Source organism: Shewanella sp. AC91-MNA-CIBAN-0169 (assembly GCF_040310165.1).
Taxonomy (GTDB): domain Bacteria; phylum Pseudomonadota; class Gammaproteobacteria; order Enterobacterales; family Shewanellaceae; genus Shewanella.
Genome location: NZ_JBEOPM010000013.1, coordinates 1 through 115343, shown reverse-complemented (window position 1 = coordinate 115343; position 115343 = coordinate 1). Strand labels below are relative to the sequence as shown.

At 41.9% G+C, this 115343-nt stretch carries 102 protein-coding genes (1 of these 102 running past the window's edge); 55 read left to right on the top strand and 47 right to left on the bottom strand.

The features are described from left to right. Window positions 1–257: the final stretch of a hypothetical protein gene (locus tag AAEY98_RS12785; RefSeq protein WP_351017379.1), read on the top strand. It extends 724 nt beyond the left edge of the window; the window shows 257 of its 981 coding nt (coding positions 725–981); its start codon lies beyond the left edge, outside the window; it ends in the stop codon at window positions 255–257. A 261-nt stretch (window positions 258–518) separates the two neighbouring features. Here the strand turns inward: AAEY98_RS12785 and AAEY98_RS12780 are convergent, their stop codons facing one another. Together AAEY98_RS12780 and AAEY98_RS12775 are read right to left on the bottom strand one after the other, a co-directional pair. After that, a complete protein-coding gene (locus AAEY98_RS12780; protein ID WP_351017376.1) occupies window positions 519–1196 on the bottom strand; it encodes a hypothetical protein in 678 nt (225 codons plus the stop codon). 94 nt (window positions 1197–1290) lie between these two features. Further along, window positions 1291–1854, bottom strand: coding sequence for a protein tyrosine phosphatase family protein (locus AAEY98_RS12775; RefSeq protein WP_351017373.1), 564 nt, complete (start codon window positions 1852–1854; stop codon window positions 1291–1293). 777 nt (window positions 1855–2631) lie between these two features. Here AAEY98_RS12775 and AAEY98_RS12770 point away from each other — a divergent pair. The 3 genes from AAEY98_RS12770 (at window position 2632) to AAEY98_RS12760 (ending at window position 4723) form a co-directional block, all read left to right on the top strand. Beyond that, window positions 2632–3444: an abortive infection family protein gene (locus tag AAEY98_RS12770; protein WP_351017370.1), complete on the top strand. Its 813-nt coding sequence runs from the start codon at window positions 2632–2634 to the stop codon at window positions 3442–3444. 125 nt (window positions 3445–3569) lie between these two features. Beyond that, window positions 3570–4112 carry a hypothetical protein gene (locus AAEY98_RS12765; RefSeq protein WP_101085098.1) on the top strand — a complete coding sequence of 181 codons (543 nt, stop codon included), beginning with the start codon at window positions 3570–3572 and terminating at the stop codon, window positions 4110–4112. A gap of 200 nt (window positions 4113–4312) precedes the next feature. Then, on the top strand, window positions 4313–4723 hold the full coding sequence (locus tag AAEY98_RS12760; protein ID WP_162023946.1) for a hypothetical protein: 411 nt from the start codon (window positions 4313–4315) through the stop codon (window positions 4721–4723). A 186-nt stretch (window positions 4724–4909) separates the two neighbouring features. Here the strand turns inward: AAEY98_RS12760 and AAEY98_RS12755 are convergent, their stop codons facing one another. From AAEY98_RS12755 to AAEY98_RS12740, 4 genes are all read right to left on the bottom strand, one after another. Beyond that, window positions 4910–5344 (bottom strand): dCMP deaminase family protein, encoded by a 435-nt coding sequence (locus tag AAEY98_RS12755; protein WP_101085100.1) that lies wholly within the window; start codon window positions 5342–5344, stop codon window positions 4910–4912. A gap of 225 nt (window positions 5345–5569) precedes the next feature. Continuing rightward, the gene (locus tag AAEY98_RS12750) at window positions 5570–7504 is read right to left on the bottom strand and encodes a B12-binding domain-containing radical SAM protein (RefSeq protein ID WP_182744796.1); all 1935 of its coding nucleotides are present in this window, start codon (window positions 7502–7504) and stop codon (window positions 5570–5572) included. A gap of 273 nt (window positions 7505–7777) precedes the next feature. Continuing rightward, the gene (gene mtgA, locus AAEY98_RS12745) at window positions 7778–8458 is read right to left on the bottom strand and encodes a monofunctional biosynthetic peptidoglycan transglycosylase (RefSeq protein ID WP_350978901.1); all 681 of its coding nucleotides are present in this window, start codon (window positions 8456–8458) and stop codon (window positions 7778–7780) included. 191 nt (window positions 8459–8649) lie between these two features. After that, window positions 8650–9291 (bottom strand): DsbA family protein, encoded by a 642-nt coding sequence (locus AAEY98_RS12740; RefSeq protein WP_350978903.1) that lies wholly within the window; start codon window positions 9289–9291, stop codon window positions 8650–8652. 236 nt (window positions 9292–9527) lie between these two features. On the opposite strand from AAEY98_RS12740, the gene AAEY98_RS12735 reads away from it, so the two are divergent. The 4 genes from AAEY98_RS12735 to AAEY98_RS12720 all read left to right on the top strand — a co-directional run bounded on the left by AAEY98_RS12735 (window position 9528) and on the right by AAEY98_RS12720 (window position 14730). Next, the gene (locus AAEY98_RS12735) at window positions 9528–10802 is read left to right on the top strand and encodes a glycerophosphodiester phosphodiesterase family protein (RefSeq protein WP_162023942.1); all 1275 of its coding nucleotides are present in this window, start codon (window positions 9528–9530) and stop codon (window positions 10800–10802) included. Window positions 10803–11134: 332 nt separating this feature from the next. Next, window positions 11135–12088 (top strand): TAXI family TRAP transporter solute-binding subunit, encoded by a 954-nt coding sequence (locus AAEY98_RS12730; RefSeq protein ID WP_011638983.1) that lies wholly within the window; start codon window positions 11135–11137, stop codon window positions 12086–12088. Between the two features lie 204 nt (window positions 12089–12292). Beyond that, window positions 12293–14326, top strand: a complete 2034-nt coding sequence (locus AAEY98_RS12725) for a TRAP transporter permease (RefSeq protein ID WP_162024405.1) — start codon at window positions 12293–12295, stop codon at window positions 14324–14326. Beyond that, on the top strand, window positions 14326–14730 hold the full coding sequence (locus AAEY98_RS12720; RefSeq protein WP_351017367.1) for a DUF1850 domain-containing protein: 405 nt from the start codon (window positions 14326–14328) through the stop codon (window positions 14728–14730). Before AAEY98_RS12725 ends, AAEY98_RS12720 begins: the two co-directional genes overlap by 1 nt. An 89-nt stretch (window positions 14731–14819) precedes the next feature. Here the strand turns inward: AAEY98_RS12720 and AAEY98_RS12715 are convergent, their stop codons facing one another. Continuing rightward, window positions 14820–15743: a manganese-dependent inorganic pyrophosphatase gene (locus AAEY98_RS12715; RefSeq protein ID WP_351017364.1), complete on the bottom strand. Its 924-nt coding sequence runs from the start codon at window positions 15741–15743 to the stop codon at window positions 14820–14822. A gap of 379 nt (window positions 15744–16122) precedes the next feature. Further along, window positions 16123–16584, bottom strand: a complete 462-nt coding sequence (locus AAEY98_RS12710) for a NanQ anomerase/TabA/YiaL family protein (protein ID WP_351017361.1) — start codon at window positions 16582–16584, stop codon at window positions 16123–16125. Window positions 16585–16689: 105 nt separating this feature from the next. Between AAEY98_RS12710 and AAEY98_RS12705 the strand changes: the two genes are divergently transcribed. From AAEY98_RS12705 to AAEY98_RS12695, 3 genes are all read left to right on the top strand, one after another. Further along, entirely contained in the window at window positions 16690–17745 is a 1056-nt protein-coding gene (locus tag AAEY98_RS12705) for an alpha/beta hydrolase (protein ID WP_162023939.1), read from the top strand. Between the two features lie 213 nt (window positions 17746–17958). Beyond that, window positions 17959–18537 carry an LON peptidase substrate-binding domain-containing protein gene (locus AAEY98_RS12700; RefSeq protein WP_351017358.1) on the top strand — a complete coding sequence of 193 codons (579 nt, stop codon included), beginning with the start codon at window positions 17959–17961 and terminating at the stop codon, window positions 18535–18537. Window positions 18538–18648: 111 nt separating this feature from the next. Next, window positions 18649–19629: a pseudouridine synthase gene (locus AAEY98_RS12695; protein ID WP_335691230.1), complete on the top strand. Its 981-nt coding sequence runs from the start codon at window positions 18649–18651 to the stop codon at window positions 19627–19629. Between the two features lie 94 nt (window positions 19630–19723). On the opposite strand, the gene AAEY98_RS12690 is transcribed toward AAEY98_RS12695, so the two are convergent. The 5 genes from AAEY98_RS12690 to metJ all read right to left on the bottom strand — a co-directional run bounded on the left by AAEY98_RS12690 (window position 19724) and on the right by metJ (window position 24868). Continuing rightward, on the bottom strand, window positions 19724–21118 hold the full coding sequence (locus AAEY98_RS12690) for a tetrathionate reductase family octaheme c-type cytochrome (RefSeq protein WP_351017355.1): 1395 nt from the start codon (window positions 21116–21118) through the stop codon (window positions 19724–19726). 62 nt (window positions 21119–21180) lie between these two features. After that, a complete protein-coding gene (locus tag AAEY98_RS12685) occupies window positions 21181–22893 on the bottom strand; it encodes a DUF3373 domain-containing protein (RefSeq protein WP_162023936.1) in 1713 nt (570 codons plus the stop codon). A 148-nt stretch (window positions 22894–23041) separates the two neighbouring features. Further along, window positions 23042–23371 carry a c-type cytochrome gene (locus AAEY98_RS12680; protein ID WP_101085111.1) on the bottom strand — a complete coding sequence of 110 codons (330 nt, stop codon included), beginning with the start codon at window positions 23369–23371 and terminating at the stop codon, window positions 23042–23044. Between the two features lie 366 nt (window positions 23372–23737). Further along, complete coding sequence (locus AAEY98_RS12675; protein ID WP_335691226.1) at window positions 23738–24478, bottom strand: sulfite exporter TauE/SafE family protein; 741 nt, start codon at window positions 24476–24478, stop codon at window positions 23738–23740. A 75-nt stretch (window positions 24479–24553) separates the two neighbouring features. Then, complete coding sequence (metJ, locus tag AAEY98_RS12670; RefSeq protein ID WP_011638970.1) at window positions 24554–24868, bottom strand: met regulon transcriptional regulator MetJ; 315 nt, start codon at window positions 24866–24868, stop codon at window positions 24554–24556. A gap of 208 nt (window positions 24869–25076) precedes the next feature. Between metJ and metB the strand changes: the two genes are divergently transcribed. From metB to AAEY98_RS12655, 3 genes are all read left to right on the top strand, one after another. Then, window positions 25077–26246, top strand: coding sequence for a cystathionine gamma-synthase (metB, locus tag AAEY98_RS12665; protein ID WP_162023935.1), 1170 nt, complete (start codon window positions 25077–25079; stop codon window positions 26244–26246). 131 nt (window positions 26247–26377) lie between these two features. After that, window positions 26378–28771, top strand: a complete 2394-nt coding sequence (locus AAEY98_RS12660) for a bifunctional aspartate kinase/homoserine dehydrogenase II (RefSeq protein WP_351017352.1) — start codon at window positions 26378–26380, stop codon at window positions 28769–28771. A 163-nt stretch (window positions 28772–28934) separates the two neighbouring features. Beyond that, window positions 28935–29144 (top strand): hypothetical protein, encoded by a 210-nt coding sequence (locus tag AAEY98_RS12655; RefSeq protein ID WP_350997593.1) that lies wholly within the window; start codon window positions 28935–28937, stop codon window positions 29142–29144. Window positions 29145–29442: 298 nt separating this feature from the next. On the opposite strand, the gene AAEY98_RS12650 is transcribed toward AAEY98_RS12655, so the two are convergent. Then, on the bottom strand, window positions 29443–29934 hold the full coding sequence (locus tag AAEY98_RS12650; RefSeq protein WP_162023932.1) for a DUF1097 domain-containing protein: 492 nt from the start codon (window positions 29932–29934) through the stop codon (window positions 29443–29445). 539 nt (window positions 29935–30473) lie between these two features. Here AAEY98_RS12650 and metF point away from each other — a divergent pair. The 8 genes from metF (at window position 30474) to AAEY98_RS12610 (ending at window position 37117) form a co-directional block, all read left to right on the top strand. Then, window positions 30474–31358, top strand: coding sequence for a methylenetetrahydrofolate reductase (metF, locus tag AAEY98_RS12645; protein WP_011638965.1), 885 nt, complete (start codon window positions 30474–30476; stop codon window positions 31356–31358). A gap of 207 nt (window positions 31359–31565) precedes the next feature. Next, window positions 31566–32153 (top strand): c-type cytochrome, encoded by a 588-nt coding sequence (locus AAEY98_RS12640; RefSeq protein ID WP_243756329.1) that lies wholly within the window; start codon window positions 31566–31568, stop codon window positions 32151–32153. Window positions 32154–32163: 10 nt separating this feature from the next. Further along, window positions 32164–33282 (top strand): c-type cytochrome, encoded by a 1119-nt coding sequence (locus AAEY98_RS12635; protein ID WP_254439833.1) that lies wholly within the window; start codon window positions 32164–32166, stop codon window positions 33280–33282. Between the two features lie 179 nt (window positions 33283–33461). Beyond that, entirely contained in the window at window positions 33462–33764 is a 303-nt protein-coding gene (locus AAEY98_RS12630) for a cysteine-rich CWC family protein (RefSeq protein ID WP_351017347.1), read from the top strand. 60 nt (window positions 33765–33824) lie between these two features. Continuing rightward, the gene (locus AAEY98_RS12625) at window positions 33825–34190 is read left to right on the top strand and encodes a cupin domain-containing protein (RefSeq protein WP_162023930.1); all 366 of its coding nucleotides are present in this window, start codon (window positions 33825–33827) and stop codon (window positions 34188–34190) included. 228 nt (window positions 34191–34418) lie between these two features. Then, on the top strand, window positions 34419–34952 hold the full coding sequence (locus AAEY98_RS12620; protein WP_192114148.1) for an SRPBCC family protein: 534 nt from the start codon (window positions 34419–34421) through the stop codon (window positions 34950–34952). Window positions 34953–35156: 204 nt separating this feature from the next. After that, window positions 35157–36521: an alanine/glycine:cation symporter family protein gene (locus AAEY98_RS12615; protein WP_182744787.1), complete on the top strand. Its 1365-nt coding sequence runs from the start codon at window positions 35157–35159 to the stop codon at window positions 36519–36521. A 197-nt stretch (window positions 36522–36718) separates the two neighbouring features. Next, complete coding sequence (locus tag AAEY98_RS12610; protein WP_101085122.1) at window positions 36719–37117, top strand: hypothetical protein; 399 nt, start codon at window positions 36719–36721, stop codon at window positions 37115–37117. A 44-nt stretch (window positions 37118–37161) separates the two neighbouring features. Here AAEY98_RS12610 and AAEY98_RS12605 read toward each other — a convergent pair whose 3' ends face one another. The 4 genes from AAEY98_RS12605 to AAEY98_RS12590 form a co-directional block, all read right to left on the bottom strand. Next, window positions 37162–38271, bottom strand: coding sequence for an ABC transporter permease (locus AAEY98_RS12605; protein WP_101085123.1), 1110 nt, complete (start codon window positions 38269–38271; stop codon window positions 37162–37164). 11 nt (window positions 38272–38282) lie between these two features. Next, entirely contained in the window at window positions 38283–39254 is a 972-nt protein-coding gene (locus AAEY98_RS12600; protein ID WP_351017343.1) for an ABC transporter ATP-binding protein, read from the bottom strand. Beyond that, entirely contained in the window at window positions 39251–40222 is a 972-nt protein-coding gene (locus tag AAEY98_RS12595; RefSeq protein WP_351017340.1) for an HlyD family secretion protein, read from the bottom strand. The genes AAEY98_RS12600 and AAEY98_RS12595 overlap by 4 nt, the downstream gene beginning before the upstream one ends. A gap of 139 nt (window positions 40223–40361) precedes the next feature. Continuing rightward, complete coding sequence (locus tag AAEY98_RS12590) at window positions 40362–41714, bottom strand: flavohemoglobin expression-modulating QEGLA motif protein (protein ID WP_192114152.1); 1353 nt, start codon at window positions 41712–41714, stop codon at window positions 40362–40364. Window positions 41715–41948: 234 nt separating this feature from the next. Here AAEY98_RS12590 and AAEY98_RS12585 point away from each other — a divergent pair, with 234 nt between their 5' ends. Continuing rightward, window positions 41949–42926 carry a PDC sensor domain-containing protein gene (locus tag AAEY98_RS12585; RefSeq protein ID WP_101085127.1) on the top strand — a complete coding sequence of 326 codons (978 nt, stop codon included), beginning with the start codon at window positions 41949–41951 and terminating at the stop codon, window positions 42924–42926. Window positions 42927–43010: 84 nt separating this feature from the next. Here the strand turns inward: AAEY98_RS12585 and AAEY98_RS12580 are convergent, their stop codons facing one another. From AAEY98_RS12580 to AAEY98_RS12560, 5 genes are all read right to left on the bottom strand, one after another. Continuing rightward, a complete protein-coding gene (locus AAEY98_RS12580) occupies window positions 43011–43187 on the bottom strand; it encodes a PA3496 family putative envelope integrity protein (protein ID WP_011638952.1) in 177 nt (58 codons plus the stop codon). Window positions 43188–43579: 392 nt separating this feature from the next. Next, a complete protein-coding gene (locus AAEY98_RS12575; protein ID WP_059745699.1) occupies window positions 43580–44266 on the bottom strand; it encodes a TorF family putative porin in 687 nt (228 codons plus the stop codon). Between the two features lie 395 nt (window positions 44267–44661). Then, window positions 44662–44934, bottom strand: a complete 273-nt coding sequence (hbs, locus tag AAEY98_RS12570) for a non-specific DNA-binding protein Hbs (protein WP_011638950.1) — start codon at window positions 44932–44934, stop codon at window positions 44662–44664. Window positions 44935–45089: 155 nt separating this feature from the next. Further along, on the bottom strand, window positions 45090–45887 hold the full coding sequence (locus AAEY98_RS12565) for a response regulator (RefSeq protein ID WP_011638949.1): 798 nt from the start codon (window positions 45885–45887) through the stop codon (window positions 45090–45092). Between the two features lie 122 nt (window positions 45888–46009). Beyond that, window positions 46010–46408: a hypothetical protein gene (locus AAEY98_RS12560; protein WP_351017337.1), complete on the bottom strand. Its 399-nt coding sequence runs from the start codon at window positions 46406–46408 to the stop codon at window positions 46010–46012. A 66-nt stretch (window positions 46409–46474) separates the two neighbouring features. On the opposite strand from AAEY98_RS12560, the gene AAEY98_RS12555 reads away from it, so the two are divergent. Both AAEY98_RS12555 and AAEY98_RS12550 read left to right on the top strand, forming a co-directional pair. After that, on the top strand, window positions 46475–46984 hold the full coding sequence (locus AAEY98_RS12555) for a DUF4240 domain-containing protein (protein WP_101085130.1): 510 nt from the start codon (window positions 46475–46477) through the stop codon (window positions 46982–46984). Window positions 46985–47204: 220 nt separating this feature from the next. Further along, on the top strand, window positions 47205–47729 hold the full coding sequence (locus AAEY98_RS12550; RefSeq protein ID WP_101085131.1) for a DUF3016 domain-containing protein: 525 nt from the start codon (window positions 47205–47207) through the stop codon (window positions 47727–47729). On the opposite strand, the gene AAEY98_RS12545 is transcribed toward AAEY98_RS12550, so the two are convergent. Together AAEY98_RS12545 and AAEY98_RS12540 are read right to left on the bottom strand one after the other, a co-directional pair. Continuing rightward, a complete protein-coding gene (locus AAEY98_RS12545) occupies window positions 47724–49469 on the bottom strand; it encodes a GGDEF domain-containing protein (protein ID WP_351017334.1) in 1746 nt (581 codons plus the stop codon). The two genes, AAEY98_RS12550 and AAEY98_RS12545, sit on opposite strands and share 6 nt — an antisense overlap. 280 nt (window positions 49470–49749) lie before the next feature. After that, complete coding sequence (locus AAEY98_RS12540; RefSeq protein ID WP_101085133.1) at window positions 49750–50058, bottom strand: prephenate dehydrogenase; 309 nt, start codon at window positions 50056–50058, stop codon at window positions 49750–49752. 52 nt (window positions 50059–50110) lie between these two features. Here AAEY98_RS12540 and AAEY98_RS12535 point away from each other — a divergent pair, with 52 nt between their 5' ends. Next, window positions 50111–51019, top strand: a complete 909-nt coding sequence (locus tag AAEY98_RS12535) for a TraB/GumN family protein (RefSeq protein WP_182745175.1) — start codon at window positions 50111–50113, stop codon at window positions 51017–51019. Window positions 51020–51124: 105 nt separating this feature from the next. Here the strand turns inward: AAEY98_RS12535 and AAEY98_RS12530 are convergent, their stop codons facing one another. Further along, window positions 51125–51898, bottom strand: coding sequence for a methyltransferase domain-containing protein (locus AAEY98_RS12530; RefSeq protein ID WP_351017331.1), 774 nt, complete (start codon window positions 51896–51898; stop codon window positions 51125–51127). A 268-nt stretch (window positions 51899–52166) separates the two neighbouring features. On the opposite strand from AAEY98_RS12530, the gene AAEY98_RS12525 reads away from it, so the two are divergent. Then, complete coding sequence (locus tag AAEY98_RS12525; RefSeq protein WP_162023922.1) at window positions 52167–53033, top strand: MaoC family dehydratase; 867 nt, start codon at window positions 52167–52169, stop codon at window positions 53031–53033. Window positions 53034–53114: 81 nt separating this feature from the next. On the opposite strand, the gene AAEY98_RS12520 is transcribed toward AAEY98_RS12525, so the two are convergent. Next, window positions 53115–54758 carry a mechanosensitive ion channel domain-containing protein gene (locus AAEY98_RS12520; protein WP_351017328.1) on the bottom strand — a complete coding sequence of 548 codons (1644 nt, stop codon included), beginning with the start codon at window positions 54756–54758 and terminating at the stop codon, window positions 53115–53117. A gap of 123 nt (window positions 54759–54881) precedes the next feature. On the opposite strand from AAEY98_RS12520, the gene AAEY98_RS12515 reads away from it, so the two are divergent. Continuing rightward, window positions 54882–55211 (top strand): hypothetical protein, encoded by a 330-nt coding sequence (locus AAEY98_RS12515; RefSeq protein ID WP_101085137.1) that lies wholly within the window; start codon window positions 54882–54884, stop codon window positions 55209–55211. Window positions 55212–55216: 5 nt separating this feature from the next. Here the strand turns inward: AAEY98_RS12515 and AAEY98_RS12510 are convergent, their stop codons facing one another. Further along, a complete protein-coding gene (locus tag AAEY98_RS12510) occupies window positions 55217–55342 on the bottom strand; it encodes a hypothetical protein (RefSeq protein ID WP_351017325.1) in 126 nt (41 codons plus the stop codon). A 226-nt stretch (window positions 55343–55568) separates the two neighbouring features. On the opposite strand from AAEY98_RS12510, the gene AAEY98_RS12505 reads away from it, so the two are divergent. From AAEY98_RS12505 to rraB, 6 genes are all read left to right on the top strand, one after another. After that, a complete protein-coding gene (locus AAEY98_RS12505) occupies window positions 55569–55859 on the top strand; it encodes an ABC-type zinc uptake system zinc chaperone (RefSeq protein ID WP_101085138.1) in 291 nt (96 codons plus the stop codon). A gap of 87 nt (window positions 55860–55946) precedes the next feature. Continuing rightward, window positions 55947–57143 carry a hypothetical protein gene (locus AAEY98_RS12500; protein WP_182745172.1) on the top strand — a complete coding sequence of 399 codons (1197 nt, stop codon included), beginning with the start codon at window positions 55947–55949 and terminating at the stop codon, window positions 57141–57143. Continuing rightward, complete coding sequence (locus AAEY98_RS12495; protein WP_182745170.1) at window positions 57127–58032, top strand: metal ABC transporter solute-binding protein, Zn/Mn family; 906 nt, start codon at window positions 57127–57129, stop codon at window positions 58030–58032. Before AAEY98_RS12500 ends, AAEY98_RS12495 begins: the two co-directional genes overlap by 17 nt. 4 nt (window positions 58033–58036) lie before the next feature. Next, window positions 58037–58822 (top strand): metal ABC transporter permease, encoded by a 786-nt coding sequence (locus AAEY98_RS12490; protein ID WP_335691193.1) that lies wholly within the window; start codon window positions 58037–58039, stop codon window positions 58820–58822. Between the two features lie 162 nt (window positions 58823–58984). Continuing rightward, window positions 58985–59719: a 1-acylglycerol-3-phosphate O-acyltransferase gene (locus AAEY98_RS12485; RefSeq protein ID WP_101085141.1), complete on the top strand. Its 735-nt coding sequence runs from the start codon at window positions 58985–58987 to the stop codon at window positions 59717–59719. A 101-nt stretch (window positions 59720–59820) separates the two neighbouring features. Next, complete coding sequence (gene rraB, locus AAEY98_RS12480) at window positions 59821–60246, top strand: ribonuclease E inhibitor RraB (protein WP_162023917.1); 426 nt, start codon at window positions 59821–59823, stop codon at window positions 60244–60246. 83 nt (window positions 60247–60329) lie between these two features. Here rraB and AAEY98_RS12475 read toward each other — a convergent pair whose 3' ends face one another. Then, window positions 60330–61286, bottom strand: a complete 957-nt coding sequence (locus tag AAEY98_RS12475) for a GGDEF domain-containing protein (protein WP_162023916.1) — start codon at window positions 61284–61286, stop codon at window positions 60330–60332. 15 nt (window positions 61287–61301) lie between these two features. Further along, a complete protein-coding gene (locus AAEY98_RS12470; protein WP_351017322.1) occupies window positions 61302–62297 on the bottom strand; it encodes a response regulator in 996 nt (331 codons plus the stop codon). A gap of 434 nt (window positions 62298–62731) precedes the next feature. Between AAEY98_RS12470 and AAEY98_RS12465 the strand changes: the two genes are divergently transcribed. Then, a complete protein-coding gene (locus AAEY98_RS12465; RefSeq protein WP_350978942.1) occupies window positions 62732–63538 on the top strand; it encodes a crotonase/enoyl-CoA hydratase family protein in 807 nt (268 codons plus the stop codon). A gap of 51 nt (window positions 63539–63589) precedes the next feature. On the opposite strand, the gene AAEY98_RS12460 is transcribed toward AAEY98_RS12465, so the two are convergent. Together AAEY98_RS12460 and rapA are read right to left on the bottom strand one after the other, a co-directional pair. Next, window positions 63590–64465 carry an alpha/beta hydrolase family protein gene (locus tag AAEY98_RS12460; RefSeq protein WP_243756324.1) on the bottom strand — a complete coding sequence of 292 codons (876 nt, stop codon included), beginning with the start codon at window positions 64463–64465 and terminating at the stop codon, window positions 63590–63592. A 129-nt stretch (window positions 64466–64594) separates the two neighbouring features. Continuing rightward, on the bottom strand, window positions 64595–67501 hold the full coding sequence (gene rapA, locus AAEY98_RS12455) for an RNA polymerase-associated protein RapA (protein WP_101085147.1): 2907 nt from the start codon (window positions 67499–67501) through the stop codon (window positions 64595–64597). Between the two features lie 342 nt (window positions 67502–67843). On the opposite strand from rapA, the gene AAEY98_RS12450 reads away from it, so the two are divergent. The 3 genes from AAEY98_RS12450 (at window position 67844) to AAEY98_RS12440 (ending at window position 75667) form a co-directional block, all read left to right on the top strand. After that, window positions 67844–69238 (top strand): PhoH family protein, encoded by a 1395-nt coding sequence (locus AAEY98_RS12450; RefSeq protein WP_351017319.1) that lies wholly within the window; start codon window positions 67844–67846, stop codon window positions 69236–69238. Window positions 69239–69519: 281 nt separating this feature from the next. Beyond that, a complete protein-coding gene (locus AAEY98_RS12445; RefSeq protein WP_192114159.1) occupies window positions 69520–73230 on the top strand; it encodes a response regulator in 3711 nt (1236 codons plus the stop codon). Between the two features lie 40 nt (window positions 73231–73270). Then, entirely contained in the window at window positions 73271–75667 is a 2397-nt protein-coding gene (locus AAEY98_RS12440) for a zinc-dependent metalloprotease (RefSeq protein ID WP_351017316.1), read from the top strand. Between the two features lie 140 nt (window positions 75668–75807). On the opposite strand, the gene AAEY98_RS12435 is transcribed toward AAEY98_RS12440, so the two are convergent. Further along, on the bottom strand, window positions 75808–77637 hold the full coding sequence (locus AAEY98_RS12435) for a protein kinase domain-containing protein (RefSeq protein WP_351017313.1): 1830 nt from the start codon (window positions 77635–77637) through the stop codon (window positions 75808–75810). A 292-nt stretch (window positions 77638–77929) separates the two neighbouring features. Between AAEY98_RS12435 and AAEY98_RS12430 the strand changes: the two genes are divergently transcribed. The 4 genes from AAEY98_RS12430 (at window position 77930) to ovoA (ending at window position 82547) form a co-directional block, all read left to right on the top strand. After that, a complete protein-coding gene (locus tag AAEY98_RS12430; protein WP_101085154.1) occupies window positions 77930–78277 on the top strand; it encodes a hypothetical protein in 348 nt (115 codons plus the stop codon). 98 nt (window positions 78278–78375) lie between these two features. Beyond that, window positions 78376–79035, top strand: coding sequence for a thiopurine S-methyltransferase (locus AAEY98_RS12425; protein WP_162023909.1), 660 nt, complete (start codon window positions 78376–78378; stop codon window positions 79033–79035). A 101-nt stretch (window positions 79036–79136) separates the two neighbouring features. Then, complete coding sequence (locus AAEY98_RS12420) at window positions 79137–80270, top strand: MalY/PatB family protein (protein WP_351017310.1); 1134 nt, start codon at window positions 79137–79139, stop codon at window positions 80268–80270. Window positions 80271–80384: 114 nt separating this feature from the next. After that, window positions 80385–82547, top strand: a complete 2163-nt coding sequence (ovoA, locus tag AAEY98_RS12415; protein WP_351017307.1) for a 5-histidylcysteine sulfoxide synthase — start codon at window positions 80385–80387, stop codon at window positions 82545–82547. Here ovoA and AAEY98_RS12410 read toward each other — a convergent pair. Beyond that, window positions 82519–83652, bottom strand: a complete 1134-nt coding sequence (locus AAEY98_RS12410) for an ADP-ribosylglycohydrolase family protein (protein ID WP_351017414.1) — start codon at window positions 83650–83652, stop codon at window positions 82519–82521. The two genes, ovoA and AAEY98_RS12410, sit on opposite strands and share 29 nt — an antisense overlap. Before the next feature lie 506 nt (window positions 83653–84158). On the opposite strand from AAEY98_RS12410, the gene nhaC reads away from it, so the two are divergent. Continuing rightward, on the top strand, window positions 84159–85571 hold the full coding sequence (gene nhaC / locus AAEY98_RS12405; protein WP_351017304.1) for a Na+/H+ antiporter NhaC: 1413 nt from the start codon (window positions 84159–84161) through the stop codon (window positions 85569–85571). Between the two features lie 156 nt (window positions 85572–85727). Here nhaC and AAEY98_RS12400 read toward each other — a convergent pair whose 3' ends face one another. Both AAEY98_RS12400 and AAEY98_RS12395 read right to left on the bottom strand, forming a co-directional pair. After that, window positions 85728–85922: a helix-turn-helix transcriptional regulator gene (locus AAEY98_RS12400; RefSeq protein WP_162023905.1), complete on the bottom strand. Its 195-nt coding sequence runs from the start codon at window positions 85920–85922 to the stop codon at window positions 85728–85730. Then, the gene (locus AAEY98_RS12395; RefSeq protein ID WP_101085159.1) at window positions 85919–86335 is read right to left on the bottom strand and encodes a hypothetical protein; all 417 of its coding nucleotides are present in this window, start codon (window positions 86333–86335) and stop codon (window positions 85919–85921) included. Before AAEY98_RS12395 ends, AAEY98_RS12400 begins: the two co-directional genes overlap by 4 nt. Window positions 86336–86798: 463 nt before the next feature. On the opposite strand from AAEY98_RS12395, the gene AAEY98_RS12390 reads away from it, so the two are divergent. Beyond that, on the top strand, window positions 86799–87773 hold the full coding sequence (locus AAEY98_RS12390) for a nucleoside hydrolase (RefSeq protein WP_162023904.1): 975 nt from the start codon (window positions 86799–86801) through the stop codon (window positions 87771–87773). A 138-nt stretch (window positions 87774–87911) separates the two neighbouring features. On the opposite strand, the gene rbsK is transcribed toward AAEY98_RS12390, so the two are convergent. Together rbsK and AAEY98_RS12380 are read right to left on the bottom strand one after the other, a co-directional pair. After that, complete coding sequence (gene rbsK, locus AAEY98_RS12385) at window positions 87912–89129, bottom strand: ribokinase (protein WP_351017300.1); 1218 nt, start codon at window positions 89127–89129, stop codon at window positions 87912–87914. Window positions 89130–89742: 613 nt separating this feature from the next. Continuing rightward, the gene (locus tag AAEY98_RS12380) at window positions 89743–90576 is read right to left on the bottom strand and encodes a mechanosensitive ion channel family protein (protein WP_101085162.1); all 834 of its coding nucleotides are present in this window, start codon (window positions 90574–90576) and stop codon (window positions 89743–89745) included. Between the two features lie 358 nt (window positions 90577–90934). On the opposite strand from AAEY98_RS12380, the gene AAEY98_RS12375 reads away from it, so the two are divergent. Further along, window positions 90935–92110, top strand: coding sequence for a type III PLP-dependent enzyme (locus AAEY98_RS12375; protein ID WP_011638842.1), 1176 nt, complete (start codon window positions 90935–90937; stop codon window positions 92108–92110). A gap of 62 nt (window positions 92111–92172) precedes the next feature. On the opposite strand, the gene AAEY98_RS12370 is transcribed toward AAEY98_RS12375, so the two are convergent. Beyond that, entirely contained in the window at window positions 92173–92394 is a 222-nt protein-coding gene (locus tag AAEY98_RS12370; RefSeq protein ID WP_162023902.1) for an HP1242/YdcH family protein, read from the bottom strand. A 439-nt stretch (window positions 92395–92833) separates the two neighbouring features. Here AAEY98_RS12370 and udp point away from each other — a divergent pair, with 439 nt between their 5' ends. Continuing rightward, entirely contained in the window at window positions 92834–93592 is a 759-nt protein-coding gene (udp, locus tag AAEY98_RS12365; RefSeq protein ID WP_011638840.1) for a uridine phosphorylase, read from the top strand. Window positions 93593–93778: 186 nt separating this feature from the next. On the opposite strand, the gene AAEY98_RS12360 is transcribed toward udp, so the two are convergent. Next, complete coding sequence (locus tag AAEY98_RS12360) at window positions 93779–94531, bottom strand: outer membrane protein OmpK (RefSeq protein WP_351017297.1); 753 nt, start codon at window positions 94529–94531, stop codon at window positions 93779–93781. A gap of 509 nt (window positions 94532–95040) precedes the next feature. Here AAEY98_RS12360 and AAEY98_RS12355 point away from each other — a divergent pair. The 3 genes from AAEY98_RS12355 to AAEY98_RS12345 all read left to right on the top strand — a co-directional run bounded on the left by AAEY98_RS12355 (window position 95041) and on the right by AAEY98_RS12345 (window position 97615). After that, entirely contained in the window at window positions 95041–95502 is a 462-nt protein-coding gene (locus tag AAEY98_RS12355; protein WP_101085165.1) for an NfeD family protein, read from the top strand. 245 nt (window positions 95503–95747) lie between these two features. Then, window positions 95748–96677: an SPFH domain-containing protein gene (locus AAEY98_RS12350; RefSeq protein ID WP_101085166.1), complete on the top strand. Its 930-nt coding sequence runs from the start codon at window positions 95748–95750 to the stop codon at window positions 96675–96677. After that, complete coding sequence (locus tag AAEY98_RS12345; RefSeq protein WP_101085167.1) at window positions 96677–97615, top strand: SPFH domain-containing protein; 939 nt, start codon at window positions 96677–96679, stop codon at window positions 97613–97615. The genes AAEY98_RS12350 and AAEY98_RS12345 overlap by 1 nt, the downstream gene beginning before the upstream one ends. Before the next feature lie 215 nt (window positions 97616–97830). On the opposite strand, the gene AAEY98_RS12340 is transcribed toward AAEY98_RS12345, so the two are convergent. Continuing rightward, complete coding sequence (locus tag AAEY98_RS12340) at window positions 97831–98709, bottom strand: LysR family transcriptional regulator (RefSeq protein WP_351010077.1); 879 nt, start codon at window positions 98707–98709, stop codon at window positions 97831–97833. Between the two features lie 431 nt (window positions 98710–99140). Between AAEY98_RS12340 and uvrD the strand changes: the two genes are divergently transcribed. From uvrD to AAEY98_RS12320, 4 genes are all read left to right on the top strand, one after another. Continuing rightward, window positions 99141–101324: a DNA helicase II gene (uvrD, locus tag AAEY98_RS12335; RefSeq protein WP_011638834.1), complete on the top strand. Its 2184-nt coding sequence runs from the start codon at window positions 99141–99143 to the stop codon at window positions 101322–101324. A 37-nt stretch (window positions 101325–101361) separates the two neighbouring features. Further along, on the top strand, window positions 101362–102222 hold the full coding sequence (gene ubiA, locus AAEY98_RS12330) for a 4-hydroxybenzoate octaprenyltransferase (protein WP_182743113.1): 861 nt from the start codon (window positions 101362–101364) through the stop codon (window positions 102220–102222). 33 nt (window positions 102223–102255) lie between these two features. Continuing rightward, window positions 102256–103176: an alpha/beta hydrolase gene (locus AAEY98_RS12325; RefSeq protein ID WP_351017294.1), complete on the top strand. Its 921-nt coding sequence runs from the start codon at window positions 102256–102258 to the stop codon at window positions 103174–103176. Between the two features lie 154 nt (window positions 103177–103330). Continuing rightward, entirely contained in the window at window positions 103331–104350 is a 1020-nt protein-coding gene (locus tag AAEY98_RS12320) for a hypothetical protein (protein WP_351017291.1), read from the top strand. Window positions 104351–104522: 172 nt separating this feature from the next. Here the strand turns inward: AAEY98_RS12320 and AAEY98_RS12315 are convergent, their stop codons facing one another. The 3 genes from AAEY98_RS12315 to ubiD form a co-directional block, all read right to left on the bottom strand. Then, complete coding sequence (locus tag AAEY98_RS12315) at window positions 104523–105101, bottom strand: nucleoside triphosphate pyrophosphohydrolase family protein (RefSeq protein ID WP_351017288.1); 579 nt, start codon at window positions 105099–105101, stop codon at window positions 104523–104525. Window positions 105102–105229: 128 nt separating this feature from the next. Beyond that, the gene (gene fre, locus AAEY98_RS12310) at window positions 105230–105928 is read right to left on the bottom strand and encodes an NAD(P)H-flavin reductase (protein WP_101085173.1); all 699 of its coding nucleotides are present in this window, start codon (window positions 105926–105928) and stop codon (window positions 105230–105232) included. A gap of 80 nt (window positions 105929–106008) precedes the next feature. Further along, a complete protein-coding gene (ubiD, locus tag AAEY98_RS12305; protein ID WP_101085174.1) occupies window positions 106009–107490 on the bottom strand; it encodes a 4-hydroxy-3-polyprenylbenzoate decarboxylase in 1482 nt (493 codons plus the stop codon). A gap of 487 nt (window positions 107491–107977) precedes the next feature. On the opposite strand from ubiD, the gene AAEY98_RS12300 reads away from it, so the two are divergent. Further along, window positions 107978–108532, top strand: coding sequence for a hypothetical protein (locus AAEY98_RS12300; protein ID WP_351017285.1), 555 nt, complete (start codon window positions 107978–107980; stop codon window positions 108530–108532). On the opposite strand, the gene AAEY98_RS12295 is transcribed toward AAEY98_RS12300, so the two are convergent. From AAEY98_RS12295 to AAEY98_RS12285, 3 genes are all read right to left on the bottom strand, one after another. Next, a complete protein-coding gene (locus AAEY98_RS12295; RefSeq protein WP_351017281.1) occupies window positions 108502–109830 on the bottom strand; it encodes a diguanylate cyclase domain-containing protein in 1329 nt (442 codons plus the stop codon). The two genes, AAEY98_RS12300 and AAEY98_RS12295, sit on opposite strands and share 31 nt — an antisense overlap. 3 nt (window positions 109831–109833) lie before the next feature. Further along, window positions 109834–110811, bottom strand: coding sequence for an ABC transporter substrate-binding protein (locus AAEY98_RS12290; protein WP_157822763.1), 978 nt, complete (start codon window positions 110809–110811; stop codon window positions 109834–109836). Window positions 110812–111056: 245 nt separating this feature from the next. Then, entirely contained in the window at window positions 111057–111707 is a 651-nt protein-coding gene (locus AAEY98_RS12285; RefSeq protein ID WP_351017278.1) for a hypothetical protein, read from the bottom strand. A 418-nt stretch (window positions 111708–112125) separates the two neighbouring features. On the opposite strand from AAEY98_RS12285, the gene AAEY98_RS12280 reads away from it, so the two are divergent. After that, on the top strand, window positions 112126–114615 hold the full coding sequence (locus AAEY98_RS12280) for an EAL domain-containing protein (RefSeq protein WP_351017275.1): 2490 nt from the start codon (window positions 112126–112128) through the stop codon (window positions 114613–114615). Window positions 114616–115343: the final 728 nt, after the last annotated feature.

The window sequence follows — 115343 nt, the reverse complement described above, 5'->3', positions numbered from 1 at the left end:
CAGCCATGGATATATCAGCTGATGGTTTATCGGCGGTGGTATTAACCTACACTCACGCGTTCTATTTTACTCAAACTGAGCCAGGTGATTGGTTGACGCTGTTTTCTACGCCACCACAAGAGATTTCTCTGCCAGCGATAAAACAAGCCGAAGCAGTGGGTTTCAGCCAAGATGGTAACAGTGTTTTTATCACCTCAGAGATGATCCCAGCACCCTTGTATAAGATGGATTTGAAAGGTTTTCATACTCAACAGTAAGTGATTTTCTTTATTTTTTAGATATTGCCTGCGGCCACTAAGGTCGTGGCGCTTCGCTTACACCTGACTTTTCAAACTCCGTTTGAATTAAGATAGCAAGGTTCCAACCTGCACGGGCCAAACCCACCGTTATTCCGGTAATGCTTTTGAGCCGCAATCCAGCTCTATTCTTTTATGTTTTGTACTTATAGCCTCCGACATGCCCAATGGTGTCGTCGGGTGAAGTTCTAGAGGAACTGCTGGTGGCTTAATCTATGACTATTAGTAACTTAGGCTGAGTGTAGATGGATCATCTGTTTCAATGTAAACTGCTCTAAATTGTTTAGAACCATGTTCACCTTCAATGATATTGGTAAAGGAATAGTTATCAGTAAATTTAGACAATTCACTGGCACTTTCGTCATTACCATCAAAGTTAAAAGACACTAAACAAATTTTTCCAGCGCAAGAGTAACTTTCTGAATAAACGTGAATTCCCTCTAATTTATACAAACTCTCGGATAAAAGGCTTTCCCGCATTGCTGCATCTTCAGACTTTTCAATTGAATTAATACGTTCAATAAAGTTTTCAAAGTCATTCACGCGGAATGTTTCTTCTAAAGCAATTTGAGATACAGCTCCATCTTTATTTATGAAGCCTGATGTTAACTGTTCAGAACTCTGAAAATGACTTTTATTCAAATGGGTAAATTGGTTGAAGAAATCTTCATTATCCTCATCGACTAAATTTGTTGTGAATTCAATATTATTGGTTACTTCTGCGATTATCTCTTTATCTGTATTCGGTATGTGATTATCTGATGAAGTTTGCAGTTCAGAATTCATTGTCGGTGCGATATCAGGCAGAATAATAGGTTCAGTAGCTTGTTGATTAAAATATGTGTAGCAAAAAAAAGTAAAAAATAAAACACAAACAAAGGTGATAATCGATTTCAACATAGTTGTTTTTTCCTTAAAACAAACTGTAGGTACATGATGTGCATTAAATTACTTTATCGTACCACCAATATTATCGATATATATACTAATCTGTTTATTGAGCTTGTACGTCTTCAATCAGTTTTTTCCACTGAGGATATTCAGCAAAGCTTTGTTGTAAGTCGCCCCAAGGGGTGAGTGCTTCGGCCATCGTCGGTGCTTTGTTTTGGCGGGTTTGGTATAAATAATAAAAGGCTGATGCACGATAATTAGCCGCGCAATGCACTAGCACGGGTGCGTCGCCATTTTGCTCCATCAGGCTAAAAAATTGCTGTAGATTCTCTTGGGTAGGGTTTTGCCAGTCCACACTAATATTGTGATAGTTCATGCCCAGTTGCGTGACGATCTGCTGCTCATTTTGTAATGCATGCGGATTGTTATTAGGAATAAGATTAATCACGGTTTTGATACCCGCTTGAGCAAGTTGTGCAAATTGCGGCTCTGTGGGTAAGCCTGCGGTAATCACTTGCTGGTTATTAAATTTAATCGCTTTTATGTCGCCAAGCTTGCTGGTATCAATGTTTGCCATGCTCTCCGCACTGAACACTCCCGCACTAAAAAAGAAACAACACATTAATATGCTGGTGGATAGTCGGTTATAACGTTGCAGTATATTCATGTGGTTCCCTTGGGTTAATTTAATACGTGGTTGGTATTGTTAAGCTCAAGTTAACCATACCATTGTTAAGTTTTCATATAAAAATTACAGGTCTAAAGTGACACCTTGCAAAGGCCAAACCCACAGTTGTTCCGGTAATGTTGTTGATCTGGAATTTAGCGCTAAGCCGTCATCCTCGAGTGCTTTTATCGGGGATCCAGCTCTATTTTTTGTATTTATGGCCTGCGGCCACTAAGGTCGTGGCGCTTCGCCCACACCAGACCAAGAGGAAACCAACGGCTGTTCCCTCTTGGATCTCCCAGCCGCCCCGCAACATTTTCAAACAGCGAAAAGGTCGCCATGGGGGGGATCCTGCTTTGGGCTTTATTTGGTATAGGCCTCGGACTTATTCGAAAATGCTAACGCTTCCGATGGGGCGTCCCTTCCCCTCGAAAGCTAGCTGGCCATCCTTGGCCAGCTCACGTCATTTTCTTCAACGGCCTAAATATATTGAACTCTGACAGTTTTAAACCAAATACTATAACGAGATTGTTTTTTGAACGATAAAACTCGACTTAATGACCAAAGTCATATCTTAAAAGGTGTAATTAGAACAGATAATTAGCCTAAAGATTGTAGAAAAAAACAACTACCGTAAAAAAGTAAATTCCTATAGCATGTTACGTTAAGAGTTACCGATTAATAAGGATGTGGCATCGGCCAAGTCCACGAGCGATTTATGCCTAATAACCAACGCATAAATACTAAAACGTTGCACACTAGGAATGGAATTTACTATTGTCTAATTTAACTGAATTGGAAAAGAAGAAACTTGAACGTATCCTTGGAATGGGTAGTGGGTATGTTCTTGAATTTTCTAACAAGACGTTTGAAGATTTCGTAGCTGAGAGTACCGAAAAAGAAATTTACGATGAAAAATATAATATAAATAGTGGATCAAAAGCTAACAGAATGAGGGCATTCTGGCAAATTGAGTCTAATTATGTAGTCGGAAAGTTACTCGGTGATATCTTTGAAGAATGGGATGAGTATAAAGGCATCAATAATAATGATATACCGAGTAATGAATGCCTGAAAATTGTACAAAGACTTAAGTCTAGTGCTCCTGTCCCTGATATTGATGCAGTTGTTCCGAATTCTGACGATAAAGATTTTGAAACTTTAGCTAAAGCAGTAAGAGATTCAATTTATAGAAATGAACCTGAGGCTGGTTTAGATCGACTACATACATTTGTAATCAAATATTTTCGAGTCTTATGTGAGAAACATCAGATCGACATTAATAAGAAAAATCCACTTCATGGACTTGTAGGACAATACATCAAAACTATGAAGGTAAATGGAGCTATAGAGTCAGAAATGACGGAAAGGATTTTGAAATCTAGTATTGCCAATATGGAAGCTTTCAATCATGTGAGGAACAACCAAAGTTTTGCTCATGACAACAAAGTTTTGAAATATTCAGAGGCAATGCTGATTTTCGGTCATGTAACTAGCTCAATTCGATTTATTGAAAATTTAGAAAAAGACTTCGAAGATTCTAAAAGGAAACAACCAAGTGAATGGGACTTGAGAAATGTTCCATTCTGAATATTCAAATTATGGGTGGCATGGTTTTGTTGGTTATAGTTTTAGCAAACAATGCTAAAAGCCACGTCTACACATTGAGTGTTAGGCGGGTGCTATCTACTTCACATATATAAAAGGAATTTTCTGTGTATTCTAATATTAAAATAAACTTCACTAACTATTTTCTCATTAGGTTCATCATTTGCATTGCCTTCGTAACATTGTACGGTTGTGGCGGCACTTCTGAAGTGGAAGACGAAAGTATAGCTCCTCCCATTGTTTCTGTGCCTATTGATGAAACATTCGATCTAACTGGTTCATGGTTATCAAATTGTGGCGAAAGGAAAAATTTGGCATATTATACAAATGAATTAGTCATAACTAGTGTCAATTTAGAAATAATTCAACATAAATATGATACCTCTGATTGTGCAGGAACCCCTGTAGAATCTATTTCACAAACAATTAATCCCTACAGCTATCCCGAATCGAATCGTGATACAAATGATAAATTTATTGTTGTCGAAGTTTTTCAAGAGCCTCTATGGGAAATGACTGTAAACGTAGAAATTTATAATAACCTTTTGTATTTATCAAATAACTTATCAATTACCTATGAAGGCTATGCTTTCGAGTCAAATCATACAAGTGAAATTAACTATGTTAATTATCTAACAAAGAAAGAATAATTTTTTGTACAAGAAGTCATTAAAGTAGGACAATAAATAGTTGTTTTTTTGATCATTCACTACTTCTTTCAATCGCTTATAAAAGTGAATTTAAAGGTGAATTTAAAGGTGAATTTAGTGGGGGCAGGGTAAACTTTGGGCGTTAACCATGCCACCCATTATTAAATTCCCATTGTTAAATTTCTGGAGCGAGCTGTATTTTGAGTACTTTTTTAGGCATTTGTTTACTGATGCTGCCATTGATCTTTTTTGGCATTTATTCAAATCATGAATTCGATTTATCGCTTTCGGATAACTTAAAAAAATGGAAATGGGGTAAGTATTTTGCCGTTATTCTTGTACTTGTATACGTAGTCTATTTACTGATGTATGGGCACAGTTACGTTGTAATGGGTGTCGATGAAACAAGCACGTATTTAGAAGATTGGGTGCTGTATTATCTTGTGCCAGGTTTATGCTTAGCGGCAGTAATATATTCCAAACCAGTAGGTTACTTTTTTGGTGATAATAGCTCAGAGTTTGGCTCATCGATTAAAGAAGATGTCGCTTTTATGCTTGGCCTTCTGTGGTTGTTATTTTTTACTTGGCAAATATTCTTAGAAAGCTTGTAAACGACACGAATTAATCATGGCATCCATTGTTAAATTTTTACCTAGCCTTTTAAAGCCAGCTAGTAAAGTGAAGCTAGACTGTTCACCCTTTACTATGATGAAGTGCCACGCAGGCCATAAATGCAAAGAGTAAACAACTGGATTCCGGCTCAACCGCATTGCCGGAACGACGGTGAAAAAGTAAGGTTAATCTACTTGCATCCAATCGACTTGAACGCCAGCTTGCTCAAACATCTCTTCGCTGACTTTAATCTTATCTCCCCAGCGTGACAGGAAATCTTCGTTGGGTTGTGGGCTATGCACAGCGCGCAATCCTGTTTGGATAATCTTGGCGGCGCAGTTTGGGCAAGGAAAGTGGGTTACCCAAATCTCACAGCTACTGAGATCTCGTTTGGCATGCAGAATGGCGTTTTCTTCTGCATGGAGCGTTTTAAGCAGTTTCATTTCACGGTTATCGGTTTCAGCGCTATCTGATATTCCGTGAGGATAACCATTAAAACCTAGCGAGACGATACGATTGTTTTCAGTGATCACCGCGCCAACTCGGGTGGAAGGGTCTTTACTCCAAGATGCTACGAGCTCGGCCATTTGTAAAAAGCGTATTGCCCATTTTGTCATCATCTTATTGCCATTCCTATGCTTTATATATCAATGTATTTGGGTGCTATTCTCTATGCAGAACAGTGATAAATCAACCTTCAATATTCTAACCTTGGACCCACTTACTCTTTCTCTTTCTTATATTAAGTAGGGTTATGGTGCGTCTGTATAGCAGAATTAGACTGCCAATTATTTAGGTCGCGTTTACTTATTCTAATGAAATAGCCCGAATCTACTCTTCATTACCTACTCTTCATGACTCAGAATAAAGTTATTAATCGCTTTTGATATCAGGTCTTTCTTCATTGAAGTGCGGGAAACGGGTTCGTTGAACCAGAAACTCATTGGTTGGTCGAAGCCGATACCGTGCATGTAGTTGTAGATTGCTTTACGCAGTCCTTCGCCCAGCATGTCATGATCCGTTCCGGTCGGGTCGGTGAAATCGACATCGTTTTCAGCAAATAAGATCTCTGGGCGTTCAGCAAGGGTGATACCAAATTGCTCTGGGTTCATGCCTATCGGGCTGTGGATGGTGGCGACAAAACGGTGCCAATAGGCTGACTGGAAACAACCTAGTTCCATCATCTGACGCACCATTTCTAGCGAGTCTATGGTTTCTTGCTCGGTTTGTGTTGGGAAACCATACATTAAGTAAGCGTGAACCATAATACCGGCATCACTGAATGCTTTGGTTACATGGGCTACGCGCTCAACGCTCACGCCTTTTTTCATCAGTTTAAGTAGACGATCTGACGCTACTTCAAGGCCGCCGCTGACGGCGATACAACCTGAATCTGCCAGTAATTGACAACGATCTGGGCTAAAAGTCCGCTCAAAACGGATATTGCCCCACCAACTGATCACTACGCCGCGTTCAATGAGACGTTTTGCAAACGCAAATAAGGTTTTTGGTGGTAAGGCTTCATCGACAAAATGGAAACCAGTTTGTCCGGTTTCTTCGACAAGCTCTACGATTCGGTCAACCAGCACATCGGCGCCAGCGGTATCGTAGCGGTCAATATAGTCCAAACTCACGTCGCAGAAGCTGCATTTACGCCAGTAACAACCATGGGCTATGGTCAGTTTGTTCCAACGTCCATCACTCCATATACGGTGCATTGGATTAAGCATTTCACATAAAGACAGGTAGTCACCTAGTGGCAGGCCATCGTAAATTGGGGCGCCAACTTCGCTTTGTGGAATATCGTGCAGCTGTGTGTTTTCATTGAAATGGACATAGGGCTGGCCATTTTCATCTTCTGCGAGAAAATAAGTTCGCACTAAATCGTCTATCTCACGCTTACCTTCAAAGTATTCCAGCAGAGTGATAAGCGGGCGTTCGCCGTCGTCCAGACAGATAAAGTCAATAAACTCAAATACACGAGGATCTTTTAGTGCGCGCAGCTCGGTATTAACAAACCCGCCGCCGATGACGATAGGAATGTCTGGATTAATGGCTTTACAGGTTTGCGCAATACGTAACGCGCCCAGCATATTGCCGGGAAACGGCACGGTTAATGCGACAACACTTGGTTGGGTGTCTTCCAGATACATCTCGACCAGCTGCTCCAAAATTTCAGAGCTGAAACTCGGTTCACCCATGAGGGTGTCATAGAGGTTGTCAAAACTTGGGTTAGCCGCAGCTAATTTCTCGCCATAACGGCTGACTTCAAAGTAGGGATCAACGCCCTGAGTAATAACGTTCGACAGATCATTAATAAACAGAGTGGCCAAATACTTGGCTTTATCTTGTACGCCTAAATTACCAAAGGCGGCTTGCAACACGTCGCCAGATACCGCTTCCATCTCAGCAATTGCATCAAACGCTGGGCCTTCGGGTAAAAAACGACGCGTGTTAATGCGCATAGCAAGGCTGGGATCTTTGCCTTGTAAAAAGCGAATGGCAGGTTCTACGGTGAGGTGATAACGCTCAAATTCAGCCAAAAAATTAAAGATGACATCTGGCAGTTCGTCGTCTTCAAAGTGTTCGAAGTTTTCTTCTACGTGCTGACGAATAATCTCCAGCGCAGGCGCTGTCATCATCTCAAGGAAAAGCTCAATCGCAGGATCTCGCTGAACCGCCTCATAGCCTCGTGAGCGTAAAAAACCGGTTAAATACGCTGTTGCTGGATACGGTGTATTCAGCTGGGTCATCGGTGGAGTCATTAGAAGAACGGTCATAGCCTGCCTTGATCGTAAAAGCCGATAAAAATGAGCTCGCATTCTAACAGTAAAAATAGTTCAAATCCTGTTAATTCCGGCTTTCATCTGGCTTGCTAGTAGGCATCATGTTTTCGCCACATGATGACGATTGGAAGAGAATAGTATTTTTTGAATGATATTAAAGGCTAATGGCTTATCAATGATCAATATTTTGATCTTTTAAATATAAAGGGCAGTTCGAGTTGTTATTGCTCTTAACAAAGAGCAATAACAACGGGCAACTGATGACGGTTAATTGGTAAGAATAGGCTTTAAATAGCCAGAGCCAAGTTGGCGCATTTGTTTTTCACCCCAAGCGACTCTTTGGCGCAGGTATGGGGTTAAATTGTTAGGGTTTCGGTTACGAGGACTCGGCAACAACACTGCTAGGCGCGCCGCTTCGTTGTTGGATAAATAGCGGGCCGATTTATTAAAATAGTGCTGGCTAGCCGCTTCTACGCCATAAATACCTTTACCAAATTCGGCTACGTTTAAGTACACCTCTAAGATACGCTTTTTGCCCCAAAACGCTTCAAGGCTCACGGCCAATATGGCTTCTATCCCTTTGCGAACAAAGCTTCTACCCGGCCAAAGTAATAGATTTTTTGCGGTTTGTTGGGTGATGGTACTGGCACCACGCAGGCCTTCTCCACCGTCGTACTGGTTAAGGGCTTTAGTGATGGAGTTGATATCGACCCCGAAGTGCTCTGGAAACAGTTGATCTTCTGCGGCCACTACGGCTAAAGGCATGTGCGCTGGCAGTTCATCAATGCTTACCCAGTGCTGACTAACGGGATAATCGCTTTGCAGTATAAATGACGTCGTCGGTGGTGGCACAAATCTAAGCAGCAGTAACAATAGCGCCAGTAATAGCAAAAATCGCCACATGACAAACCATGTCCAACCGAAAAAACCTCGTTTACGATCTGTCATTCACTGCCTCATGTTATGTTTAACGAGCCTGTGTGGGGCGTTGTCGTTTTCGACGTGCAGAGTATAGGATATTGGGCATTAAGGCCAAAGGCTAATCAACGTCGTGCAAACTTTATATCTTAACTGACGTTTACTTCGTGACGGTGCGTAGAGTCATTAAGTCATGCGGTCCTAATGTCCTTATGGGCTAATTAACTCGGTTGGGTTGTTAACAAGATAGTCTGTATGTCTGCCAAGCTTGTTTGCCATTGATGATAATCAAGCCGAATAGGATAGGCGTTGTTATCGACCATCAGCACTAATGAGGGAAATCCTTGAATGGGAAGTTGGCGAGCAAAATTGATTTCGCTGAGTAATTTATCTTCTGTTTCATCAGCGCTTAATTGCTCTGTGAACAAGTCTGCGGGGATCCCTAATTGAGTCGCAATCGATACCAAAGTATCAACATCAGATGGATTACGCGCATTAAGGTAATAAGCCTGTTGAATGGCGTTGATCATTTGTTGCTCTAGCCCATATTGGCGAGCAATGATGCTAGCTCTGCATGCTGGATACGTTGAACGCCTTGGTTGGCAATGCTGCCAAAAGTCGTGATTAAATTCTGTACCTAATTGTTGGTTAATCTTATGCCAGGTTTGTTGTAACATTTGCTGCATGGGTTGCGGCATGGGTTGGTCGGAGTCGGGCGCTAAACCACCTACTAGATAGTGTAGACTCAATTGCTGACCAAACTGCTGTAGTAGTTGAGCTTGCAGGGCGTCCCATGTGGGGCGATATCCCCAACACCAACTGCACATTGGATCGTGAACATAATAAAGTGTTGTGTTTGCCATTGTGGACCTCATTGTTAGCTGTTTACTCACTATCGTTTATTTGCTTGTCTATTTACCGTTACCGCAGTTAGGGTCATGTTTTATATTATTCAATCGGTCGGTAAAACAGTAGAAACTAAGGTTGTCATATTAATTCGATAATTCAGTCATATTCAATGCGTAAGCTGTTCCTGATGATGAATTTTTCAGCAAACTATTACAACTGACATTACCGCATTACAACATGGAGCAATAAGATGACAAGGAAAAAAAGTGTAACACTGGGTATCATTTCAGTTTTAACCAGTACGTTATGGATTTCGGGGTGTAACAGTAACGATAATAATGACACCACTGCAGAAGTGGATAAAAGTGTTAGCGCTCAAGTAGGTCCTAGGCCGCTATTTTTAGTCGGTCAAATGCAAGACAGTGAGTTAAAAGATCAATTAGCGCAATGTGCTTCAAATTCATTTTACCGTACTGACTTTTCTATTGGTCATCGCGGCGCATCAATGCAATTTCCTGAGCATACCAAAGAAGCTTATCAAGCAGCTATCGATTCTGGCGCAGGTATTGTGGAATGTGACGTGACATTTACCGCAGATAAAGAGTTAGTTTGCCGTCACTCGCAGTGTGATTTAGCCACTACCACTAATATTCTTGCTATCCCGGCCCTAGCCAATAAATGTTCAGTGCCATTTTCACCAGCCGATGCTGTCAATGGCGTGAGTGCAACGGCTACCTGTTGTACCAGCGATATCAGTCTTGCAGAGTTTACAACCTTGCAAGGCAAAATGGACGGCTTTAACCCTAATGCCACCACAGTAGAAGAGTTTATGGATGGCACGCCAAATTGGCGCACCGACTTATATGCCGGTAATGGCACCTTAATGACTCATGCTGAAAGTATTGCCTTGTTTAAAGCTGCTGGAGTAAAGATGACTCCCGAGCTTAAGTCGGCCAGTGTCAGCATGCCGTATGATGGATTTACCCAACAAGATTACGCCCAAAAAATGCTAGATGAATATGCCGCAGCAGGCGTTGATGCATCGCAAGTGTTTCCACAATCGTTTAATTTAGACGATGTAAAATATTGGATAGCCAACGCACCTGAATTTGCCGATCAAGCGGTATACCTTGATGGCCGTGACGAGCAAGCTGGATTTGATCCGCAAAACAGTGCCACATGGTCACCGAGTATGGACACCTTAGCGGCAGACGGAGTCAAGATTATTGCACCACCTTTATGGATGCTGGTTACCGTAGGAGACAATAACGCGATAGTGCCATCTGAATATGCCAAAGCAGCAAGTGCCGCTGGCTTGAAGATTATTGCTTGGTCATTAGAGCGTTCGGGGCCACTGAGTCAAGGCGGCGGTGGTTGGTATTATCAGAGTATTGCTGACGTGATTGATAACGAAGGTGATACTTTTGAGCTGTTAGATGTACTGGCAAAAGATGTCGGGGTAATAGGGGTGTTTTCTGACTGGCCTGCCACAGTGACATATTATGCTAACTGTATGAATATGTAAGGCTTAATAACATTCCAGCCTTTCATTTCATTAGGGCTTACACCATAGACTAAAAAGGTGCCGACATTGTTGGCACCTTTTTATTTCAATTAACTATACTCGTGGATGGCAGAGTATTTATTGCTCGCTGCCCAGACAGCCCTAAAGCAAGTTGGTGATGAAAAATGTTAATGTTGCTATTGGTGTCGTATCGAAGTAACTGAAATCGCGGAATAAAGGCGATTTATAATGATGTTATTAGCCTTTAGTCTATATAGATTGCACAGGATGTCAGTGGTAGTGTAACTACATAATAATACTCATAACAATATAAAAAATAAGGATATTGCAGGATGAAATTAACCAAACGTTTTTGCATGATTGGCGCAGCTGCAGCGCTATCTATTAGTACGGCTGTTATGGCCGCGCCGACATTTATCAATATTCTCACCGGCGGAACTAGTGGTGTTTACTATCCTATCGGTGTGGCTTTATCTCAACTTTACAGCAATGGCATTGAGGGCTCTAAAACCTCAGTACAAGCGACTAAAGCGTCGGTTGAAAACCTCAATTTATTACAAGCTGGGCGTGGTGAATTAGCGCTTGCACTAGGTGATTCGGTATCGGCTGCATGGGAAGGTGATCAGGAAGCCGGTTTTAAAGCTCCGCTTAAAAAATTACGTGTTATTGCGGCAACTTATTCTAACTACATCCAAATTGTCGCCAATAAAGATGCCGGTATTAATAGCCTTGCAGATTTAAAAGGCAAACGTATTTCTGTCGGGGCGCCAAAATCAGGTACTGAGCTAAACGCTCGCGCTATTTTTGCTGCTGCAGGACTCAGTTACGACGACATGGGTAAAGTGGAGTTTTTGCCTTATGCCGAATCTGTTGAGCTGATTAAAAACCGTCAATTGGATGCGACTTTACAATCGTCTGGTTTAGGTATGGCAGCGATTCGTGATTTAGCCGCAACGATGGATATCAACTTTGTGGCTATCCCTGCGGATGTTGTCGCTAAAATTAATAATCCTGCTTATCAAGTTGGGGTGATTACGGCCAATACTTACGAAGGCCAAACAGAAGATGTGAGTACGGTTGCGATACAAAACTTATTGGTAAGTCACAGTAAGGTGTCTGATGAGATTGCTTATCAAATGACTAAGCTGATGTTTGAAAACCTAGACCGTTTAGGTACTGCTCACTCAGCTGCTAAGGCGATCAGTTTAGCCACAGCGGCAAAAGATCTGCCTATTCCACTACACCCAGGTGCAGAACGCTATTACAAAGAAGTGAATGCGCTATAAGTAATAGTATTAAGTTAACAGCGCTTGTTTGGTAAACCCAGCAAGCGCTTGTTTATTTCTGTCTTTCAACCATATTTGCTAACTTCCGTTTTAGATCAAGAGTGACTAATTGAGTCAACGTCATTTTTAGTCCACTCATTTTTCTGAGCTGAGGTTATTTAGTTGTAGTAAGTGTCGAGGCATACCATGAGCGATCCAACCCAAATTACCGAACCAGAGCAGGGCTTAAGTGCCGATACTCGCAACTGGCCGAAAGCCTTGTTTGCAGTAGCATTAATTTTTTCTATTTTCCAAATTACCACCGCGGCATTTCATCCAGTTTCGACACAAGTATTGCGCGCCGTACACGTGGGCTTTTTATTATTAGTGGTGTTTATTAGTTATCCAGGTATAGGCAAGAGTCAGCCATGGCAACCTTTGGCATGGATACTCGGTTTAGCGGGTATGGCTACCGCAGTTTATCAATGGGTGTTTGAAGCAGACTTAATTCAACGTTCCGGTGACTTAACCCAAAATGACATGATTATTGGTGTGGTGTTAGTGGCTTTAGTGTTTGAAGCCGCCAGACGAGTGATGGGAATAGCCCTGCCGATTATTTGCGGTATGTTTCTGGCCTATGGTTTGTTTGGTGAGTATTTACCCGGTGAATTGATGCATCGAGGTTATGGTTTCGACCAAATAGTTAACCAGTTGGCCTTTGGTACCGAAGGCTTATACGGCACGCCCACCTATGTGTCCGCGACCTATATTTTCTTGTTTATTCTGTTTGGGGCCTTTTTAGAGCAAGCTGGAATGATCCGCTTATTTACCGACTTTGCTATGGGCTTATTTGGGCATAAAGTGGGTGGGCCTGCAAAAGTGTCGGTGGTGTCTTCAGCACTCATGGGCACCATTACCGGTTCGGGAGTTGCCAATGTGGTCACCACTGGCCAGTTTACGATTCCGTTAATGAAGCGCTTTGGTTATCGGTCTGCTTTTGCGGGTGGGGTAGAAGCCACATCCAGTATGGGCAGCCAAATTATGCCGCCGATTATGGGTGCGGTAGCCTTTATTATGGCAGAAACCATTAATGTGCAATTTATTGAAATTGCTAAAGCGGCGATGATCCCCGCAGTATTGTATTTTTGTTCGGTGTTCTGGATGGTGCATTTAGAAGCTAAACGCGCCAATTTATCTGGCTTACCCAAAGACCAATGTCCAGATCCGTGGGCAGCAATTAAGTTGCGTTGGTACTTACTCATCCCATTATTTATTTTGATTGGTTTGTTGTTTTCCGGTCGTACACCGCTGTTTTCCGGCATGGTTGGCCTAGCACTGACTGCGATTGTGATTTTAGGTTCGGCCATTATTCTCAATCTATCATCAGCTGCTATGCGGTTTGCTTTTTGGATAGCGTTAGGGGTGATATGCGCAGGCTTTTTCCAGTTAGGTATTGGGGTGATGTTTGGCGTTATTGCCATGCTGGTGGTGGTTTGTTGGTTTGTTAAAGGTGGTAAAGAAACTCTCACATTATGTTTGCATGCATTAGTTGAAGGTGCACGCCATGCTGTACCTGTAGGTATTGCTTGTGCGCTAGTGGGCGTGATTATTGGTGTTGTGTCACTAACCGGTATTGCTTCAACGTTTGCCGGCTATATTCTGGCTGTCGGCCAAGATAACTTATTTTTGTCTTTAGTGCTGACGATGGTGACGTGTTTGGTATTAGGTATGGGGATCCCGACCATTCCTAACTACATTATTACCAGCTCAATTGCCGCGCCAGCGTTACTGGATTTAGGTGTGCCGTTAATTGTGTCACACATGTTTGTGTTTTATTTTGGCATTATGGCAGACCTTACACCACCAGTTGCCCTAGCGTGTTTCGCCGCGGCGCCAATCGCTAAAGAGAAAGGCTTAAAAATCAGTTTATGGGCCATTCGCATTGCCATTGCTGGGTTTATTATTCCGTTTATGGCGGTGTACGACCCTGCGCTAATGCTCCAAAGTGGTGGTGTGCTAGAAACGGTTTATGTGGTCCTTAAAGCGACGGTGGCTATTGGTATTTGGGGCGTGATATTTACCGGCTACTTATTACAGAACCTTTATTGGTGGGAACGTGTTTTAGGCTTTATTGCTGGTGGCTGTTTGATTATGGCGACACCGCTGAGTGATGAGTTAGGTTTTGGTTTGGCACTGGCGTTTATTTTGCACCACGTATGGCGTGCACGTAAGCTAAAACGTTTAGCGCAGGGCGAATAATGCTAGGGCTATGTTTGGGTTTAGCAGGCACGATTTGGGCTCAAGTGCCTGCTAAACAGATGACATTGTCTTGGACTCACACAATTGAGAAAATTCGTTGGGCCGAAGATTATCGATTAACTAATGAAGGTTTTATTTTAGAACAAGCAAGGGTAAAAGGCAGTGGCGCAGGAATGGAGATTCCTGCCGATGCAGTGTTAAAAGATGGCAGTTGGCACTACAAACCGCATTTGCCTATTTTGCCAATGCTAAAGTTGGGCCGCACGCCAGAAGCAGGCGATTATCAGTTATGTGTGTTATCGACTCAGGCTGGGCAACAATGCCATTCTATGAGTTATTGGGTGGGTGAGCCTACCACTGAGCAGCCCTCCATTGAGCTATGGGGCTGTGATATACCAAGTTAGTTAATCGACATAATAGATAGGCGTTGAAGCATAAAAAAAGCTGAATCAATTGATTCAGCTTTTTCTTTATTTGAGATGTTTACAACGAGTTACTTTGCAAAGGTATCTTGCAGTGCAGGTACAACTTGTTTTTTACGGCTTAATACGCCGTCTAACCACACGCGACCATCAACGGTAGGTTTACCGTAAGCGCGCTCAGTTAAGTCTGCTGAATCAGAAACAACTAACATTTCTGAACCTTCTTTCATGATATCGGTTAGCAGCAATAATACGCTGTGACGATTGCCTTCAATTTTCAATTTAGCAATATCAGCTTCTAGGTCAGCTTTGATGTCGTCAAATACAGACAAATCGATAACTTCTAATTGGCCAATACCCACTAGGTTACCGTTCATGTTGAAGTCTTTAAAGTCACGCATAACAAGGTCACGCGCTGGCGTGCCTGCAACTGCTGATTTTACTTTAAACATGTCCATGCCGAGTTCTTTAAAGTCTTCTACACCGGCGATTTTTGCTAACGCTTCAACGCAACGGATATCGGCAGTGGTACAGGTTGGAGATTTGAAAATAACCGTGTCACTTAAGATGGCGCACATCATGATACCAGCGATGTTTGCTGGAATTTCTACTTGGTAGAAATCGAACATCATTTTAATGACGGTGTTGCTGCAACCTACTGGACGGATCCAACATTCTAGTGGAGTAGAAGTGGTTAGGTCGCCTAATTTGTGGTGGTCGACAATACCGACGATAGTCGCTTGAGCGATATCATCTGGCGCTTGAGTAATTTCTGAATGGTCAACAATATAGACTTCTTCACCAGCGTAACTGGTTTTATATTCTGGTGCTTCAAAACCAAATTTTTCTAAAATAAATGCGGTTTCTGGTGATAGCTCGCCTAAACGGGCTGCAATTGCCGGTTCATCGATTTGGTTTTTTAAATATGCTAATGCTATAGCACCACAAATTGAATCTGAATCAGGGATCTTGTGACCCACTACATACATTGCCATTGAAAGACTCTCCTATAAAGTTGCCCTGATTTTAACAAGGATTGATCTTCATCGCATTAAAAAATACCACTTCAACGGTTCAACTTACCATATGAGTGTTTTCAATGATGATATACGTGTTCAATTGACAAAAAAAGGCCCCGAGCGGAGAGTCTCGGGGCTTTTCTATTTACACAGGGTAAGTGTATATTTGTCTTTAGCTTGGGTATAACAACGCTATTGAAGTATCTTTTCAGTATTCTATTGAGACTATCTCAAGTGCTCTGTCGAGGTGCTTCTTGTGCTCGAATTAACTTTAGCAGACTTCTTTCAAATAGCGATTTATTGCTAATAATTCAGCAGTAGGACTGAGTATTTGACATTTTTTAAGATGATATTGTTATACCCTTACCTTAATCACCACTTTACGGACTTTTTGTGGTGTAGGGCTGGTGCCAGGCATATGGATGTCACTAGGAAAAAATAGTGCAAACATGCCTGCTTTTAGCGGAATAAACGCCGCGTCATCTTTGTTAGATTCATAGTCGTATTCAGCATAGTCATGCTTGTCAAAATAAGGCTTAGAAGGCGTTTGATTGGCTAACGGTAAATAGCCAAATTCTTCTTCACCGCTAACCACATACTGCACATCAATATACTGTTGATGAACTTCAAAGGGTTCGATCTCTTTAGGCTTAGTTTCATAGTCATTGACGATAACGAAAATGTCTTTGCCTTCAAGCGGATAGTTGCCCACTTCAAGCTGGCTAAAGTCTGTGTCCGCGAGATGAGCTAATGCTTTGGCTAATCTCGGGCTAAGTTGAGTGTATAGGTGGCGATTTGCTAAAGTATCAACAATCATAAAAATTCCGTAAGATAAGAACCATAAAAATATGCTAGCGTGTTAGCGCTAAAGCATACAGTTTTACAAAGATAACAGCATTACAAATATAAGAAGGATTGTACATTGCCTGCATTACGTTTACTTGCTGGACCAACGGCTTACGAACAACTAGAAGCGAATGGCTTAGATCAATCATTGTTTACTCAGCTCTTTGCTGCATCAGGCGGGCCTAAGTGGCTGGCGATAGCAGGCTTAGATAAATATTTATTTAGTGAGTTTTTTCAGGGGCGCCAAGATCCTCTTTATACCATGGGCGCATCGTCGGGTGCGTGGCGTTTAGCTTGTATGGCGCAACAAGATCCATTAGCGGCTTATGAACGTTTAGAGCATTTTTATATTCATCAGAATTACGAAAAAAAGCCGACGCGTGAACAAGTCAGTGCCCAAGTATTGCAAATTGTTGATGGCATTTTAGGTGAACAGCAAGGCGCTGATATTATTGCTAATCCGTTAATTCGTCATCATATGGTGGCCTGCCGTGCCCGCCATTTAAATCGCATTCATGCCAAATTTGGCTTAATGATGGGATTATCGATGGCAGCGGTAAGTAATGTCATCAATCGAAAAAGCTTAGGCTGGCACTTCGAGCGGGTTATTTTAAGCCATAAAGACGCCGCATCACCTTTTAGACGTTTGAAAGATTTGCCCACCAAACATGTCGAGTTAACTCAAGACAATATCCGTCATGGATTACTAGCGACAGGATCTATCCCGCTATTGCTCGATCCGGTAAAAGATCTGCAAGGCTCGCCAAAAGGCCATTATTACGATGGAGGCATAACCGATTATCATTTTGATATGCCATTACCCGCTGCGACAGGGTTAAGTTTGTATCCGCACTTTTATCCGTACATGAGCCCAGGCTGGTTTGATAAATCCTTGTTGTGGCGTAAAGCGAAAGCGAATTATCACAATGGATTAATTTTAGCACCGAGTAAGCAATTTATTGCAAGCTTACCGTTTAGTAAAATTCCTGACCGTGAAGACTTTAAAAATTTAGATACTGAAAGTCGAATTGCTTATTGGCAGCAAAGCGTGCAACAAAGCCAGGTATTAGCTGACGAGTTTGCTGAGATTGTCGCTTCCGGCACTATTATGGATCGTATTGAGCGTTTATAAGATTCAATAAATTGAATGTTTTTTGTACTTTTTTTGAAAGATAGTCGTATTGATTAAGGTCTATTGGAGTAGGGCGTAGCGAAAACGGGTGGTTATGTCGGTAGTAAGCATTATATTATGCTGCTTAAGTTGTTGAATAATTAACCACTGCTACACTTGTTTCATTGATTTGACTTTGGTTCAGTAACTTCACCTATGGTGTAGGAGGCTGTTATGCAAACAAAAGAAGTAGCATTACTGATTCAAGATGCTGTGCTATTACCCGGTGGACGACTTGAAATTCGAGTTGTGGCACCGAGTGATTTAGCCATGGTTGCCGATGTATTAAAAGGTCACTATGGTTTAGCATTTGCGCCATTGAAAGTGAATAGCGAACTGCCTTGTTATATTGCAGCAACCCAATGCAATATTATTGATTTCAACCAGTTAGGTGATGATTCTTTAAGCATCGTTATTGAGGGAACACAGCGTCTTAAAATTTTATCTGCGGCGCAAAAACGAGATGGTTGTTGGATTGCTCGTGCGCTCCCTTGCGCTAATTGGTGCCATGAGCCCATTGCGGGTGAGTTTGAAATTATCAGCGCCGCACTTGAACAATTTTATCAAGTGAATCCAGATTTACTGGAATTGTATTCACAAACACATTTAGAAGATGCCGCTTGGGTGAGTCAGCGTTGGTTAGAGGTTTTACCTATGTATAACCGTGATAAGCTGATTTTAGTTGAACAACCTAATTGCCATAAAACCATGGATTTTGTGCTGCAATTACTAAAATCTCACGTGGATGTATAAGCGCAATATTGTGTTATCGGTATCAAGTAATCAAGATACATTTTAAACCTAGCCTGATAAGATACCTTCTCGTTTGAACCTTACCTTCATCTTTATATAGCCAAGTTGTTTATGCCTAATTCATCAAACTACACTGCGGATCATCCTCAATCCTCTTCCCAAACACCAAGCGCTGCCATTGCCGCTCAACCTTCGTATATTGTGTTGCCGCGTGCTAATGAATTAGCAGGTAAGCAATACCACACAGTAGTTGAGTTTTTGGTCGATCATTTTAAGCAAATCGATGCCAGTGTGTGGCAGCAACGGATCAAAGATGGCAAAGTTCATTGGCAAAATGGTGAGTTAATTACCGCAGACAGTGTCTATCAAGCCACTGCCAAAGTGTATTATTACCGCGAAGTGCTGGCCGAAACTAAAGTGCCTTTTGCTGAGCTGGTGTTGTATCAAGATCTTGATACCATTGTGGTTTATAAACCGCATTTTTTACCTGTTACCCCAGGCGGAAATTACGTCAATGAATGTTTAGTGCATCGATTACGTATCGCGACTCAAATTGATACGGTCGCCCCAGCACATAGGCTCGATAAAGACACGGCTGGGGTGATGTTAATGACGCTCAATCCGCAAACACGCCATGCATATCATCAGCTATTCTTAGATGACAAGATCACTAAAGATTATCAGGCCATCGCTAAATTAACACCTAGGTTGGTGAGTGAATTAGCCGATAATACTTGTACGCTTCCTATTCATTGGACGGTTAAAAATCGTATTGTGGCGGCAAATCCAAGCTTTACCATGCAGGTGGTTGAAGGCGAGGCGAATAGTCATTCTGAAATCAGTTTAGTGGCGGTAAAAGATGGTTTTGGCTTGTTTGAGTTAAGTCCGATTACCGGTAAAACTCATCAATTACGTGTACATATGCAAAGTTTAGGCATGCCGATTTTACATGACCGCTTTTATCCAGTGCTACAACCTAAAGGGCCGGACAACTTTGATAAACCATTGCAATTATTGGCTAAACGGTTGCGCTTTACCGATCCAATCAGTGCTATTGAACAAGATTTTCAGTGCCAAGGTTTGGATTTTTAGTTGGTTATTTAGCGAATAAAAAAACCGCCATAGTAAAGTCGATAGCGGTTTTTTTGTATCAGCTTATTGCTGTTGCAGTGAGCTTATCTGAGTATTAGTCAGCTTTTGTGTGTTTAATACCTTTACGATTTTTCATTGGGTCGCCATCATAACCAAGGGCTTTCCAGTCTAAACGCTCGCCTTTGTTGTGGCAGTCATTACACTGTAGTGCCTTGTCTTTTGGTGACACCATGTGGTTGATGCGCCACCACATCTCAGTTTCAACAAAGCCATGCTGACCACTGTATTTGAGTCCTTTTTCTACCATGGTTGGGTTAGCTTCCATGCCTAGTTTTGCAGCTAAATCCCAATCAAATTTATCCCAGTAGCCACCTTCACCGTACGTTTTAGGGGTTATCAGAATATTAAGTTTAGCATCATAGATTTGCTTACCCGTGTGCACTTTAAATGGGTAGATTTTAGCTTTAGGGTCGCGAATATCACCTAATGGATAAGCTAATTTAACCGTTTTAGTGGGGTCCATTTTATCGCCAGCCATATACGCATCGGCGCGGCCATTAAACCAGGCATATTGTGGTTTAACGTCTTTTTGCCAAATAAAGCTGCCTTTCTTTTTCATAAAGGTGTGCTTGCCGTATTGGTCTGTTGTTTCAGGAAGATCTTGACCTGCCTGTGACCAATCCCAACGCATTTTGGTGGGTTCATTTTTAGCAAATGATGGTATATGACAAGTTTGACATGCTACCGTTTCCGAGTGGGTATTAAGCTTTGCATTTTTATGAGGCGCAGCATCATGGCAATTTACACAACCAATTTTGTTTTCCCCACCAGGTGATACGCCCATCGAGTTACCGGTAATTTGATGATTTTCAGTAACGTGACAAGTTTGACACTGGAAGTCATTGCCATCGGTATCCATGTGGACATCGGTCGCTTTATCTGGATAAGACATTGATGAGTCTAAATCGCCGTGTTTAACCGCATCACCACCGCCACCGTAAAAGTGGCAACTGCCGCAATTGTCACGCACGGGTGCACCTACATTTTGGGCAACATTGGCTAAATTGACTCTTGCTAAGGCCTCGCCTGCGCCCGCAGGATCTTTAATGTAAGTTCCCGTGGTGTCGTGACAGACTAAGCAATCGACTTTGGTCATGTCTTTAAAGTCGAATGTAGAATCTTTCCAACCATAACCTGCATGACAACTGGTACAACGCGGTTCGTTACCCGATATCGATACACAAAAGTTGTTAATACTGTTTTTTTTACCACGCATCACTGTGCGGTCAGGTAGTTTTTGCTCTAACTCCCAAGTCCAATGTGAAGATTTCATAAACTCTTCAGCATGTTCTTTATGGCAGGTTAAGCATTGTGTCGTCACTTCAGGGCCATTAGCAAAAGGCCCTTTCAGCGCCTCTTTATGGTTAAAGGCAGCCTGTGCGCTACTGCTTAATAACAGTAATACAGCCAGTGCTGATAATAGTTTCATGATATTTGTCCTTACCCCTGAGCTTGTGCTCAGGGGGGCCAAGTTAGAAGGTTAAGTTAGCGTTAGAAGTTAACGGTCAGTGAGGCATTGACGTCATAGGCGGTGTCAACAACGGGCAACATTGAGTACGCGCTACCGGCAATCACATCGTCAACCTTCATCGGTGCACCTACTGGTGAGCCACTTCCGGTATATTCATAGTCGTAATACAAACCGGCTAACTTGATAAACATTTTTGGATTAATATCAAAGATATAATAAGCTTCGGCAACGTGGCCACGAGTGGCTAACTTACTGCCGATTGGGTCGTCTTGTGCTTGGGTGAAGGGACTCCAGTATTTAGAACCGTAGTTATATTCCAAACCGAATTTGCCGTATGGTGCAGGAATTTGCATGCCCACATAAATGCCGTAACCATCTTTGGTGTCGCTATCAACGGTTTCTTTTGGCACCATAATGATTTCAGTACCAGTGCTGTTCAACTCTGCTTCAAATACTGCATCGCTTAACATGCCACCGAACAAACCAGCATTGCCGTTGGGTTCAGCACGAGTCCATCCTAATGAGGCAAACATTTTCAGGTCGTCATCGGTTTCATAGGCATAACCTAGGCCACCTAAGTACATATCACCAATGACACCGCTTGGTTGTACGCGGGTGACGAAGTTAAAGTTGTCGAATTTTTGCATGTCTTGATACATGGTTGGGGCAAAGATACCCGCCAGTTGAGTAGGGAATGCCATGGTGCCCGTAAAGCCATCATTGACATCTTTAGCACCGAATAAAGTGAACTGTAAGAAATGGTTACCGTCATTAATCACGTCGATATTAAACCCGCCGAGGTGGGTATCTTTAGTGATGATGTCACCAAACAATTCGCCATTGCCGTACTGTGATTCAAAGCCTTGGCCATAGCAAAAACGCACTGTTTGACCTTCAATACCGGTGATATCACCCAAGTTGTAACCTAAGGTAAGACCATCGAAGTTGAAATTGACTAAGTGACCTGATGGCGTGCCGCCTCTGAGTTCATTTTCACGATAATGATTTGGTGGACCGTACGTTGAAGGACGACGTCCAATAGAAAGGTAAGTGCCACTGCCGTTAATGTCTTTCCAATTAAAATAGGCGCGCTCTACTTTTAACTCATCACCACTGGTGCTACCGCTACTGGTGCCATCCATGGTGAATGAGTTCCATGAGTCGAATACTTTAACCCCAGCAGAGTCTCCCCAGCTCTTAAACATGGTTAAACGTCCTGCAAAGCTGACGTTATCCCACACTTTAGCATCAATATTTAGGCGTAAGCGCGTGGTATAAAATATATCGTTATCAATGTCCTGTTGGGTTTTTTGGCCCAACAGCATTGGCATAACGCCTTGCAGCATACCGCTTTGAAACGCGCTGGCTAAATCAGGGTTTGCCATCATCATTTGGCCTAACGGTGAGGTAGCGCTATTTGGATCGCCAAATACTCCTGACATGGCTTTAGCGCCAAAGTCAGAAAAGTTAACGTTCATGGCTGGGTTCCAAGTGACGTTTTGATAATGTAATGAATGTGCTTTGGTTCTAAAATCACCCGTAATGGCTATTCTGTCTAAGGCTGTGTGACGCTCGGTTTTGTCAACTCGTGAATTTAAGTAATCAAGATCTTCATTAATAGTAGCGAGTTGTTGTTTAAGATCGGCAATCTTTTGTGCATCGGTATCTGCTGCTAGGCTTGCGCCGCTCATAAAGAGCGCGTTAGCCACTAATATTGAGATGAGAGTTCTCATGGTCTTTCTCCCCTTTATTTGCCAAATAACACGGTCAATTTGGCAAATTTTTTGTGTCAGGATCCCTGAGGCTAAGCCTCACAGTTTTTTCGTTTGGTTTATTGGCTGATGTTTCGTTTAGAACGAAAATAGACTCAGCATTGATGATTTAGCCGCAAGTAGCTGGTTGGTCTGAATCGGCGGCGTGGTCATATAAAAACTGTTGAATATCTTTTATGTCTTTTTCTGATAAGGCTTCAAAAACGGCAGGTTTAGCTTTGTGCTTATCACGAGTAAAGAAACGATCCCATTGGCTCATGGTTTTGGTCATTGGGGTGAGTTCAGGGCCTTCACTGTTAGCGCTGTGGCAGGCTTTACATTCTTTTTTGTACAGGTGCTTACCTTTTTTAGGATTACCACCATCTGCAGCCATCACTTGGGTGCCAAGTGATAATGCCATAGCAACTGCGATACCAACTTTAATGTAAGTGTTCATCATTTTGTCCTCTGTCGGGCTTATTAGGGTTGTGCATTAACAGCATTTAATTATTTCTTTGCTGTAAACAATGTTACCTAAAAGTGAGTAGTGTTAATTTGAAGTAGATCATATCCATGAGAAAAATCTAATTGAAAAAAAGTTAATTGAAAGAAATCTAATGGACTAGTGTGATGTGGATCTATTGCGTAAAGATGATGAGTTTGTTAGGGGAGATAAAAGAGATTTTTTTGATTCTTATTATGGGTATTTTTAGTTGAGAAATAGACTTTTGATAAGCAGGTTTTTACTAAATAGAGGGATTATTAATCATCATTTGAGATCAAGCCCATTGATGGCTGGTTTTGTTTACAGGTGCAGAATAGCTGATTAGCTCATTAACGTGTTGGTCGACATAATCACTAATACAGTGGCACTAATACTACATAACACTAAGGTGACTATGCGGGTTTTATCTTTATCAACGCGGCCAATTAATCTACCTGAGACAAGATAACCAGCAACGACTGAAGGCAATAATAGCAGTGATAGCCATAAATGCTTCACTTCAACTAAGCCGACGATGGTTAGAATAGCTAAGGCAATTAATGAGCTAAACACGAAAAAGGCAGATAATGCCGCTCTAAACTGACTTGGGTCTTGGCCTGCAAGCAAAATGGCCATTGGTGGACCACCGATAGCAGCGATATTGCCAAATATGCCTGAAAATACCCCAGCGATAAATAAACTGAGGCGATTAATGGGGGCGGTAAAGCGAAAAATGCTAAGAATAACAGCAATAAACACAATGCCTGCAATCACTAAGCCTAGTATGGCTTGTGGGGCAAACAGCAATAATCCAGCGCCTAAAAACCCCCCAGGGATCCGCCCGAGTAAGGCATATTGCAAACCATTAAATTGTAGGTGACCGCGTTCTCTAAATAAGGTCATTGCAGAAATGGCAAAGCCCATAACAATAATAGGAACAGGAACTAATTGAGGATTAACAATATACAGTAGCGGGCTTGCAACAACGGCTAACCCAAAGCCAATTAAGCTTTGGGTTAGCGCGCCAAAAAACACGATAATCGATGCCAGTATCAAGGTCGTTGGATCGATAAATGACATCATAAGTTCTCTTTAAAAACATGACGACTTCTTATTAGGGTCGTTTCAAAGTCTGTGAGGTATTGACTAATCAGTGAATTATTCGAGCTCTTCCCACTCGATACCCATATCATCCATTAACTTTTTCGCTTCACTTGGAATGCTATCAGGCTGATCTTTTGATAGATCACCGTCATAAGGTAATGGTTGACCTGTGTACGCATGCAAAAATGCTTCGCATAGCAGTTCACTGTTAGTTGCATGGCGCAGATTATTTATCTGGCGACGCGTCCGCTCATCCGTCAGTACTTTTAATACTTTTAAAGGGATAGAAACCGTAATTTTTTTTACTTGTTCATTTTTTTTGCCGTGCTCGGCATATGGGCTGATATATTCGCCATTCCACTCAGTCATTAACTTACCCTTAACGATAAATACGCTGCAGATTTTAAACCGTTACAATCTCTAGTCAAATTATTGCTACTATTTAATCCCGATTGCAAATAGATTTCTTGATGTTTAGACGTCTAAACGTCTATTTAAGTTGACGGATGGGGATCTCTTAGGTAAATTTGGACGTCTAGACATCTCTTTGTGTGTTTGTGAAATTTTAGGAGTCACCATGACTAAGCATCAAAACGCCACATTGGCCGTTCGCCAAGGTATTGAAACAGACACACAACATGGTGCTATCGTGCCACCGATTTATTTATCGACCAATTATTCATTCGATGGCCACAATAATCCGCGCGAGTTTGATTACAGTCGTTCGGGTAATCCTACTCGATGTATTTTAGGTGACGCACTCGCCAAACTCGAGCAAGGTGCTACCGGCGTGGTGACATGTACCGGCATGGCGGCGATTACATTGGTGACTAGCTTACTTGGCCCAGAGGATTTATTGGTTGTGCCGCACGATTGTTATGGTGGCAGTTACCGCTTATTTACTAACTTGGCCAAAAAAGGCCAATTTAAGTTATTGGTTGTTGATCAAACTGATGCGCAAGCGCTGAGCAAAGCGATAGCTCAAAAACCGAAAATGGTGTGGTTAGAAACGCCATCGAATCCTTTATTGCGGGTGGTAGACATTAATGCCATTAGTATCGCTTGCCATGACGTTGGCGCGCTAGTGACAGTCGATAACACCTTTTTATCACCAATATTACAGCAGCCATTATTATTAGGTGCAGACATTGTTATTCACTCAACCACCAAATACATCAATGGTCATAGCGATGTGGTCGGTGGAGCGGTAGTGGCTAAAGATCCTCAAGTGGGTGAGTTGTTACATTGGTGGTCAAATACTCTTGGGCTTACGGGTTCAGCATTTGACAGTTATTTAACCCTCCGAGGCTTACGTACTTTAGCGGTACGAATTCGTGAGCATCAACGTAATGCACAAAAGATTGTTGAGTTACTCAGCGCCAGTGATGTGGTGGCCAAGGTGTATTATCCGGGTTTAAAAGACCATCTAGGTCACGAAATTGCGGCAAAACAACAACAAGGCTTTGGTGCTATGTTAAGTTTTGAGTTAATTGGCGGCGAAGCGGAAGTGGTGGCATTTTTAAAGGCGCTGTCGTTGTTTAGTATTGCCGAAAGTTTAGGCGGAGTGGAAAGTTTAGTCGCCGTTCCGGCCACCATGACCCATAGAGCAATGGACCCACAAGCAAGGCAAGAGGCTGGTATTAAAGAGACTTTATTGAGACTATCTGTCGGTATTGAAGATGCAGATGACCTCTTGGCCGATATTCAAGCAGGCCTAGCAGCTGTTGCCGCGATAAAATCAGCTTAATTCGAGTTTAAGTTAGCTGTGGTTTCGACCAAATTGGGTAAAATAGCAAAACATGCACTTGCAACACTATTGGTTTCAAAATAGAAGTCTAGCAGTCGCAACAAAAGTCGTAGTTGTTTAAGGAGTCAGTAATGACGCGAAGTCATTTACATAAGTTTGGTGGTTCAAGTTTAGCGGATGCAGATTGCTATCGCCGTGTTGCACATATTCTACTTACGCATGGCCAGAGTGATGATTTAGTTGTGGTATCCGCCGCCGGAAAAACGACTAACTTCTTATACAAATTATTGAGCCTGCGTGACAGCGGTCAGTTGTGGCAAGAAGAGCTGCAAATTCTGATCAGTTACCAGCAGACGTTAATTGAACAATTATTATCAAACGAGCAAGCGCGTGATTTACGCGAACGTTTGTCTACCGACAAATCTCAGTTAGTCAGCTTATTATCTTTAGAGCAACGTAACGATTACCAATTAAACCAAGTGGTGAGTTTTGGTGAACGTTGGTCGGCGCGCTTAATGGCCGCTTTGTTACGAGAAATGGGCGTAGCTGCGACTCATGTCGATGCGTGCTCTATTTTGGTAGCCGATGAAGGCGCCGTACCCAATATTTTAGTGGCTGAGTCTCGTGACAAGGTACAGGCCTTATTAGCCTTGCACCCGCAAGAGCGTTTAGTGATCACCGGCTTTATATGCGCTAACCGCCACGGCGATACCTTATTGCTGGGTCGCAATGGTTCTGATTTTAGTGCCACCTTAATTGCCAGCTTAGCTGACATTGAACGCGTTACTATTTGGACCGACGTTGAAGGGGTATTTAACGCCGACCCGAATAAAATTAATGATGCTAAATTACTCAAGAGTATGTCATTAGCCGAAGCTGACCGCTTAGCGCGCCTGGGCTCTCCTGTATTGCATTCTCGGACCTTACAGCCGTTATTTAATACCGACGTGAGCCTAGCGGTACGCTCAAGTTACGCTTCACACACTGACTTTACTCTAATTGCGCCACTGAGTTCATCAGCAAGTGCGCCAGTAGTGACTAACTTAAATGAAGTGGTGTTGTTTAGTTTTAAAATGAACGCAGACATTGAACCATTGTTGGCTATTTTAGATAAAGCAGGTATCACACCGTTAGCTTATTGGTCTCTGGCACAACATAAGTTTGAGTTGGCGTTAACGCTTGAAAGCCAGAAACAAGTGCAAGCTTTACTCACTCAATACAGCAGTGAATTTTTGATTGAAGAGTTGAGTGCCCAAACTGACTTAGGCCTAGTGGCATTAGTCAGTGCCGATGCTCATCACTTTAGACGCAGTTTTGCCCGACTACTCAGCCGTGATGCCAAACCGATTTATCAAGATGCATTAAGTTTGGTCACCTTAGTCCCGCAAGCTCAAGTGAGTTTATTGACCCAAAAAGTACATCGTCGTTGTGCTGGACCAAGAATGCGTATTGGAGTGTTATTGCTGGGAGTGGGTAACATTGGTGAGGCGTGGATTGATTTGTTTAAACGCGCCAGTCCAGCATTAGATCACGAACTTGAAGCCTCTGTTGAGCTCGTTGGTTTAGTCGGTTCGAAAAAAGCATTAATTTCTAACGACGGAATTAACCTTGAACAATGGCAGCAAGATTATCAACAGCAAGGCATTGAATGGGATTATGATCAGCTTTTTGATCAATTAGCGCAGTTATCATGCGATGAAATTGTCGCTTTAGATATCAGTGCTAGTGCCGCCTTAACCTTACAATATCCCGAGCTATTTGCCCGTGGTATTCATGTGGTAAGTGCCAATAAATTAGCCGGCTCAGGGCCATTGCCATTTTATCGTGAATTAAAGCAGCAGCTGAGTAATCGCCGCTTATTTTGGCGTTATAACGCCAGTTGTGGCGCAGGTTTACCTATTCAACATGCGTTAAATGACTTACGTAATAGTGGTGACACTATTGAAGCGGTGGGTGGTATTTTCTCGGGCACGTTATGTTGGTTGTTCGAAAATTATGATGGCAGTAAGCCGTTCTCAGAATTAGTACTGCATGCTCGCAGTTTAGGCATTACTGAACCGGATCCACGCGATGACTTATCTGGCCGCGATATGCAACGTAAGTTGTTAATCTTGGCTCGCGAGATAGGTTTAGCGGTAGAGCTAGACGATATTAGTCTTAACTCATTAGTGCCTCAAGCTTTAGCAGAGTTGTCACTAGAAGATTTTTTAGGGCGCATCAGTGAGTTAGACGATGATTTGTTGCAGCAGTATGTCGCTGCAGCTGAACAGAACAAGGTGCTACGTTATGTGGCTTCGCTGGATAAAGTCGAAGGTAAGTTACAGGCTGAAGTGGGTTTGCAGTGGGTTGATAATAATCATCCTTATGCGAATTTAACCCCAGGGGATAATGTGTTTGTTATTCGCAGTGCGTTTTATCAAGGTAATCCTTTGATTATTCGCGGTCCAGGGGCAGGGCGTGAGGTGACTGCTGCGGCTGTGCAGTCGGATTTGGTGCATATTTGCAAAGACCTGTTGCAAGAGTAGTTTTGTTAAAAAAGACCATTATTGATGGTCTTTTTTATGTCATATCGGGAATGTTTGAGAGCTGAAATTCAGCTCTTTTCTTTATTTGCCGCAAACCGCTCAACGCATAAATACTAAAATGTTAGATGACAAGTGTTCACATCTTGAAATGGAGTTCAAAATAATGATGAAAATCAAAGTATTTACTAAAGTGTTAAAACCTAAACTAAGCTTTTGGATGAAACCGATAGAACAAGCTGATTGTGGTTTACAAGACGAAATTAATTTATGGTTATCCACACAAACATCTATAGAAATTACAGAGATTAAACAAACTCAAAGCGGTGGATCATTTATGCCAGCGACATTAAATATTACCATTTGGTATCAGTAATATAACGAGATTTTTTTGTAAGTTTAAAGATTTAATCGACATCAATTAAAAGATAGATAATAAAAATGAATAGGTAGCATAAAGCTGCGTCCTTATTCTAAGTGCTGAAAAAGCTCAATAATAGAATGGCTTAGACTTTTTATTATATAAATATCCGATCGAGATTTCGACCAATTTGAAGTGATGTTTATGGATACTATTTTTGCGAGTATTTAAAGATTGGCCCAGTCTTTAGTTATCTTTATTTATTCTCAGGTAACGAATACTCTTAAGGCGACACAATCTAAGTCGCCTGTGCTTAGGCTTCTTCTACTGCGTCATCTTTTAATGATTCAGCTGTTTTATCGGTTAACGTTATTAATAGGCCTGTGAGTAGGCTCATGCTGTAACCGAGTACGGCGCCAATAATAAGTGGTGGAATGATAGCGGCTAGATCAGCATTTAAGGCAAAAGTGATGCAACAACCGATAAAGGTGCCGGGAATAAAGGCGAAGTTTTTATTACTGGCTTGTAAGCACATAAATGCGGTGACAATGCCTGTTAATGCATAGCTGATCATTGGCGAACCTAGAACACCGCTGCCTGCAATAATTAACCAGCCCCAGAATACACCGGAAAGATTGGTCATCATCGCCATCATCATGCCTTTAGCGCCAGTTTCCGTTTGAGCGAAAAAGGTACTGCAGCCCAGAAAGCCGACCCATGTCACGAGATGAAATACATCAGCAAGACCAGCCCAAACAGCTGCTAATAAACCAGCAGAAATTGCAATTTGCCAACGATGCGCCATGGTTGCCTCACAAAAGATTAAAATTAGAACGGTGAGTTCTAAATTTAGCACAATAAACTAAATTTAGGCAGTTAGGTTTTACAAAAGTCGATCCAGTTCGCAAATAAAAGCAACTGCTAATAAAACCAAACGTTATGCAACTCGATAATTGTCAGAGAGTCATCATGTCTACCGCACATTAACATCAGATATAGTCACTAATGCTATTAACTTTGTTAGAACCTAAGTGTTAGCGCACTTTTTAAAAAATAATTTGAACATTATCAAATGACACAGTCTGCAGGCTGATGAAAAAAAAGCCTGCAGATAGATGAACAAACGGCTGTTTTCAGCCGTTTTATATTGTCTATGATTTAGGCCTAGCGTTAATGTGATTATTACAAATTGCTTATTGATGGTTTTTTAGCTTGACTTAGTATGCAGTTAAACTAGTATATGGACATATAGACGTCCAAACGGCCAAATGATTTAGGTTAAGTTAATCATTTAAGCTGATTGGTATAGACTCCTAAGTGTTACAGAAGTTAAAGGAATACATTATGGCTTTTCATCATGCACAACATGCCCAGTCGTTAAATCAGAGCTTGTCTGAGCTGAATGATATTAATGTGTCTTTTGAGTTTTTTCCGCCATCAACGCCAGCAATGGAAGAGATTTTGTGGAATTCTATTCGTCGTTTAGAACCATTGAACCCTAAATTTGTATCAGTAACATACGGTGCCAATTCAGGTGTACGTGACCGTACTCATAGCGTGATTGAACGTATCCAGAAAGAAACCAATCTACTCGCTGCGCCGCATTTAACCTTGGTTGATGCTAGTGATGAAGAATTGGTTGAGCTGGCAAAGCATTATTGGAATTCTGGTATTAGAGACATTGTGGCATTGCGCGGTGATTTACCTGACGGTAGCCCAAAACCAACTCGCTTTGCCAATGACTTAGTGCGTTTACTGCGCTCAGTGGCCGACTTTGATATTTCGGTAGCAGCGTATCCTGAAGTGCATCCTGATGCGCGTAATGCGCAGGCTGATTTAATTAACTTAAAGAAAAAGATTGATGCGGGTGCTAACCGCGCCATTACTCAATTTTTCTTTGATGTTGAATCTTACTTACGTTTTCGCGACCGTTGCGTTACAGCAGGTATAGATGTTGAGATTATTCCAGGGATATTACCTGTGACTAACTTTAAACAAACTAAGCGTTTTGCTGGCATGACCAATGTCGCCATTCCACATTGGTTACATCGTCAATTTGAAGGTTTAGATGACGACCCTGCAACACGTCAATTAGTGGGTGCCAACGTTGCTATTGATATGGTGAAAGTATTGTCCCGTGAAGGTGTTAAAGATTTCCATTTTTATACCCTTAATCGTGCAGAATTAACGTATGCCATTTGCCATACATTAGGCGTGCGTCCAAAGTAGTACAGTGTAACATTCACTCAATTAAAACCCCGTTAATGGTTCCATTAACGGGGTTTTTGTTTAAATATTCGACGTTTGCCGTATTCTTTTTTGAATATATTTAGCCTATGGTGGTAAGACAATAACCAATAACCAATAACGAATGACTAAAGAGGTGTGATGATGAAAACATCCTTTTACAAGCTCGCTGCATTGGCTGGCATAACGATGCTAACTGTTATGACCGCAGAAGCTGCAGAAACAACTTCCCCACAACTGCCGGTTCCTGCTGCGGCTCAGCTATGTACTTCTTGCCACGGTGCACAAGGTCAAGGTATCGACATTATTGGCCCTCGTTTAGCAGGCTTATCTGCCGATTACATCAGCAATCAACTTGCGTTATTTCATGCAGGTAAACGTCAAAATCCAACCATGTTAGCAATGGCTGCAACGGTGCAAGGTGACAATATTGCTGTGGTAGCGCAATATTTTAGTCAGCAACCTGTTGCTGACATTCCGCTCCAATTTCGCGGTGACAAGGTTGGTATTAGCGATCCGTTCGAAAAATTAGCCTTTCAAGGTGACTGGTCACGTACCATTCCAGCATGTGTTAGTTGCCATGGTCCATCTGCCGTGGGTGGCGGGCAGTTTCCTCGTTTAGCGGGGCAGCAAGCCAGTTACCTTAAAACCCAATTATTAGCCTGGCAAGAGGGCTCTCGTACAGGCGATGCTGATAACATGATGGGCAATATTGCGCTGAAATTAACGGCTGCCGAAATCGATGGGTTATCTCAGTTTTTTGCCAATATAAAATAAGGACATGGCTATGAAATTATTATCGCTATTGACCATTGGCGCTCTGTTTAGCTTGCCTTTACAGGCCGATGAATTATTGACCGAAGTTCCGGCTAAGCCTACTGCGGTAAAATCGTCAGAGTCTTCGACGACACTACCCGATCGCCAAGCTGCATTACCTGCGCTGGAGAAAAAAGTTGATGCTGTTTATCTTCAACCCGCACCATTAACTGCTATTCCCGAGGGGGATTTTGGTGACAAGGTTCGGTTAGGTTATCAATTGTTTGTTAACACCCAACAGCTACGAGACAAGTACGTTGGCAATGAGCTCAATTGTGTTAACTGCCATATGAATTCAGGACGACAAGCTAATTCGTCGCCTTTATGGGCTGCATACTTTGCTTACCCTGCTTATCGTAAGAAAAACGATAAAGTAAACTCTTTTCAAGAGCGCATACAAGGTTGTTTTACCTATTCGATGAACGGTAAAGCTCCGGCGGCAAACTCTCCTGAACTTGTGGCAATATCGGCCTATTCTTACTGGTTGGGCATGAGCGGATTAATGGATCAATACAAGGTTGCAGGCCCAGTGCCTGAGTTGTCTGATGTGGAGTTGGTTAAAGGCGGTAAACGGGATGATTTCCCAATGCCAGCAGCTATTGCTAAACATTTGGATACTGCAGCGTTAAGCCAGCTTCCTGGGCGCGGCTATCCGAAAACACCTCAACCTGAACTGGCTTATTCTCCTGAACGTGGTCAGGTAGTTTATCAAGCACATTGCCAAGTGTGTCATAGTGAAGATGGCCAAGGACAAGTGATTGCTGGTGTTACTGCATTACCACCATTATGGGGAGCTCAAAGCTATAATTGGGGCGCAGGCATGCATAGGGTAAATACAGCTGCTGACTTTATTTATGAAAATATGCCGTTAGGTAAAAGCGTGCAATTAACGGTTCAGCAAGCTTGGGATGTAGCGGCTTACCTTAATTCGTTTGATCGGCCACAAGATCCTCGTTTTAACGGTGATGTGAGTAAGACTCAAGCCACCTATCATAAGCACCAAGGATATTATGGCCAATCCGTTGCCGGCAAGCCTGTTTTGGGCACGGCTTCGTATCCGGTTTTCCCGCTTAAAAATAATATAAAGTAATCATATTTGCTTAGTCTAAACCATTAATCTTTGTCAGTTATACCCATTAAGTTAACGTTTAATGGGTATTTTTATTGGTTGTTAATTCATTTTCAGAAATGTAATACGCAGAGCGCTTATTGAGCATGATGCTAAATGTCAGTATATTCAGTCATCATCATCACCATATAGGCTGGGCAATGACATTATTTACTTCAGCAGCACAATCGTGCCCACTTTGCCAGCAAGCTAACGGTTGTGCGATGGAGCAAGGATTAGCCATTGATGCATGCTGGTGTGCTAAGCAAACGTTAGACATGCCATTGATTATTGAGCAGTACAAAGCCGCATCTACTTTGGTTGATTTGCCGAATGGCCAATGTGTTTGTCAGTCATGTATGACTAAATTGGTGCAACAATTCAACATAGACCCCGTTGAAACTTATTCACCAGAACCAGAACCAGAACCAGAACCAAAATCTGAATCAGAACTCAAACCATAACTATAGCCATAACTATAACTATAACCATAATCATAATTACCATTCATTAGGGGCGTTTCTATGCCAACGAAAGTGATTAATTTTAATGACAAGTTCTCTTTGTTCAACCAGCATTGGTCTCCTCGTGTAATTGCAGAAATGAATGACTATCAATTTAAATTGGTTAAAGTCGAGGGTGAGTTTGTTTGGCATGAACATGCCGATACTGACGAAGTGTTTATTGTAATGGAAGGAACGTTGCAGATCGCTTTTCGCGATAAGGACATTACGCTTCAGGCAGGGGAAATGTTTGTTATTCCTAAGGGGGTTGAGCATAAACCCATGGCGAAAAAAGAATGCAAAATCATGATTATCGAACCTCGAGGTGTCGTCAATACGGGTGAGATAGATAGCGATCGAACGGCGTTAAATGATCAGTGGATATAAAGCAGACCCTTTCTGGTCATTTATGACAGGACTCTGTTCATGCGATCGCATTTCAAGCAATAGCCGCTGGTGTGACGTCAATACGATTTTTAATGAGAAGCCATTGTTAACCCAATGTTAATTTTTATTGTTAGCCTGCTGTTAGTCGGTATACTGAGGAGATTGCGTGTTGGCCATTAAGCCAAAAAGTCTGACATATAACGCTATGTATACTAGAGGATAATAATAATGCTTAGAAAAATTCTCGTTGCTGTCGCGACTATTATAGCGATCCCTTTTGTTGTCGCCCTATTTGTTCAAAAAGACTATTCAGTCACTCGTACTATCACCATAGATAAACCGATCTCCGAGGTTTTTGATTACGTTAAACATCTAAAAAACCAAGATAATTTTAGTAAGTGGGCGCAAATGGATCTCGAGATGGTGAAAGCCTACCGCGGTACCGATGCGACAGTAGGCTTTGTGTCTGCTTGGGCAAGTGAAAACCCAGATGTAGGTGTTGGCGAGCAAGAAATTATTGCCATAGATGAAGGTAAACGTATCGATTTTGAATTACGGTTTATTTCACCCTTTGAAGCGACCGAGCCTGCCTATATGAGCACTACAGCCGTTAATGCTAATCAAACTAAAGTTGATTGGGGTTTTAGTGGCCATTTTGCTTATCCAACTAACTTAATGTTTTTGTTTATCGATTTTGAAACCATGATAGGTACTGATTTACAGCAAGGTCTAGAGTCATTGAAAGTGGTACTCGAAAAATAATTTGTATGTGCATGAGCTAATGAATCATCTTGAAGATGATTCATTAGCTCATGCAGTGGCTTGCCATGGTTAACTTAATCGGGGTAATCTAAAAAATGCAATCGTTGCAGTGGAGTTGGGCCACCGTAACCATAATAAAAATAACCAAACATCTAATAATTATAATATTCGACATAAGTCATTACTCATTATGAGGTTTTTTACATGGAAGCAGTCACGCAATTTGTCAGTATGATTAACAGTATAGTATGGGGTGTTCCCATGCTGATTTTGATTTTAGGAGTAGGGCTGTTTCTGTCGATAGGCTTAAAATTTATGCCTATTTTAAAGCTGAATCGAGGTTTTAAATTATTATGGTCGGGTCGTCAGGTTACTGATGAAAGTGAAAAAGGTGATGTCAGTCCGTTTAATGCTCTCATGACTTCATTATCGGCCACCATTGGTACGGGTAACATCGCTGGTGTGGCTACGGCGATTTTTATTGGCGGACCCGGGGCATTATTTTGGATGTGGTGTACGGCGCTCGTGGGTATGGCGACTAAGTTTTCGGAAGCTGTACTGGCGGTAAAATATCGTGAGACAGATGCTAATGGAAACCATGTTGGCGGCCCGATGTATTACATCAAAAATGGTTTAGGCAGTAAATGGGCCTGGTTAGGCACTGCATTTGCTCTGTTTGGTTCGATTGCCGGTTTTGGTATTGGTAATACTGTACAAGCTAACTCAGTCGCTGATGCAATGAGCAGTAACTTTGGTGTACCTAATTGGGTTACTGGTGTGGTGTTAATGGTGCTAGTGGGTGCGGTACTCATGGGCGGTATTAAACGTATTGCTGAAGTGGCGGGTAAGTTAGTGCCATTGATGACGGTATTTTATATTACCGCAGGTTTAGCTGTATTGATTGTATATGCAGACGAAGTACCTGCTGCTTTTATGTTGATTATTGAAAGTGCCTTTAACCCAGTAGCAGCTCAAGGTGGTTTTGCGGGTGCAGCGGTATGGGCTGCGATTCGTTTTGGTGTGGCACGTGGTGTATTTTCAAATGAAGCGGGGTTAGGGAGTGCGCCAATTGCTCATGCGGCGGCGCAAACTAATAACCCAGTGAAACAAGGTTTAGTGGCCATGTTAGGGACGTTTATTGACACGCTCATTGTGTGTTCAATAACGGGCTTGGCGATTGTAGTTTCTGGTGCGTGGACATCTGGCGAAAACGGCGCTGCATTAACCTCTCTTGCATTTTCACATGCTTTGCCCATGGGTAATTATATTGTGGCCATCGCATTGGCTGTGTTTGCCTTTACCACTATTTTAGGGTGGAGTTTTTACAGTGAAAAATGTATTCAATACTTATTGGGCGACAAAGCGGTTAAGCCATTTCGTCTAATCTGGACCTTGGTTGTGCCTTTGGGTGCAGTAAGTTCGCTAGAGTTTATTTGGTTATTAGCCGACACGTTGAATGCGATGATGGCGATTCCAAACTTAATTGCGTTAGTGCTATTAAGCCCTGTGGTATTTGGCTTAACCCGTGAATACTTTATCAAGCAACGTGCACTAAAAGCCAAAGCATAGTGTGAGTAAATCGTGTGGGTAAATAGTGCAGGTGCATTGTTCGGATAATTTGTTCGGATAATTTGTTTGGCTGAATCGCTTGGCTAAATCATTCAGCAATCGCCGGATAATGGCACCGAGCAATATAATTCAACAATAATAATAGCTAAGCATGTTTATCAGTACATTGACAAACATGCTTTTTTAAAAGGATTTTTATGAAGCACGTTTTTTTTACTGCCTCTGTTGCCGCTATCTTGAGTGCGGTGTTAGTGTCGGGTTGCTCTAACCTGTCACTGCGAACCAATGCGGGTACAATTGCGCTAGGCAATGCCACAATAGCTGGAGTTGATACCTACACCTCAGCAGAAATGTCTAGGTTCAAAGCACAGTTTCTTGGCGATGTGACCACGTCATATTGTGAAAATTCATCGGATCCTGAAAAGTTAGATGATCTTCCAAGTTTGTCTTCAATGACTAAGTCACTCAAATTACAAGTGACTCAACGAGGCGGTAATGCCATTGTGTTGAAGCAATGTGGCAAAGTTAATTACCCGTCTTGTGCTGTTTATTTAGAGTGTAACGGCGAGGCATATGTCATCGACCGTGGCTTATAACTAGACCCATCTTTCTAGCGCCTATTGGAGTCATGCAATAGGCGCTAATCTAATCGTTTACTGAATCGCATCGCTGCAATCCATAATCCAATGACTGTAAAACCCACCAGCCATAACACATCGCTAATTAACTCACCTAACGTCGCCCCTTTTAACACAATCGCTCGGATCACCCGCATAAAATGGGTCCCTGGTAGTGCTTCAGCAATCCATTTGGCTGCCGTCGGCATGGCTTCTAATGGGGTGATAAATCCAGAGAGTAATATGGTCGGTAATAATACAAAAATGGTCATTTGCATGGCTTGTAGCTGGGTTTTTGCAATAGTGGATATGATTAACCCTAATGTCAGACTCGCGGTAATAAACAGTAAAGTGCCTAATAATAAATGACTGATAGCGCCATTGATGGGCACTGCAAAAATAATATTGCCCAAGCCCAAAATAATGGTCATTTGCACTAAGCCGATGACGATGTAGGGCAATATTTTTCCAATCATTAGTTCTATTGGTTTAATCGGAGTGGTGATTAATAATTCAAGATTACCGCGTTCACGCTCACGAACGATGGCTGATGAAGTAAACAGTACCATGGTCATGGTCAGAATGACGGCGATTAAACCTGGAACAATATTTACCGCTGATCGCTGCTCCGGATTATAAAACAAGCTAACTTCAAACCGAGATTGGCTGCTGGTTTGCTCAGGTACAATATCGTTGAGCGATAGGTTTCGTAGTTGCTTTATCGCGCCAGCAATCATGGTGTCTGAACCATCGACTATCCATTGGCCAATCGGCTCATTGCGAGCGATTTTTTCGTTCAAAGTAGGCGGTAAAATTAATGCCGCTTTAATGTCGCCACGGCGAATAGCAGCCTGAGCTTGCTCGGCTGTGGTGAGATAGGATGTGACTTCCACTACCTGGGTGACTTTTACCGCCTCGACTATCCAGCGCCCTGCTGCTGAGTCACTTTGATCAACAATAGCGACTGGTATTGCCCGTACATCAGTATTGATGGCATAGCCGAATAATAACAGCTGGATCAGCGGGATCATTATCACCATAGCAAAGGTAATTCGATCGCGCATAAGCTGCTTAACTTCTTTAGCGGTAATGGCGTGAATGCGCATGTAGCTATGGCGAATACTGTTCAGCATGTTGTTAGCCCTTATGTTGCTTCATGGGAGGCTGGAACACGCTGTCCAGTATGACTGACAAAAACGTCTTCAAGATTAGCGCTAACCAAGTGAATATCTTGCAGGTTAACGGGGCGATTATGCTGTTGGCACTGATGCAGTAGCCAAGAGATAGGATCTGCCACTTGTTTGCTGACCAAGACCCGTAATCTATGGCCTAACTGCGCCGCAGAGGTCACTTCAACGTGACTGATTAATGCTTGTTTTAACAGCCTTAAATCAGTGGTGTTGATTTCAACCACATGGGCATTGATGTTATCCATTAATGCTTTTGGCGTGTCATCTGCTCTGATCCTGCCTTTTTCCATAATGGCAATTTTATGGCAGCGTTCGGCCTCATCCATATAATGGGTAGTCACTAAAATACTGGTGCCTTGTTCAGATAAATCGAACAGTTGCTCCCAAAAGTCACGCCTGTTTTGTGGATCAACGGCTGAGGTGGGTTCATCTAAAAACAGTAACTTAGGTTGATTTAAACAGGCGCAGGCAAGGGCCAATCGTTGTCTTTGTCCACCGCTGAGGGTGCCAGCCAGTTGATATTGATACTGGCTTAGCTTGTAAGTGCTTTGCAGTTGATCAATGCGTTTTTTGCAGGTGCTACTGTCGATACCATAGATTCGTCCAATAAATTGCAGGTTCTCTGTAACCGTTAAGTCATCGTAGAGGGAAAACTTTTGGGTCATATAACCAATGTTATGGCGTAATGCTTCAGCCTGCTCCGGGATGGCTAACCCCATGACATTGATGGTGCCTTCGGTGGGAGTGAGTAAACCAGTTAACATTCTAATGGTGGTTGATTTACCACAGCCATTTGGGCCTAAAAAACCATAAATGTTGCCTTTCGGCACCAATAAATCTAATTGCTCGACCGCAGCAAAGTCGCCAAATTTTTTGGTGAGGCCATGAGCTTGAATTACCCATTGTGGGTCTACGGATGGTGTCATTTTTGTGTCGGCAATATAACTTGGGCTGGTATGCCCGTAGGTAGCTCGCTGGCCGAACTGTCTAAACTCACTTCGGCTAGAAAAGCTAATCGTGACCGATCTGATTGATTCAGCGCGTAGTAGGGGGTAAATGCTGGTTCAGTACTTATCCAACGCAGTGTGCCGTTAAATGTGCCGTCGATACCATCTACACTGACCGACAACGTTTGGCCAATGTGAAGTTTGGCAGCATAGGGTTCAGGTATATACACTCTGGCGTAGGGCGCTGCATCAGCTTGAATAACTGCAACGATTGCACTCAGTTGGACGCGTTCGCCTACATTGTAAGGTAAGTTATCTAGCTTACCGCTGCGAGTTGCACGAATGCTTAAGTCGCTGTAAACCTGCTGCTCGTAACGTAGGTTGGCATTGGCAGCATCGAGTGCCGCTTGGGCTTGAAAAATATCTTCTTGGCGAACACCTTTGATTAATATGGTTAGCCGGTCGTTGGCGGCGTCATATTCTGCATTGGCTTGATCGCGAAGCGCTAAAGCACGATCGCGTTCTGCTTCACTGACTAGATTTTTTAATAATAAACTCGCGCTGCGTTGATAAGACTTTTGTGCTTCTATTTTGGCGGCGTTAGCACTTTTTAATGCCGAATTGGCACTGGCGATATCCTCAGGGCGCTCGCCATTGGTGAGTTTTAGTAAGTAGGCTTGGGCTTTGACCACTTCGGCTTGCATTACCGCTAAGCGCGCGGCTTGTTTTTGGGTATCAAATTGGACTAATAAATCACCGGCGTTGACTTGCATGCCTTTTTTAATGGGTTGTGCAGTAATGATTTCTGCGGCGGTTGAACGAAGAATGACTCGATCGCGCTCTAAGGTACCTAATGCTTGTGAAGGGGTGGCTGGGGTGCAGCCACTTATTAATATCAAGCTGGAGAATAACGTTGAAAATAACGCTGAAAATAGAATGTGTTTCATAGTAAGTCTCAACCATCGTGGTCATTACACTATAGCAAACTTGTCGTGTAACAATGCATTAGCTTATTTGATGATTGCACTTGTAAAGCCAGCTAAGTGTGACCTATGCCACACTTAGCGAGTTTCCTTTGTTTACTCTTTATTCGAAGTTGTTATCAAATTCTGAATCTTCAAATAAGTCGACAGCAGAAGTCGGGACAACATTTTTGAATTGGCGTGCAAAATGACGTTGCACCCCTTTTAAGTCGATATTGCCGATACCAGACGCAAAACCAAACCAAGCATACAGACCGCTAATGTCTTCAAACATTGGGGGTAAATATTTAGGGTGAGCAATAATGCCTTCTTGGTAAGCTTGATACAGAACAGGAATGTCTTCGATGGCTAATTTACCCAAAAACAGCATTGGGATTAGTTCTGGTAAACCTGTGCTGATGGCGCTACGAATAAAGTTAATGTTTTCAACATAACCGCGTACGTAGGAGATATCTTTAGTGAAAAAGCTGCCACCACCAACCATGCCACCACGAAACACCCGTTGAGTAACACGATAACTGTCTTTTGAACTCAGGTTGAGATTTCTAAAGTATCGATAGACTTCAATAAAGTCGGCACCTTGTTCTGCCATGTCGACAGCAGATACTCGATCGCTAATTCGACGAGCACGGCCTGGATTTGAGCTTAATGTCAGCATTTCCATCAACACTGCTAAGCCTTCCTGCGACGCTGTCACTCGTGGTGAACCAACACTGAGCCAAGTTGCATGTGGTTGCGCCCGACCATTAAGTGTGGTGCCCACATGCACCCAGCCTTCGTGCACTTCATATACATTGAGATCCGATTCGCTGAACATGGCGCGGGTATTGAGCTTAACGGTATCGCCACCTACTGCCGCATCAGAGACAATACCATCGCTCAATTTAACGTGAATTTCATCGTTATGAAAATACTTCACTAAGCGTTCGCTAAGAATAGTTACCGCTTCTGGGGCGGTCACAATTTTAGGATGACGGCTACTCATGTGACGCGCTGCTGGCAGCGAAAATATATGGCTTAAGCGATCGCCCAGTTGGCGTACCGTATGACGATCGCCATGTAATTTGTCGCTCGCACTGCCGTATAGCTCTTGGCTGAGTTTACCAAACATTGGCTTGCCGCGGTTATGCAGCATGTCTATTACTATTCGATATTGGTCAATGTTAGCCAGTAAAATTTTACCTAGCTTATCGCGTTTGCCTAAACCTCGCTCAACGGCATTTTTTAACCCTTGAAGGTCGGTCTGGGTCTGATCTGCGTTAAATGATAAAGGAATCGATTGATAGAAATCATTACTGACGTTGGGTAATTCTTTGCTTTGTTTGGCTAAAAAGTCATCTTCAACTTGTCTTGGCCATTTTATCGAATCCAAAATTTTAATCGGTGCTTGGATGCGAATTAATTCATCAGAAAAACGACGAATATCTTGTTGATAACGCAATAAAGAGTCAGACATTGTCTTTTCCTAATCTTGAGAATGTTGTAAGCAGTATTAGCACTTATATTAGCAGATGTTGATCGCAAAACGGCAATGAAAAAATACCTCAAATGTAGCACTGTTTTGGTGCGACAAATCAGTTTATATCGCAACCCCCTCTAGTCATATTATTTAAGTCTATAAAAATTATAGGTTATTTATTTGGCATTAAAACTGCTTTAGCTAAAGTAGTCTTGATTAAAAGGAAAACCTATGGCAGCGATGAGCTATTTAAGTGTGATTGAGCGTTACCATGAATATGAACACTTGGTACACGAATTATTAGAATCGATTTTGATCGGTGTGGGAGACATTAATCTATTCGAACAGCCTATTTCAGCTAAAATTTTTGAAGACATGGCGATTAGTTATCCCTTTGTGGAACTCATTTATTTACTTGATCAGCAAGGGATGCAGATTTGCCCTAATATCAGTGTCATTAATCAGCAAGTTAAGCTAATGGCTTGCGGTCATCATGCTGACCGAAGTCAGCGACCTTATTTTACTCAATTGACTGCCATCGACACCGTTCATATCACTCGACCTTATTTATCTAACTCCGGTGGTGGGCTGTGTTTGTCGGCATCACAAATGATTAAATCGGCCTCTGGGCAAGTGGTTATTGTGGTTATTGATGTCAACCTAACACGATTAATCGAGTTTATGATGGGCGACAGTGCTCGGCGTAAAATGTCACCGTTTTTTAAAAGCATTTATGCTGCAATTGTACTGTGTCTGTTTGTGTTGGTGAGTGTACTTATGTGGACCGTGATCCGCGATATTTATACCTTATTTAGCCAAATATCTGCGACCCATGATCCGCTACAGCCCTTTGGTATTATCATTTTTCTTACATTGGCTTTAGCTATTTTTGATTTGGGTAAAACCATTTTGGAAGAAGAAGTGCTTATGCATAAAGATATCTTCCGCCACAGTTCGACCCGAAGAACGATTACGCGGTTTATTTCGACCATTTTGATCGCGATTTCAATTGAAGCTTTGCTGACCATGTTTAAAGCGTCGCTGGGAGAAAAGCAATATATTGAACCAGCCATTCTGATGATGTTGGCGGTCGTTGGGCTATTGGTTGGGTTAGGGATATATGTGTACTTAGGGGCCAAAGCTGAGCTGCTACTCACACAAACACAAGCAGGTAAGCACACTAGGCGCGTACAAACTAAGAGTGAATAGGCGATTAATTAGCGCTTAATAGTGTTTAAGTTCGCTCGCTTAAAATAGACAGGGATAAACGACATTAGCGTTTATCCCTATTTTTTAGAAAAAGTCGTCGTCACCAATCGCTTTACGTAATTGAGCTTGTTCGAGGAAATCTTCTAACCTGCGTTTTACTTGGCGTTTATGTTGTAATGTTTCGGCGGATTTAACGTTTCTAGGCGTTGTCATCGCGTCCATTTCTGTGTCATCAGGCACTCTTTCACTAAGATTAGCCATAACAAAACCCTCATGTTGAATAAAAGCGTGGTATTAATTCAATGAGCATTTTCTAACTAAAAAAACCTAAATAGGGAAGTAAAATATTTTTCCTCAGTTGGACAGCTATTTTTACCTTTCTCTTTGAGCTTAGCAGTAAATGTTTTTCTTGCTAGTAAAACAAACTAGCTTGTGCGAAGAGTATGCTTGTGATCAACTATTCTGGATGTGCTGATGTGCTGATGTGCTGATGTGCTGATGTGCTGATGTGCTGATGTGCTGATGTGCTGATGTGCTGATGTGCTGATCGTAGATAATGCTCCGCTTTCAATACAGATAAAAAAACGCCACCTTTAACTCGGTGGCGTCGATATGAACAATACTGCAAAGCGCATATGCGATAGGTTGACTCGTTATAGGCTAAAGCCATATGAGTAGCCTAAAACGACTTTAGCATCATTGTCCGGTAAGTCCGTGTCAGAGGCCATAAATGAGACAGTTCCTAGGTCTGTTTCAGCGCTTAATGTGACATTGTAGTCTGCATAGGTGTCGCCGAATAAATCTTCAACGACATCGCCTTGTGAGTAACCGTAGTGGAACGCAATGCTGAGCTTTTCTGTTAACGGGAAACTGGCATTGGCTTGGATATAGTTCCAATCTGTTTCGTCACTTGCACCTGACACATCAGAATCAGCGTTGATCACTTGAGAATAACCCACATCTAACCATTTCCATCCAAGTACTAAGGCTACTTCACCAAAATCAATACTGCCACCAGCATCTGGGTAAGCATAATAAAGATAGCTAATGTCGTAAGTTAGGTCTTCAGTAAAGTTACCGCCATAACCACCATAAAGATCTAATTCGTAGCTGGTTTCATCACCGAAATCGACATTCGATACCCAAGTTCCAGCATAAAATCCAGAGTCATGAGCATAGTCAATGCCGCCTTGAACGGCTGCTTCATTATTGGTTTGCGTGGTGCCACGCCATAAGTAGTTCGATGTTGCGCCAATATTGCCAGTGACTTCAGCAAGGGCAGAGCCGCTTAGTAATAAGCCTGTTGATAATGCAATAGCTTGATATAGTGATTTTTTCATCTTCATCCCTTAAAGTTTTATTATCACTGAGGCATTTATGTGTCATTAAATGAGCTCAATGTTGGTTTGTCTGAAGATCAATTAGCGAATCGCATGCCAATAATTTTTTATTATTTAAATTAGTGGGTTATATAATACTGGATCATTTTGTTGCATCTTTGTTGCCGCTAAATGATGCACTAATGCACTTTTATTGTGCAACGAGACTTTGGGCTTAGGTATTTGCTTATATTGAGTCGATTAGCGTTTTGCTGTACGAAAGAAGGGATTCTGAAGTGATCTATATTGTTCATGTAACTCAGGCATCTGGATAACAGATTAAGCAGAGCTGAAAAATAACCAATAAAAAACCTCCACAGAGGAGGTTTCTATCAAAAAAAGACTGAGCGTAATAATTAATTAACGCTATCTTTTAGTGTTTTACCAGCTTTAAACTTAGGCACAGTAGCTGCAGCGATTTGAATTTCTTTGCCAGTTTGTGGGTTACGGCCTGTACGAGCAGCACGTTGAGTGGTTTCAAAAGAACCAAAACCAACAATAGAAATTTTATCACCATTTTTCATGGCTTCAGTTACCGCTTCTTCGAAAGATTTTAGTGCGCGGCCAGCTTCAGCTTTAGTTAGTTCCGCATTCTCAGCGATTTTTGCAATTAATTCACTTTTGTTCATATTGATATTCTCTGCTTTCCATAGAAGTGTTTTTTAAAACATGAATAACATGCCACAAGCCATGCTGGTTTAAAAGCACTTTATCCCATAAATTCAGTATCTGTAATGGTTTTAGAGCAAAATCAGTACAAATAATGTCTTTTTTGGCTCTGTGGTTATTCTTCTAGCAGTTGGTAAAGAATTTTCTTTACTAACTGTGGTTCGAAAGGCTTATCACATAAGGCGTTAACTCCAGCACTAAATACATTACTTAGGTGGGTGTCATTGGCTTCTGACGATACCATTAGAATGGGGATATGTGATTGTTGACTGTGATTACGGATATATTGCGTTAATGCAAGACCATCCACCGAAGGCATGTTGTAGTCTGTTATCACTAAGTCATACATGTTTTCTTTCATTAGGTTGATAGCCTGCTCACCGTCAACCGCTTCAGTAATCAGTTGCATCCCTAAGTTACCAATAGTGCGTTTAATCACATTACGCGCCATTCGGCTATCATCAACGACTAATACCCTGATGTTATGCACGTCAAAGTGGCTTAAATCCAACTCGTCGTGGCTGAGTAAATCAATGGTCGAATTAAGTGCCGTCGCTAAGTGCTCAGCATTAAATGGTTTAGGCAAAATGGCGACAACACCTGATTGCCTAAAGATTTCGAGCTGTTCACGGCGACACTCACTGGACACCAGCATAAATTGAATATCATTTAACGCTGGAGTGCTTTTGATGTATTGCAGTAGCTCTGTGGCTTCACCATCGACAAAATGCAGTGCACTGGCGATTAAGTCGGGTTTATGGCGTTGAATAATCGTTTTGGCTTCCGCAATCGTTGCGGCAGTTTGAATGCTGCTCACCCCTTCTTGCTGAAGACGCGTAATGATAATTTTACGTTGAGTCTCTGACGGCTCAAGTAATAGGATGGATAATTCACTTGGGGATAAACTAGTCATAATTCACGTTCCACAGATATATTTATTATTATTTTGTTGTTTTAATGTTGCGCGTATGAGCGAATTGTACACTAAAAATGCCCTAAGGATGGCAGTCAAACCAGAGTAATAGTGTCTTATGCTTACTTTTTAACGAGATAGTCTCTCGTCACGTAAGACAATCCAACCCACCATTGAAATACCACCACGCTCAACAGTAACAACCACAGTGGGATCAGTGGTATGTCATAACCTTGAAACACAAGTTTTACGTCATCAGGGGTGATTTGATAGGCAATGATTGCTGTTGTGGTGATAGCTGTAAGTCCGAGAGTTTGTAAGCCTACGTAGCTAATCAACAGTACTTTTGTCCATGCAGCACGTCTGATTAAACCAATGAATACCGGTATCACTCCCAGTGTTAATAAATCATATGCTTGATATGTTGTTGCGCGCCAAATAGCAATAATAGTGAGTACAACATACAGTGAGATAAGAAGCATGACTCTAATTGGCATTCGGGGGGCTGTGTTTTGGTTCATATTGATCATCTAGCTGGAAAATTTGAGGTAGAATATCTCACAAAATAGAGCGATGGATACATTTTGATGACAGAAACACATTTTTGGGCGCTGGTAACACGAGATCAACCAGAGCAGTCTTCTGCTGATCTTGAATTGCGTTTACGCGAACAATTGCAACTCTTGGATGATGAAGCGCTAAAGACATTTGATAAAATGTTAGGCCAGCAATTACGCCGTAGTTATTTATGGTCAGTTTGGGGCGCTGCATACATCATTACTGGTTGCGATTCTGACTATGCCTTTGCTGAGTTTAGATGTTTTTTACTGTCGTTAGGTCAGCAATGGTATGACAAGGTTATTGCTAATCCTGACTGCTTGGGTGAGTTAGCACAATGGCCGTTAGTGGATGATTATGCTTACCCGTTTGTTGAAGACTACGATTTAATTGCAGGTAAAATTTACGAAGACCGTAATGGGGATGAGTTGCCGTTTATGCCATCAGGCCAGAATACACCAGTGGGTAAAAAATTCAGCACCAAGCCAAAAGTGATGCGTCAAACCTATCCTTTATTGAGCGCACGATTTCCTTTTTAGTGGGATGAAACTGTTAAGCGTTGGTTCAGCTTAACAGGTCTATAGTTATTACATATGATGCTGGCTAGATGGCTAACATTCAATTTAATGACGATTATCCGCATTGCAATATGGCCACACAGTTTAGACAAACGTTAAACATGTCGTGCTGGATTGATTGTTTAACTTACAGTATGAAGCGGTTGTGTTGTAAGCGTCTTAACCCCTTTGGAGGTCTATTATGAACGTAAAATATTTACTACTTGCTCCGGTATTGGTATGCCAAGTTGCCATGGCCGAAGATGCGCCAGAAGCGAACCCTGTTACCGAAGTGGGGCTGGTTAAAATTGAGTGGCAAAATCCAAAAGATTTTCGTGATATTAAAACCTCAAATGAACTTCAGTCGCGCTTTGAAAACCGTTTATTTGAAACCTTAACCAAAAACATCAATAAACAGGCTGAAAAAATCCTTAAGCCAGGGCAGACTTTGCAAATGCAAGTGACTAACTTTGATTTAGCTGGAGACATGCGACCAACATTTGGGGCTACGCCAGGTGATTTACGTATTGTAAAAGATTTATATCCACCCAGAGCGACGTTTAGCTACAGTGTAAATGAAGGTGACAAAGTCATTATTGCTGGAGATGAAAAAATTATCGACATGAGTTTTATGAACAATACGCGTAATTTCAATAACAGACCGTTTCAATATGAAACCAACTTATTTGATGATTGGTTACAAAAAACGGTAGCTCCCAAATTATAAGTTAAGCATTGTTGATTGTTTTTCATGCAGGTAAAATCCATTTGAAGCGATTTTTGCCTGCTTTTTGGCTTGGGCGCTTAACGTTGATATTTGATACTCTGTTGCTTGTTGGGTCACCAATGGTGGTAAAACCCCAATGGATAATGAAACCAAAGGGTATTGGAATTGCAGCCCCTGTCTGTCTTGGGCTTGCATTGATTGTGCTTGCCAGTGATCGCTATTATAAAAACTCATTTTCTGTTGCTCAAACCGTTCAATAATTGTTTGGCAGTTGGCTAGCGTGTCGTCTTGCATGCTTATCATAACAAAATCGTCCCCCCCAATATGGCCAACAAAACAATGTTCATTTTGATAAGGCTGCAACAAGTTTGCGACTAACTGAATGACTTCATCCCCACGCCAAAAACCATAAATATCGTTGTAGGGCTTAAAGTGACTTAAATCTAAATAGGCAAGATAGTAAGATTTTTTTTGTAGCCTTAAGCGTTTTAGCTCTTCTTGTATTGGCACGTTCCCCGGCAAATTGGTGAGAGGGTTTGCGTGTCGAGCCATTTTTATTCTATGTTCAGTAATACGTTGTAATAAATCTTTAGTATGGCCAATGCCAATCAACTGCTGATTACGCAAAATAATGAACTGTTGCGCTACCGTGTTGACTGAGTCAGAGGTGAGTAATTTGCTGACATGGGTAAGCGGTTCGTTGGCATCAATGTGTAATACCTTGGTGTCCATTGCCATTTTCGCAGGCCGGTTTTCGTGTAATGCACGGCCATAAGGTGTGCTGAATAGCTCGAGTAATGTGCTGCGATTGACGATACCTAATGGCTTGTTATTTTCGGTTACCACAATGGCTTGTAATGCTGGTTGTTCAGAAAAAGTTTGACTGATTTTTTTTAGTTGTGTGCTGGGAGATGCTTTTATGGCGTTAGTGCATAAACTTTCTGCCGTTTCACAATAACGGGAATTGGGTTGAGCCATGGGAGTGCTCAGTTCACTGCTAAATTGCTGGTTTGGATGGAGCGCTGGTCGTCCGAGAAAGTAGCCTTGGCAATAGGTTACCCCTAACTGTTTTAGGGTGGTGAGTTCCTCATTGGTTTCAATGCCTTCTGCGATCACTTTACAGGTTAAGTTTTGGCATAAATCGACAATAGAGCGGACAAACTCTTGTTTTACTGCGGTGGTGTCTATTTGATGAATAAAATGGCGGTCAATTTTGACATAGTCTGGTGCTAATTCAGACCACAAGCGTAACCCAGAATAACCGGCGCCTAAATCATCAATAGCGGTTAAAAAACCTTGATTGCGATAATGGTTTAAGCAGGATTTTAGCAAGTCGATATCGTCGGCAGGATATTGTTCGGACAATTCAATAACCACATCCGCCGGGTTGATCCCCAATTGTTTAATAAGCTGTAATGTCATGCCTTTTGGATGATTGGGATCGAGTAATGCTTTTGGTGAAATATTAATAAATAGCTTGCCATTAAGCTGGCGCGAGTGAAATGCATTAATTGAAATACTGCGACATAAGGTTTCAAGTTCGCTTAATAAGTTTTGTTTTTCGGCGGTAGTAAATAAGGCGAAAGGGGTGTGTAACGGGCTACTTTTAGGGCCACGACTGAGCGCTTCATAACCGTGCAATTGATTTGTTGAAACATTGAAAATCGGCTGAAATACAGCATCGATAGATTGCTGTTCGATGATGTTGTCAAGTTCACTTACGAGCTGTAAAGCCGTCATCTGTAGGTCTCATTCAATTAATTACCTAACGGCATCGCGTTCGGTATTGTTACCAATGAGAGACAAGTCTATTGCGAAAATATGACAAGATTATGTCATATGATGGAAAGCTCCTAATAAGAAAGTATTAGTGTCTGTTGATCTTTGTTAGTCATTTCTACTGCGTTATCGGCTCTTTGTGTAGCATAACTACACTACAAAGCCTCTGCCTTATATAAATGACTAACAATTCGCTGCAAAAACAACTTAGAAAGATCAACAGACCCTGCGAGCATAGCGATTACTTGGCGAGTTTAAATACTTGTAGTGTTTGTAGTAAGGCCGCAAGCTTTTTGACAAAGGCTTCAAGTGTCTCTGGTGCAACATGAGTGCTGTTCTGCATCGCATCAAATTCTGCAACCATTTCTTGTACATAAGGTAAGAAACGATTACTACTAGTTGTAAAACCTTGATCTTCCGTAAAAATCGCCACAAACTTACCGTGGCCTTCTTTACGTAACTCATCGAGGCGAGCATCTGAATCAATAGCTTGTCTATAGGCGACTTGCAGGTTTTCTTTTATTTGTAGAAAAACATTGGTGTACGGCATAATTGCCTCATAGTGCATGTGCAAAGAATAACGTTAATTATAAGGAGCTGGTATGCAGGCAACAAGAGAAAGTCGGCTTATTTTCAATATCAATTTGATTTATGGTCGCTTACAACGAAATTGCTACGGTTTAGTTGCATTACTGCTGTGTTTTACATCGACATCGGCAGCTGCGTTGGATTCACCGGTATTCTATAAAATAGAGTATCAGCAACAGCAAGCGTATTTATTGGGCTCCATTCATATTGGTCGGCAAGACTTTTACCCATTAGCACAACATATAGAATCAGCATTTAAACAATCGGATGCGTTGGTCGTTGAAGCTGATATTAGCCAAGGCGATACTGGGGCGTTATTGCAACAATATGGTGGTTTGTCGGCAGATATTGCCGCAGACGTTAATGCGACTCGGCAAGAGTATTGTCAAAGTCATCAAACCTTATGCCAAGCACTGGCTCCGTATGCACCTTGGTTGCAGTCAGCGCAAATTAGCATGGGGCGTTTTGGGCAATTAGGTTACAGCGCAGAACAGGGTGTCGACGCTTATTTTATGGCAAATCGCAGTGGTAAAGCTTTGGTTGAGCTGGAAAGCATTCAGTTTCAATTCGAATTAATTTCATCATTTTCAACTGCGACTCAGCTGCAAATGCTGGATGATTCGATTAACGCTAGCGATGCTGAAATGCTTGATTTAATCTACGCTTGGCGCCAAGGCGATAGTAATGCTCTAGCAAAAATTATGGAATCGCAAGCGGGCGATGCTGATGAATTACTCGAAAAACTGTTGTGGCAACGTAATCACACGATGACGCAAAAAATCATCCAGTTGTTGCAAAGTAAAACCCACAAACAATTATTTATTGTGGTGGGCGCTGGCCATATTGTCGGACAGCAAGCTATTCCTGACCTACTAAAACAGCAAGGAGCAACGATTACTCGCTGTAGCTTTTTACAGTGTTAATGTCGATGTGGTGCCTGCTATTCGAAAGGTAAGTTATTGAAAGTAAGTTATTGAAAATAAGTTGTTGAAAATAAGTTGTTGAAAATAAGATACTAAAGCCTGAGTTTATTGTGAAGTCGATTGGCCTACAAAGTGAATGTAGCGCCCAAGCGACAAATAAGGTTCCTGTTGAGAATAAGCCAACTCCATCTCAATCAGTTGATGTTTATCAAAGCCAGGTGGCAGATTGTGTTTCAAGTAATCATTGATAACTCTTACGCCCGATTGACTCACCATCGACAGTTGCCATTGGTTAAACCAAGTGCGGACATCTTCAATATACAGCGGGTGGGTCGGGGTTAATCCGACCTTCTTTTTGACGTTGAAATCACGGTTAACATAGTCAAAATTACCTGATATTAAGCTATGAAACCGTAAAGCTTCTTTATTAAAAAACATCAGAGAAAATAAACCATTAGGCTTTAATAATGCCAGTAAACCTTGCAAGGTGCTGCGGGCATCAATTAACCATTCTGCTACCGCATGGCAGAGAATGACATCAAATTGACCATACTCTTCAACGGTTAATGCTTGTATTGGGCTGTGGATTAACTGTATCGATAATGCAGTATTTGCCGCTTCAATCTGTTGCTGTGCTAGGGCAAGCATTTGCTCAGAAATATCACATAGCACGACATCATGGCCTAAAGCTGCCAGTTTTTGACTCAAATAACCAAAACCGCCACCGGCATCTAAAATACGTAATCTTGGTTTGCCAAGGCTGGCTAAAGCTGGAACTAAGTCGCGCCATAATACTGCAGCACGGATTTCACCTTTAGTGGTACCGTAAATATTTTGGGCAAATTTTTGGCTGAGTTTATCAAAGTTTTTGTCTTGCACTGTATCGGCTGCGTTAGGTCAGTTAAGTCGGATAATTATCTCATTTTGGATTGAAAAAGGTAAAGGTAAATTAGTTGTAGTAAGCGAGTAGTCACAGCCATTGTGTCGAGAGTTTGTGAGTGGATGGCATCAATATATGTTGTCGCGACATACTGTTTTAAACGCAAAAAGTAATTAGCGGTTTAGCAACGGCAGGAGTCTAAGGTATAATCATCTATTAACCGTTTTGCAGCACATGCTTTTTGCTGCCTACCTAGGGTACAACATTTTGAGTCACGACTACGCTATCGAATTAAAAGCGATGCCTTCGCTTTTGTCTTTGTATCGCAAAATCCTGTTTGGACGTAAACCGGGATGGAACCAACAACCGCTTCCGAATATTTATGTACAAGCGTCGAATGTGGTGTTGTCGCAAGATAAAATTAGCCAATATGCTGCTGTGTGCAGTTTTGAATATGACGGTATGACTTTACCGCCAACGTATTTGTATGTTTGGGCGTTTCGTTTACATGCGATGATTTTTACGCATAAAGCGGTGACATTTCCGTTACTTGGCATGCTCCATTTAAAAAATAGTATTAGTGTATTACGCCCAGTGCGAGCAGATGAAACCTTAATCGTACAGTGTGAGTTAGCCACAAGTCGCACGACCGATGCTGGGCTTGAGTTTGATTTGGTGTCTAAAGTGTTTGTCGGTGAAGAGTTAGTTTGGCAAGCGCTATCAACTTACTTATATCGTATTGAGTCTGCAGGTCGTCGTGCTCGTCCACCTAAAGCATCAGGTATGGTATGGGAAAACGTTCAGCAATGGCGCTTAACCGATGATTTAGGCCGTCGCTATGCTAAAGCTTCTGGCGATTATAACTTGATCCATTTACATCCTTTGTTGTCAAAACGCTTTGGTTTTGAGCGAGTGTTAGCGCATGGGATGTGGTCTAAAGCGCGGGTGATGTCTCAGTTAATGACGTTTGTTGGCGATCGACCATTTCAAGTTGATGTTGAATTTAAACTGCCAGTATTTATGCCGTCTGAAGTGACGTTTGCGTTTGAAAGTATTGAAAATGGTAAACGTTTTGAAATGCGAGATGTTAAAGGCCGCCGACCGCATTTACAGGGCAGCATCACTTATTTATAAGCCCTTAGGTTAGCTAATGTTATCCTGCAATAAAAAGGCTCAAGTCGATGACTTGAGCCTTTTTATTGTTAAGCGCAAAGCTTACTTTTGATAAATATGTACATCGCGTTGTGGGAACGGAATACTAATACCTTCCGCATCAAAGCGTATTTTCACTGCGCGAGTAATGTCCCAGTACACTTCCCAATAATCATCGGGTTTAACCCAAGGCCTTACAATAAAGTCGACTGAAGATTCGCCGAGTGTGTGGAGTTTGACTATCGGTTCTGGATGCGTTTGCACCTTAGGATGTTGTGCGACAATATTTTTTAAAATGATCTCTGCATGTTCAACATTGTCGCTGTAGCTAATGCCAAAGGTCATGTCTACTCGGCGCTGATGTTCTGCGGTGATGTTGTTAATGGTATCGCCCCAAATTTTATTGTTTGGCACAATAAGGCGTTGGTTATCTAATGTTTTGATCGTTGTCGAGACTAGGCTCATGTGGCTGACGCGACCAGTGACATTAGCTGCATTAATTAAGTCGCCGACATCAAATGGGCGGTAGATTAAGATCATCATGCCTGAGGCGAAGTTAGACAGGGTATCTTGCAGTGCGAAACCAATAATGACTCCCGCAATACCAAAACCTGCGAGTAACGGCCCAAGCTCAAATCCGAGCTGTGATAAGGCTATCAATAATCCTAGGGCAAACACTAGTTTACTGGACAAAGATATAAAGAAGTCTTGCAGTAATTGGCTAAATTGTAATTTTGATGCTCGTACCGTTTTAGAGATAATTTGAGTGACAATTTTGGCGACTAAACTTGCGGCAAATAATATGAATAGAAACACTAAAATCTTAAAGGTTAAACTGGGCCCATTATTAATCGTCTGATCTTTAATGACTTTACCCCAACCCTGTAGCAGGTTAGATGCAACGCTAAAGTTCAGCACATCTTGGGTGATATCACCAGACACACTAAACAATGTTTGTTTAAATGGTGCCACGTTCTGGCCCAATGTTTCGAGTATGCCCGCTGAAACCGCTAAGCTAGCGCTACTTTGCTCCAAGCGTTCTTTTAGTGCCACCACGTCAGCTTTTTGTTCGCTGGTAATATCAGCTCCAGCATCTGCGGCTTCTGCAACGGCTTTTTGTAATTCATCTTGAGTGTAATGCACTAAACTATCGAACTGATCGGCTCTATTGAGCATAAACTCGGTCAATTTTTGCTTTTGGACACTCACATCTATATTCAGTGTTTCTGCCCACTGCAGAGTGGTTAATTGTGCCTTGAGATAATGGTCGCGTTCAAATTCGCGTTGTGAAATGGCTAAGATGCTCTTATTGTCATCATCTTGGCTTAATCCAAGACGCATGGTCATAATGTGGTCGTTTAAGTATGCACTGACATTCTCTAAAAAGGCCATTTGGCTTTGCACTAAAGTGACTAGATATTGCTGGTCAGCGTCGGGTGTTGCAATGAGTTGACCAATTATGTCGCGTAATTCAGACGATTTGTTTTTAATGCGATATTCAGTAAATGCACGTAGTTCACCTTTTGCTTTAAATAGTAACTTGGTATCTTGCTCGATCGTTTGTTGTAAGCGACTTATTTGAGTCTGGGTATCGGTTAGCTGGCTAGTGGCAACAATCGGTACCACTGCATCTTGTTCTGCACGAAGAGATGGCGTCATAAACACTGCCGAGGTGAATAATAATAACGTAAGTAAAATCCGTAGCATGGAAAGTGGTCCTTTGGCTCTGAGTTGCGGCTATGATAGTGGAAAAATCCTATAGGAGCCAAGTACAGTAATTGGTTGGTTAATTTGTTACACTGCCGCCATTATTGAACTGAGGAAATTATCATGTCGCTGCAATGTGCTCATTGCTATAAATCTTTTTCAATTGCGAAGGTGAAAGACAGTCGCGGGAAAGGTTTGTCCGTAGAAGTTCAATGCCCTCATTGTGCTGCATGGCTTGGGCATAATAAATATTTGTCAGTTGTTAAAATAGTAGGTTTCTATGGTGGGGTTGTTGCTGCTGCAGTAGGTTATTTTGTTGAGGGTGTAACCGTTATCACTACTCCATTGATTATTTTGGCCGTTATTATGGTTGGTTTGTCGCATATTATGGACCATTTACAGCTTATTGAAGCACCTGAAAATGATCCTAGTGCAGAGACTAGTGCGAAATAAGCTTGTTAATTAACTTCAATAACTTGGCTTTCTAGTGATGCTTCAACATAGTAAATCCCGCCTAACACGACAACCCCAACAATGATCATGACTAAAATGATGCCAATATTTTCTCTAATAAATTGTGCCATGGTGTTTGTCCTGTATTGATGATGTTTTACACATTCATTATGGTATGGGTAATAGCTTAAGGCTATCTTAAAAATAACGTTTTAGTTACCCATTAGTTGTTAAGGTTAATTGTTAATGAACGCGATTGTGAATGGGTGTCATGAATTGTCACAATCTAAGGGTTGCTTTTCAGCTACGGTCTTTTACACTAACGCTCACTTTTATTAACCTGATGGAGTTGTGCTGGTGAGTTCCCGCATCAAAATAAGACAAACTATCGCAATCTGGCTCAGTGCCATTTTGATTGTGTTGTCTGTTGCTGCGTCTGCACACTCAGTTAAACATCTTGATGACGGCGTACAAAATCATTGTACCTTGTGTTTCCATCAGCATCAGCTTAATAAAACGCTTCACTCTTCCAATTTAGTTTTTGCTGTTTCTAAGCAAACGTTCGAACGCCAACACTATACGCTGCCTTTTTTACTTAGCGTATTCCAAGCCTACTATCAAAGTCGTGCCCCACCTGTATCTCGTTAGTCCAACATTTTAATGATTTATTTTCCGTTATCTGTCGGTTTATTCTAAACCCAGATAGGCGGCTACTTGTTGTATTTTGGAGATATTATGTCTGCGTTAAACACACGTGTTTCGTTATTGGCACTGGCTTGTGCTGTGAGTTCGTATTCTGCAATGGCAGAAGATTCTAGTTTAACTAATCCTAGTATTAGTGCGGTGCTCGATGGTTATTACCAAACGGGCGACCGGCCATTAGCTGAGCGTGCTGAAGGTTTTGGTTTAGGCGAAACTGAGTTGGCATTAAGTGCCAATATTGATGAAATGTTTTACGGTAAAGTGACCGCAGTTGTTGAGTCTCATGACGGTGAAACAGAGCTTAATTTAGAAGAAGCCTTTATCCAAACATTAGCGATGCCTTACGGTTTATCGGTTCGTGCGGGTCGATTTTTATCGGATATTGGTTATTTAAATAATCAACATTTACATACCGATGCATTTTCAGAACGTCCAGCGGCCTATCGTGCATTTTTAGGTGGTCATTATTTTGATGATGGTATTCGTTTAAATTATGTGGCCCCAACAGATCTCTACTGGACCATGGGCGTTGAAGCGTTTAAAGGTGAAAGTTTACGTGCGACAGATGAGCACGGAGAGCGTGATTTTGATGATGTTGGCGTGTATACCGCATTAACCAAGATTGGTGGTGACATTGGTATCGAGAGTTCTTGGCAACTAGGATTGAGCTATTTGCGCAATCAGAATGGTCAAGCTTATGCCGAAGAGGAGCATGAAGATGAAGTGGTTGATGAGGAAGGACACACTGAACACAGCCATAGTGCATCTTATACTGGTGAAAATACCTACATAGCTGACTTTGTTTATAAGTGGGCACCTAATGGTAATTACAAATATCAAAACTTAACCGTGAGTGGCGAATATTTTAGAGTCACTGACATTTTTGGTATGGAGCCTGGACATATTCTTGAGGCAGATCATGAGGACGTTAGTACTGATGACTATCATCAAGGTTGGTACGTGAGTAGTGTGTATCAATTTTCACCAAGTTGGTCTGCTGGGATTCGTTACGGTCAAATTGATACTAATGAAATCCATGAAGATCACCTCGACCCACAGAAATTAAAAGAGTCTGAAGTCAGTCTTGCTTGGCATAGCAGTCATTTTTCGACCGTGCGTTTGCAATACACTCATCAGACTGGAACTAATTTCGATGGTTTCGAAGATGATAATATCTTTACTTTACAATATGTCATGTCATTAGGAGCTCACGGTGCGCATCAATTCTAAATTGCTTTTAGCAGTGGCTTCAATGTCGCTGCTGTTTACCGCGACAGCTAAAGCGGAACTGAACGTGTTTGCATGTGAACCTGAATATGCCGCATTAGCGCAAACTTTAGCGCCCGATGCGAGGGTGTATTCGGCCACCACAGCGATGCAAGATCCACATCAAGTACAAGCAAGACCAAGCTTGATTGCTAAAATGCGCCAAGCTGATTTAGTTGTGTGTGCTGGGGCCGATTTAGAAATTGGTTGGTTGCCAATGTTACAAATGAAGTCTGCTAATCCTCAGGTTAACTCAACAGATAAAGGCTTGTTTTTTGCAGCAGACCAAATTGATACCTTGGATAAGTTAACTCAAGTAGATCGTTCAATGGGTGATGTGCATGCAAAGGGAAATCCTCATTTGCATTTAGATCCCTTGCGGATGTTGACCGTTGCGCAGGCCTTGAGCGCTAAGCTTACTGAAGTTGATCCAGAAAATGCCAGTCAGTATGCTCAGTCATTGAGCGACTTTAGTCAACGTTGGCAGGCTAAAATACCGCAGTGGCAAGAGCAAGCTAAAAACTTAGCCGGTAAAAAGGTCATCGCTTATCATTCGAGCTTCCGTTATTTATTTAATTGGACTGGAATAGAGCAAGTGGCAGATCTTGAGCCTAAACCAGGCTTAGCACCCACCAGCAGCCATTTAGCCTCATTACTTACTCGTGCTGAAAAAGGCGATGTAATGGCGGTAATCGTCGCTTCATATCAAGATGAACGTGGAGCTAAATGGTTAGGTGAACGCGCAAATCTGCCGGTATTGGTGTTACCGATGTCGGTAGGTGGTAACGATGAAAGCAAAGACTTAATCAGTCTATATGATAGTTTGCTGACGTTATTAAATGGAGTGAAATAACACTATGTTTGATGTCGAGCTACTGTCTATTTTGTTGCCTGCGTTAGTGGCAGGGCTATTAGTGTTATCAACTCATGTGTTGTTAGGTCAACAAGTGCTTAAGCGTGGCATTATCTTCATTGATTTGGCTATCGCTCAGGTCGCTGCATTGGGGGCAATCGTATCGCACATAGATCATCGAGTAGAAGCGTTACCGTTTGCTCATGTTTGGATGCCAGCGTTGTTTGCATTAGCCGGTGCTGGAGTTATCGCTTGGATGGCAAAACACTTAGTCGGTGAACTCGAGGCATTTATTGGTTGTTTTTATGTGCTCAGTGCGGTGGCGGCAATGTTATTGTTAGCCAATGACCCTCACGGTGCTGAATTATTAAAACAGTTAATGTCGGGTCAAATATTGTGGGTGAGTTGGTCTCAGTTAGCATTACCTGCAGTAGTCTCTGCAGGTATTCTTGGGGTGATCATCGCTAAACCACGGATATTAGATGGTGCAGGTTTTTACTTTTTATTTGCATTAGTGATTACTTTGTCGGTGGAGTTAGTAGGCGTGTATTTAGTGTTTAGCACGCTTATTTTACCGGCTTTGGCATTAAATAAGTATCAAGGTAAAACCAAGTTAGTGTGGGCTTATGGCGTCGGCATAGTGGGTTATATTGCTGGGCTACTGTTGTCTGCTCGCTATGACTTACCCAGTGGTGCCGCTATTGTTGCGACATTAGCATTAAGTGCATTGTTGTTTAGAATGTTACTTAAACTACGTTCACCAACATCAGAGCATCAACCTGCTAAATAAATATCTGTTATCTAGCTGCCATATAAGCTTCTGTCATATAAGCTAAGTTACTCTGCCCCAGATCACAGGGGCAGAGTATTTCAGCGTACATATGTAAACAAAACGTTGAGTCCCTAGACTAGCATCGTTATACTGACGCCAATTTTATTGCAGGAGTATGCTGTGCTGCTTATCGCTCGTTCAATCATTCTCGTTGTGCTGTTATTTTTAGCCTTTATATTTTCAGTTGTTATTTGCCTTGTGCGGCCAATGCATCGCGACAATGTACATTTGGTTGCCCGTTTTTTTGGTTCGGTTGCACCGGTATTAGGCATTAAGGTCATTAGACGTGCTCATCCAGTCAGTGCAACATCGCAACCGTGTATTTATTTAGCCAATCATCAAAATAATTTTGATTTATTTACTCATACGTCAGTTGTGCCTAAAGGGACTGTCAGCTTAGGTAAAAAGAGCTTGGTGTGGGTACCCTTATTTGGGCAAATTTATTGGCTATCAGGCAATATCCTTATCGATCGTAACAATCGTCATAGTGCATTCGATACTATGGCTAAAACGGTAGATAAAATGAAAAATAAACTATTATCAGTGTGGATATTCCCTGAAGGGACTCGTTCACGCGGTCGTGGATTATTACCTTTTAAAGTGGGTGCATTCCATACTGCAGTCGCTGCTCAAGCGCCAATAGTGCCAGTATTAGCTTCTTGTCAGAATCATATTAACCTTAATCGTTGGAACAACGGTGTGGTGATTGTAGAAATGCAGGAGCCGATAGCAACGGCGGGCTTAGATAAGAATGATGTTAAAGCGTTAAACGCTAAGGTGCATCAAGTTATGTCGGCGCGTTTAGTTGAATTAAACAAAGAAGCAGAAGCATTAATGCAGCAAGCCAAAGCTTAACCATGTTATTGGTCGTCAAACATCCGTCATAAGCTCGCAACTTGTGTCAGTTTGGGTATAATTGATTAACATTTTTACGAGTCCTATTTACGGAGTAATCCATGTCTGTTGAGCGTCAGTTAAAAGAGCAATTTGCTGAGAATCTTGAAATTGTTGATGCCTTACTTGCTGATGGTTCAGAGCCTGATGCGGAATATACAATTGAACATCATTTTTCGGCGACTAATTTTGATCGTTTAGAAAAAGCTGCTGTTGATGCATTTAAGCTTGGTTTTGAAGTGAATGATGCCGAAGAAATGGAACTTGAAGATGGCTCGATTATTTTCTGTTTTGACGCTATTGCCAAGCATAAGCTAGAAGTGCCTTTGCTGGATAAAGCATGTGAACAGTTGATTCTCGTTGCGGGCAAGCAAAAAGTAGACTACGACGGTTGGGGTACTTTTTTTGTCGGTGATGAAGTTGAAGGCGATGAAGAAGACGAAGACGATGAAGAAGACTATGAAGATGAAGATGGTACATTTCACTAATAAATCGATGGTCTAATTCCATAAAAAAACGCTCATCAAAGATGGGCGTTTTTTTATGGATAACCAAAAAGTTTGCTAGGCGCTTATTTATGGATAATGCTTTTGTTACGGCCTTCTTGCTTAGCGACATATAAGGCTTTATCTGCACCCGATAACCAGGTTGAGCTATTATCTATTTCAGAATCTAAATCGTTAATGCCCAGACTCACCGTGACTCTAATGAGGCGGTTTTCGAATGCGACTTCTGATGCTTCAATACGCTTTCTTAATCGTTCGGTAAAGTTGAGAGCTTCTTCTGCTGTTGTCTTAGATAGCACCACTCCAAACTCTTCTCCGCCATATCGGCCTGCACAGTCAGTGTCACGCAATGCTTGCTTTAACAAATAGGCAATATGTTGGATCACTTTATCACCGGCAGGGTGACCATATTCATCGTTAATGCGCTTGAAATTATCAATATCAATCATCACCAATGATGCCGCATCGCCATAGCGTGAATAACGATCGAATTCTTTTTCCATGCAACTTTGCCAATGGCGACGGTTATGCAAAAGGGTTAAACCATCGGTTTGACTGAGTTGTTCAAGTTGCTCATTAGCGGCTTTAAGTTGCAGTTTATTAACCGCAATATCGGTCACATCATAGATAATAATGCTGATATGAGTGATTTGCCCTGTTAACGAAGCTAATGGCAGTAAGGTAATATTTTGGTACATAAAATCGGCTCGGCCAGTCACCGGGCGATAGTTTTTAAACTGAAATACGTATGGACGCTGTTCCCAACTAATAAAGGTGCGATTTTTAAGTAAAAAAACCGACTCCATTTTATGTTTTAGCCACGTGGCGGGTAAGTCGGGAAACTTTTCAAATAGATTACTACCTTTAATGGAATTGGGTGAGACACCGCTGTGGTTTTCCATAAAACCGTTCCAAAGTTGGATGTTATAGTCGCGATCGAGCACAACTAAACCAACCTCAATGGTTTGCACCATATCGATTAGCCAGTGGAGTTCGTTCATCGCACTTTGATCATTTGACATAAAAAGTATCCAACATTAGTCGAGTAAATAGCCAAGTTTGTAGTTCAGCGTAGGAATTGAGTCTTCAGTAAATAGCAGCAGAAGATCACATTCAATATTGTAATCTTCTATTCGATAGTTAATTTCCATCGCGAGAGTGCGCTGCCATTTGTCAGAGTTGTCGTGAATGAGCTCGTTGACACTGCAGTGTCTGCCAAGCACTACTGGATGGGTCTGACTGAATTTCATGTCGAGTTGTTCAGAAATACCATTTAAAAAAGCGCCAATGAGCACATTACCAGTGTCCATCATTACTTCTATTTCAGTACCAATATCATTTGGGTTTTCTAATCCCATTAACTTGGCCATATCTTCAAAACTAGAATCATGGAACAGTAATAACGCTTCACCTGCGATACCTGCACCAATAAATCCTTGGCAAAGCCCAGAGACTGTTGAGTTTCGTTCGGTGGCTTTTAAGGCCATCGTTAATTCGCTGACTTCAAGCACATTAACGTTAGGAATAGGCAGTAGTACAAATACATCCAGAAGCTTAGCGAGCAAGTCAGCGGCTCTGCCCATGGCGACGTTGGCTATTTCTTGACATGCATCACGCATGTCAACTTTCATCATTGGCGTTTCTTCAGCTTTATTACCCTGGGTAAGAGTCAAAATACCGTACTCTTGCAGAATATGGCTAATAGCCTCTGCACTAACGGGTTTTTGAATAAAGTCGAGGGCACCTAATGCTTTGACTCGTTCATGAGCCTTAATTTGAATATCACCTGACACCACAATAATCAGTGCCGGTAAATCTTGTTGTTGTACCGCTTGAAGTACTTCGTAACCATCCATGACTGGCATGTTGAGATCGAGAAACACAATCTCACCTTTACCCGCGCGAATGATATCAAGACCCTCTGCGCCATTGGTGGCGTAGCTAATTTCAACGTCCCAATCTTTGGGGAGAGTTCTTGCCATTTGTTTTCTGGCGAGCGCAGAATCGTCGCATATTAATATTGGAATGGTCATTGTTGCTGGTCTTCCTTATTTCGCCTTTAGGGGAAAAAAACTCGTTAATGCAACTGCGAGTGGTGCGAGGCGGATAGTTATTATTATAAGACTATTTACAGCGATTTTTTGTTCGTTAGATCATTATACTTATTTGCTTACAATATTGATAACTTAGTTTTAACATCTAGCTAAGTTTGTAACATTTATGTGGCCGTTGCCACAAAGTCATCAATGTCATATCAATCAGGTGTTACATGTTATGTAAAAACATGAAGATTAGATGGTTATGCTTATATTGATAATATATCAGGCTAACACTCAATGAAATTTTGTTCAAAATAACGTGTGGCAATATTTTGACCAGTGCCGATTATTTGTCATGTTATTACTATTCGCCAGATAGTCCAGATATGTTAGTCTAAAAACTGGACTGACCAGTAACAGGGTGTTTCATGGAAAGAGAGTTGATTAAGTTGACGGTAGATAATGGCATTGCCCATGTTTGCTTAAATAGACCCAGTAAAATTAATGCGCTTAATGTTGAAATGTTTACTGCGATTGATAACGTAATTAAACAACTCCGTGGCGATAAACGAGTTAATGCGGTTATTTTATCGGGTGCTGAAGGTAACTTTTGTTCAGGCTTAGATGTGAAAAGTGTCGCGAGTTCACCTACAAGTGCATTAAAGCTTTTATTCAAGTGGTTGCCTGGTAATGCAAATTTAGCCCAACGTGTGTCGTTGGGATGGCAGCGTTTGCCTGTTCCTGTTATTGCGGTTCTAGAAGGTTGTTGCTACGGCGGTGGGACTCAAATTGCGCTAGGGGCAGATATTCGTATTGCGACGCCAAACTGTAAGTTGTCGATAATGGAAGCAAAGTGGGGGCTTGTGCCAGATATGGCTGGTTTGGTGGCATTAAGGCAAATTATGCCCAAAGACAAAGCGTTGATGTTGACCTATACCGCGGATATTTTAACTGCCGAGCAAGCGCTTGAGCTAGGCTTGGTGACTCAAATAAGTGATAACGCTTATGAGTGTGCCACGTTATTAGCCCAAAAAATCATCCGCACTTCCCCGGATGCTAATGCTGCGATTAAACGCAGCATCAATCAAAGTTGGACCGCTTCAGTGCGCAGCCTATTAGCCCGAGAATCACTAAGCCAAATAAGGTTGTTGCTGGGTAAAAACCGCGTGATTGCTGCGATTAGACAAACTAAAAATCCTGATAAAGCCTATCGTTCTCGTCAATCTTGGTGGTAATAATCTGTTTTCGCTAATGCTCTATTTTTAGTCATGGCTACGCTGAATTTACTATCTTCCGATAACGGTTCTGGAAAAGCCTTCTATTTGATCGAGGGCTTCTTCCCAGCCACTCGGGCTGCTTAAGTCCAAGCTCATTTGGTATTGGCGATAATACTTAGCAGGTTTCACTTGATTGTAGTTGAGGCGGGTAGGTGCTTGTTCAATTGAATTCGGATGTGCATCGGCGGATTGAATATCAAGGATCGGGATCGACATGGTGACTAATTGTTCGGCGATCGATTTACGCTGACTTTGCGGATCAATTAAATACTCAAATTCGCGATAAGCGTTGACGATGACTAGCACATCAGGGATGGGAATTTTTTTGTCATAAAGCAGATTCGTGACCATGCCGGCCGTGTCATCAATAACAATTAGAATCTTGCCGCCAGGAAATAAACTGGTGGTTGAGGTTAATTGGTTCAGGGCTTCATTGAGATTACTTTGCTGAAAGTTACGTAATTCAAGCAATTGAGACGACTCATACTTTGGGATACTTTTATTGCTGGTTAATTGCAGTTGTTCGGTGCCTGCTTTAGTGATTTCTTCTGGTTTTGTTGCATAGTTAGGCCGATATAGCCCTTTTGCTGGGGTTAAGCTAATACTTGCCCAACCGCGGGCATTAATATTGGTTCGTAAGTAGCTGGCTAAGCCGGCAGCATCAGCATCGGTGTCCGACGCAGCAATAATCATCGCTGAACCAAAGTGTTTTTTACTCTGCCAAGACCTTACAAGCACTTCAGTTTGTTTACCGTCAATAGTGATAAATTTGATTTCATCGGTAGGTAAGTAGCCGTAAGGTTGCTGTGCCTTTGCGCCAGGCGCTGCCAGTAATATGCTTATCGTTACGATTAATAACCGACTAAATTGTCCTAGTTGCACCATAACCTCGAGCGAATAACACCATAATGCGGTTAGCTTAATGTATAACCGCGAATAAAAACAATGCCCTGATATACAGGGCATTGGTTACACGACATGATTAATACAACATTATTTAATGCTAGTTAGCCGTTATACGTGGCTGACAAGTACCATACGTATTGCATCAAGCTGTAATTGACTGTTATCCATGTAGCCCGTTATCTCGGTCATTTGATTACGAATATATTCTAGCTCGTCTTCACGAATGTTCGGATTTACGGCTTTTAGGGCTTCAAGTCTTTCCAGCTCGCCTGTGAGTTGTTGAGTCATTTTAGCTCGAGCATTCACTACTAGCTGCTTAAGCGACTCTTTTGCATACTCTTCACCTTTGGCCAATAACGGATGTAAAATAGGCTGTGAGGCATTAACAAGCTTGCTAGCGATGTGACGGTTTACCGCACTTAGCTGTTTGTCAAAACTGGCGTAGTCCACTTTATCTGCCATATTAAGACCATTTTTATCCAATAACACCCGGATAGGTGTCGGTGGTAAATAACGGTATAACTGAGTCGATTTTGGGGCAGAGGCATCAGCCATGTAAATTAATTCTAAAAACAGCGTCCCCGCGGGAAGCGCTTTATTCTTTAGAATTGCCACACTGGTGGTGCCCGTTTCTGAGCCAGTGATTAAATCTAAGCCGGTTTGTACTAAAGGATGCTCTTGGGTGATAAATGCAATGTCATCACGAGACAAAGCGGTTTCACGATCAAACGTCACCGTAATACCGTCTTCATTCAGCCCAGGATAAGTAGGGAACATCATGTGCTCACTCGGGCGTAAAATGATTGAGTTTTCACCGCGATCTTCTTGATCGACACCAATAATATCCCATAAACGAATGACCGAACCGATGAGATGAGTATCGTTATCGCTGTCTGATAAACGCTTAATTAATGCATTGGCACGCTCGCCACCGTGAGAGTTTATCTCTAGCAGTTTATCGCGGCCTTGCTCCATTGCCTGTTTAAGCTCTTTATAACGATGCTGGGTGTGATTCAGCAATTGAGTCATCTGATCTTCATCATCGTCGCAAAGTACGTTAATCAGTTCATCGGCAAATTCGTTAAACAACACATGACCGCTCGGGCAGGTGAGTTCGAATGCATTTAATCCTTGATGATACCAACGCATCAATCTTTCTTGAGCGGTATCGCGCAAGTAAGGCAAATGAATTTGGATATCGTTTTGTTGCCCAATACGATCTAAGCGGCCAATACGTTGCTCTAACAAATCAGGATTGAGCGGCAAATCAAACAAAATCAAATGGCTAGCAAACTGGAAGTTACGTCCTTCGGAGCCAATTTCAGAACAAATTAATGCTTGGGCGCCGCCGTCTTCTTGAGCAAAGTAAGCGCCGGCTTTATCGCGTTCGATAATCGACATATCTTCATGGAATACCGTAGCTTGAATACCTTCGCGGGTTCGCAGCGCTTCTTCAAGGCTTAATGCAGTTTCAGCCTGGCTAGCAATAATCAGTACTTTTTTACTGCGATGCGATTTTAGGAACTCAATTAACCAGTCTACCCGTGGATCAAACTTCCACCAGCTGGCACTGTCATTTTCAAAGGCCTGGTAAAGCTTCTCAGGGCTTAATGCTTGTGCTGCTTTAGCCAGTGGCTGCTTGGCACTGCCCATCATGGCGTTAACGCGTTCAGCGGTCACGTACTGCGCAGGCATCTCATATGGATAAGCATTAAATATACGCTTCGGAAAGCCTTTTACTGATGCGCGACTGTTACGATAAAGTACGCGGCCAGTGCCATGGCGGTCGAGCAATTCTTGGAGCAATTCTTGACGTGCTGCTTGCTGTGATTCTGCATCAACCTCTTTTGACTGGATTAAACGAATGCTTGGCTCGATGTCTTTCTCGCTAAGCAACTCAGTTAAGCTGTTAATGGCACTGTCGGGTAATTTTTTATCCTGACTTAATGCTTCAGCTGCTTCTGCCACATCTTTGTAGCTTGCTTCTTCAGCTAAGAAAGCATCGTAATCATAAAAACGATCTGGATCGAGCAAACGTAAACGAGCAAAGTGGCTTTGATGACCGAGTTGATCAGGGGTCGCGGTAAGGAGTAATACACCAGGGACCACTTCACTTAACGCTTCGACGATTTTATAAGCGCGACTAGGGGCATCTTCTGACCATTCTAAATGGTGAGCTTCATCGACAACCATTAAGTCCCAATCAGCGTCTACAGCTTGTTCAAGACGCTTTTTCTTGCGCAGTAAATCAAGTGAACAAATAATTAACTGCTCGGTATAAAACGGATTGTCATTATCGGCATAAGCTTCTACGCATCGATCTTCATCAAATACTGAAAAGCGTAAATTAAAGCGGCGCAGCATTTCAACTAACCACTGGTGACGAAGTGTGTCCGGGACTATGACTAAAATACGTTCAGCACGACCAGTGAGTAATTGCTGATGAATAATTAAGCCAGCTTCAATGGTTTTACCTAAACCGACTTCATCGGCCAGTAATACGCGTGGAGCGTAACGGCTACCCACTTCATGAGCAATCCACTGCTGATGTGCAATTAAGCCTACGCGTGGGCCTTGTTGACCGAGTAAATCTGAGCTGGCTAATTTGTGGCGCAATAACTGACATTGATAACGCACCCCAAAACGTTCTAGGCGGTCAATTTGTCCGGCGAATAAACGATCTTGTGGTTTATTAAAGCGAATATTGTGGCTTAGCATGGTCTCACGAAGACTGACTTTTTCTTGAGTCTCGCTATGAATACCATGATAAATCACCAATTGGTTTTTTTCTTCAAGCTCTTCAATGGTGATACTCCAACCTTCACCGCTTTCGACAGTGTCACCTGGGTTAAAAATAACTCGGGTTAAGGGAGCTTCACTGCGAGAAAACATCCGGTTTTCTCCAGTGGCAGGGAATAGCAGCGTAACCATGCGGCCTTCAACTTGAACGACTGTTCCTAATCCGAGTTCTGACTCGGTATCACTTATCCAGCGTTGACCTAAGGCAAACGGCATCTTTTACTCTCATTTATTGCGTGAAACAAAAAAGGGGGCGTATGTTAAACCAAACCCATCCAGATTGAAATTTTAGCATTGATTTATCGTTTAGATGTTCATTTTTACACCATCTTGACATGTTAGCGTCATATTGACGTCATATTGACGTCATAGTGTGAAGCAAAGGCGATGATGATGACATTGAGTTTTTACCCGACAAGTGACATATTTTATTAAGGCAGCATTGCTCATGGCAATGACCTGTTTTCAATAGAGACTTTAATTATCCCTTTAATGTTATACGTTTAGTTAAGTTAAGTGATACTGATATCTATTCATTGAGAGCACTCTGGAGGCACCATGCAACGAAACGACAAAAAGTTGTTTGTACTGGATACCAACGTGTTACTGCATGAACCTTTAGCGATATATTCGTTTAAGGAACATGACGTAGTTATTCCCATGACAGTGTTAGAAGAGCTCGACAGTATAAAGGACCGCAAACGAGATGTGAGTCGTGATGCACGAGTGGCTATACGTGCATTAGAAGATATTCTTGGTGGTCCCACGACCCCAGAGCAAATTTTAAAAGGCGTTGCATTGCCTACTCGCGAAGAACATTCTCAAGTTTCTGGTCATTTATCGATTTTCCCAGATCATCAAGTCGAGTTTATTATCGGCTCGCTGCCTGGAGACAATAACGATAACCGCATTATCAACACCGCCCTGCATTTACAAAAAATCCATTTTCCCCGCACTGTCGTGTTAGTCACTAAAGACATTAACATGCGCTTAAAAGCCAAAGGTGCAGGTATTGAGCGCGTAGAAGATTACCGCAGCGATCAGTTGATTGATGATGTGCGTTTTCTCGCCAAAGGCTTTTATCAATTCTCTGGGGATTTTTGGCAAAATGTCGATAAAGTCTCCACCGAACGTAGAGGGTTGCATACGGTTCACCAAGTACCATTGGAACATCTTGATAATGAAAACTTTTATCTTAACCAGTATTTAATCGATGAAAGCTCGGATTTTTGTGGTCGAGTAGTCAGTAAAACCGATAAACATTTAGAGATGATCGATCGCGGCCGTGATCGCTTATTACATCATGAAGCATGGGGAATTAATCCTAAAAATATTTACCAAGGTATGGCGCTAGATGCTTTGCTAGATCCTGATATTGAACTGATTATTCTGACGGGGCCAGCGGGTTGCGGTAAGACGCTATTGGCAATGGCTGCGGCATTAGAATTGGTCGTCGAACGTAAGTTATATGACAAAATTATCGTCACCCGTAATACCCCCGAAATTGCTGAGTCGATAGGTTTTCTTCCGGGTAGCGAAGAAGAGAAAATGACCCCTTGGTTGGCTGCGATAACCGATACGCTAGAAGTGCTACATAAAAATGATGTAAACCCAGCAGGTAGTGTTAATTACATAATGGAAAAAGCCAATATTCAGTTTAAGTCGATTAACTTTATGCGTGGCCGCTCTATTCAAAACTCGGTGGTTATTTTAGATGAATGTCAAAACCTAACCGCGTCACAAATTAAAACCATGATCACTCGTATGGGCGAAGGCACTAAACTGATTTGTAGTGGTAATTTAGCCCAAATTGACTCGACGTATTTAACACCGGTTACATCAGGATTAACTTACATAGTCGAACGTTTTAAAGACTTTGAAGGCAGCGCCAATATTTATCTTAATGGTGTCGTACGGTCTCGTTTAGCGGAGTTTGCAGAGGAGCATTTGTAACGGCTTAACTTGCTAAGGAAATCACTTTATTAATCATGGTTATATCCTGTCTATATACATAAGGTTACACAAGATAACCTTATGTATTTTCAATCGCCTACAATATGCCTTAATATTTGTAGTCTGTATTACTTGCAGGTTGGACAAGTATCTCTGGAGCCATTAATACATGTGCTTGAGCTTATCTTCCTGATATCATAATCATTACTGTTATAACTGCCGTTTTTGGTGTTATTCGTTCGACAGCGGGTCTTTTTTTTACGCTGTATCAAGGGTGGTTAATGAAACCGACTGAGCCAGATTTACAACTAAAATCTCCTATTCAACGTAATTATAACCGAGCGGTGTTCTACACCTATATCGGGGTGATTGTGATGGCTTTGCTGACCGCTGGCATTATGTTTGAACGTCAAAAAGAGCAGCAAATTCAACAGCGAGAAGAACAAGTTGCCCGTCATGTGATGCAAATCGACTTATTGCTTGAGTCGAGCATTCGTGCGGTGAAAAGTTTGCGTGATGTGGCGGTGGACCATTTACGTTTGGGGGAGTTTGTTCGTAAAGAGCGCTTACCAGAGTATGAAAAATTTAACGAAGATGGCCAGTATTTCACCTTAGAACCTAATTATGCCAACAGCGGCGTGCCGTTTACCAATATGGGACGCATTACGGGTGCGGGTTCATTAAATGACCGTAGCGAGAGCTTTTATCAAGAGCTTGAAATGCTGTTTGAACTGTCGTTATCCTTCCCAGTCGCGAAAGAAGCAGCGCCTAAAGCTTCGTCGATTTATTATATTTCTAAGCGTCGGATGATGTCATTTTATCCATGGGAAAATAATGACTTACGCTTTAGGGATGAGCTGCTCAATAAGAAACAATTTCAATTAGCGACACCTTCAATGAACCCACAACGGAGTGTGTTTTGGAGTGAGGCATACATCGACTCGACGAATCAGGGCTTAATTACTACGCTTGGGTTACCCGTGTACCTTGAAGATGAGTTTATTGGTTCGATTAACCTCGACATGACGTTATCATCGTTAGATAAACAAATTCGCACCTATTTTAAAATGCCAGGCACGGTGATTCTGCTTGACCAGCAAAATAATATTTTATCTCACAGTGATTTTGACTCCAGTGAAATGAATAAGGTTTATCACATAAGCCAGCGAATTCCGGCAGAGTTACATTCATTATCGGAATCTGAGCTATTTGATGCCCACGAAGGCATATTGCGAAACGGTTATTATATTCATAGTGTGGCACTGCATAACGCGCCATGGCGATTACTGTATTTGCAAGATGAAGATGATTTATTTAAAGATTCTTGGGACAAGCTGCAACTGAGTTTTCTGTTAGTGGTATTGGCTTTGTCGCTGCTGGTTACCATAGTGCATTGGCAAACTCGCCGAGCATTCGTTAGCCCTGCTTCACGCTTATTAACCCATTTAGAAGCATGTTCACAAACGCCTATCCGTCCGCCAGAGAAAATTACCCGTGGTTGGGAACCGTGGTTTGCGCTAGTGAGTCGTATTTTTGAAGAAAACCGTCAGTATACTCATCATCTTGCCGAACAAAACAAACGTCTTGATAACTTAGTTGCTAGGCGCACTCAGCGTTTACGTGAAACAACAGAGCGCCGTGAGCGAGAGTTTGCACTGTTACGATCATTGATCGATTCGATCCCTGAAGCGATCGTGTTTAAAGACAAAGAAGGCAAATACTTAGGCTGTAATAAGTCAGCTGAAAGAATGCTGGGTTATACCGAAAATGAGATTATAGGCTTAACGTCATCAGAAGTGGTGAGCCCAGAGCAAGGCTTGCGCATTGGTGAAGAAGACAACAAAGTACTGACCCAGCAACATTCCTTGCGTTACCAAGAACGAGTCAATATTGAAGGTAAACCGGTATTACTCGATACCTTTAAATTGCCGTTTTACAATCGCCGTGGCGATCTATTAGGTTTGATTTCTGTTTGGCGCGATATTACCCGTGAATATGAAGCTGCTGAACAGTTACGTATGTCTGAGCAACGTTATCATCTTGCTATGGATGCGGTAGAAGATGGCCTGTGGGATTGGTACATTGATTCTGAACAGATTATTTGTAATCCGGCTTTTTATTCTATGCTGGGTTATCAAGCTAATGAGTTTCCACCGTTACTCGAATCAATCGATGAGTTGTATCATCCTGACGATCGTGAACGGGTCCAAGAGTACCGCTCTCAATATGTGCGCGATCCGGTTGGCACTTATGAAATCGAATTTAGAATGCGCGGTAAAAATGACCAGTACTACTGGGTGTTATCCCGTGGTCGAGCGGTTGAGTTTTCTGAGGATGGTTGTAGTAAGCGGATGCTAGGTACTCATAAAGACATTACCCGCCAGAAGAGTAACGAAGTCGCCTTGCTTGAAGCAAAACAAGACGCCGAGTTAGCCAACATGTACAAGAGCGAATTTTTGGCCAACATGAGTCACGAAATTCGGACACCTATGAACGCGATTATTGGGATGTTGCAGTTAGCACAACGCACTAGCTTGACCGTGCAGCAACAAGATTATCTTAATAAAGCCGGTTTTTCTGCCCAATCGTTACTGCGAATTATTAATGACATTTTAGATTTTTCTAAAATTGAAGCAGGCAAATTAGAATTAGAAAGAGTCGCGTTTCCGCTGGATAAAGTGCTTGATCATGTTATTGATATTAATGCGCTTAAAGCGCAAGAAAAAGGCGTTGAATTACTGCTATATGCGCCTGTTACCGCAGGGCTTATTTTGTATGGCGATCCACTGCGTTTAGGCCAGGTCATCGTTAATTTATTGTCTAATGCGGTCAAATTTACCCAAACCGGTGAAGTTGAGCTGGGTTGTGAAGATGTGGGTGAGCGTGACGACCGTATTACCATGAAGTTCTGGGTACGCGATAGCGGTATTGGGATCAGTAAAGATCAACAAGCAATGCTGTTTGATGCATTTTCACAAGCCGATGGTTCAACCACACGTAAATATGGTGGCACAGGCTTAGGGTTATCTATCAGTAAACATTTAGTGTCGATGATGGGTGGTACCATGCAAGTTGAGTCCGAGCTGGGCGCAGGCAGTACTTTTAGTTTTACCATTAGCTTTGAAATTGCCGAAGAACAAGTGATCGAGCCGCTGGTGGTGCCAGAACAGTTAAATAACCTGACAACGCTGGTGGTTGACGACAACCCAAGTGCATTACAAATTTATTCGACATTGATGACCGACTTTAGCTTTGGTGTAAACACGGCTGACAGTGGTCAAAAAGCACTGGATATATTGCGTAAAAAACCAGTCGATTTATTGTTGTTGGATTGGATGATGCCTGAAATGAACGGCTGTGATGTTATTAAGGCGATAGATGAAATGGTCGCAGACGGTAGCTTAGCAAAGCGTCCTATTATTATCTTAATGACCGCTTATGCTGCTGAACCGTTAGACCATGAGCTGCAAAAAAATTCTGTTTATGCAGTGTTACAAAAACCGTTTAAGGCCTCGGCGTTATTTGATGAAATTATTAATGCCTTTGCCAAAGAACCCAAGCTAAATGCAATGCCGGTTATTATTGAAGCAGAACCCGCTAAAGCCTCTGGCTTAGTATTGTTGGTTGAGGATAACTTTATTAACCAACAAGTGGCATCTGAATTACTCAAAAGTGCTGGTTATGAAGTTGTGATAGCCGACAATGGCCAAGTGGCATTAGATGTGATTGATTCTAAACCATTTGATGCAGTGTTAATGGATATTCAAATGCCGGTAATGGATGGATTAACTGCCACGGCCGAATTACGCAAACGTTATAGCAAACAACAAATGCCCATTATTGCCATGACTGCGCACGCAATGTCGGGTGATAAAGAAAAAAGTTTAGCAGCAGGCATGAATGCGCATATCACTAAGCCGATTGTGCTTACTGAATTATTTGAAACCTTATCTCATTGGATTACATATAAACATAATCATAAAGACGATTAGTATTTTTGAAGATAGGATATAAACGACAGGGAGATTAATTATGGTCCGCCGAAGTATTTCATTGGCGCTGTTGCTGGCAATCACACCAGCAACATTACTTTCTAACGCAGCAATGGCTGCCAGCGACTCAGCCCAAAAAATAATTAATAATGCTGAAGTGGCAAAAGGCTTTATCAATCTATTTTATGATGCCAAATCCGCACAGCTTTATTTACAAGCGAATAAGCTCAATCAACCCTTTCTATTGCTGACCAGTTTACCTCATGGTGTTGGTTCAAATGATATCGGTTTAGACCGTGGCCAGCTAGGCCAAACCCGAATGGTACAATTTGAACAGCATGGTCCTTATGTTGTGCTCAAGCAGCTTAATACCTATTTTCGCGCCTCCAGTGATAACGTTGCTGAGCGTCAAGCGGTCACACAAGCTTTTGCTGAATCGATTTTATGGCGCGGTAAATTAGTAGAAGGTAAAACGGCATTAGTCGCGATTAATGACCTAGTGATTAATGATTTGCATGGGGTGTCGGATGTATTAACGGCAACTAAGCAAGGTTTGTACAGCTTAGACAGCAGCCGCTCAGTGATATTGCCGCAAAAGATTAAATCGTTTGAACGTAATGCTGATATTGATGTTAATTTAACCTTTAAAGCCAGCAAAGCAGGCAAGCAAGTTGAGCAAGTTACTCCAGACGGTAAATTGTTGTCTGTTCAAGTGCGCTATTCCTTTGTGCAACTCCCTGATGTGGGTTATCAACCTCGTCGTTATCATCCCATGAGCGGTTATTTATCTGATGAATATGCCGATTATTCTACCGCAGTTGATCAACCACTGACTCAACGCCATTTACTGCGCCACAGATTAGAAAAAGTTACTCCGGGTGATGCTCCCAGTAAAGTGGTTAAACCTATTATTTATTACCTCGACCCAGGTGTACCTGAGCCTATTCGCAGTGCGTTATTGGAAGGTGCACGTTGGTGGGAAAGTGCATTTACTGATGCCGGTTTCATTGACGGCTTTAAAGTTAAATTGTTGCCAGAAGGTGCAGACCCTCAAGACGTTCGCTATAACATGATCCAATGGGTGCATCGCGCCACAAGAGGTTGGTCATATGGCGCAGCAGTAACCGACCCTCGTACCGGTGAAATCATTAAAGGTAATGTCACGCTTGGCAGCTTAAGAGTACGTCAAGATCATCTTATTGCTCGAGGGCTAACGGCTGGTTGGCCTGATCGTAAAGCCGCTGCAGATGCCGCCATGGCATTGTCGCTTGCCCGTATTCGCCAGTTAGCAGCGCATGAAGTGGGCCATACCTTAGGGCTTGACCATAACTTTGCTGCATCAACAAACGATAATGCTTCGGTAATGGATTATCCGCATCCGTACGTGAGTATTCAAGGCGATAAAATTAATATTGCCACGCCTTACACCGAAGGAATTGGTGAGTGGGACAAATACACCATCGCTTATGGTTATGGAGGCCTTACGCAGACCGAGTCTTTGTTAACGTCGACCCTAACTAAAGGCTTTCGATATATTGGGGAAGCAGACTCTCGTAGTGCCAGCGCCAGTAATGCATACGCCAGTTTATGGGATCGTGGTAACGATGCGGTAGCAGAGTTAGTACGTTTAGAAACAGTGCGTCGTAAAGCGATGGATGACTTTAACTCAGATGCTTTATTAGCCGGTGAACCTCATGGCGAATTAGCCGATGTATTTGTGCCCATATATTTGCTCACGCGTTATCAAATAGAAGCCGCAGCAAAGTGGATTGGCGGGACGGATTACAGTTATCAGCAAGTAGGTTCTGGCGTACGTTGGAATTATATTCGGCCTAAAATGCAACTTGCTGCGCTCGATGCATTATTGGCGAGTTTGCAAACAGAGAGCTTGTTAGTACCAAGTAATGTGTTGCAAGCGTTAGTGCCAAAAGCCGGTAATTATCGAAAAACTCGTGAAAGCTTTGGATCAAACTTAGGCGTGATAACTGATCCTGTGGCGATGGCAGAAGTGTTGAGCCGTCATATTGTGGCGCAATTATTAACCCCTGAACGTTTAAACCGTGTCAGTCAGGCCTATATGGAAGACAGTCAGCAACTGTCGGTGGTTCAATTAATCGATAAGCTTGCGGGTGCCAGTTTGTATCAAGACTTACCGAGTGGACAGGGCCTAGCGATGCAAATGCGCGTCAATACAGTGGTGATTGATAGTTTGTTAGCAACGTACCATAGCCCTAAAACAGCGCCCGAAGTCAAAGCACAGTTAGCCGCAAGAGTTGACTATATTATTAAGCAACTTAAACGCCGCAGTAACCGTGGCAGCGATTATCAATCGGCGCATTACGATTGGCTGTTTCAAGGTATCACTAAAGGCATGACCGATCCTACTTATCGATTAATCACCAAGCCGGTGGACCTGCCTCCTGGCTCGCCAATTTAAGTGTTGGCTGATAGTGTTTGGTGAGAGTGTTGAGTGATAGTGTTGAGTGATGTATAGCGGATAATACGCGACCTCTATTGGGGGCGCGTATTGCTTTGTATCACCGCAACAGCATGATGATAGTGTTTGGAGTATGGCTATTATGTTTGCGGTAAAGTGGCTTCTGCAACGATGACTTTAGGGTTTCTAGGGTAGAAATCATCTGCTTTACGATCGATATGGCTAAATTGGCGAGTGTTTTTATAGGGCAGTTTCATAAAACCTGAAATGCCATGACCTTGAATTTTATTTGCGTGAGTCATAATTCGATCCAAACAGGCTCGAAATGCCGCCTGTTTTCGTGGATTTAATAAACGTAAGTAACTGTGGATTTTTAAATGGTTTGGTAGCGCTTCAAAAATAATACAGCCAGTATGGTGGATTTGATTTAACCACCCCAGTTCGGTCATGATTTCTGCTGGCAGTTCCAAGTTTTCTTCCGGGTCTTTACCGTCTTCAAAGTATGAGTGCAGCCGAGATTTATCTTCTAAGGTGGGCACATCACCGACCTCAAAAGGCATTTGCAGTTCACCGGTTATTTTATATTGGTGCTCGGTACTTTTTCGCTCAAGGTGTAAGGTGTCTTTGGCATTAAAGAAGCAAGCCTTGAACACCCCAATCCGCTTAATTCCTCGCGCCATGGTGACCATATTATTTACTGCTAACACTAACGGCGCTTTACTGTCGGGATCGTAAATAGCTAAATTGGAGTCGATAAACACCCCAGACTCTTGCCAATGGATCACCAAACCGCCGACAATTGGATACTGTGCTAAACGGCCTACTGCGGCAATAAAGCCTTTTTCGGTATCGGCCATACCCACCATAAAATTGCGATAGTATTTTTCTAATTGCACATCATCCATTTTGGCAATGGGATCTAGAGTATTGTGCTCTTTCAAAAACGATTTACGCGAGCTGTAACTTACGGTTTCGACGGCTTTAGATCGCGGTTGAGCCCACACCGGAATGTCGGGTGCTAGCGGAGGTGTCGATAATATCGGCAAATGCATTCGATGGCTGTGGCGCAGGCTTTTGAGAAAGTAGTCACCCGCAAGATTGCGCCGTTCAACATCATCACTGAGCATTGCATCGAGTGTTTTTGCCAGTTCGATAGGTAATCCTATGCTGGTGGCTGGAATGATTTTTGTGCCGAAACGGCTAATTTGTCCTGATGCGAGCGCATATAAGGTTGCAGCAGCGCCTTGCTCGTCGAATCGAGGCGTAGATAACGCACCGCTCAGTTGTTCGTCACCAATAAAATACACATCGCCCATGCGCGCGTTAGTGTGCTGTTGGTCGCTTGATAGTAAGGACATGACATTGTCATCGACCGCGCGGCCGTGTTCATCTCGCTGAGCAAATACCGCAGATCCCCAATCGATTAACGACAATTTGTCGGTTTCAATATCATAAACCAAGTTAGATGGCTTAATATCGCCATGCACTAAAGGCTTACCCTTACGCAGATAATATAAAATATTGGCTAATTGTCTCGCAATACTGACGATAATTACCGGCGGTAAAGCCCCTAATCGCTGGCAAATTTTGTCGAGGTCTTCGCCTTGAGCTCGCTCCATTACTAAAATGCCTTGCTTACCAACCCGCTCGAATTTTATCGCCCCAGGTATATTTGGGTGTTTTACTTGGCTAAGCATATAGGCTTCTTCTTCAAGCCTATCTTGGACGCTTTGGGGTAAATTTACCCTTGAGAATTTAAATACATGTGATTGGCTAAACTCATTGATACCCGCAAATACAAAGCCATAGGCTCCCTTACCAATAAATTCAATTTGCTGATATCCCAATTTACTCAGCTGTTGCTTACACAAGCGGATCCAGGCCTTATGCTTGCGTGCATCATTGGCGCTGAGCAGATAGATGGACTGCTCTTCATTGATATAAAAGTGTTGCAGTTGCGGTGTTTGCAAAGGTAAGCCTCCTTTTTAAGCCCATTAAACCTTGATTAACCTTACTGCGGCAAGTGCTTCTTATATAAAACAACAGATTCCATCCACACATCAGCGCAGTCTATTTAAACATGGCTGTTCTTTTATTAAAAACCGCCCAGTATTGTTTTGTGAGCAAGCTTTTTGATTTGTAAATGGTCGCTTCCTATCTAAAAAATTATGATAAGTAAACCTTGACCTATATCAAATCAAAATCAATCAACACTCGGTACTATGGCTGTACTAGTTAATCAACGTTTTTGTGAGAGGTTATATGCATAATATAAATAAAGCTGATTTAATTCAGCTATTTAATTTTCCTCGGCAGCGAATTTTACAATCAATGGAAGTCACCCATTGTCCCCATGCAGTGTTTTTTAATCAAAGTGATGAGCAATGCATAACCTGTCATCAGGGGGAGGAGTGTTTATGGATTAATCATAACGATGAAATGGTTGCGCTTGAGATGAAGTCGGTTGACCAATTAAAGCAACAATTATTAATAGCGGTCGATTACATTGACTCAAATTTAAGCCCACACCACATGTCGCGCAGAAAGTGCCAATGTGAAAACTGTCGTTGGTTAAGGCAAGTACAAATGACACTAGACGGTAAAGCTTAGGCAGTTGAATGCCAAATCATTAAGGGAGGTTGCATCCTTTTTTTTTAGTCTTTAAAGTAGCCAGCATCTCATTAGCAACTTGACTGAAGAATAGCATCATGGAACCCAGCTTTTGGCATGAAAAATGGCAGTTACAACAAATTGGTTTTCACCAAAACCAAGTGAACCCTTTTTTAGTAAAATATTGGTCGCATATTGGTTTGAATGAAAACACTGAGGTATTCGTTCCTCTATGTGGTAAATCATTGGATATGTTTTATTTGGCCGAGCAGCGCCATACTGTGCTGGGATGTGAACTCAATACCCTCGCAGTTGAACAATTTTTTACCGACAATGATCTTACTTATCAAGTTAATCATACCGACGAACATGTAGTCTTTTCTGCCGATCAAGTCACCTTATATCAAGGGGATATTTTTACTCTACCCAAAAGTGCAACAGCGTCGATTAGTGGTTTTTACGATCGTGCTGCCCTGATTGCGTGGCCAGAAGAAATGCGCCAACAGTATGTTAAAGCACTCGCTGCGCTTATACCGGCGAATGTAAGTGGCTTATTAATTACCCTAGATTACCTACAAGATACTCTGAAAGGGCCGCCATTTGCAGTCAGTCCAGATTGGGTTAAAAGCTATTTAACACCATATTTTGATGTTGAATTATTGGAGTGTGTTGATGTACTGGCTGACAATCCGAGGTTTATGAATAAACACGTGCCTTGGCTTAATGAAGCCGTTTATAAGTTGACCCGAAAATCATAAACAGACCCTAAAACCTACCTATAACATCGGTAGGTTTTTTTATAACAGGCTAAGTCGGCTGTTTTCTGTAGACTAGCAAATGAATAATCAAAGGATCCGCAATGAACTTCAGTGATAAACCTGACCGCACATCGTCAAAAGCCCATAAATGGGAAAAATACAAAGGTACAGATATATTGCCTATGTGGATTGCTGATACTGAGTTTCGCTGTGCTGAGCCTATTTTGTCTGCCTTACATCAGCGCATTGATGATGGCCTGTTCGGTTATACCCTTCCAGCTCACGATACCGATGCCAGTGAGGCCGTTGTGGCGTGGTGTCAACGTCAATATAACTGGAAGATTGATCCTAGTTGGCTAGTGTGGACTCCGGGTGTGGTGCCTGCATTTAATGTGGCTATTCAAGCTTATTGCCAAGCAGGTGATACGGTTATCGTACAAACACCCAATTATCCTCCTATATTGGCTGCACCGGCAATTAATCATCTCAAGCGAACTTGTATCGGCTCGATAGAAGTGGATGGTCGCTGGACACTCGATTTTGATGCCTTGGAAGAGGCTGCTGCGGATCCTAAAGCCAGCTTATTTATTATGTGTAATCCAATGAATCCGCTTGGAACCGTCTTAAACCAAGCAGAACTCGACACAATTGCAGCAATATGCAGAAAACATGGCGTCATGCTGTGCTCGGATGAAATACACTGTGATTTAATTTTAGATGACGTACCACATTTACCCGCCAGTGCGCACCCAGAATTGGCTGAGCATTCAGTGACATTAATGGCCGCCAGTAAAACCTTCAATATCGCGGGATTAGGTACGTCTTTCGCTATTATTCCAAACGAAAAATTAAGAGTAGCATTCAACCATGCAGCCCGCGGCAGGTTACCATCGGTAACAGTCACAGGTCTTACCGCCACTAATGCAGCCTTCAGGCATTGCGATGAGTGGCATCAACAACAAGTGGCGTATTTAATTGAAAATCGTGATTATCTAGTGACTGAAATCAACAAAATCGACGGTTTAAAAGCTATCTCACCCGCGGCGACTTTTTTACTGTGGGTTGATGCCAGCGGTTTACAAGTCCCCGATACGCAAGCATGGTGTGAAGCCAAAGGTGTCGGCCCATCAGCGGGCAGAGACTTTGGTGATAAAGACTGTTTTCGCTTGAACTTCGGCTGTTCACGAGATTACTTAGTCGAAGCAATTAAAAAACTGCAGGGCAGAGACGTTTAACCACCGGCAAAACTTTTTTTACGGGTAATATCAATATAAAGTAAAAAAATTGACCCTTTATCCAGTAGTTAATCGTATGAATGTAGAATAAGAATTAAAGGAACGTGTTTCACGATGACATTACCTATACAAAATGCTCAAGGAATGGCTAAAAGATCCGCAACATTTGTTGACTCTGGATCATTGCGCCGAACCCCTACACTGGACAGTGGCACCGTGGATGATAAGCGCCAAGAAATAGCGCTTTACTTCACCAACACCTTTGATACCTATACGCAACTGTTTGATTGTTTGCGCGACGATACTGGTTTCTATCAAAAACCTATACCTTTGCGCCACCCGCTTATTTTTTATCTTGGGCATACGGCCACTTTTTTCATCAACAAGCTACTATTGGCAAAACTGATATCCGATCGGATTAATCCTCATATGGAATCTATTTTTGCTGTGGGCGTTGATGAAATGAGCTGGGATGATCTGTCTGAAGACAGTTATGACTGGCCCAGTGTTGCTGCGGTAAAAGACTACCGTGCAAAAGTGCGCGCCACAGTATTAACATTAATTGATACCTTGGACCTTGCCCTACCCATTGATTGGGAAAATACCTGGTGGCCCATCGTCATGGGTATTGAGCACGAACGTATTCACCTTGAGACATCGTCGGTACTCATTCGCCAACATGAGTTGGCTAAAGTCCAGCCATTACCTCAATGGCCAGCTTGTAAAGATGCTGGCCAAGCCCCAAAAAATAAACTAATAAGCGTCGCCGCTGGCTCAGTTAATCTTGGACAATCATTTGATAGTGCATTTTATGGCTGGGACAATGAATATGGCCAACATCAGGCTGAGGTAGCTGAGTTTAAAGCCAGCCAATATTTAGTCAGCAATCAGGAGTTCCTCGAGTTTGTTGAGGACGGTGGATATGAGCAAAATCGTTTCTGGAGCGATGAAGGTCTGGCTTGGCGGCAATTTACTGAGGCAAAACACCCAGCATTTTGGCGTTGGCACAATGGCTGGCGCTTGCGCTTAATGACGGAAGAAATTGATATGGCTTGGGACTGGCCTGCCGAAGTTAACTATCATGAAGCGAAAGCGTTTTGTGAATGGAAGACTGAAGAAACTGGACAGAAAATTCGCATGCCAACTGAAGACGAATGGTATCGATTGTGTGCACAAGCGGGCGTAGAAGAGCTGGGTAACAGCGCGGCCAATGCAAACTTGCATCTCGACCATTTTGCATCATGCTGCCCGGTAACACGCTATCAACATGGCAATTGGTTTGATGTGGTGGGCAACGTATGGCAATGGACTGAAACGCCTATTTACCCCTTCGATAACTTTAAAGTACATCCACTGTATGACGATTTCACCACGCCAACTTTTGATGGTAAACACAACTTGATCAAAGGTGGTTCATGGATTTCAAGTGGAAACGAAGCGCGTCTTAGTGCACGTTATGCATTTAGGCGTCACTTTACGCAGCACGCCGGATTTCGTTATATTGCCTCTGAAGTTGAGGCAACGTCTCCTAAGGCTTACTACGAAAGTGACCAGTTATTGTCAGAATATGCAGAGTTTCACTTTGGTGACACCTGGTATGGCGTAGAGAATTTTCCTAAAGCTTTAGCTGATATTGCACTTGAGGCAATGAAGGGTAAACCCACCGGTAAAGCACTTGACTTAGGTTGTGCGTGTGGCCGAGCAAGTTTTGAGTTGGCCCGCCAGTTCGATGAAGTAGACGGTATTGATTTTTCAGCAAACTTTACTCGCCTAGCAGCTAAAATGGCGCAGCAAGGCGCAGTGCGTTACGCCCGTGCCGAAGAAGGCGAATTAGTGAGCTATCATACTCGTACCCTGCAAGAATTAGGGTTGGACACTTATGCAAACCGTGTCGCATTTCATCAAGGCGACGCCTGTAACCTCAAACCCCAATTCACGGCTTATGATTTAGTTTTAGCCGCTAATTTGATTGACCGACTCTACCAGCCGAGTCGTTTTCTGGCGGATATGGCACAGCGCATCAATGATGGCGGCTTGCTTATTATTGCATCGCCTTACACGTGGTTGGAAGAACATACACCTAAGGAAGAGTGGATAGGTGGTTTCAAAAAAGATGGTGAAAACTACAGCACGTTAGATGGCTTGAAAGATCAACTATCAAGCCATTTTAAGTTGGTTGGTGAGCCGCGCAAAGTCCCGTTTGTGATCCGCGAAACTCAGCACAAGTTTCAGCATACTTTGTCTGAACTTACGGTTTGGGAGCGCTTGCCACGCTGATAAGTGCCTCAATTTCTTGAGCAATCAATTTGTGGTCTGCCAGTTGTTCAAACCAGCTGGTGGCCACAGCATCGCTTTGCAATCCAAGTAAGGTTCCCAGCACTATTCCTCGATGTACGTTGTCACCGCCTAAGTTAGTATTTACTCGCAGTGCTTGCCATGGATCATTTTGGTATTTACAGGCCAGATACAAGACGACAGGCCAAGAATCTGAAATATAACATGCCCTTGAAAATATTTGGCCGACGACCTGATTGTCGGGCACATTACGTTTTAACAGACCGGCTAAATTAGTACTGGTTAGGCCTATGCTTGCTTCAAGTAAAAGAGCCTTAACGCTTGCTTCATCCGGCCCATCCATCAGAGCGCACAACAGTTGCACGTAGCTATCACATACCTGCATTAAAGATTCATCAGGATGGGTTAAGGCCAGATGTGCTCGGCAGGTAATCTTTATTTCGGCTTCGCTTATGCCCTTAAGTCGTTCTGAAAAAACCAAAGGTGCTATGGTCACCAATGCACCAATAGATGCTGTATCGTGAGTTATCATGCCACAGTTTTCAGGCTTGCGTCCCTGCGCCAAGTTAGCAAAAAATCCTCTATGGTAGGACTCTGCATAAGTATCGGGATGAGCGGCGGGAGTCATTGTCATAAAGTCAATGTAGGCATTAACAAATGCTTGTCGGTCATAGGGTTGTGGCGAACTCGCCAGGGTGCGCATCACTACTCGAGCGCAATGGGCGTTGAGGGTGTTTTCACCCGCCTGCATGCCTTGATGATAATGCACATTCGGTTTGTCCCAAAACTGCGCCTTATCTTTTAAAATAATATCGCCTACCACTTGCGGCGACTGATCGTTAGCTGAATGTCCCTTAGACGACCGATCATTGGACTGTCGCCCCCCTTTATGTTTGGAGTGCAAGGACATAATAGATGAAGGGTGAAACTCAGGTGCGGCCTCAAAGCGCTGAATACCACCAGTAAAGGCACGCTCGATTTCCATCGGTTGATAATACCAATGCACTGGCATGGCCAAAGCATCAGCAATAAAGCTTGTTTTAAGTGCCCAGGTAACGCGAAGTGGCTGAGAAGGGTTGTGATTCATGATAATGCCTCTTTCACATGGTAATAAAGAATACGTATCTGCATTAGATACAGCAACAATAGACTCCGCAACAATAGGTTGTGAATCGATAACGAATGGATAATTTTTACCATGTGAATATTGATTAAAAACGTATGTGGTCATACTAGATACGTTATTTATACAAAACTAGACGTTTTTTTAAGGCAATAGGCTAAATTTATTTCGCAACCAAAATCTTCAACCCGACAAGCGCAACAGCTTTTTTGAGTATGGGGAGGACGTAGAGGATGTAACCCATTGAGTTTATAAATGTGCCTGTAAATGAGCATGTAAATGAATGTATAAATAATCATGTGCAGCGCTCTGTGATGATATATCTTTTGAGTTGGCTTTTACTTGGTAGCTAACCTACTGGTTATAATAGATAAAATGTTTATTTTTAATATCCTGCTTGTTTATAGTTTACCCAATTACTTGTACTGATATACTCAGCTTCATCCCAATTGTTACCATAATGTGTGCCAATGTCTGTAATCACTCCCAACTTACCCCGTAGCCCTAGTTTTTTGCAGTCTCTTATCTGTTTTAGCGTGATTATCATCACCATAGCGGGTGGACTTTTTGGTCTAGGGATCAGCCTGCATACACTGATGTTTCTGTGCTTGTTATGGATAGGACTCAACGCTTTTAGTCTTGGTTACGGCTATATACATATACGTGAGTTGATGACTAGCGCCCTTACCAGAGCCATGCCTGCCATCTATATATTTATATTGATCGGCATGGTGATTGCTAGTTTTATGCACAGTGGCACCATCGCCACGCTTATTTATTATGGTCTTAGTTGGCTGAGTCCGAGTTTGTTTTTGGCCGTTGGTTTATTACTGTGCGCCTTGATGTCGCTAGCAACTGGAACATCTTGGGGTACTGTCGGCACCTTAGGCGTGGTTTTTATTGGCATCGGCTCTGCGATGAATATTCCACTGCCTTTAGTCGCAGGTATGATTGTCTGCGGTGCAACTTTCGGTGATAAAATGTCGCCGATTTCAGATACCACAAACCTCGCTGCTATGAGTGCTGGCACCGATCTTTATCGACACATTTACTCCATGCTGTTCACCACAACGCCGACCTTTATCCTCACTTTCTTAATATTTCTAGTGATCGGATTGAACTATAGTGAACAAAATCTAGACTTGGCAGAAGTTACCTCAATTCAAACTGCACTTGCCAACAATTACAGCCTTACGCCGCTGATTACGTTATTACCCCTGATTTTACTCGCGGTACTGAGCATTAGAAAAGTGCCCGCAGAAGTGACGATGTCATGCAGCATAATACTCGCCGTACTAATCGCGATTTTTTATCAGCAACAAAGTGCTATCTCCGTGCTTAATGCACTGTGGGAAAATACGCCCGAATCAACGGGTATCCCCAGTTTAGATGCTTTGCTTGGTCGCGGCGGCATTAGCAGTATGAGCTGGACCTTGCTGCTGGCGTTAATGGCTATCGCGCTAGGCGGCATTTTACACGGTGCGGGATTTCTCACCGCACTATTAGCCGGCATCATAAAAAGAGTGCAGCGCACCGCCACCCTTATTGCGACGACGATTATGTCCGGTTTTTTAGGTAACATTGCTATGGGAGAGGCTTATATTTCGATTATTCTCAGTTGCCAACTGTTTAAGCCCAAATATGAGCAACAAAATTTAGAGGCCGCCATTCTTTCGCGCTCAGTTGAAGAAGGTGCCACTATGACTACAGGCCTTATTCCGTGGACCACAGCTGGTGCCTTTTATACCGCCACTCTAGGGGTAGACGTACTTGACTACGCGCCCTATGCTTTTTTCAACTACCTTAATGCCATCATAGCAGTGGCAATGGCCGCCTTTGGTATTGGTCTTCTCAAACCGAAAACTAAACCAGCTTTGGCGTAAAGGATATTAATCTCTTATCAATCCATAGGGCTGTTAGCGTTAAGACTGTAAATTTAGCCAATGCTTGAGCTGAATCGACCGCCATAGCGTTTAACATTTTTTATAGCATTGTTTTTATAACATAGTATTTATAACATTGATTATAAATACTATTAGCTACACTTCGTCTTCAAAGATACTTTCAATAGGTAGCTTGAATAAACGTGCCGCTTTAAAGGCTAATGGCAAACTAGGATCAAACTTACCAGTTTCGATCGCATTGATCGTCTGCCTGGAAACATTAAGTAAGTCTGCTAGTTGTGCTTGGGTCAGGTCTTGCTCTGCCCTGAGTACTTTTAGGCGATTTTTCATTGGTACTTCCTATGGCCTAAAATAATACCGACTAAATAGGTGAGTCCCATAATGATCACCAAGTGAGAAATTTCCGCGTGACCAGCTATTAAGTTTGTTGTGTCTAAATTTGAGTAGCTCAAGCCAACAATTAGCCCCACCCCCAGACTGAGGCCCATCGCATTTAATTGAATTTTTTGCTGCAATTCATCTAAGCCAAGTAGTTGGCGTCTATTGGCTAAAATCATCCCGATACCCATCATGAAATTAATGCCAATGGCCATTATGGTGATGACATCTTGTTGCCAAATAAATTGTGGACCAAAGTTGGCGACGGCCATACTTATCACCCACGCTAAAGTCCATTTTGCTAAACGAGCTGTATTATGTTTGTTGGTATTTTTCCAGTCTTGATTGTGTGTTAGTGGCGACATTATCAACATTCCCTTGGTCGTGTTTAGTTGTCATTATGTCAACTAAGCTTGACTTTAAGTTATCGCAATCTATTAATGCTTGTCAAGTAAGCTTTACTTTTTCGAGGTGTTGTAAATTAACCTCAACTCGGGTTAAAAGGTGGGATATGTAAGGCAAAATATAATATTCGGCCTATTTCATATCAAACTTGTTATAGCCAGTTGCACACGTGTAAGTGAACCATTATGTTCACTTACAGATTAAAGTTTGACGAACAATCACACTTCTGTCGGCACTATTTTTGTATAGTGCCAAGGGATTTAATGAGCCTCAGGACCCTGTAACCGTTCGTTTGTCGCAGTCGTTAATCATCTTCGAATATCTTGTTGGTATGCATTGAAGGGCCTGTGAGTCTCATCGCAGGATATTCAGTAAAACCTTATAGTGTATCGATTCACTTAATAAAGTAGGACAGTGATCCCCATGAAAACTAAAATAATATTAGACACAGATCCCGGTATTGATGATGTATTTGCTATTCTCTTTGCCGAAGCACATCCCGATATCGAACTTAAGGCCATTACTACTATTTATGGCAATGTAACCATTGAGAATGCGACCCGTAACGCGCTTTATCTTAAACAAAAATTTCAGTTGCAAGCCGATATTGTCACTGGCGCGAGTAAACCTATCGTACGTCCTCCAGTTGGCCCAACGGTCGTTGTTCACGGAGAAGGTGGCTTTGGTGATGTGAATGTCCCAGCCGAAGTAGAAGGTCAAGCTGATCCGCGGCCTGCGTATCAATACATCATTGACGCTGTAAAGGCGGAGCCTGGTGAGATTACTTTAGTGGCCATCGGTCCGTTAACTAACCTTGCGCTAGCGCTTCAGGCTGACCCAAGCATTGTCGACTTAGTTAACAAGGTGGTCATTATGGGTGGCGCTTTTGGTGAGAACGGTCATCGTGGCAATGTGACCCCTTTTGCCGAAGCTAATGTACACGATGACCCTCATGCTGCTGATATAGTGTTGACGGCCTCATGGCCTGTGGTTGTGATTGGCTTAGACGTGACTGAACAAAGCTTTTTTACTCGTGATTATCTTGACCAATTACGTGACAATGCAGGCGACGTTGGCCAATTTATTTGGGATGTTAGCCGGTTCTATTTGAGGTTTTATAGTGAAAAAGTGGGCTTAGAAGCTTGCCATGTGCATGACCCCTCTGCCATTGCCTATGTGATTAATCCAGAGTTGTTCACACTTAGAGAAGGGCCAATAAGAGTGGTTGTCGATGGTGTTGCCGAAGGAATGACCATTCAGAAGATTGATGACCGTGTTTACCCGCATGATGAATGGATGAATCAGGCGCCGCAACAGGTTGCTGTCGCGGTCAAAGATGCCGAACTATTGGAGCTATATCGCGACAGTATTATCAATTATGCCGCAAGATTGAAATAACTCCCTCGACAACAGCTGGACTAATAGCACTTACAAATGAGCGCAGTAATCACTGCGCTTTTTTCATGGGCGTTCGACTCTAGTGTTTTACATTAGTGCTTTACATTAGCGCTTTACATTAGAACTCAGCACTCGCTATTAAGCATTAAGTCTTGCTGCGACAAGTGAGCCGTCTGGCATATTTGCTGCGCCGAGGCGCTCAACAGCGAGTGACGCATAAGCGTTGGCATATTTAGCGGCCTGATGCAGTGTACTGCCTCTAGCAAGCTCAGCGACTAAAGCGCCATTAAAAGCATCGCCTGCACCAGTGGTATCAACAACCGCGCTTTTTAGTGCATCTAGCAGGGTGAAGTGATCATTTTCATAAAGTAATACCCCATCAGATCCGAGAGTGATGACTACCGACGTTACGCCTAAGGCATGTATTGCAATCGCGGCCTGCTTAGCACTATCTAGATTGGTTACTTCGATTCCTGTCATTAACGAAGCTTCTGTTTCATTAGGGGTGATCATATCAACCAAAGGTAATAACTCGAGAGTTCTCTGATGATACGGCGCCGGATTGAGGATCACTTTTGCGCCATTGTCTTTGGCAATGCTCATCGCGAGCTTGATAGCATCAAAATTGGTTTCAAGCTGGGTTAAAAATAATTGTGCACTAACAATATGTTGTTTGGCTGAGTGTATTTCATCATCGGTCAGCGTCATGTTTGCGCCTTCGTTGACCGCAATCATATTCTCGCCAGCTTGTTCACTAACGTAAATCATCGCGGTACCTGTCGGGCTAGTTGATGACTCGAGAATAATCGTGTTGTCTATGCCGGTACTGTTGAGGTGTTGGCGCGCAAATTGACTAAATTGATCAGTACCAATTTTAGTCATAAAGGTAATATGGGCACCATTTTTAGCCGCAGCATAAGCCTGATTTGCCCCTTTGCCGCCAGCGCCAATACTACTGCTACTTGAATGCAAGGTTTCGCCCGGTTGGGGAAAGCGTGCTAATTTTGCCACAATATCGACATTGAATGAGCCAAGTACAAATACATTATGTTTCATTTTGATTAATCTACCTTGGTTTGAGTCGAGTTCTTTGCTGTCATTCAGTATGCTGCGGTCGAGTAATTCTGCCAACATAGCGTCCAAGCTATACTTTTTGATATTCGCGCCTTCAGACTGACAGACTCCGCCATGAATTCGTTTTACTAGACCGTCTTTTTCCAGCTGCACGAGATCACAACGAACCGTTTTAGCGGTTACTGCCAGTAATGTGGATATTTTTTGGTTAGACAGTTTTTTATGCATACTGAGTAACTTGAGAATAACAGCCAGTCTTTCATTTCGACTTAGTTTTTTCATAATGGAATATAGTGCTTCAGCAGAAAATAAATTGTGATAAAGACCAGAGCTTAACATGCAAAGTGAACCAGTTGGTTCGTTTGCTATTGGTTGTTTGGGGGGGAGAATGATTTGGTCGCATTTATTTCAATGAGCCTGCTTAAATGAGTTTAGTCAAATCAGCTTAATTTATTGCGCTTAGTGAAGTGAGTTTCATTAAATGTACTTAGTAAGGAAGACGGGGTTTACTGCATATATTATATTATTCATTCTATTCACAGTGGTTTTTGAGAGTAAATATATGGTGAGCGAGTTTACTTTGTTGTCGTAAGTGATTGATTATTAATTATGGCTTGTAGCGTCTGTACTGCTATTCTCATTGCATTCTTTGCGGATCAGCCCACGACTACGTGATGAATTGCTTTATTCAATATAGTCTCGCGGGAATCTCCATTGGTGGCAATAGTCTGTGGCCCCAATTCAGTTTGTTAGGGCCAGTTAGATTGAATGGACTAAAAAGTGCAACTGCTTCCACTCAGCCTTATATGCAGCCCTTTCAATCGTGAGACTTTATGCGGTGAAGAGAACCTTTAGCCTTGTGAATACAGAACTGTGAATACGAGTGCTATCAAAACTAGTGCTGTAAATGTATTTCCTTTACCGGGCAAGGTATCTTAATTTTGGCTTGATTGAGTGCTTTGATTATGGCTAGGTTAGTGTGGTACTTCTCTTCGAAATAGCGTGTTGTCGGTACCCAATAACGTACACCAACTTCTATTCCCACAGTATTAAATCCATTGATGCCGACTAATGGTTTCTTGTCTTGATAAATTGCTGGAGCAGCGGCAAGCACGCCATTAATTAATTGGATAACATGATCCGCATCAGCTTGGTAATCAATGTTAATTTTGTTTTCAACCAATTTATAAGCGAATGAATTATGTAAAATTTCACCGACAATGTGCTTGTTGGGAATACTGATTTGTTCGCCTTCTTCGTTGGTTAATATGGTTTGGCCTAGTTTAATGATTTCAACCACACCGCTGACACCTTTGATTTCAATGGTATTGCCAACCACAAAAGGGCGGGTGACAATAATGGTAATGCCGGCAGCATAATTAGATAACATTCCTTGTAATGCCAAGCCTGCTCCGAGTGAAGCGGCACCAATAGCAGCCACCATTGGCGTTACGCTAATCCCTAGTTTGCCTAAACAGATAACAGCAACCATCACAATAATAATGATTTTAACTAAGTTGGAAGCAAAGTTACTGAGGGTGATATCAATATTATGTTTTTTCAGTTGAGCGGCGACAACGTTGGCGGCTTTGTTTGCCACCCAAAGCCCCAATAAGAAAATAATAATCGCACCCGCAATTTGGAAGCTGTACGCAACAACAAACTCAGTGATGACGCTATAGACATTTTGCAGTTGTTGGAGCTCTTGATCTAAACTGGGTTCGTTCATTCTATGTTCCTTATTGAAGCACGTTAAGTTGTTATCAAATTGGATGATAACAACTTTTTACTCTAAGGTGTAAGTCTGTGATGAGTGTTAAATGCCATCACGGCGAAAATATTTTCAACGACTTTATGGGCATTTTTCTGACAAATGTCTATACTTTCTAGACGCAGAAACTAATCAATAACGCAGTGTATTTAGCTAGTAAGGCGTTGCGTGTTATTGATATTTCTCGAAGAATAAAAAAGTATACTTTTTGCATAAAAATTCGTTGCGTATTGATTAAAAATATCGTTTACTGCGCATGTTTTTACAAATTCGTAATGACACTTTTATCGCCCTACTTACAGGAGGCACTGGCCTAATGAGCCAATTTCAATCGATTGATGTTGCAGATTATTATGACAAGGACACGTTTGACCGCATTGAGGCATTTGCTAAAGATAAGCCAACGCCATTTGTAGTTATTGACACCCAAATCGTTGCGAAACAATATGATGATATGGTTAATAATTTTCCTTTCGCTAATATCTATTATGCGGTTAAGGCAAATCCGGCCAAAGAAATTTTAACCTTGTTACGAGACAAAGGTTCAAACTTTGATATCGCGTCCATTTATGAACTTGAAATGGTCACGTCGATAGGTGTTTCTGCTGATCGTATTAGCTACGGTAACACCATTAAGAAACGCGTTGATGTACGATCATTCTTTGAACAAGGCGTACGTATGTTTGCTTCAGATTCTGAAGCCGATTTACGCATGATTGCGGAAGAAGCTCCTGGTTCAAAAGTGTACTTGCGTATTTTAACTGAAGGTACACACACAGCCGACTGGCCTTTATCACGTAAGTTTGGTTGCCAAAATGAAATGGCGTACGACTTATTAGTATTGGCAAAAGAGTTAGGCTTACAACCGCATGGCATTTCTTTCCACGTCGGTTCACAACAACGTGATATCGGTGCGTGGGATTCTGCTATCGGTAAAGTGAAAAGCATTTACGACCGTTTAAAAGAAGAACATGGCATTGTGTTAAAGATGATCAATTTAGGGGGTGGTTTTCCTGCCAACTATATGGATAAAACGAATGAACTAGGTGTTTATGCTCAGCAGATTAAGCATTTCCTAGAAGAAGATTTTGGTGACGAATTACCCGAGATTATTCTAGAGCCTGGCCGTTCATTGCTTTCAAATGCTGGTGTATTGGTATCTGAAGTGGTATTGATTTCGCGTAAATCAAACACTGCATTAGAGCGCTGGGTATTTACAGATGTGGGTAAGTTCTCTGGTTTAATTGAAACCATGGACGAAGCGATTAAATTCCCAATCTATACTGAGCGCAAAGGCGAGTTAGATAAGTGCGTTATTGCTGGCCCAACCTGTGACAGTGCCGATATTATGTATGAGCACTATAGCTATGGTTTACCGGTTGATTTAGCCATTGGTGACCGTATGTACTGGTTAACCGCTGGTGCTTACACTACGACCTATTCAGCAGTATGTTTTAACGGCTTCCCACCACTTAAAGATTATTATCTTTAATTGATGGTGTAGTTTGACGACATCCTAAAGGACGCACTAGCGTCCTTTATTTTTATGTGCGCCTAAACCTCTTGTTGATGATTTTTTAAAATATCTAATATTTGTTCTTTAAGGTGCAATCTCGTGCTTTTCATTAGTTTTAATTCAGCTGTTGCATCACTACTACTGTGCTTTTCTAGTGCGGTAATTTGCTCATCGAGTTGATTGTGGTCATTAAACTTTTTGATAAAGTGCTTATCTGTGACTTTAAGTTTAGAGATTAAGTCTCGGTACTCTGGAAACATAAGTTACTCCTTTAAGCTGAGTCAGCGGATTTCGGGCTCATTTCAATTTGTATTCATCAGATGTTATGCCAATAACCATGATGCTTGCTTTAGCAGCAACACAATTTGGAAATGAGATGTGTTGAATCTAATATTGATTAACTTTATGCTCAGTGGTTATGCTTACTTTCAGCCTAAAACCATTTTAGCGAGGTTAACTTGATGTAAATCACGTTAATGATTGTTAAGCGAGATAAGATATTTGTTGTTTCTATCGACCTTCAACTATGCTGAAACGGGTGTATTTGGTGGGATTTGGACATATATTAGTAATAATTTAACGAATGAATATTAACTATTATGAATTTATATGTGATCAAGTTAACCTTATCCCCCTAAAGACTAGGTTAAAGTCTGGGTTATAAGAATTTAATATTCAAAACTGAAAGGGGTTTTCACAATGTCCGATGTATTTCACTTAGGATTAACTAAAAAAATGTTAGATGGCGCTACCTTAGCAATCGTTCCTGGTGATCCAGAACGTGTTAAGCGTATTGCTGAGTTAATGGACAACGCAACGTTCTTAGCGAGCCATCGTGAATACACAAGCTACTTAGCTTATATCGATGGCAAAGCCGTGGTTGTGTGTTCAACCGGTATCGGTGGACCATCAACTTCTATTGCGGTTGAAGAATTAGCACAATTAGGTGTGAGAACTTTCTTACGCGTAGGTACAACTGGCGCAATTCAGCCGCACGTAAACGTGGGTGATGTGATTGTGACTCAAGCTTCTGTTCGTTTAGATGGCGCAAGCTTACACTTTGCACCGCTTGAGTTCCCAGCAGCAGCAGACTTTGAATGTACAACAGCTATGGTTGCAGCATGTCGTGACGCTGGTCTAGAGCCGCACATTGGTATTACTGCTTCTTCTGATACTTTCTATCCAGGTCAAGAGCGTTACGATACTGTTTCTGGTCGCATTACGCAGCGTTATGTTGGCTCTATGAAAGAGTGGCAGTCAATGGGTGTGCTGAACTATGAAATGGAATCAGCTACGCTATTTACAATGTGTGCAACTCAAGGTTGGCGTGCAGCATGTGTTGCCGGTGTTATTGTAAACCGCACACAGCAAGAGATCCCTGACGAAGCGACAATGAAGAAGACTGAAGTAAGTGCCGTGTCTATTGTTGTAGCAGCAGCGAAAAAATTATTAGCTTAAGCTAACGTTTTAACCATCACGTTATAACAAGATATTGTGTAAAAACAGATTGTGTTAAGGCTGATGACGTTAAAACGGATTACGCAAAACAAATTGTCTCAAATCAATGAGTGTTGAAATGTAATCATTAAAAAAGGTGCCTAGGCACCTTTTTTGTTATCTAATTTATATCAATAGCGGCATCAATTAGAAATGATATTGCGCAATAATTGAGTAGGTATTTTGGTCGATACCCGCAACACCGTATTTGCTTTGCCAGTAATCATATTCAAAACCTACCAACAGTTTGTTTTGCTTGTGATCACCGAACAGTGTTTTACCTAAGTCATACTTTATTTGTGGGTTGATGTGCAGGTTTTCGTCGTAGCCGTTGTTGTCGGCAGAAAATACCCAATCAATGAAGCCATCTATAATAATGTTGGCATTGCCCACTGGCATGTCGATTCTAAATACCGGCGTAAACTGCCAACCATCACTAATATTACCACTGCTTATTGCATCTCGGCGGTAAGTGTTCAGTTGTAAATAGCTAAAAAATGGCACGTCAAGGTCTGCACCAATACCATAAAGCATGCTGTGAACTGGGCCTTCACCTTCTTCGTAAGTTAATGCTAAAGAGACATCTTTTATCGCACCAAAGCTCACTGGCTGACCCAATATTTTGCTAGCACTGAAGCGCGGAGATATTTCGCCATAAGTCGAACTATCAACACCGTGATTATTACCATTAAAATTAATAAAATCTTGGAATGCAAACCAATCGCCATACTTCCAAGCACCGGCTGTTTCTAGGGTAATGGTTGTTTGTCTTTCTGATGGCGCTAAGTCATAGTTTTCGCCATGCAAGACAGTAGCGCTAACATCCCACCATTGAACTAAATCGTCAGCAAAAACATTTTGTGAGAGTACTAATGTGGCTAAAAGGTAGATTTTTTTCATTTTTCTTCCGGTTAGTAAAATGATCAGAGACGTCAATTTTGACAGTTTAAAGGTAAGTTTTATAGCGATCGAGGTTAAATTTGTGACCTATTATTCCCAATCGTGCACAATGGGGCGCAATATATTCAATATTTTGAAAGAGCACAATTAAAACCGACCAGAATGTACAGATTTCATTGTTTTCATCATCAATATAATCTTATGACAGGTATTAGCACTGTCAATGCGATGTAACGCATAAAGGTGTTTGATTGGCGCTGTTATCTTACTTAAAACGAATACCACCATGGTGACAAATAAAATGTCACTTTGCAGTAATACTGATTTGTATAGGGGGACTTATTATTACAGTTACTCATTACTAGCGATACGTATTCGTGTGGTAATGGTAAGTTGATGAATCGTTTGTCCCGTTTACTGTTCGCAATAACGCTTTGACATAATATGTCGCATTAATAAATAAAGCTGTTATAGTGAATTTACGGACATTCTCATTTATGGGGGAGAATATGGAGCTTGCAAATCCGATCGCAGTCTGGCTAGTGCTTGGGCTGTTATTGATGATCTCGGAGATTATCATTCCGGGTGGTATCGTTATTTTATTAGGTGCGGCTTGCGTTATCGTCGCAGCAGCACAAGCTGTTGGCATTATCGATGGCTTGGTACAAAGTCTGACATTATGGTTTATGGCTTCAATGGTGTTATTACTGAGTTTTCGTCATGTGACCCAGCGTTTAGTGGGCGGCGATTCACATGTCGATAATACCGATGAAGAGGCGGATCTTTATAATCAAGTCGCTATCGTTAAGCAAGCCATCGGCCCTGGTCAAAAGACCGGTCGAATAAGCTGTTTGGGTACTGATTGGACTGCTTTAGGTGATGGTACCGTGATAAAAAAAGGTACCAAAGTCAGGATCATTTGTCGGGATAATATTGCTTTTGTTGTTGAACCTATCATCGATTCTGTATAGCGATTTAGTTGATAACCTTTTGTTGCTGCGAGTTATTACTGCGAGTTGTTACCGTGAGTTGAGGTTATTGAGTACTTAACTGTAAAAAATTCAGATTATTGTGATATGAATATTGTTTTGTCATTATTGTTTCGTAAATTTAGTGTCATGAATATTGTTTCGTAAATTAAGTATTGTTTCGAAATCGTCGTGTTGTGATTGCCGTTAAGTGTTATCTAGGAAAGTCAGATTAAAAGGGAGTAGATATGTTTGTGTTAACAATCGTTTTTTTATTTGTAATGTTCATTTTGTTCAAACTAATGTTAATTGTGCCAATGCGTGAAGTGCATGTTATTGAGCGTTTGGGTAAGTTTCGTACCGTGCTCGAGCCAGGGTTTCATTTTCTTGTTCCTTTTGTCGATCGGGTTGCTTATCGCCACGACACTCGTGAAGAAGTATTAGATGTGCCGCCGCAGAGTTGTATTTCAAAAGACAACACCCAGTTGGAAGTTGACGGTTTAGTCTACCTTAAAGTGATGGACGGCAAGCTGGCCAGCTATGGTATTGAAAACTATCGCCGTGCAGCGGTTAACTTAGCGCAAACAACCATGCGTTCAGAAATAGGTAAGCTGACCTTGTCGCAAACGTTTTCTGAACGTGACAGTTTGAATGAATCCATTGTGCGCGAAATTGATAAGGCTTCTGATCCTTGGGGGATAAAAGTATTACGTTACGAGATTAAAAATATCTCCCCTTCAATGAAAGTTATTCACACCCTTGAAAAACAAATGGAAGCAGAGCGTCGCAAGCGTGCCGAGATCACTTTGGCCAATGCTGAAAAAGCAGCAATGATCAATATGTCGCAAGGTGAACGTCAAGAGGCGATTAATTTGTCCGAAGGTCAAAAACAAAAGCGCATTAATGAGGCTTTAGGTACAGGGCAAGAAATTTCTATTATTGCCACTGCAAAGGCAGAAGGCATGGAAATGATCTGCAAAGCCTTAACGGTAAATGGCGGCAATGACGCAATGAATATGTTGCTTAAAGAGCAGTTTATTGGTCAAGTGGGCAAGATTTTATCTGAAGCTCAAGTTTCTGTTGTGCCAGCTGAAATGGCCAAGCTAGAAGGCTTTTTTGAAGGTATGGAGCAAGTGACTCATGCCGTATCAAACTCATCAGCAAAAGGAGCTCGCTAATGTTGATTAACGGAATTGATACTGATTTTATTGTGATGGCTATCTGGGGCGTAATTTTTGCTATTTTTGTGCTAAAACTATTCCAGTCTATCTGTCTTGTACCGACCAAGTCGGCTTATATTGTTGAACGTTTAGGTAAATATCACAATACCTTAGATGCAGGCTTCCATGCACTGATCCCTTTCGTTGATAAAGTGGCTTATATCCACGACTTAAAGGAAGAAACGATTGATGTACCGCCACAAGAATGTTTCTCCAGTGATGAAGTTAATGTTGAAGTGGATGGAGTGATTTATATTTCGGTTACCGATCCCGTTAAAGCCAGTTATGGTATTACCGACTACCGTTATGCCGCCATTCAACTTGCTCAAACAACTACGCGTTCTGTGATTGGTACCTTAGATTTAGATCGTACTTTTGAAGAGCGTGATGTGATATCAGCCAAAGTGGTTGAAGTTCTCGACGAAGCTGGCTCTATGTGGGGCATTCGAGTGCATCGTTATGAGATTAAAAATATCACCCCACCAGAAACAGTTAAAAACGCCATGGAAATGCAGGTGAATGCCGAGCGGGAACGTCGGGCATTATTAGCTAAAAGTGAAGGTGACAAGCAAAGTAAGATTAATCGTTCAGAAGGTGTAATGGCAGAAACCATTAACCGTTCTGAAGGTGAGATGCAACGCCGCATTAATGAGGCCGAAGGTAAAGCGCAAGAAATTCTCACTTTAGCGAAAGCAACTGCTGAGTCGATAGAACGATTAGCGGTGGTTATTTCATCTGAAGGCGGACAAAGTGCATTGCGTATGCAACTTGGTGAACAGTATATGAAGCAGCTAGATGGTTTAAGCAAACCTGATAGCCGTATTGTGTTACCGGGTAATCTAGTTAATTTTGAATACTGGATGCAAAGTATTGGCTTAAAAGACGATAAAAAATAATCGTTAATACTGCTATGTCACGCCACCGCGTGACGAACATTACATAAAAAAGGTTAGCGATTTCGCTAACCTTTTTTATTGTTTTTACCGCCGCAGTCTATTTAAATTATACCTTTACCGCTGCAGTCTGTTTTAATTATGCTTTTACCGCTTTTACCGCTTTTACCGCTTTTACCGCTTTTACCGCTTTTACCGCTTTTACCGCTTTTACCGCTTTAACTGGGAACCATCTCTCGAAGTAAATGTTCGCAAAAGGCTTTTGCCACAGGCGATTGAAGACTTTTGGTCGAATAGGCCAAGCTGATATCGGCAAAGCCAATGCTGTGTTGCGGTAGAATATTAATTAATCGTCCCTGATTTACTGCCTCGTGAGCAATAACATGAGGTAATAAAGCGATACCCGCCCCGGCTAAACATAAGTGATATAACGAGTTAAAGTCGCTGCAGATAACTTTATAATGAGTTGGTACATTTGCATGCTGAAAATGCCAAGTCTGCTCTAGTTGCCCATGTGCATCTCTAAAGCCTAGTAATGAATGGTATTGTAAGTCATCGGTATTTTCGATCAGTGATGATTTTTCTAAATAACTTGGGCTAGCATAAATTTTACGCTCAAAAGTCGTCAACTTATGTACAGCAATATTTGCACCGTTTACTTGACCGACATCAATAATCAAGTCGAGCCCTAAACGATTGAGCTCTTTACTGCCACCAGACACAATTAACACCTCTAATTGGACTTGCGGATACGCATGAATGAAGTGAGCGATATATTCATCCATCAACTTGTCGACGAAAGGCAATAAACCAATGCGTAAATTACCTTGTACTTCATCATGACGATGTTTAAACACATATCCGGCATGATTTAATTGATTCACTAAAGGTTCGATTTGAGCAAGATATTGTCGACCTGCAGAGGTTAAGGCCATGACTCTTGTTGTGCGAGTAAATAACGGTGCCCCGAGCTGTTTTTCTATTTCTCCAATCCGGCGACTGACTAATGCTCTGCGAGTATCAAAAGATTTTGCCGCTTTTGAAAAACTGCCTAACTTTGCTACAGCAATGAATAGCTCTAAATCTTTGATATTCAATATGGCAACCTATACAGCTGAAGCTGTGGACAATAAATCCATTTTAATGGACTTTTTAGTATTAATGGCATTGAACATATCGATCATAAACCGACATGTCACCAGATTTACTCGCCATAAAAAGCAAACTTAATCTAGTTTCTTTAGTCATGAATGTGAGTGTTTAATAGCCTATTAGGCCAATTACTTAACGCTAACATTAATTAATTGTTTATTTTATATAGTAATTTTCGCTTACAGCTTTGTCAATTTAGGTGTGATTTTCGCGGTTAGAACATCACAAGTGAGTGATTTTAGTGACTTTGATATTAATGTCGTCTAAAGGTTCACTCTGCTACCTAAGGTGATAGTGGGCATAAAATAGCTGAAGTATTGCACGCCATTATCTCGCTATTTAAGATATAATGCCTCGCAGATTTCTGGGAGGAAAAATGGACGTATCATCATTATTAGACGGCCTAAACGATAAACAGCGTGAGGCAGTCGGCGCGCCACTTTCAAATATGTTGGTGTTAGCGGGTGCCGGCAGTGGTAAAACCCGTGTATTAACCCATCGTATTGCGTGGTTAATGCAAGTTGAACAACAAAGTCCATATTCTATTTTGGCAGTCACCTTTACCAACAAAGCCGCGGCAGAAATGCGTGAACGGGTGGAAAAGGTTGTGGGCACTAACATGGGGCGGATGTGGATCGGTACCTTCCATGGTTTAGCGCATCGGTTATTGCGAACCCATTATCAAGATGCCAATTTACCGCAAAGTTTCCAGATTATCGATTCTGACGATCAGTTACGTTTACTGAAACGCATTCTTAAAAGCCTTAATTTAGACGAGAAGCAATATCCTCCTCGTCAGGCCCAAGGCTATATTAACGGCAAAAAAGACCAAGGATTACGACCTAAGCATATCGATGCGGGCGGTTTTCCGATTGAACAAAATTTACTGAATATTTATAAGGTTTACCAAGAGTCTTGCGATCGCGCAGGTTTGGTCGACTTTGCCGAAATCTTACTACGAGCTCATGAATTATGGCTCAATAAACCGCATTTACTGGCACATTACCAAGAACGCTTCCGTCATATTTTAGTGGATGAGTTTCAAGATACCAACGCGATTCAATATGCGTGGATCCGTGTGTTAGCCGGTAACACAGCCAATGTGATGATTGTCGGTGATGACGATCAATCTATTTACGGTTGGCGTGGTGCGCAAATTGAAAACTTACATCGTTTCTTAAAAGACTTCTCGGGTGCAACAACCATTCGTTTAGAACAAAATTATCGTTCAACAGCGAATATTTTGAATGCCTCTAACGCTGTGATTGCCAATAACCCAGATCGTTTGGGCAAAGAGTTATGGACCGAAGATAAAGATGGCGAGCCCATTTCGGTCTATTGCGCCTTTAATGAAATGGATGAAGCCAAATTTATTGTTGGACGCATTAGCGACTGGCATGAAAAGGGCGGCAGTTTGAGCGAGTGCGCCATTTTATATCGTTCAAATGCGCAATCGCGAGTATTAGAAGAAGCCTTTTTACACAAAGGGTTAGCGTATCGTATTTACGGTGGTCTGCGCTTCTTCGAGCGACAAGAAATTAAAGATGCTATGGGCTATATGCGTCTGATTAATAACCAAAATGATGATGCGGCATTCGAGCGTGTGGTGAATACGCCAGCTCGTGGTATCGGCGATCGTACTTTGGATATCATCCGCTCAACCGCTAGACAGCATGAACTGACGCTGTGGCAAGCTTGCGTGAGTTTAATCGAAGAGAAAGTCCTTGCCGGGCGTGCGGCTAATGCCATCAATGGCTTTATGGAACTGATTATTGCGATGCGAACGGATACGGCAGATATGTTGCTGTACCGGATGGCTGACGATGTGATTGACCGTTCAGGCTTGCGTACCATGTATGAGGCCGAAAAAGGCGAGAAAGCTCAAGCTCGAATTGAAAACTTAAACGAGTTGGTTACTGCTGCGCGCAGTTTTGAAATGCCTGAAGAGCTTGAAGACATGGGCGAACTTAATGCCTTTTTGTCTCATGCAGCATTAGAAGCTGGCGAAGGTCAGGCTGATGCCTTTACCGATGCCGTGCAGTTGATGACATTGCATTCAGCCAAAGGGCTTGAGTTCCCAATGGTGTTTATGGCGGGCGTTGAAGAAGGATTATTCCCGAGCAAGATGGCACTGGATGAAGGCGATCGTTTAGATGAAGAGCGCCGTTTGTGTTATGTCGGTATGACCCGTGCTATGCAAAAACTGTACATCAGTTATGCTGAGTCTCGTCGTATTTATGGCCGTGAAGATTATGCTAGCCCATCACGGTTTATTAACGAAATTCCTGAAAAGTTTGTTGAGCAAATCCGTATACGTGCTCAGGTTAAGCCGTCAGTTAGTCAGCGTTTTCCTGCGAAGGCTACGGTTGCCACTAAAAAACCTCATGGTTTTAACGACACCGGTCATAAAGTGGGTTCTAAAGTGAAGCACTTTAAGTTTGGTGAAGGGGTCGTGACTAGCTTTGAAGGTTCTGGTGAAAAAGGACGTGTGCAGGTTGAGTTTGTCGATTTTGGCAGTAAATGGCTGTTGGTGTCGTTAGCAAAACTAGAGCGTTGTTAACGTGTTTCGCTTGCTAAATCATGGAGAGATGACGCCAATGACATTGCAAGATAAGCTTCGTGCTTATGCACGATTAATGCGGATAGATAGGCCTATTGGTACCTTGCTTCTGCTATGGCCGTGTTTAATGGCACTGGTGTTAGCGGCTCAAGGGCTGCCAGACATTAAGGTGTTGTTAATCTTTATTATTGGCGTGGTGATTATGCGCGCCAATGGCTGCATTATTAATGACTTTGCCGATCGTAAACTAGATGCTCATGTCGAGCGTACGAGTATGCGACCGTTGGTGTCGGGGGAAGTGTCTGTTAAAGAGGCACTGACTCTATTTACCCTCTTAGGTTTGGCTGCGTTTTGCTTAGTATTATGGCTTAATCCACTGGTAGTGCAGTTATCTGTGGTGGGGATTATTTTAACGGTGATGTACCCGTTTATGAAACGGGTGACCAACATGCCACAAATGTTTTTGGGCATTGTGTGGAGTTGGTCAATTCCGATGGCCTATGCCGCTCAACTTGGTGAAGTGCCAGTTGAAGCGTGGTGGTTATTTATGGCCAATTGGTGTTGGACGGTAGCGTACGACACCATGTATGCCATCGTCGATCGTGACGATGACTTAAAAGTAGGCATTAAATCAACGGCTATTTTATTCGGTCGCTTTGATCGACAGATTATCGGTTTGTTTCAACTTGCTGCACTAGGGTGTTTTGTGATGGCTGGGCTGGTGGCCGACCGTGGGATTATTTACGGCTTAGGTATTATCAGCTTTATTGGTTTTGCCGTGTATCAGCAACGATTAATTTTTGGTCGTGAACGTGCACCATGTTTTAAAGCCTTTTTAAATAATAACTGGGCCGGAATGGTATTGTTTATCGCACTTGCGTTGGATTATATGATTTAACGTTTGTGGTTTATTACCATAGGGCAGGGATGCATGAAAACAATTTATGGGTTAATCGGCGCGATAATGTGTTGTGGGCTATCTCTAGCCAGTGCGTCAGCTAACAATGATGCTGTACTGCCAGGCTTAACAAGCAACGCTGTCGATGTGCATTCCACAGCTGCAGTAGTCAATATTCCTCGTACCCGCCAATTTGTGCTTAAAGATGGCGATCGTGACTATCAAGTGATGATCAAGCTCCCCAAAAAATACCAGCAAAAAAGTTCACATCAATATCCAGTGATATACATGACTGACTCCATGTATAGCTTACAAGTGGTGTCTGGTGCGACGCGATTTCCAATGAACAGTAACATGATGCAGCAAGCTATTTTAGTCGCCATAGGCTATCAGAGGCCAAGCAAAGGTTCGGCGAGTCGGATCCGCGACTATACCCCAAGTCACGATGCGAGTTGGAAACTACCCACTGGCGAGGCCAAGCGACACGTTGCTTTTATCAGCCAGGTTGTTATGCCATTCGTTGAAAAAAACTATCGGGTCGACAGCCAACAAAACACCTTTGTGGGTAATTCGCTAGGCGGGTTAATGGGTGCTTATATTTTATTAGAACAGCCAAAGTTATTTAATTATTACGTATTGGGCAGTCCATCTCTGTGGTTTGACAATAAACAATTATTGCAGCAGTTTGCTCAGCGTTTTAGTCAAACACCAGCAATATCTGCCAAGGTGTTTATTGGCATTGGCGAATTGGAAAAACCACCTTATACCGATAATGGTCATCAGATGGTTGCAGATGCGCAGGCTTTATTTAAACGACTCCAATCCCATCCATCGGCGCAATCTGGTGACTTAGCACTCAAGCTGCTAGTCATCCCCGAGGCCGATCATTCGATGGCTTTTCCTACCACCGCGATTCATGGTTTAACTTGGCTGTTCAAGCGCAACTTATCTTGATACCCATTGACGGCAATTTTTAGTAACAATTTTTGTGCCAATCAATAGCGGTGAAACTAATGTTTGCTGATATGTTAACAACTTGTATCTTCACGTTTATATTAAGAATAATGATATGGCGTGGGTCAGTAACATATACAGGGATAAGTATTCAATGAGAGCCACAGTTAAGTATCGGTTAGTCTTTTTAGTCTTAATGGTGTTGGGTTTTGTGATAGGCGTTCAGTGGACACCAGAGTCGTTAACAAGTGACGCTGATAAGTGGTCGTTATATCTTATTTGCGGATTGTATTTTGTGTTACTGCCACTGAGCTACTGGTATTGCATTATTAAAATGGGTGGCCAGAAACTGTGGAAACTGATTGTTATTTTCAGTTTGAGCAGCTTGGTTGCTCGGTTAAGTTTTCCTGCTGAAGTCGCGCATTATTTTGAGTTTATTGCATGGTTACGCTATCCGATTATTGCGGTGCTGTTGGTCATTGAATTGTATTTGGTGGTGAGTGTTGTTCGTGGCTTGATTAAGGTACGAAAGCTTAAGGGCGATCCTAGAGTTGGGGCGGTAGAAACGTATCGGGATGGCGATGATAAAAGCTTAACTATTGCGCTTATTCTCGCCAGTGAAGCGACTAACTGGTTTTATTCTATCCCTTGGTTCTCACGTCATCATCCACCAGTAATTGCCAATATCAATCTTGTTAGCGCGACACGCTGGCATGTGTGGTTAATGCTAATTGGTTGTGTTGGTGCGTCGAGTCTGAGTTACGTATTACTGGCATCGTGGAGTGAGTGGGTGGCGATTATTGTCTCGAGCATTATTGCCTATACCTTAATGTCTATCGTGGCTAACCATCGATTATCACGTTATTACTCTTTGTATTTAATCAGAGATAACTTAGTGATCAATAATTCATTGTGGGGATTTATGGTAGTGAACATTGCCGATATTGCTAGTGCCGCTGATCAACAATCAACTGAATTAAATAAAGATGAGCCAGAAACCATTATGATTGGCCGTGGGCAGAGTAATGTCACTATTACCTTCAACCGTCCGGTCATTTATCATGGTGGTATGGGTCAGTTACCCGAACCGATGAAAACGGTGCATTTGAGTGTGGATGAGCCGCAGCGATTCATTCAGGCGCTTAATAATGCTAAAACCTCGGTGGTTGTGTAACCGGAAACGTCATAAAAAATGCGCTGATAAAAGCGCATTTTTTATGGGTAAATCAGTACTTGCAAGTGAAAGCCCTGTAGTTGATTGGCTGATTAGTCTCGCACTAACTTAGTCTCGTACTAACTTAGTCTCGTACTAACCTAGTCTCGCACTAACTTAGTCTCGCACTAACCTAGTCTCGTACTAACTTAGTTAAGTCTGCAGGGCGATAATAAACTGATTTTAATACTTTGCCTTGGCGAACCACTTTACCCGCCATATCGACATCTTTAGCGCACTTCGCAATAACAAACTCGCCTTTAGTGCTACCGACTATCTCAACACCTTGTTTGGCGTAAAAGGCGATGGTTTCATCCAATTCTTGCTGGTTACGGCATACTTTGCTCATGTTGCTTGAGTGCACTTCATCCCAGCATTGGATAAAGTCTATTTCGCGGTTTTTAGCCACGTTAAGCAATAAATCGATAAGATAGCTGATCTCTAGACGATCGCTTACCTGAGACGCACCTATGTGCACTAAACGACCCATTAACACATAGACAGAGTCAACAATCGCATCAGCTTGTTCCATGCGAGAGTCTGCTTCTGCAAGCTCGGTCATTTCTTCAATAATTAATGAGGTGTGTAAGGTATCAGCTTTGTCGTCTAGGCTAGCACTGTCGTTAACCGGTAAATCAAAAGTACTGCGAAACTCAAAAATATCGCGATATAAATGGTCATAGATAGGCTGAGTGAGTTGACTGAGTTTCATTGGAGTACCTTATTAATAAATGTGCGCTAATTTTAAATAAATGAGCCATGGAATACAAAGGCAATCAGTCGATTTACCGATAAAAAAACCGGCAAGATAGCCGGTTTTAATGGTTTTATTGGGAAAGCCTATTTGATAAATGCAAAAGCATCACCATACAAATGGGCTTCTTCAATGCCAAGCTCACGGAACAATTCTCGTGCAGTGCCAACCATATCAAAACGGCCAGCAATGTAGATATCGTAGCCATTCAAACTGACAAAATCCTGCTTAATCTGCTCGAGTAGATTAGCTTTTTTACCTTCCCAATTACCGTCAGCAAGTTCTACTACTGGAATAAACTCTAACCAAGAATGATCGGCATGCCATTGACGAGCGATGTCTTGATAGTACATAGCTTCTTCGTTACGACAACCCCAATACAGTTTAGTATTAATGGTTTCGCCGTTAGCAATTTGTGCTTCAACGATACTTTTTATATATGAGAAACCGGTACCGCCTGCAATTAGGATGCGTGGTCGATGGCTCTCACTACGTAAAAAAGCTTCGCCAGCAGGTGCTTCAATATCAATATGTGTCGCTGTTTGTAAGCGTTCAACAACTTGCATTGGATAACTTTCGCTAACCGCGGCACCAATATGCAACTCAATTAACGCTGCATTAGGCGCGGAAGCGATAGAAAAAGGACGTTTGTCTTTTTCACCCATGACCACAGTTAGGTATTGGCCAGCCTTAAAGTCAAAGGCTGCTTCGGGTTTAAGGAACACTTGGTATACAGCGTCATTAAACGGGGTGACTTTTTCTATCTGACAACGAATGGTTTTCATCTAACGTCCTTTAAACCCTTTTATAATTTTTTATCAACGAGTTAATTATAGCTATTTACGCCCGGATCGGATCGCTGTAGTTACAATGTTGGCATATCTTGTATGCCGAGATCATCCCAAATTTGGTCAATTCTCTGTTTTGTCTTTTCATCCATCACGATAGGGGTTCCCCATTCTCGCGTGGTTTCACCAGGCCATTTGTTAGTGGCATCTAAACCCATCTTAGATCCTAAACCAGCAACGGGTGAGGCAAAATCAAGATAATCTATTGGAGTATTATCTACCATCATGGTATCGCGAATAGGATCCATTCGTGTAGTAATGGCCCAAATAACATCTTGCCAATCACGGCAATTGACATCGTCATCAACAACAACGATAAATTTGGTATACATAAACTGGCGCAAGAATGACCAGGCCCCCATCATGACACGCTTAGCATGACCAGGATATTGCTTACGGATTGAAATCACAGCCATACGATATGAACAACCTTCAGGCGGCAGATAAAAATCAATAATTTCTGGATACTGCTTACGTAAAATGGGGACAAATACTTCGTTCAACGCCACGCCTAACATGGCCGGCTCATCAGGTGGACGACCGGTATAGGTACTATGATAAATGGCGTCTTTACGATGAGTAATGTGAGTTACGGTAAATACTGGGAATGAGTCGGTTTCGTTATAGTAGCCAGTGTGATCGCCATATGGACCTTCTACTGCTGTCTCATCTGGGTCAATATAACCTTCAAGAATAATCTCGCTGGTGGCTGGCACCTCAAGATCGCAGCTAATGGCTTTACAGACTTCAGTTCGTTCGCCGCGCAGTAAACCTGCAAAAGCATATTCACTCATGGAGTCTGGCACAGGAGTGACAGCCCCTAAAATGGTCACTGGATCGCTACCTAATGCCACTACGACAGGATAACGCTCTCCCGGATGAAGCTGTTTAAAGTCTTTAAAATCTAAGGCACCGCCACGGTGATCAAGCCAGCGCATAATCAGCTTGTTTTTGCTTAATAACTGTTGACGATAAATACCTAGGTTTTGTCTTTTTTGACGCGGCCCTTTGGTGATGGTGAGTCCCCAAGTCACTAATGGGGCGACATCTCCAGGCCAGCAATGTTGGATTGGCAACGATGTTAGGTCAACTTCATCACCGGTTTTAACCACTTGCTGACAAGGCGGATTACGCACTGTTTTAGGCGGCATATTTAATGCCTGTTTATACATAGGTATTTTGGCGATGGCATCTTTAAAGCCACTTGGTGGCTCTGGTTCTTTTAAGAATGCTAATAATTCACCGACTTCACGCAAAGCCAAAGGGTCGTCTTTACCCAATGCCATAGCAACACGTTTAGGCGTGCCAAATAAGTTAACCAGTACTGGCATGGTATGGTTGGTCGGATTCTCAAATAACAGTGCGGGGCCTCCAGATCGTAAAACACGATCGGCGATCTCTGTCATTTCTAAATGAGGGTCAACAGGGTAGCTAATGCGCTTTAACTCGCCATTTTTTTCCAAATGATCGATGAAGCTGCGTAAATCTTTAAAACTCATGTTTACCGCCTGTAAATGAAATCCAAACCAATATGGCGCGCACTATAGCATTTTTCTAATATAGGGTTAATACCAATCCATATAAATTGGTATTGCTCTGCGGGGTTCAATACTGGTTAGGTTGGATATTAGTTCTTTTCGTTTGAGAGTAAATATCTGAATGTCATTTAATCAGTTCATCAGGTAGTCAGCTATCTAAGGCTATTGTGCCACACCATTAACTGTCATTGATTATTAACTAATCATTTTGAAAGGCTATAAGCGTTAATACCAATAATATAATCACATCAATTGAGGAGGCATCAATTGAGAGTTTATCGAGTGAATGAAATTCTCTAAGTCGTTTGATTATGCTATTGGAGTGAATGATGGTTATAGGTGTGAATAATAATTAAGTAGACCTATCATTTCAGAGCCATAACGGATATCGACTTTAACTCGACTTAGCGTAAACTGGTGGGTGTCGATAATGTGCTGGAGGTGATGTATGCCGATTAATAGATTCCCTGTGTTGCTATGGTCTTTTGGGAGTGGAGTTTGTTTACTATGTAGCTTGACTCTGTCTGTGCAGGCGAAAGTGCCATTGGATATTGCTCTAGGCGATAGAGTGTCACATTCGGTAGGTTATCAACATCAAGGTCGACGTTATTCTTCGCATTATCGTGACCCATGGCGCTGGGGATTTGGTTGGAATAGTGTTTGGGGGCCGACGATTGGGCTTAGTCGATATAATGGCTATGGCAGTCGATATGACAATCGCTGGGGTATAGACGAATATCGTCGCAACAACGATAATTATTACCCTTATCGAACGGTTAATATTGCACCTCGCCAAAGCTACCAAGTCGTTGAACCTGCAGTGGTATCTGCGCCGCAGCGAACGACTACTCAAGTTCAATATGCTTCTGGGTTAAGTCGTTTACCTGAAAATGCCAAAGTGATTCAGCGCACGAACGGTACCGTTTATGAATGGCAAGGCGTTGAATATTATTTTGACTGGAACACTCAAACCTATGAGGTAGCCAAAGTTGATGCCCCATAGCTACCTGTATAGAAACAATACTCAATGCTATGGTCTGCTTTAGCCTGGTACATCGCAGTATCGGCTGCAGTGATGAGTTCTCGGCTATTTAAACCATGTTCTGGCAGTATACTAATTCCGATACTGGCGCCAACTTCTAAAGTATGCTTCCCAATAATGATCGGTTGCTTAATATTGGTTAATAGCTGGTTTATTTTATGTTCTATATCGATTGGTTCTGGGAGCATATCAAGCCAAACGATAAATTCATCGCCGCCGAGTCTGCCCACTATATCGGTAGCGCGTAGACTATTAACCAAACGTTTTGCAATGGTCATGATCACTTCATCACCAATACTATGGCCCAGGGTGTCGTTAATATTTTTAAATTTATTAAGGTCAATAAATAATAGTGCCGCTTGATTTTCTCCGCGTAAATCCCTTGCTATAGCAGTATCAATTTGTTTTATGAATGCGCGACGGTTATAAATACCGGTTAGTTCATCATGTTCAGCTAAGAAAATGAGTTGGTCTTGTTGTTCAATTAATTTACGGGTTTGGCTGTCTACTTCTTGCTTTAATTCATCCTTTTTAACGGTAATTTGAGCAAGTGAAAGTTTCATTCTATTGAAGTTATGGGCGAGTGCAGATAACTCATCGGTATCACTGAAATTAATTTGACTCTTTAGGTCTCCAGCCGCAAGTGCCTCCATCCCTTGGTTGAGTGAGGCTAACCCTTTCTTAAATCGAATGAGTGTCATAAATGACCATACGGTGACCAGAATCGCTAATATCAATAGCACCATTCCAACAAGGAATAATAACGTTTGTTGTTTTTGGCTCGCTTGTTTAATCGATAATTGATGAAGATTAAACATTTCTTCAGTCATCTCTTCAATAATCATACTGTATTTTGCTTTAAATAACCGTTCTGCTGTGAGGGTGGATGACACATCGACTTGTTTACTATGAAAGCTATTTTGAGTATTAATGAGTGCTCTAATATTGGTATTCAGTCTATTCAGGTTTCCAATAATGAGTTTTTGTTGCGTACCCCATTGAATGTCTTCTGAGAGGTTTTTGGCCAGCTCAGCTTGGCGTATATTTAACTCTGATAACCCTTGGTCATCTGTATACTCTTGGTAAAGCCACAGTTGACTACGCAAACTATCAATGTTGATTTGTAACTTCATTGAGTAATTGAGTTGACGGTATATTTGTTGTTGATAATAGTGAACTTGTATCAGTGACAAGCCGACAATCAATGTAAGCAGTGAACAGAGTGTTGCGGTCAGTTTTAGACGTTTAGATAACATCATAAATTACCATCCCGCCTCTAAACTGGTGAACTTTTCAAACAATTTTCGGTCAAGAATCTGCCTAAAATCAACACTATTCTCTTCAGAGACTAATTTATTATCAATTGCCCATTGGCTTTGAGTTTGGATGTTAGAAAAGAGTGCATTACTGAGTGATAACCGAAAAGTATAGTCATTCCAGGAATAACTAAGTTGGGATTGATCGATATCTAATACACGGCTAATTTTCGTCTGAGCAAGATCTGGGTGTGTATGAATATAATCGGTTGCGTCGTTAATTGATTTGAGTAGCGCTAACTTTTCTGTAGTTGATAGCCTTGTCTCTTTAAGCTCGATTAAGTTGAACGATAAGTGGTATAGGCCGCGACTGCTGATGACGTTGGTATTTGAGGGGACTTGTTGTGTTAACAAATAACTTAAGGGCTCCCAAGCTGAAATAATATCAACCTCATTATTTAATAACGCCGGAATAAGCTGCTCCGCAGGTAAATATACTCGCTCGATTGGCTGCTGAGTTTTGTTATACATAATCAATAAACTATCGAAAAAAAACTCACTGGCACTGCTTTTTACTATCCCTATGCGTGCGTGGGCTAAATTATCCAGTTGTTGATATTTTTGCGGTGTTAAACTCAGTAATTTTAGATCATTATCTGATTCGACAAAACTGGCTAATACAGAAAAGTTTGTTTGTTTAAAGCTATTAAACATGACCACCGTTTCTGAGGCCGTGGCGAGGTCAACTTGTTTATTCTTAAGGGCGTCAAAGCATTTCACTCCGCTGTCGAATCTCACTAGCTCAACATTAAGCCCATTTGCTCTAAAGTAACCTTGTTGTTGTGCAATAAAAAAAGGTGCAGAAAGAGGTGTGCCAGATACCGCAATTTTAATGGGGTCTTTTAGGGCGGAAGCGGTAAGTGATTTGCTTGTGCCAAGGTCACAACTGACAATGCCGATTAATATGAAAGTTAAGATAAACATGTTCAACACTTTGATCATAAAGATACTTCAATAAGGAGTGAATAAGGTTAAGTGTAGCGAATGTATTTTTTTTTGATGTTAAATTTTTGCAAACAAAAGATTTTTTAATAATATCAATCAATAGCGTTAGTACTAAGGTATGAGTGATGACATTAATTTATTTATAGTGAGCAATAGGGAAAGCAAGATTATATTTTATTTGTTTATTAATTTCAATGCATTATGATTTTCCTGATGAGTCTGTGTCACTGTTGAATATTCAATATGCGGGGATATATCTCAGCTAATATATTTTCTGCTTGTTGAAACTTTAATTGGTTAATTGATTGTGTTAATAATTCAATATGTTGTGGTGCAATGAGGTTAAGTGTATTGGCTATTTTGGCAAATGTATTAATGGCATTCATATTATAGTGATTAACTTCTTCCATTAGCGTGTCATATATCATAATAAATTCGCTGTTCACTGCTAATATCGGTATGTTCTCTTGGCTATTTGATGCTTGTAATTCCATTTCTAGCAAGGAGGCTAGCATTATCGCTAGATCTTTATTCGTGGTTAATTTTGCCAATAATATCTTATGAAACTGGCTAAATTCAGTAGGAGAGTAGTGTGCTAGTTTAATTTCATGGTTTCGTGCGTAGCAGGCTAATTCGGTGAAACCTAAAGTAGCAGCAGAACTTTTTAGTGTATGCAGCATAGGTGCAAAGTCCGCCGGAAGGTTCGGTGAAGCCATTGTTTGTTGGATGTACAAGGTTAAGTCATTAATAAACAGCTGAACAGACTTAAAATAGGTGGATTTATTGCCGCTAAAACGATTAACAGCCTGATGATATTCAAGCTGATGTTCTGCACAAAATAGCGTGATACGTCGTTCAGTATTACTCATGTTCATTTCAAACTCATCTAATTAGTCTACCTGTATTGCCTATGAGTGTTTCAACAGCCTCTCAATAACGATAACTCAATTGTCTATCTGAATATGGTCGCGCTAGTATGTAGGCAGATATTAAGATGCACGTTGGATACATGCTGTGCAAATATATTACTTAACGAAACTGTGTACCATTTTTGTGTTTATGTCGTTTTCGCGTATTCATATCTTTTATGATCAAGCACATTTGGTATCGACTAAGTTAACATAATGTACTTATTATGTAGGTGTTGTTTTCATTAAATTAAGGTAGTGGGTTACGTTGCTGCCTATTATTGATAGACGTAAAAAAATTAAGCTATTATAAATGTATGTTGGTTACAGATAACCTTAAGATTAAATGGATGTTATCTAGCTGAAAATAAGGGAGTTATTTCCTATGTTGTTATCGGGTTTATCCAATACTGTTTATAAAATTCTGATTATTGACGATAATATTCAAAATATATTTATGCTGGAAGATATTTTGTCGCCTCTTGGTAATATCTTTTTTTCAGAGTCTGGCACTAATGCACTCGCGTTAGTGGATAAAATTAAGCCTGATGTCATTTTACTCGATATTGAGATGCCTGACATGGATGGATGGGAAGTGTGTCGTGCACTCAAAGCTAATCCATTATTTAGCGATATTCCAATTATTTTTATTACCGGCCACACTGAGCCTGAATTTGAAAGGTTGGCGCTAGAAAGTGGTGGGGTCGATTTTATTACTAAACCTTTTAACGCTTCTATTTGTTGTTTACGAGTCCATACACAACTTAAATTTAGGCAGCAAAACCAATTAATTATTAAAGCTAAAGAAGAGCTACAACAATTAGTTAATCAAGTCCCAATGCTTATTACCTATTGGGATGATTTAGGTCAGAATTTATTTAGTAATGACAACACTGGTTTGTGGTTTGATAGCTTGGTCGGTGATGTTAAAAACAAGCATATTTCGACTATTTTTCCTGAAGCGCTCAGTAATGCAATTTTAAATCATCACCGTCATATTACCTCAGATGCATTAAAGTACATTGTCACAGTCCCTAACCGTGACGGTATGAGCTTTTATGAAGTCTTTCAGTCCAAAATGAAATCAAGTGCTGGAGTCGATGGCTACTTGGTTACTGTTGTTGACGTCTCTGAAGTAAAGCATGCTAAGCAAGCGCTGTACTCTGAAAAGGAGCGTCTTCGAGTAACACTCAATTCTATTGGTGATGCTGTTATTGCGACTGACACAAGAGGGCTTATTACTTTTATGAACCCAATTGCGGAGCGCATGACGGGTTGGCGGTTAAAAGAGGCATTACATCAAAAAATTGAAAATGTGATGCATTTGAAAGATTCTGATACTCAGCAGCCATTATTGAACCCGTTATATTTAGCTCTTCGCGAGCAGCGCATTGTGGCAATGGCGCTAAACAGCCTACTTACGTCACGTGGAGGGCATGTTTTTTATGTGGAGGATTCAGCCGCGCCAATCCGTAATGAAAATGGTGAAATGATTGGCGCCATTATGGTGTTTCATGATGTGAGTGAAGCGATGGCGATGGCGATGAAAATGAGCCATTTAGCCAACCATGATCAGTTAACTGATTTACCTAATCGGATATTACTTCAAGATAGGTTAAGCGTGGCGTGTTCTACAGCAAGATCTTATGGCACCAAAGCAGCTGCACTATTAATCGATATTGATCATTTTAAATACCTTAATGATTCCTTAGGCCACCAATATGGTGATGAGCTCATTTGTATGATGGCAAGACGAATACGCTCGTTAATACCTGCATCGTATACATTAGCGAGATTAGGTGGTGACGAATTTGTGATTTTAATGAGCGAGACTCGCTCTGTTGAGGCCTCTTCGCAATTAGCATCTACATTAGTTGAAGCGATGCATGAACCTTTTATTCTTGATAATCAGAAGTTTAATGTATCGATAAGTATTGGTGTTAGTGTGTTCCCAAATGATGCTTTAGACGCCGAGGAATTAATGAGGCATGCGGACGTGGCAATGTACCGTGCCAAACAGGAAGGCCGAAATCGCTTCTGCTTTTTCTCGCATGATTTAGAAAGTTCGCTTATGGAGCGCCATCATTTAGAGACTCGCTTAAGAAAAGCATTAATTAATGATGAACTTTTTGTGCATTATCAACCTAAAATTGATTTACAGACAAACATTATTATTGGTGCTGAGGCTCTTGTTAGACTGGCCAATGATGAGGGTGAGCTTATCTCTCCCGCAGAGTTTATTCCATTAGCAGAAGAGTCCGGTTTAATTATTATGCTAGGTAAACAGGTGCTTAATAAGGCCTGTGCTGAAGCTAAACGTTGGTTAGAAATGGGCTATACGATTCCTATTTCGGTAAATGTGGCCGCGGCACAGTTTGCTGATCCCGAGTTAGCCGATATGATCAAGAAAGCACTATTGGAGCATAATTTACCGGCACATTTACTTGAATTGGAAATTACCGAAACTGCATTGATGATTGATGCAGCGGACATGCAAAACAAGTTGAGTGAGTTAATATCATTAGGGATTAAGATTGCTATTGACGATTTTGGTACTGGTTATTCCAGCTTGGCCTATTTGAAAAAGTTTAATGTTGATGTAATGAAAATTGATATGTCGTTTGTGAAAGATATGCTCAACAATAAACATGATTATGAAATTGTGAAGACGATTATTTCGTTGGGTAAGTCGATGGGGTTAGTGCTAATTGCCGAAGGTGTTGAAACTGAAGCGCAAAGTCACGCATTAGTTGAATTAGGATGTTTTATGGGTCAAGGTTATTTGTTTAGTCGCCCACTCAATAGCACTGATTTTGAAGCCTTCATATCGCAGAGCAATAAATGTGTTAAAGGTGTAAATTCCGTCGATGAATAAGCGGTGGCTTATTCAGTTAAGCTTAAGCTGTTTTTGAGTTAATAGAAATGAAAAAGCCCCATTGCATCCTTTGCGTTGGGGCTTTTGTTTGCATTGTCTGTGGTTATATTTATGCCACTGGGGTATCCAACACTCCAATGCTATCAACCTGTACCCATTGATGCTCCAGAGTGTTATCAAGCTCGTGATTATTATTGTTTTGAGCTTGTCAGCCAGAGGCTGGAATAAAAATGACGTTATTGGATTATAGAGTCTGGGGACCCAATAACGCCTGAACTGTTATGTTAGCTGTCTTCTTGACTACTAACGGTAGAGCGATAAAGCGGCAAGGATGCAAGATATTTTGCGCTTATTATTAGAATGTTTGTTGCTGTACGTTATCAACTTGCTTGGGGACGCGTTGTTAACATGGTCAAACATCCTTGCCAAAACGGTTTTGATATTTAGATCCGTAAAACACCTTAATAAAAATGACGTTATTGGATTAATAGAGTCTGGGGACCCAATAACGCCTGAACTGTTATGTTAGCTGTCTTCTTGACTACTAACGGTAGAGCGATAAAGCGGCAAGGATGCAAGATATTTTGCGCTTATTATTAGAATGTTTGTTGCTGTACGTTATCAACTTGCTTGGGGACGCGTTGTTAACATGGTCAAACATCCTTGCCAAAACGGTTTTGATATTTAGATCCGTAAAACACCTTAATAAAAATGACGTTATTGGATTA

Bases quoted from the DNA above. Each gene is read 5' to 3' on its own strand.
- AAEY98_RS12780 (WP_351017376.1), bottom strand. From the start codon at position 1,196: ATGTTGAAATCGATTATCACCTTTGTTTGTGTTTTATTTTTTACTTTT.
- AAEY98_RS12775 (WP_351017373.1), bottom strand. From the start codon at position 1,854: ATGAATATACTGCAACGTTATAACCGACTATCCACCAGCATATTAATG.
- AAEY98_RS12755 (WP_101085100.1), bottom strand. From the start codon at position 5,344: ATGATGACAAAATGGGCAATACGCTTTTTACAAATGGCCGAGCTCGTA.
- AAEY98_RS12750 (WP_182744796.1), bottom strand. From the start codon at position 7,504: ATGACCGTTCTTCTAATGACTCCACCGATGACCCAGCTGAATACACCG.
- mtgA (WP_350978901.1), bottom strand. From the start codon at position 8,458: ATGACAGATCGTAAACGAGGTTTTTTCGGTTGGACATGGTTTGTCATG.
- AAEY98_RS12740 (WP_350978903.1), bottom strand. From the start codon at position 9,291: ATGGCAAACACAACACTTTATTATGTTCACGATCCAATGTGCAGTTGG.
- AAEY98_RS12735 (WP_162023942.1), top strand. From the start codon at position 9,528: ATGACAAGGAAAAAAAGTGTAACACTGGGTATCATTTCAGTTTTAACC.
- AAEY98_RS12730 (WP_011638983.1), top strand. From the start codon at position 11,135: ATGAAATTAACCAAACGTTTTTGCATGATTGGCGCAGCTGCAGCGCTA.
- AAEY98_RS12720 (WP_351017367.1), top strand. From the start codon at position 14,326: ATGCTAGGGCTATGTTTGGGTTTAGCAGGCACGATTTGGGCTCAAGTG.
- AAEY98_RS12715 (WP_351017364.1), bottom strand. From the start codon at position 15,743: ATGGCAATGTATGTAGTGGGTCACAAGATCCCTGATTCAGATTCAATT.
- AAEY98_RS12710 (WP_351017361.1), bottom strand. From the start codon at position 16,584: ATGATTGTTGATACTTTAGCAAATCGCCACCTATACACTCAACTTAGC.
- AAEY98_RS12700 (WP_351017358.1), top strand. From the start codon at position 17,959: ATGCAAACAAAAGAAGTAGCATTACTGATTCAAGATGCTGTGCTATTA.
- AAEY98_RS12695 (WP_335691230.1), top strand. From the start codon at position 18,649: ATGCCTAATTCATCAAACTACACTGCGGATCATCCTCAATCCTCTTCC.
- AAEY98_RS12690 (WP_351017355.1), bottom strand. From the start codon at position 21,118: ATGAAACTATTATCAGCACTGGCTGTATTACTGTTATTAAGCAGTAGC.
- AAEY98_RS12685 (WP_162023936.1), bottom strand. From the start codon at position 22,893: ATGAGAACTCTCATCTCAATATTAGTGGCTAACGCGCTCTTTATGAGC.
- AAEY98_RS12680 (WP_101085111.1), bottom strand. From the start codon at position 23,371: ATGATGAACACTTACATTAAAGTTGGTATCGCAGTTGCTATGGCATTA.
- AAEY98_RS12675 (WP_335691226.1), bottom strand. From the start codon at position 24,478: ATGATGTCATTTATCGATCCAACGACCTTGATACTGGCATCGATTATC.
- metJ (WP_011638970.1), bottom strand. From the start codon at position 24,868: ATGACTGAGTGGAATGGCGAATATATCAGCCCATATGCCGAGCACGGC.
- metB (WP_162023935.1), top strand. From the start codon at position 25,077: ATGACTAAGCATCAAAACGCCACATTGGCCGTTCGCCAAGGTATTGAA.
- AAEY98_RS12660 (WP_351017352.1), top strand. From the start codon at position 26,378: ATGACGCGAAGTCATTTACATAAGTTTGGTGGTTCAAGTTTAGCGGAT.
- AAEY98_RS12655 (WP_350997593.1), top strand. From the start codon at position 28,935: ATGATGAAAATCAAAGTATTTACTAAAGTGTTAAAACCTAAACTAAGC.
- AAEY98_RS12650 (WP_162023932.1), bottom strand. From the start codon at position 29,934: ATGGCGCATCGTTGGCAAATTGCAATTTCTGCTGGTTTATTAGCAGCT.
- metF (WP_011638965.1), top strand. From the start codon at position 30,474: ATGGCTTTTCATCATGCACAACATGCCCAGTCGTTAAATCAGAGCTTG.
- AAEY98_RS12640 (WP_243756329.1), top strand. From the start codon at position 31,566: ATGCTAACTGTTATGACCGCAGAAGCTGCAGAAACAACTTCCCCACAA.
- AAEY98_RS12635 (WP_254439833.1), top strand. From the start codon at position 32,164: ATGAAATTATTATCGCTATTGACCATTGGCGCTCTGTTTAGCTTGCCT.
- AAEY98_RS12630 (WP_351017347.1), top strand. From the start codon at position 33,462: ATGACATTATTTACTTCAGCAGCACAATCGTGCCCACTTTGCCAGCAA.
- AAEY98_RS12625 (WP_162023930.1), top strand. From the start codon at position 33,825: ATGCCAACGAAAGTGATTAATTTTAATGACAAGTTCTCTTTGTTCAAC.
- AAEY98_RS12620 (WP_192114148.1), top strand. From the start codon at position 34,419: ATGCTTAGAAAAATTCTCGTTGCTGTCGCGACTATTATAGCGATCCCT.
- AAEY98_RS12615 (WP_182744787.1), top strand. From the start codon at position 35,157: ATGGAAGCAGTCACGCAATTTGTCAGTATGATTAACAGTATAGTATGG.
- AAEY98_RS12610 (WP_101085122.1), top strand. From the start codon at position 36,719: ATGAAGCACGTTTTTTTTACTGCCTCTGTTGCCGCTATCTTGAGTGCG.
- AAEY98_RS12605 (WP_101085123.1), bottom strand. From the start codon at position 38,271: ATGCTGAACAGTATTCGCCATAGCTACATGCGCATTCACGCCATTACC.
- AAEY98_RS12600 (WP_351017343.1), bottom strand. From the start codon at position 39,254: ATGACACCATCCGTAGACCCACAATGGGTAATTCAAGCTCATGGCCTC.
- AAEY98_RS12595 (WP_351017340.1), bottom strand. From the start codon at position 40,222: ATGAAACACATTCTATTTTCAGCGTTATTTTCAACGTTATTCTCCAGC.
- AAEY98_RS12590 (WP_192114152.1), bottom strand. From the start codon at position 41,714: ATGTCTGACTCTTTATTGCGTTATCAACAAGATATTCGTCGTTTTTCT.
- AAEY98_RS12585 (WP_101085127.1), top strand. From the start codon at position 41,949: ATGGCAGCGATGAGCTATTTAAGTGTGATTGAGCGTTACCATGAATAT.
- AAEY98_RS12580 (WP_011638952.1), bottom strand. From the start codon at position 43,187: ATGGCTAATCTTAGTGAAAGAGTGCCTGATGACACAGAAATGGACGCG.
- AAEY98_RS12575 (WP_059745699.1), bottom strand. From the start codon at position 44,266: ATGAAAAAATCACTATATCAAGCTATTGCATTATCAACAGGCTTATTA.
- hbs (WP_011638950.1), bottom strand. From the start codon at position 44,934: ATGAACAAAAGTGAATTAATTGCAAAAATCGCTGAGAATGCGGAACTA.
- AAEY98_RS12565 (WP_011638949.1), bottom strand. From the start codon at position 45,887: ATGACTAGTTTATCCCCAAGTGAATTATCCATCCTATTACTTGAGCCG.
- AAEY98_RS12560 (WP_351017337.1), bottom strand. From the start codon at position 46,408: ATGAACCAAAACACAGCCCCCCGAATGCCAATTAGAGTCATGCTTCTT.
- AAEY98_RS12555 (WP_101085130.1), top strand. From the start codon at position 46,475: ATGACAGAAACACATTTTTGGGCGCTGGTAACACGAGATCAACCAGAG.
- AAEY98_RS12550 (WP_101085131.1), top strand. From the start codon at position 47,205: ATGAACGTAAAATATTTACTACTTGCTCCGGTATTGGTATGCCAAGTT.
- AAEY98_RS12545 (WP_351017334.1), bottom strand. From the start codon at position 49,469: ATGACGGCTTTACAGCTCGTAAGTGAACTTGACAACATCATCGAACAG.
- AAEY98_RS12540 (WP_101085133.1), bottom strand. From the start codon at position 50,058: ATGCCGTACACCAATGTTTTTCTACAAATAAAAGAAAACCTGCAAGTC.
- AAEY98_RS12535 (WP_182745175.1), top strand. From the start codon at position 50,111: ATGCAGGCAACAAGAGAAAGTCGGCTTATTTTCAATATCAATTTGATT.
- AAEY98_RS12520 (WP_351017328.1), bottom strand. From the start codon at position 54,758: ATGCTACGGATTTTACTTACGTTATTATTATTCACCTCGGCAGTGTTT.
- AAEY98_RS12515 (WP_101085137.1), top strand. From the start codon at position 54,882: ATGTCGCTGCAATGTGCTCATTGCTATAAATCTTTTTCAATTGCGAAG.
- AAEY98_RS12510 (WP_351017325.1), bottom strand. From the start codon at position 55,342: ATGGCACAATTTATTAGAGAAAATATTGGCATCATTTTAGTCATGATC.
- AAEY98_RS12500 (WP_182745172.1), top strand. From the start codon at position 55,947: ATGTCTGCGTTAAACACACGTGTTTCGTTATTGGCACTGGCTTGTGCT.
- AAEY98_RS12490 (WP_335691193.1), top strand. From the start codon at position 58,037: ATGTTTGATGTCGAGCTACTGTCTATTTTGTTGCCTGCGTTAGTGGCA.
- rraB (WP_162023917.1), top strand. From the start codon at position 59,821: ATGTCTGTTGAGCGTCAGTTAAAAGAGCAATTTGCTGAGAATCTTGAA.
- AAEY98_RS12475 (WP_162023916.1), bottom strand. From the start codon at position 61,286: ATGTCAAATGATCAAAGTGCGATGAACGAACTCCACTGGCTAATCGAT.
- AAEY98_RS12470 (WP_351017322.1), bottom strand. From the start codon at position 62,297: ATGACCATTCCAATATTAATATGCGACGATTCTGCGCTCGCCAGAAAA.
- AAEY98_RS12465 (WP_350978942.1), top strand. From the start codon at position 62,732: ATGGAAAGAGAGTTGATTAAGTTGACGGTAGATAATGGCATTGCCCAT.
- AAEY98_RS12460 (WP_243756324.1), bottom strand. From the start codon at position 64,465: ATGGTGCAACTAGGACAATTTAGTCGGTTATTAATCGTAACGATAAGC.
- rapA (WP_101085147.1), bottom strand. From the start codon at position 67,501: ATGCCGTTTGCCTTAGGTCAACGCTGGATAAGTGATACCGAGTCAGAA.
- AAEY98_RS12450 (WP_351017319.1), top strand. From the start codon at position 67,844: ATGCAACGAAACGACAAAAAGTTGTTTGTACTGGATACCAACGTGTTA.
- AAEY98_RS12445 (WP_192114159.1), top strand. From the start codon at position 69,520: ATGAAACCGACTGAGCCAGATTTACAACTAAAATCTCCTATTCAACGT.
- AAEY98_RS12440 (WP_351017316.1), top strand. From the start codon at position 73,271: ATGGTCCGCCGAAGTATTTCATTGGCGCTGTTGCTGGCAATCACACCA.
- AAEY98_RS12430 (WP_101085154.1), top strand. From the start codon at position 77,930: ATGCATAATATAAATAAAGCTGATTTAATTCAGCTATTTAATTTTCCT.
- AAEY98_RS12425 (WP_162023909.1), top strand. From the start codon at position 78,376: ATGGAACCCAGCTTTTGGCATGAAAAATGGCAGTTACAACAAATTGGT.
- AAEY98_RS12420 (WP_351017310.1), top strand. From the start codon at position 79,137: ATGAACTTCAGTGATAAACCTGACCGCACATCGTCAAAAGCCCATAAA.
- ovoA (WP_351017307.1), top strand. From the start codon at position 80,385: ATGACATTACCTATACAAAATGCTCAAGGAATGGCTAAAAGATCCGCA.
- AAEY98_RS12410 (WP_351017414.1), bottom strand. From the start codon at position 83,652: ATGAATCACAACCCTTCTCAGCCACTTCGCGTTACCTGGGCACTTAAA.
- nhaC (WP_351017304.1), top strand. From the start codon at position 84,159: ATGTCTGTAATCACTCCCAACTTACCCCGTAGCCCTAGTTTTTTGCAG.
- AAEY98_RS12400 (WP_162023905.1), bottom strand. From the start codon at position 85,922: ATGAAAAATCGCCTAAAAGTACTCAGGGCAGAGCAAGACCTGACCCAA.
- AAEY98_RS12395 (WP_101085159.1), bottom strand. From the start codon at position 86,335: ATGTCGCCACTAACACACAATCAAGACTGGAAAAATACCAACAAACAT.
- AAEY98_RS12390 (WP_162023904.1), top strand. From the start codon at position 86,799: ATGAAAACTAAAATAATATTAGACACAGATCCCGGTATTGATGATGTA.
- rbsK (WP_351017300.1), bottom strand. From the start codon at position 89,129: ATGAAAAAACTAAGTCGAAATGAAAGACTGGCTGTTATTCTCAAGTTA.
- AAEY98_RS12380 (WP_101085162.1), bottom strand. From the start codon at position 90,576: ATGAACGAACCCAGTTTAGATCAAGAGCTCCAACAACTGCAAAATGTC.
- AAEY98_RS12375 (WP_011638842.1), top strand. From the start codon at position 90,935: ATGAGCCAATTTCAATCGATTGATGTTGCAGATTATTATGACAAGGAC.
- AAEY98_RS12370 (WP_162023902.1), bottom strand. From the start codon at position 92,394: ATGTTTCCAGAGTACCGAGACTTAATCTCTAAACTTAAAGTCACAGAT.
- udp (WP_011638840.1), top strand. From the start codon at position 92,834: ATGTCCGATGTATTTCACTTAGGATTAACTAAAAAAATGTTAGATGGC.
- AAEY98_RS12360 (WP_351017297.1), bottom strand. From the start codon at position 94,531: ATGAAAAAAATCTACCTTTTAGCCACATTAGTACTCTCACAAAATGTT.
- AAEY98_RS12355 (WP_101085165.1), top strand. From the start codon at position 95,041: ATGGAGCTTGCAAATCCGATCGCAGTCTGGCTAGTGCTTGGGCTGTTA.
- AAEY98_RS12350 (WP_101085166.1), top strand. From the start codon at position 95,748: ATGTTTGTGTTAACAATCGTTTTTTTATTTGTAATGTTCATTTTGTTC.
- AAEY98_RS12345 (WP_101085167.1), top strand. From the start codon at position 96,677: ATGTTGATTAACGGAATTGATACTGATTTTATTGTGATGGCTATCTGG.
- uvrD (WP_011638834.1), top strand. From the start codon at position 99,141: ATGGACGTATCATCATTATTAGACGGCCTAAACGATAAACAGCGTGAG.
- ubiA (WP_182743113.1), top strand. From the start codon at position 101,362: ATGACATTGCAAGATAAGCTTCGTGCTTATGCACGATTAATGCGGATA.
- AAEY98_RS12325 (WP_351017294.1), top strand. From the start codon at position 102,256: ATGAAAACAATTTATGGGTTAATCGGCGCGATAATGTGTTGTGGGCTA.
- AAEY98_RS12320 (WP_351017291.1), top strand. From the start codon at position 103,331: ATGAGAGCCACAGTTAAGTATCGGTTAGTCTTTTTAGTCTTAATGGTG.
- AAEY98_RS12315 (WP_351017288.1), bottom strand. From the start codon at position 105,101: ATGAAACTCAGTCAACTCACTCAGCCTATCTATGACCATTTATATCGC.
- fre (WP_101085173.1), bottom strand. From the start codon at position 105,928: ATGAAAACCATTCGTTGTCAGATAGAAAAAGTCACCCCGTTTAATGAC.
- ubiD (WP_101085174.1), bottom strand. From the start codon at position 107,490: ATGAGTTTTAAAGATTTACGCAGCTTCATCGATCATTTGGAAAAAAAT.
- AAEY98_RS12300 (WP_351017285.1), top strand. From the start codon at position 107,978: ATGCCGATTAATAGATTCCCTGTGTTGCTATGGTCTTTTGGGAGTGGA.
- AAEY98_RS12295 (WP_351017281.1), bottom strand. From the start codon at position 109,830: ATGATGTTATCTAAACGTCTAAAACTGACCGCAACACTCTGTTCACTG.
- AAEY98_RS12290 (WP_157822763.1), bottom strand. From the start codon at position 110,811: ATGTTTATCTTAACTTTCATATTAATCGGCATTGTCAGTTGTGACCTT.
- AAEY98_RS12285 (WP_351017278.1), bottom strand. From the start codon at position 111,707: ATGAACATGAGTAATACTGAACGACGTATCACGCTATTTTGTGCAGAA.
- AAEY98_RS12280 (WP_351017275.1), top strand. From the start codon at position 112,126: ATGTTGTTATCGGGTTTATCCAATACTGTTTATAAAATTCTGATTATT.